The organism is Peribacillus sp. CSMR9, assembly GCF_033141925.1.
Classification (GTDB): domain Bacteria; phylum Bacillota; class Bacilli; order Bacillales; family DSM-1321; genus Peribacillus; species Peribacillus simplex_A.
On the sequence record NZ_JAOPHO010000005.1, the window covers coordinates 57,672 to 142,937 of the forward strand.

Annotated in this window: 90 protein-coding genes, 2 pseudogenes and 3 riboswitches; of the genes and pseudogenes, 59 read left to right on the forward strand and 33 right to left on the reverse strand. The window is 41.6% G+C overall.

Annotated elements, in window-relative coordinates; genetic code table 11:
- Positions 1 to 2: 2 nt before the first annotated feature.
- The 4 genes from N9I19_RS25185 to N9I19_RS05345 all read left to right on the forward strand — a co-directional run bounded on the left by N9I19_RS25185 (position 3) and on the right by N9I19_RS05345 (position 4,283).
- Positions 3 to 281 (forward strand): Rieske 2Fe-2S domain-containing protein, encoded by a 279-nt coding sequence (locus N9I19_RS25185; protein ID WP_411730404.1) that lies wholly within the window; start codon positions 3 to 5, stop codon positions 279 to 281.
- Between the two features lie 66 nt (positions 282 to 347).
- On the forward strand, positions 348 to 1,595 hold the full coding sequence (gene allC / locus N9I19_RS05335; RefSeq protein ID WP_317777185.1) for an allantoate deiminase: 1,248 nt from the start codon (positions 348 to 350) through the stop codon (positions 1,593 to 1,595).
- 14 nt (positions 1,596 to 1,609) lie between these two features.
- On the forward strand, positions 1,610 to 2,872 hold the full coding sequence (locus tag N9I19_RS05340; protein WP_317777186.1) for a pyridoxal-phosphate-dependent aminotransferase family protein: 1,263 nt from the start codon (positions 1,610 to 1,612) through the stop codon (positions 2,870 to 2,872).
- 31 nt (positions 2,873 to 2,903) lie between these two features.
- The gene (locus N9I19_RS05345) at positions 2,904 to 4,283 is read left to right on the forward strand and encodes an allantoinase (RefSeq protein ID WP_317777187.1); all 1,380 of its coding nucleotides are present in this window, start codon (positions 2,904 to 2,906) and stop codon (positions 4,281 to 4,283) included.
- 166 nt (positions 4,284 to 4,449) lie between these two features.
- On the opposite strand, the gene N9I19_RS05350 is transcribed toward N9I19_RS05345, so the two are convergent.
- From N9I19_RS05350 to N9I19_RS05360, 3 genes are read right to left on the reverse strand one after another with little or no spacing between them, the layout of a single operon-like run.
- Positions 4,450 to 4,896, reverse strand: coding sequence for a PaaI family thioesterase (locus N9I19_RS05350; protein ID WP_317777188.1), 447 nt, complete (start codon positions 4,894 to 4,896; stop codon positions 4,450 to 4,452).
- Between the two features lie 16 nt (positions 4,897 to 4,912).
- Positions 4,913 to 6,463: a solute symporter family protein gene (locus tag N9I19_RS05355; protein ID WP_317777189.1), complete on the reverse strand. Its 1,551-nt coding sequence runs from the start codon at positions 6,461 to 6,463 to the stop codon at positions 4,913 to 4,915.
- Entirely contained in the window at positions 6,460 to 6,813 is a 354-nt protein-coding gene (locus tag N9I19_RS05360) for a DUF485 domain-containing protein (RefSeq protein ID WP_089364449.1), read from the reverse strand. Before N9I19_RS05360 ends, N9I19_RS05355 begins: the two co-directional genes overlap by 4 nt.
- A gap of 278 nt (positions 6,814 to 7,091) precedes the next feature.
- On the opposite strand from N9I19_RS05360, the gene N9I19_RS05365 reads away from it, so the two are divergent.
- The 15 genes from N9I19_RS05365 (at position 7,092) to paaX (ending at position 19,394) form a co-directional block, all read left to right on the forward strand.
- Complete coding sequence (locus N9I19_RS05365) at positions 7,092 to 8,420, forward strand: phenylacetate--CoA ligase family protein (protein ID WP_317777190.1); 1,329 nt, start codon at positions 7,092 to 7,094, stop codon at positions 8,418 to 8,420.
- A 36-nt stretch (positions 8,421 to 8,456) separates the two neighbouring features.
- Positions 8,457 to 8,681: an NAD(P)/FAD-dependent oxidoreductase gene (locus tag N9I19_RS05370; RefSeq protein WP_089364447.1), complete on the forward strand. Its 225-nt coding sequence runs from the start codon at positions 8,457 to 8,459 to the stop codon at positions 8,679 to 8,681.
- A 269-nt stretch (positions 8,682 to 8,950) separates the two neighbouring features.
- Positions 8,951 to 9,190: a ferredoxin gene (locus tag N9I19_RS05375; protein WP_317777191.1), complete on the forward strand. Its 240-nt coding sequence runs from the start codon at positions 8,951 to 8,953 to the stop codon at positions 9,188 to 9,190.
- A gap of 131 nt (positions 9,191 to 9,321) precedes the next feature.
- A complete protein-coding gene (gene paaA / locus N9I19_RS05380) occupies positions 9,322 to 10,278 on the forward strand; it encodes a 1,2-phenylacetyl-CoA epoxidase subunit PaaA (RefSeq protein ID WP_089364446.1) in 957 nt (318 codons plus the stop codon).
- 18 nt (positions 10,279 to 10,296) lie between these two features.
- Complete coding sequence (gene paaB, locus N9I19_RS05385; RefSeq protein WP_034314912.1) at positions 10,297 to 10,656, forward strand: 1,2-phenylacetyl-CoA epoxidase subunit PaaB; 360 nt, start codon at positions 10,297 to 10,299, stop codon at positions 10,654 to 10,656.
- Positions 10,646 to 11,446 (forward strand): 1,2-phenylacetyl-CoA epoxidase subunit PaaC, encoded by an 801-nt coding sequence (gene paaC, locus N9I19_RS05390; protein WP_317777192.1) that lies wholly within the window; start codon positions 10,646 to 10,648, stop codon positions 11,444 to 11,446. Before paaB ends, paaC begins: the two co-directional genes overlap by 11 nt.
- 25 nt (positions 11,447 to 11,471) lie before the next feature.
- A complete protein-coding gene (paaD, locus tag N9I19_RS05395; RefSeq protein WP_176432024.1) occupies positions 11,472 to 11,969 on the forward strand; it encodes a 1,2-phenylacetyl-CoA epoxidase subunit PaaD in 498 nt (165 codons plus the stop codon).
- A gap of 20 nt (positions 11,970 to 11,989) precedes the next feature.
- Entirely contained in the window at positions 11,990 to 12,295 is a 306-nt protein-coding gene (locus tag N9I19_RS05400; protein ID WP_098372584.1) for an EthD family reductase, read from the forward strand.
- Positions 12,292 to 13,068 (forward strand): enoyl-CoA hydratase/isomerase family protein, encoded by a 777-nt coding sequence (locus N9I19_RS05405; RefSeq protein ID WP_089364442.1) that lies wholly within the window; start codon positions 12,292 to 12,294, stop codon positions 13,066 to 13,068. The genes N9I19_RS05400 and N9I19_RS05405 overlap by 4 nt, the downstream gene beginning before the upstream one ends.
- A 10-nt stretch (positions 13,069 to 13,078) precedes the next feature.
- Positions 13,079 to 13,852, forward strand: coding sequence for an enoyl-CoA hydratase-related protein (locus N9I19_RS05410; RefSeq protein WP_317777193.1), 774 nt, complete (start codon positions 13,079 to 13,081; stop codon positions 13,850 to 13,852).
- A 23-nt stretch (positions 13,853 to 13,875) separates the two neighbouring features.
- Entirely contained in the window at positions 13,876 to 15,393 is a 1,518-nt protein-coding gene (locus tag N9I19_RS05415; protein ID WP_317777194.1) for an aldehyde dehydrogenase family protein, read from the forward strand.
- A 120-nt stretch (positions 15,394 to 15,513) separates the two neighbouring features.
- A complete protein-coding gene (locus N9I19_RS05420) occupies positions 15,514 to 16,386 on the forward strand; it encodes a 3-hydroxyacyl-CoA dehydrogenase (protein ID WP_061461914.1) in 873 nt (290 codons plus the stop codon).
- On the forward strand, positions 16,383 to 17,594 hold the full coding sequence (locus N9I19_RS05425) for an acetyl-CoA C-acyltransferase (protein WP_317777195.1): 1,212 nt from the start codon (positions 16,383 to 16,385) through the stop codon (positions 17,592 to 17,594). Before N9I19_RS05420 ends, N9I19_RS05425 begins: the two co-directional genes overlap by 4 nt.
- A 56-nt stretch (positions 17,595 to 17,650) precedes the next feature.
- A complete protein-coding gene (locus N9I19_RS05430; protein WP_317777196.1) occupies positions 17,651 to 18,427 on the forward strand; it encodes an enoyl-CoA hydratase-related protein in 777 nt (258 codons plus the stop codon).
- A gap of 85 nt (positions 18,428 to 18,512) precedes the next feature.
- A complete protein-coding gene (paaX, locus tag N9I19_RS05435; RefSeq protein WP_155727507.1) occupies positions 18,513 to 19,394 on the forward strand; it encodes a phenylacetic acid degradation operon negative regulatory protein PaaX in 882 nt (293 codons plus the stop codon).
- A gap of 98 nt (positions 19,395 to 19,492) precedes the next feature.
- Here paaX and N9I19_RS05440 read toward each other — a convergent pair whose 3' ends face one another.
- On the reverse strand, positions 19,493 to 20,005 hold the full coding sequence (locus tag N9I19_RS05440) for a gamma carbonic anhydrase family protein (protein ID WP_289320894.1): 513 nt from the start codon (positions 20,003 to 20,005) through the stop codon (positions 19,493 to 19,495).
- An 80-nt stretch (positions 20,006 to 20,085) separates the two neighbouring features.
- On the opposite strand from N9I19_RS05440, the gene N9I19_RS05445 reads away from it, so the two are divergent.
- Both N9I19_RS05445 and N9I19_RS05450 read left to right on the forward strand, forming a co-directional pair.
- Complete coding sequence (locus N9I19_RS05445) at positions 20,086 to 21,051, forward strand: NAD(P)H-dependent flavin oxidoreductase (RefSeq protein ID WP_317777197.1); 966 nt, start codon at positions 20,086 to 20,088, stop codon at positions 21,049 to 21,051.
- 192 nt (positions 21,052 to 21,243) lie between these two features.
- Positions 21,244 to 21,849 (forward strand): DedA family protein, encoded by a 606-nt coding sequence (locus N9I19_RS05450; protein WP_317777198.1) that lies wholly within the window; start codon positions 21,244 to 21,246, stop codon positions 21,847 to 21,849.
- A gap of 44 nt (positions 21,850 to 21,893) precedes the next feature.
- Here the strand turns inward: N9I19_RS05450 and N9I19_RS05455 are convergent, their stop codons facing one another.
- On the reverse strand, positions 21,894 to 22,070 hold the full coding sequence (locus N9I19_RS05455) for a YjcZ family sporulation protein (RefSeq protein ID WP_317777199.1): 177 nt from the start codon (positions 22,068 to 22,070) through the stop codon (positions 21,894 to 21,896).
- Between the two features lie 215 nt (positions 22,071 to 22,285).
- On the opposite strand from N9I19_RS05455, the gene N9I19_RS05460 reads away from it, so the two are divergent.
- The 5 genes from N9I19_RS05460 (at position 22,286) to N9I19_RS05480 (ending at position 26,791) form a co-directional block, all read left to right on the forward strand.
- The gene (locus N9I19_RS05460; protein ID WP_317777200.1) at positions 22,286 to 23,029 is read left to right on the forward strand and encodes a metallophosphoesterase family protein; all 744 of its coding nucleotides are present in this window, start codon (positions 22,286 to 22,288) and stop codon (positions 23,027 to 23,029) included.
- Between the two features lie 98 nt (positions 23,030 to 23,127).
- On the forward strand, positions 23,128 to 23,256 hold the full coding sequence (locus N9I19_RS05465; RefSeq protein WP_317777201.1) for a hypothetical protein: 129 nt from the start codon (positions 23,128 to 23,130) through the stop codon (positions 23,254 to 23,256).
- A 207-nt stretch (positions 23,257 to 23,463) separates the two neighbouring features.
- Complete coding sequence (locus N9I19_RS05470) at positions 23,464 to 24,390, forward strand: cation diffusion facilitator family transporter (protein WP_284471585.1); 927 nt, start codon at positions 23,464 to 23,466, stop codon at positions 24,388 to 24,390.
- 294 nt (positions 24,391 to 24,684) lie between these two features.
- Positions 24,685 to 25,374 (forward strand): response regulator transcription factor, encoded by a 690-nt coding sequence (locus N9I19_RS05475; protein WP_061461922.1) that lies wholly within the window; start codon positions 24,685 to 24,687, stop codon positions 25,372 to 25,374.
- Complete coding sequence (locus N9I19_RS05480) at positions 25,364 to 26,791, forward strand: HAMP domain-containing sensor histidine kinase (RefSeq protein WP_317777228.1); 1,428 nt, start codon at positions 25,364 to 25,366, stop codon at positions 26,789 to 26,791. Before N9I19_RS05475 ends, N9I19_RS05480 begins: the two co-directional genes overlap by 11 nt.
- A gap of 59 nt (positions 26,792 to 26,850) precedes the next feature.
- On the opposite strand, the gene spx (N9I19_RS05485) is transcribed toward N9I19_RS05480, so the two are convergent.
- A complete protein-coding gene (gene spx / locus N9I19_RS05485) occupies positions 26,851 to 27,246 on the reverse strand; it encodes a transcriptional regulator Spx (protein WP_284471583.1) in 396 nt (131 codons plus the stop codon).
- A gap of 94 nt (positions 27,247 to 27,340) precedes the next feature.
- On the opposite strand from spx (N9I19_RS05485), the gene N9I19_RS05490 reads away from it, so the two are divergent.
- Positions 27,341 to 27,574 (forward strand): ATP-binding protein, encoded by a 234-nt coding sequence (locus N9I19_RS05490; protein WP_317777202.1) that lies wholly within the window; start codon positions 27,341 to 27,343, stop codon positions 27,572 to 27,574.
- Positions 27,575 to 27,611: 37 nt separating this feature from the next.
- Here the strand turns inward: N9I19_RS05490 and spx (N9I19_RS05495) are convergent, their stop codons facing one another.
- Together spx (N9I19_RS05495) and spx (N9I19_RS05500) are read right to left on the reverse strand one after the other, a co-directional pair.
- Complete coding sequence (gene spx / locus N9I19_RS05495) at positions 27,612 to 28,031, reverse strand: transcriptional regulator Spx (RefSeq protein ID WP_089365147.1); 420 nt, start codon at positions 28,029 to 28,031, stop codon at positions 27,612 to 27,614.
- 388 nt (positions 28,032 to 28,419) lie between these two features.
- Positions 28,420 to 28,815 (reverse strand): transcriptional regulator Spx, encoded by a 396-nt coding sequence (spx, locus tag N9I19_RS05500; RefSeq protein ID WP_284471583.1) that lies wholly within the window; start codon positions 28,813 to 28,815, stop codon positions 28,420 to 28,422.
- A 246-nt stretch (positions 28,816 to 29,061) separates the two neighbouring features.
- Here spx (N9I19_RS05500) and modB point away from each other — a divergent pair, with 246 nt between their 5' ends.
- Positions 29,062 to 29,715, forward strand: a complete 654-nt coding sequence (modB, locus tag N9I19_RS05505) for a molybdate ABC transporter permease subunit (RefSeq protein ID WP_317777203.1) — start codon at positions 29,062 to 29,064, stop codon at positions 29,713 to 29,715.
- Here modB and N9I19_RS05510 read toward each other — a convergent pair.
- Positions 29,677 to 30,156, reverse strand: a complete 480-nt coding sequence (locus N9I19_RS05510; RefSeq protein ID WP_250211813.1) for a GNAT family N-acetyltransferase — start codon at positions 30,154 to 30,156, stop codon at positions 29,677 to 29,679. The genes modB and N9I19_RS05510 overlap by 39 nt on opposite strands.
- Positions 30,157 to 30,272: 116 nt before the next feature.
- Here N9I19_RS05510 and N9I19_RS05515 point away from each other — a divergent pair, with 116 nt between their 5' ends.
- Together N9I19_RS05515 and N9I19_RS05520 are read left to right on the forward strand one after the other, a co-directional pair.
- Positions 30,273 to 30,764 carry a hypothetical protein gene (locus N9I19_RS05515; protein WP_317777204.1) on the forward strand — a complete coding sequence of 164 codons (492 nt, stop codon included), beginning with the start codon at positions 30,273 to 30,275 and terminating at the stop codon, positions 30,762 to 30,764.
- 198 nt (positions 30,765 to 30,962) lie between these two features.
- Positions 30,963 to 31,160: a cold-shock protein gene (locus tag N9I19_RS05520; protein WP_028393295.1), complete on the forward strand. Its 198-nt coding sequence runs from the start codon at positions 30,963 to 30,965 to the stop codon at positions 31,158 to 31,160.
- 68 nt (positions 31,161 to 31,228) lie between these two features.
- Here the strand turns inward: N9I19_RS05520 and N9I19_RS05525 are convergent, their stop codons facing one another.
- The 4 genes from N9I19_RS05525 to N9I19_RS05540 form a co-directional block, all read right to left on the reverse strand.
- Positions 31,229 to 31,396, reverse strand: a complete 168-nt coding sequence (locus N9I19_RS05525) for a hypothetical protein (RefSeq protein WP_155727238.1) — start codon at positions 31,394 to 31,396, stop codon at positions 31,229 to 31,231.
- Between the two features lie 116 nt (positions 31,397 to 31,512).
- Entirely contained in the window at positions 31,513 to 31,950 is a 438-nt protein-coding gene (locus tag N9I19_RS05530; protein WP_317777205.1) for a flavodoxin domain-containing protein, read from the reverse strand.
- On the reverse strand, positions 31,922 to 32,974 hold the full coding sequence (locus tag N9I19_RS05535) for a ribonucleotide-diphosphate reductase subunit beta (RefSeq protein WP_061461932.1): 1,053 nt from the start codon (positions 32,972 to 32,974) through the stop codon (positions 31,922 to 31,924). The genes N9I19_RS05530 and N9I19_RS05535 overlap by 29 nt, the downstream gene beginning before the upstream one ends.
- Before the next feature lie 46 nt (positions 32,975 to 33,020).
- Positions 33,021 to 35,318 (reverse strand): ribonucleoside-diphosphate reductase subunit alpha, encoded by a 2,298-nt coding sequence (locus N9I19_RS05540; protein WP_317777206.1) that lies wholly within the window; start codon positions 35,316 to 35,318, stop codon positions 33,021 to 33,023.
- Positions 35,319 to 35,457: 139 nt separating this feature from the next.
- A riboswitch (cobalamin riboswitch) is annotated at positions 35,458 to 35,639 on the reverse strand.
- A 293-nt stretch (positions 35,640 to 35,932) separates the two neighbouring features.
- Here N9I19_RS05540 and N9I19_RS05545 point away from each other — a divergent pair.
- Complete coding sequence (locus N9I19_RS05545; RefSeq protein WP_061461933.1) at positions 35,933 to 36,862, forward strand: manganese-dependent inorganic pyrophosphatase; 930 nt, start codon at positions 35,933 to 35,935, stop codon at positions 36,860 to 36,862.
- A 98-nt stretch (positions 36,863 to 36,960) separates the two neighbouring features.
- Here the strand turns inward: N9I19_RS05545 and N9I19_RS05550 are convergent, their stop codons facing one another.
- On the reverse strand, positions 36,961 to 37,107 hold the full coding sequence (locus tag N9I19_RS05550) for a hypothetical protein (protein ID WP_155727240.1): 147 nt from the start codon (positions 37,105 to 37,107) through the stop codon (positions 36,961 to 36,963).
- Between the two features lie 85 nt (positions 37,108 to 37,192).
- Entirely contained in the window at positions 37,193 to 38,650 is a 1,458-nt protein-coding gene (locus N9I19_RS05555) for a SulP family inorganic anion transporter (RefSeq protein WP_089363744.1), read from the reverse strand.
- Positions 38,651 to 38,983: 333 nt separating this feature from the next.
- On the opposite strand from N9I19_RS05555, the gene N9I19_RS05560 reads away from it, so the two are divergent.
- Positions 38,984 to 39,244, forward strand: coding sequence for a hypothetical protein (locus tag N9I19_RS05560; protein ID WP_317777207.1), 261 nt, complete (start codon positions 38,984 to 38,986; stop codon positions 39,242 to 39,244).
- Between the two features lie 227 nt (positions 39,245 to 39,471).
- Positions 39,472 to 39,639 (forward strand): helix-turn-helix domain-containing protein, encoded by a 168-nt coding sequence (locus N9I19_RS05565; RefSeq protein WP_317777208.1) that lies wholly within the window; start codon positions 39,472 to 39,474, stop codon positions 39,637 to 39,639.
- Positions 39,640 to 40,111: 472 nt separating this feature from the next.
- A riboswitch (cyclic di-GMP riboswitch) is annotated at positions 40,112 to 40,202 on the reverse strand.
- Between the two features lie 397 nt (positions 40,203 to 40,599).
- On the opposite strand, the gene N9I19_RS05570 is transcribed toward N9I19_RS05565, so the two are convergent.
- A complete protein-coding gene (locus N9I19_RS05570; RefSeq protein WP_411730405.1) occupies positions 40,600 to 41,811 on the reverse strand; it encodes an MFS transporter in 1,212 nt (403 codons plus the stop codon).
- Between the two features lie 213 nt (positions 41,812 to 42,024).
- Between N9I19_RS05570 and N9I19_RS05575 the strand changes: the two genes are divergently transcribed.
- Together N9I19_RS05575 and N9I19_RS05580 are read left to right on the forward strand one after the other, a co-directional pair.
- Complete coding sequence (locus N9I19_RS05575) at positions 42,025 to 43,332, forward strand: CitMHS family transporter (RefSeq protein ID WP_317777209.1); 1,308 nt, start codon at positions 42,025 to 42,027, stop codon at positions 43,330 to 43,332.
- 169 nt (positions 43,333 to 43,501) lie between these two features.
- Complete coding sequence (locus N9I19_RS05580) at positions 43,502 to 44,134, forward strand: superoxide dismutase family protein (RefSeq protein WP_061461939.1); 633 nt, start codon at positions 43,502 to 43,504, stop codon at positions 44,132 to 44,134.
- A 260-nt stretch (positions 44,135 to 44,394) separates the two neighbouring features.
- Here N9I19_RS05580 and trhO read toward each other — a convergent pair whose 3' ends face one another.
- On the reverse strand, positions 44,395 to 45,360 hold the full coding sequence (trhO, locus tag N9I19_RS05585; protein ID WP_061461940.1) for an oxygen-dependent tRNA uridine(34) hydroxylase TrhO: 966 nt from the start codon (positions 45,358 to 45,360) through the stop codon (positions 44,395 to 44,397).
- Between the two features lie 184 nt (positions 45,361 to 45,544).
- Here trhO and N9I19_RS05590 point away from each other — a divergent pair, with 184 nt between their 5' ends.
- Together N9I19_RS05590 and N9I19_RS05595 are read left to right on the forward strand one after the other, a co-directional pair.
- Complete coding sequence (locus N9I19_RS05590) at positions 45,545 to 46,519, forward strand: nitronate monooxygenase (protein WP_411730407.1); 975 nt, start codon at positions 45,545 to 45,547, stop codon at positions 46,517 to 46,519.
- Between the two features lie 17 nt (positions 46,520 to 46,536).
- Positions 46,537 to 46,992, forward strand: a complete 456-nt coding sequence (locus N9I19_RS05595) for a GNAT family N-acetyltransferase (RefSeq protein ID WP_089363786.1) — start codon at positions 46,537 to 46,539, stop codon at positions 46,990 to 46,992.
- 280 nt (positions 46,993 to 47,272) lie between these two features.
- Here the strand turns inward: N9I19_RS05595 and N9I19_RS05600 are convergent, their stop codons facing one another.
- Positions 47,273 to 47,851: a GNAT family N-acetyltransferase gene (locus N9I19_RS05600; protein WP_289320883.1), complete on the reverse strand. Its 579-nt coding sequence runs from the start codon at positions 47,849 to 47,851 to the stop codon at positions 47,273 to 47,275.
- Positions 47,852 to 47,955: 104 nt separating this feature from the next.
- Here N9I19_RS05600 and pdxR point away from each other — a divergent pair, with 104 nt between their 5' ends.
- Positions 47,956 to 49,347, forward strand: a complete 1,392-nt coding sequence (pdxR, locus tag N9I19_RS05605; protein ID WP_317777211.1) for a MocR-like pyridoxine biosynthesis transcription factor PdxR — start codon at positions 47,956 to 47,958, stop codon at positions 49,345 to 49,347.
- Positions 49,348 to 49,409: 62 nt separating this feature from the next.
- Here pdxR and N9I19_RS05610 read toward each other — a convergent pair whose 3' ends face one another.
- Both N9I19_RS05610 and N9I19_RS05615 read right to left on the reverse strand, forming a co-directional pair.
- The gene (locus tag N9I19_RS05610; protein ID WP_061461943.1) at positions 49,410 to 49,829 is read right to left on the reverse strand and encodes a MarR family winged helix-turn-helix transcriptional regulator; all 420 of its coding nucleotides are present in this window, start codon (positions 49,827 to 49,829) and stop codon (positions 49,410 to 49,412) included.
- 480 nt (positions 49,830 to 50,309) lie between these two features.
- Complete coding sequence (locus tag N9I19_RS05615) at positions 50,310 to 50,513, reverse strand: hypothetical protein (RefSeq protein ID WP_081108978.1); 204 nt, start codon at positions 50,511 to 50,513, stop codon at positions 50,310 to 50,312.
- Positions 50,514 to 50,641: 128 nt separating this feature from the next.
- Here N9I19_RS05615 and ytvI point away from each other — a divergent pair, with 128 nt between their 5' ends.
- Positions 50,642 to 51,685, forward strand: coding sequence for a sporulation integral membrane protein YtvI (gene ytvI / locus N9I19_RS05620; RefSeq protein WP_317777212.1), 1,044 nt, complete (start codon positions 50,642 to 50,644; stop codon positions 51,683 to 51,685).
- 346 nt (positions 51,686 to 52,031) lie between these two features.
- Here the strand turns inward: ytvI and N9I19_RS05625 are convergent, their stop codons facing one another.
- Positions 52,032 to 53,384, reverse strand: a complete 1,353-nt coding sequence (locus tag N9I19_RS05625; protein WP_317777213.1) for a hemolysin family protein — start codon at positions 53,382 to 53,384, stop codon at positions 52,032 to 52,034.
- A 615-nt stretch (positions 53,385 to 53,999) separates the two neighbouring features.
- Between N9I19_RS05625 and N9I19_RS05630 the strand changes: the two genes are divergently transcribed.
- From N9I19_RS05630 to uptA, 4 genes are all read left to right on the forward strand, one after another.
- Positions 54,000 to 54,572 carry a YitT family protein gene (locus N9I19_RS05630; protein WP_311627318.1) on the forward strand — a complete coding sequence of 191 codons (573 nt, stop codon included), beginning with the start codon at positions 54,000 to 54,002 and terminating at the stop codon, positions 54,570 to 54,572.
- A gap of 93 nt (positions 54,573 to 54,665) precedes the next feature.
- Positions 54,666 to 55,379 carry a FixH family protein gene (locus N9I19_RS05635; RefSeq protein WP_317777214.1) on the forward strand — a complete coding sequence of 238 codons (714 nt, stop codon included), beginning with the start codon at positions 54,666 to 54,668 and terminating at the stop codon, positions 55,377 to 55,379.
- A 104-nt stretch (positions 55,380 to 55,483) separates the two neighbouring features.
- Positions 55,484 to 55,648, forward strand: a complete 165-nt coding sequence (locus N9I19_RS05640; RefSeq protein WP_317777215.1) for an Lmo0850 family protein — start codon at positions 55,484 to 55,486, stop codon at positions 55,646 to 55,648.
- A gap of 163 nt (positions 55,649 to 55,811) precedes the next feature.
- The gene (uptA, locus tag N9I19_RS05645; RefSeq protein WP_061465991.1) at positions 55,812 to 56,441 is read left to right on the forward strand and encodes an undecaprenyl phosphate transporter UptA; all 630 of its coding nucleotides are present in this window, start codon (positions 55,812 to 55,814) and stop codon (positions 56,439 to 56,441) included.
- A gap of 48 nt (positions 56,442 to 56,489) precedes the next feature.
- Here the strand turns inward: uptA and N9I19_RS05650 are convergent, their stop codons facing one another.
- From N9I19_RS05650 to N9I19_RS05660, 3 genes are all read right to left on the reverse strand, one after another.
- The gene (locus N9I19_RS05650; RefSeq protein ID WP_089363752.1) at positions 56,490 to 57,821 is read right to left on the reverse strand and encodes a hemolysin family protein; all 1,332 of its coding nucleotides are present in this window, start codon (positions 57,819 to 57,821) and stop codon (positions 56,490 to 56,492) included.
- 279 nt (positions 57,822 to 58,100) lie between these two features.
- Positions 58,101 to 59,210, reverse strand: coding sequence for a histidine kinase N-terminal domain-containing protein (locus N9I19_RS05655; protein WP_061461948.1), 1,110 nt, complete (start codon positions 59,208 to 59,210; stop codon positions 58,101 to 58,103).
- A 234-nt stretch (positions 59,211 to 59,444) separates the two neighbouring features.
- Positions 59,445 to 60,332: a cation diffusion facilitator family transporter gene (locus N9I19_RS05660; RefSeq protein WP_061461949.1), complete on the reverse strand. Its 888-nt coding sequence runs from the start codon at positions 60,330 to 60,332 to the stop codon at positions 59,445 to 59,447.
- A gap of 235 nt (positions 60,333 to 60,567) precedes the next feature.
- A riboswitch (TPP riboswitch) is annotated at positions 60,568 to 60,669 on the forward strand.
- A gap of 106 nt (positions 60,670 to 60,775) precedes the next feature.
- Between N9I19_RS05660 and thiT the strand changes: the two genes are divergently transcribed.
- Positions 60,776 to 61,357 (forward strand): energy-coupled thiamine transporter ThiT, encoded by a 582-nt coding sequence (gene thiT / locus N9I19_RS05665; protein WP_061461950.1) that lies wholly within the window; start codon positions 60,776 to 60,778, stop codon positions 61,355 to 61,357.
- An 84-nt stretch (positions 61,358 to 61,441) separates the two neighbouring features.
- Here thiT and N9I19_RS05670 read toward each other — a convergent pair whose 3' ends face one another.
- Positions 61,442 to 61,969 carry a universal stress protein gene (locus N9I19_RS05670; protein ID WP_061461951.1) on the reverse strand — a complete coding sequence of 176 codons (528 nt, stop codon included), beginning with the start codon at positions 61,967 to 61,969 and terminating at the stop codon, positions 61,442 to 61,444.
- Positions 61,970 to 62,265: 296 nt separating this feature from the next.
- Between N9I19_RS05670 and N9I19_RS05675 the strand changes: the two genes are divergently transcribed.
- Positions 62,266 to 64,302: a transglycosylase domain-containing protein gene (locus N9I19_RS05675; RefSeq protein WP_061461952.1), complete on the forward strand. Its 2,037-nt coding sequence runs from the start codon at positions 62,266 to 62,268 to the stop codon at positions 64,300 to 64,302.
- Between the two features lie 197 nt (positions 64,303 to 64,499).
- Here the strand turns inward: N9I19_RS05675 and N9I19_RS05680 are convergent, their stop codons facing one another.
- Positions 64,500 to 64,808 (reverse strand): hypothetical protein, encoded by a 309-nt coding sequence (locus N9I19_RS05680; RefSeq protein ID WP_061461953.1) that lies wholly within the window; start codon positions 64,806 to 64,808, stop codon positions 64,500 to 64,502.
- Between the two features lie 201 nt (positions 64,809 to 65,009).
- Between N9I19_RS05680 and iadA the strand changes: the two genes are divergently transcribed.
- On the forward strand, positions 65,010 to 66,185 hold the full coding sequence (gene iadA / locus N9I19_RS05685; RefSeq protein WP_317777216.1) for a beta-aspartyl-peptidase: 1,176 nt from the start codon (positions 65,010 to 65,012) through the stop codon (positions 66,183 to 66,185).
- Positions 66,186 to 66,248: 63 nt separating this feature from the next.
- On the opposite strand, the pseudogene N9I19_RS05690 reads toward iadA, so the two are convergent.
- Positions 66,249 to 66,409, reverse strand: a pseudogene (locus N9I19_RS05690) (transposase); the annotation flags it as partial.
- A 731-nt stretch (positions 66,410 to 67,140) separates the two neighbouring features.
- On the opposite strand from N9I19_RS05690, the gene pdhA reads away from it, so the two are divergent.
- From pdhA to N9I19_RS05715, 5 genes are all read left to right on the forward strand, one after another.
- On the forward strand, positions 67,141 to 68,253 hold the full coding sequence (gene pdhA / locus N9I19_RS05695; RefSeq protein ID WP_317777217.1) for a pyruvate dehydrogenase (acetyl-transferring) E1 component subunit alpha: 1,113 nt from the start codon (positions 67,141 to 67,143) through the stop codon (positions 68,251 to 68,253).
- Entirely contained in the window at positions 68,253 to 69,236 is a 984-nt protein-coding gene (locus N9I19_RS05700) for an alpha-ketoacid dehydrogenase subunit beta (RefSeq protein ID WP_089363759.1), read from the forward strand. The genes pdhA and N9I19_RS05700 overlap by 1 nt, the downstream gene beginning before the upstream one ends.
- 30 nt (positions 69,237 to 69,266) lie before the next feature.
- On the forward strand, positions 69,267 to 70,547 hold the full coding sequence (locus N9I19_RS05705; RefSeq protein ID WP_284471556.1) for a dihydrolipoamide acetyltransferase family protein: 1,281 nt from the start codon (positions 69,267 to 69,269) through the stop codon (positions 70,545 to 70,547).
- On the forward strand, positions 70,548 to 71,972 hold the full coding sequence (gene lpdA, locus N9I19_RS05710; RefSeq protein WP_089363761.1) for a dihydrolipoyl dehydrogenase: 1,425 nt from the start codon (positions 70,548 to 70,550) through the stop codon (positions 71,970 to 71,972).
- A gap of 386 nt (positions 71,973 to 72,358) precedes the next feature.
- Positions 72,359 to 73,735: an amino acid permease gene (locus tag N9I19_RS05715; protein ID WP_317777218.1), complete on the forward strand. Its 1,377-nt coding sequence runs from the start codon at positions 72,359 to 72,361 to the stop codon at positions 73,733 to 73,735.
- 95 nt (positions 73,736 to 73,830) lie between these two features.
- Here the strand turns inward: N9I19_RS05715 and hisC are convergent, their stop codons facing one another.
- Complete coding sequence (gene hisC, locus N9I19_RS05720) at positions 73,831 to 74,943, reverse strand: histidinol-phosphate transaminase (protein WP_317777220.1); 1,113 nt, start codon at positions 74,941 to 74,943, stop codon at positions 73,831 to 73,833.
- A 171-nt stretch (positions 74,944 to 75,114) separates the two neighbouring features.
- On the opposite strand from hisC, the gene N9I19_RS05725 reads away from it, so the two are divergent.
- Complete coding sequence (locus N9I19_RS05725; protein WP_061461963.1) at positions 75,115 to 75,582, forward strand: Lrp/AsnC family transcriptional regulator; 468 nt, start codon at positions 75,115 to 75,117, stop codon at positions 75,580 to 75,582.
- A gap of 115 nt (positions 75,583 to 75,697) precedes the next feature.
- Here N9I19_RS05725 and N9I19_RS05730 read toward each other — a convergent pair whose 3' ends face one another.
- Positions 75,698 to 76,093, reverse strand: a complete 396-nt coding sequence (locus N9I19_RS05730) for a carboxymuconolactone decarboxylase family protein (RefSeq protein WP_061461964.1) — start codon at positions 76,091 to 76,093, stop codon at positions 75,698 to 75,700.
- Positions 76,094 to 76,211: 118 nt separating this feature from the next.
- Between N9I19_RS05730 and N9I19_RS05735 the strand changes: the two genes are divergently transcribed.
- The 4 genes from N9I19_RS05735 (at position 76,212) to N9I19_RS05750 (ending at position 78,612) form a co-directional block, all read left to right on the forward strand.
- A complete protein-coding gene (locus tag N9I19_RS05735; protein WP_317777221.1) occupies positions 76,212 to 76,640 on the forward strand; it encodes an Lrp/AsnC family transcriptional regulator in 429 nt (142 codons plus the stop codon).
- A 262-nt stretch (positions 76,641 to 76,902) separates the two neighbouring features.
- Entirely contained in the window at positions 76,903 to 77,121 is a 219-nt protein-coding gene (locus N9I19_RS05740; RefSeq protein WP_317777222.1) for a sigma-Y antisigma factor component, read from the forward strand.
- The gene (locus tag N9I19_RS05745; RefSeq protein ID WP_061461967.1) at positions 77,102 to 77,416 is read left to right on the forward strand and encodes a YbjQ family protein; all 315 of its coding nucleotides are present in this window, start codon (positions 77,102 to 77,104) and stop codon (positions 77,414 to 77,416) included. The genes N9I19_RS05740 and N9I19_RS05745 overlap by 20 nt, the downstream gene beginning before the upstream one ends.
- A gap of 263 nt (positions 77,417 to 77,679) precedes the next feature.
- Entirely contained in the window at positions 77,680 to 78,612 is a 933-nt protein-coding gene (locus N9I19_RS05750; protein ID WP_317777223.1) for a catalase family peroxidase, read from the forward strand.
- 57 nt (positions 78,613 to 78,669) lie between these two features.
- Here the strand turns inward: N9I19_RS05750 and N9I19_RS05755 are convergent, their stop codons facing one another.
- Positions 78,670 to 80,340 carry an ABC1 kinase family protein gene (locus tag N9I19_RS05755; protein ID WP_317777224.1) on the reverse strand — a complete coding sequence of 557 codons (1,671 nt, stop codon included), beginning with the start codon at positions 80,338 to 80,340 and terminating at the stop codon, positions 78,670 to 78,672.
- Positions 80,341 to 80,355: 15 nt separating this feature from the next.
- Positions 80,356 to 80,652 (reverse strand): phasin family protein, encoded by a 297-nt coding sequence (locus tag N9I19_RS05760; protein WP_061461970.1) that lies wholly within the window; start codon positions 80,650 to 80,652, stop codon positions 80,356 to 80,358.
- A 248-nt stretch (positions 80,653 to 80,900) separates the two neighbouring features.
- On the opposite strand from N9I19_RS05760, the gene N9I19_RS05765 reads away from it, so the two are divergent.
- Positions 80,901 to 81,527 carry an SDR family NAD(P)-dependent oxidoreductase gene (locus N9I19_RS05765; protein ID WP_317777225.1) on the forward strand — a complete coding sequence of 209 codons (627 nt, stop codon included), beginning with the start codon at positions 80,901 to 80,903 and terminating at the stop codon, positions 81,525 to 81,527.
- Between the two features lie 2 nt (positions 81,528 to 81,529).
- Here the strand turns inward: N9I19_RS05765 and N9I19_RS05770 are convergent, their stop codons facing one another.
- Together N9I19_RS05770 and N9I19_RS05775 are read right to left on the reverse strand one after the other, a co-directional pair.
- Complete coding sequence (locus N9I19_RS05770) at positions 81,530 to 81,736, reverse strand: hypothetical protein (protein ID WP_250211763.1); 207 nt, start codon at positions 81,734 to 81,736, stop codon at positions 81,530 to 81,532.
- Between the two features lie 88 nt (positions 81,737 to 81,824).
- Positions 81,825 to 82,616: a TIGR00266 family protein gene (locus N9I19_RS05775; RefSeq protein WP_061461973.1), complete on the reverse strand. Its 792-nt coding sequence runs from the start codon at positions 82,614 to 82,616 to the stop codon at positions 81,825 to 81,827.
- 463 nt (positions 82,617 to 83,079) lie between these two features.
- On the opposite strand from N9I19_RS05775, the pseudogene glpK reads away from it, so the two are divergent.
- A pseudogene (gene glpK / locus N9I19_RS05780) lies at positions 83,080 to 84,507 on the forward strand (glycerol kinase GlpK); the annotation flags it as partial.
- Between the two features lie 68 nt (positions 84,508 to 84,575).
- The gene (locus N9I19_RS05785; protein WP_317777226.1) at positions 84,576 to 85,043 is read left to right on the forward strand and encodes a CBS domain-containing protein; all 468 of its coding nucleotides are present in this window, start codon (positions 84,576 to 84,578) and stop codon (positions 85,041 to 85,043) included.
- Positions 85,044 to 85,266: the final 223 nt, after the last annotated feature.

Consider the following 85,266-nt stretch of genomic DNA (forward strand, 5'->3'; position numbering starts at 1 on the left):
GTGTGGCTGCAGTGGGGGAAGTGTCGGAAAAACCGATAGGCATTAAACTTCTGGGTGTACACCTTGTCCTTTATCGGGCCAGTGGGAAGATTATCGTTGCAAGGGACCTTTGTCTGCATCGTGGTGGGCGGAGAGTGATGAAATCGTATGCACTTACCACGGTTTTCGGCACCCTCTTCTTTTACAGGCATTATTTGATTGCTTTTCGTTGGTCATTTTGCACAAAAAAACACCAAAATACTAACGAAAATGTCAATGAAGTTATAGGTGAAAGGAAGTAAAATAATAGATAACATAAATTTGTGAATATTCATAACATGAGTGGATATTGGAAGGGAGGCGATGGGATGGGCATTCAAATCGAACAGTCCATAAATGAAAAGGACGAAGTTGCTTCGATGATTGAATGGTTAGCATCTTTCGGGGCAACGAAGAGTGATGGGGTTACACGGTTATTATATTCCGAGGAATGGATGAGCGCTCAGCAGGCAATGAAAGCTGAGATGGAAAAAGAAAACCTTATTACATATTTTGATAGTGTAGGCAACTTGTTTGGCAGGCTTGAGGGAACGGGCCCCTCCGGTGAAACCATTTTGACCGGCTCTCATATAGACACGGTCAAGGATGGGGGGAAATATGACGGCGCATATGGGGTCGTCGCTAGTTTCCTGGCAGTTAAGAGGCTGTATAAAGCCTATGGAAAACCGCGGAAGACGATTGAAGTCGTTTCTTTTTGTGAAGAGGAAGGAAGCAGATTTCCCTTAACGTTTTGGGGATCGGGGAATATTAAAGGAGTCTATGGTCTTGAGCATGTCAGGGATTTAAAGGATACTGAAGGAATTCCTTTTTTGGAAGCCATGAAAAAATCAGGGTTTGAACCTGATGCCTATATAACCCCGGTCCGCGATGACATTGAACGGTTTGTCGAAATTCATATAGAACAGGGGATGGTCCTTGAAAAGAATGAGAATACAATTGGGGTCGTCAGCCATATTGTCGGGCAGCGCCGTTATACGGTGAAAATCATTGGTGAGAGCGATCATGCAGGGACCACTCCCATGTCCTATAGGAAGGATGCAGTCGGTTTTGCTTCTGAATTCATTTCTTTTTTAACGAAAAAAGCGAAGGACATGGACCCGGGTTTAGTTGCGACTGTCGGCAGAATGAATGTTAAACCTAATGTCCCGAATGTCATTGCTGGTGAAGTGGAGTTCAGTCTCGATATCAGACACTACGAGGAAGTGGTTCTTGAAAGATTTTGTCAGGAAATCTTTTCGACTTTCGATTCCTTGGCAAAAGAAGGTGAAATGAAGCTGGAGGTTTCACAATGGATGGATGTCAAACCTGTCGCGATGGATCGGGAAATGAATCGCCTTGCCCGAAAGATAGCTGAAGATAAAAATATACCTTTTCAAGATATGGTCAGCGGAGCCGGGCATGATGCACAGGTATTTGGTTCGTATTGTCCGACGTGCCTGCTGTTCGTTCCAAGTAAGGGTGGGATCAGCCATTCGCCTAAGGAGTTTACGAGTGTTGCGGATATGGAAAAGGGAATCGACGTTTTAAGTGAAATACTATATAAATTAGCCTATTAAAAGGAGTGGTTAAAATGGCATATTCAGAATTGAATGCACCGATGAGAACGATCATGACACCAGGCCCGGTCGAAGTGGACCCGCGTGTCTTAAGGGCGATGAGCACACCGATATTAGGGCAATTCGATCCTGCATTCACTACTATCATGAATGAAGTGATGGAAATGCTGCGTTTGGTTTTTCAAACGAAAAATAAATGGGCGTTCCCGATAGATGGCACCTCAAGATCGGGTAATGAAGCGATTCTATGCAGCATCATTGAGCCGGGAGATAAAGTACTGGTTCCGATATTCGGAAGATTCGGTCACTTGTTGGTGGAAATTTGTGAGCGATACGGAGCTGAAGTCCATACGATGGAATGTCCTTGGGGAGAGGTGTTCGAACCGCAAGCTGTAATCGCGGAAATCAAGAAGGTCTCCCCTAAAATAACAGCGATCGTCCATGGGGAAACTTCCACTGGTTGTATGCAGCCTTTGAAGGAAATCGGGTCGGCCTGCCGTGAATTGGGTGTCCTGCTTGTGGTGGATGCGGTTGCCTCCATTGGGGGCACCGATGTAAAGGTGGATGAATGGTGTATTGATGGATTGATAGGCGGGACACAAAAGTGCTTGTCCGTTCCTTCAGGTATGGCACCGATTACGTATAACGAGCGAATAGAAGAAATTATTCAGTCCCGCAAAAAGGTGGAGCGTGGCATTGCGACGGATGAAGACAAACAAAAGATCTCGGTCCGCCTTCCGATCACCAGTAATTATTTCGATTTAAGCATGCTGCAGGATTATTGGGGTCCGCGCCGTTTGAATCACCATACAGAAGCGACTTCCATGATTTATGCATTGCGTGAAGGATTGCGCCTTGTGCTTGAAGAAGGTCTGGAGACGCGTTTTGCCCGTCATGAACTCCACGAAGCTGCTCTCGTTGAAGGGATCAAGGCGATGGGACTAACGTTATTCGGGGATGGGAAAAACAAACTTCCGTGTGTAACTTGTATCGAAATTCCAAAAGGAATCGATGGGGAAGCTGTAAGAGCCATGCTGTTGAATGAATTCAGTATCGAAATCGCTTCCTCGTTTGGTCCGCTTCATGGGAAAATCTGGAGGATCGGGACCATGGGATTCAGCTGTAGGAAAGAAAACATCCTCTTTGTATTGGCCTCCTTGGAAGCTGTCCTTTTGCGCCAGGGGTTCCAAGTGAATCGGGGAGAGGCTTTGCAGGCTGCACTCGATGTGTATGTGGGAAAGACGGAGAAAGTGGTTGCATCCAGGGGAACTCTTTGATTTTATAAAACTATTTTGGAGGAGTTGTCGTATGTCAATATATGATCTTATTATCCGCAATGGGTATGTAGTTTTTCCTGATGAAGTGAAGAAGGCTGATCTTGCAATCCGGGATGGGGTGATTGTTAAGGTTGGGGATCATCTGGATGGTAAAGCGAATGAAGAGTATGAAGCGGATGGCCAGCATATCTTTCCTGGTATGATTGATGTCCATGTGCATTTTAGTGAACCTGGCCGCGCTCATTGGGAAGGCTTTGAAAAAGGATCGCAAATGATGGCAGCGGGAGGCTGCACCACATATTTCGATATGCCCTTGAATGGAATCCCTTCAACCATCGATCGAAAGGCTCTCCTTGAAAAGGGCAAAATCGGTGGGATGAAGTCGGTTATAGACTTTGGATTATGGGGAGGACTGGTTCCGGGAAATATCGATGATTTAGAGGATCTCGCCAAATCCGGAGTGATCGGATTTAAAGCTTTTCTCTCAGCGACGGGAAATGAGGAGTTTGAACGAGCGGATGATTTCACCCTTTTACATGGAATGAAGAAAATTGCAGAATTGGGCAAGGTATTGGCCCTTCATGCGGAAAGTGATCCGATCACTCAGTGGTTTAAGCAGGATAAAGAGAAGAATGGACTATTCAGTGCAAATGATTATGCTGCTACAAGACCTGTGCAAGCGGAAGCGGAGGCTGTGGGACGTGCCATTACATATGCAGAGTTAACAGGCTGTCCGCTGCACTTTGTCCACATTAGCAGTAGTTTGGCCATCGGAAAAATTGAATCGGCCAAACAAAAGGGACTGGATGTGACGGTTGAGACGTGTCCGCATTATTTATTATTTAATCAGGATCATTTAATAGAAAAAGGCGCAGTTGCAAAATGTGCTCCACCACTAAGGGAAAGAGAAGAACAAGAAAGATTGATTGCCCATTTAATGGAAGGTAAATTCGATATGATTTCTTCCGACCACTCACCATGCCCTCATGAGCTGAAAGATCCTGCCGTACATAATATTTTTGAAGCGTGGGGCGGAATAAGCGGAGGGCAATTTTCGCTAATGTCGATGATAGAGTTGGCTGTATTACAAGATATCCCGCTTCATAAAGTCGCTATGTGGACAGCTTCAGCCCCGGCAAAAAGATTTGGTCTCTCTTCTAGAAAAGGACAAATTAAGCACGGGATGGATGCGGACCTTGCTATCGTTTCCCTTAATGGTACGCATGAAGTTTCGGAAACGAATTTTTTCGCTAAACATAAGCAAAGCGTTTATATGGGCCATACCTTTCCTTGCCAAATCACGGCTACCATTAATAGAGGGAAAATAGTTTATCAGACTGATGTAATAAGTGAATGGGAGCGTGGGGAATGGTTAAAAGTGATAGATTCCGGTATTGCGGTCAATAACTAGGGAGAAGGCTTTGCAAATAAGGTTCAGGGCAATTGAATTCATTATAAGGGAGGGGGATTCCGAATCGGGAATCCCTCCTTTTTATCAGCTCTGCGTATGCATCATGGGCAAATCAAGGGGAAAAGAAACCGGACAAGTGGATTGCTTGTCCGGTTTCAAACGTTACTTATTCAACTTGGTCGACGAAATATTGATTTTTCCTGAATACCATCGCTTCCATGGTTGCGATCAATTCTCTTTCATTTAACACGTCTATTTTATACCATGCCAGTTTATGGTTTTTCTTTATCTCTTTCGCTCTAGCGGTTAAAGTCTCACCCCGTTTGCCAGCTGATAAGAAGTTGATGTTATTTGAAACGCCAACCGCTATTTTGCCATATGAATTGCTGGCTGCTGCGAACACATAATCAGCAAGTGAAAAGATAATGGCACCATGAACCGTTCCATGTGCATTTAGCATGTGGTCACTCGGAATCAATTCTGCTTCCGCTGTGCCGGGACCGAGTTTCGTCAATCTCATCCCGAGAAAAGAAGCATATGGTTCGTCGACAAGTACCTTTTTGATTTGGTCGTAATGCAATTCGTGAATATCCTGATCTAAATGTGTTGTCATGGAAATCTCCCTTCCTTTAATGGTCTTTTGCTGAACTTATTCCATATCCGGTGTTAGATTTGAACAGTACTTCAGGAAAACTGTTTTCCTCATCTTTTGCGTTTGACAGGATTGTACCTAAGTAGGCTCCAATAAAGCCAAGCGGTACGGTGAAAATGGTCGGGTTGCTCATCGTGAAGAGGGGATTGCCTGTGAAAATCCCCATTCCATGTTCCGGATTCCATACATTGGGACTGAGCATGACCAGTATGATGGAACTGAGTAACCCGAATAACATTCCTGTGATCGCTCCGGTTGCGTTGAAGCGTTTCCAATATATTGTGCAAAGGATGATCGGTAAATTGGCACTGGCAGCAATTCCAAGCGCAAGGACTGAAAGAAAAGCGACATTCATTGATTGTGCAAATAAAGCAAGTAAAATGGAAATGACCGCTACGCCGACCGAAGCCATTCGGGCAACGAGTATTTGCTGTTTTCCCGTAATATTTCCTTCCTTGATGATTTCACCGTATATATCATGTGCAAAAGCGGATGCCGACGTTAAAACAAGACCGGATACAACCGCTAAAATCGTGGCAAATGCCACAGCAGAAACGAATGCGAATAAAAATTCACCGCCCATGGTTAATGCAAGAAGGGGCGCGGCCATGTTTCCTGCCGAGTTCGCTTCGACGATCCGGTCAAAACCGACGAAAGATGCAGCACCGAAACCAAGGAAAATCGTCATGATGAAAAATATCCCTATAAACCATGTGGAATATACGACGGATTTCCTTGCAGTAGCTGCGTCTTTAACTGTAAAGAAGCGGACGAGCAAATGCGGAAGGCCTGCTGCTCCAAGGACAAGCGACATATTGAAGGAAATCATGTCAAGCCCATCGGTGTATTTATTCCCAGGATTCAAAAAATCCTTTCCGAGCGGTGTTGCAGTTTGAACATGATGGAACATCTCTGAAATGTTGAAATTAAAACGGGAAAATACGATGAACGTCAACACAGCGGAACCGCCTAGTAAGAGAAAAGCTTTGGTGATCTGCACCCAGCTTGTAGCCCTCATCCCGCCGAAAATTACATAAATCGTCATCAGTACACCGACAAGTAGGACGGAAAGCCAATAATCGATGCCGAGCAATAGTTTAATTAATCCCCCTGCACCAACAAGTTGTGCAATCATGTAAAAGATTGAAATGACAAGTGTGTTAGCCGCAGCTATCCCACGCACTTTTTTTGATTTAAAGCGTGCTGAAATCATGTCTGCCAGCGTAAACTTACCTAAATTACGAAGTGGTTCCGAGACAAGATAAAGTAAGACAAGAAAGGCAACAAGGTTCCCGATGCTCATATAAAAGCCATCAAAACCAATCAGTGCGATGGCACCTGTAATTCCCAGGAAAGAAGCGGCTGACATAAAGTCACCTGCGACGGCCAAACCATTTTGCCATGCTGTCAATCCGCCGCCGGCAGTATAAAAATCACTGGCATTTTTCGTTTTCTTAGAAGAGTAATAGGTTATTGTGAGCGTTAACAAAATGATGCCTAAAAAAAGCGTTAGGGATAAAATGCTCATTCGCCAAGCTCCTTTTCATATTTATTCAAGATGTTTTTAGCCATCTTGTCGTACTTCGCTGACTTTTTAATATAGACGAATCCTCCTATCCATACTACGGCAAATTGGAGAAGTGCATATACCCAAGCCCAAGTAATATGGAAGAAGGCTTCGCCTTTCAGTACGTCACTATAAGCAGCTAAAATTGGCAGAACAAAATAAAAGGCAAGAAAGAAGAGAGTGACAGGTACGATGAAAGCTTTTTTCTTTTGAATCAGTTCCTTGAATTCTTCCGTTTCAATTAATTGACGATACTTGTTTCCACTGTCATGACCTGCGGGTGAATGCCCCGTTTTAACCGGCGATTCCATAATAATCCCCCTTTTTATTATAGTACGAATTTAAAACGTCCGTAGGTAAAGTGATACATCACTGTTAAAGTTAACATAGTCAGAAAATTTAGTAAATTAGAAAATGTTTTTTGTTTATTCTGTCATTTTTTGCAGAATTGAAAAAAACATTATTGACAACGTAGAAACGACGTATTAATCTTGAAAATGAATCATAACGATAATTTGATACCCGTTTTATAAACGTTATGAAAGAGGGGTCGGATGGGACACGAGTAAAATTAAGGGGGACTGAAACAATGTACAATCCGGAAGTTGAAACGGCAACGCGTGCTGAAATGGAAAGTTTACAATTGGCACGTCTTAAGAAAACGTTAAGCCATGTATATGAAAATGTTTCTTATTACAGAGAAAAATTTGAAGAGCTGTGCCTTGATCCAGAAGATATTCAAACTCTAAACGATGTGACAAAGCTTCCATTTACAAAAAAACAGACTCTTCGTGATCATTATCCATTCGGTTTATTCGCAGTTCCAATGGAGGAAGTAACGCGTATTCATGGTTCATCAGGAACAAGCGGAAAGCCTACAATTGTCGGGTATACAAAAAACGATTTGGAAAACTGGGCAACGATCGTCGCACGTGGAATTGTAGCCGCTGGAGGTCAAAAATCAGATATTTTCCATAACGCATATGGATATGGTCTGTTTACGGGCGGACTTGGCCTCCATTGCGGTGCAGAAAAGCTGGGGGTAGCCACCGTACCAATTTCAGGGGGGAATACCGATCGCCAGATTACGATCATCAATGATTTTAAACCGCGCGGCATTTGTGGAACCCCTACTTATATTTTGAATCTCGCTGAAAAGATGGAGGAGATAGGGATTGACCCTGCTGATAATGGGCTTGAGTATGGTATTTTCGGAGCTGAGCCGTGGTCAGAGGCAATGAGGGCAACACTTGAAAGGAAACTGAATTTGAAAGCGATCGATATTTACGGACTAAGTGAAATCATGGGGCCAGGAGTTGCGATTGAATGCCATGAAGCACAGGATGGACTGCATATCGCAGAAGACCATTTTCTTGTCGAGGTCATTAACCCGGACACGCTTGAACTAGTTGAGGACGGCGAAGATGGGGAACTTGTCTTTACCAGCCTTACAAAGGAAGCGTTGCCAATCATTCGTTATCGTACAGGTGATATCGCCTCCATTACCCATGAACCTTGTAAATGCGGGCGTACCACAACAAGAATGTCCCGTGTGAAAGGCAGAACGGATGATATGATCATAGTCAGGGGAGTGAATGTATTCCCTTCTGAAATAGAGCGTGTGTTATTCCAAATGGAGGGAATTGTGCCTCATTATCAGATTCATCTCGTTAAGAAGGGGAAGATGGATGGTGTTGAACTGCACATTGAAATTGAAAGCGGTTTCTACAAGAAGATTGAAGAAGACTTAACGCATGGAGATGTAGAGATATTAAGGAAAACGATTCAGCATCATATGAAATCTGCATGTCTTGTAACGATGGATATTGTTGTCAACATTCCAAAAAGCATTCCGCGCTCAGAAGGAAAAGCCATTCGGGTCGTTGATAAGCGGAAAGATGAAGTGATTAGTTTATAACTGGCTGGAAAGGAGGGTGCCATTAGTTGGGTTTTAATGCTCGAGCCTTTCGCAAATCTTGTAAAGATTGCACACCGGAGGGGGAAATTCCGAGCTCATGAACATAGCGTTGAAAACCATGCGAATTCTGACGTTCAGTTTATGACTCCATCTGTCCCGATTGAATTACGTGGAGCAGAAGAAATCGATGTGGTGCTCGAAAATGTGATTGAAGGGGAAGAAGAGATACATAAAGCGGATGCCGCTGACTACGGGCTTTGAGTCCGATTAAAGTCTGGAATCCTGATATTGAAAAAAATGCGATTGCCGTTAATTCAAGAATGGAAATGAACATTCCGGGGATTTATGCCGCTGGGGATATCCGCATTTATGAAGGGAAAGTAAAGTTGAGCCAGTGAGTTTGGAGAAGCATCTACTGTAATCGGCAATGCAAAGGAACTTATCGATCCATTTTCAAAGGTTCAGCCCCTTCATGGCACAAGCTTAATGGAAAAGAAGAAGGATCTAATCATGAGAAGGAGGAAGGCATCTTGGCTAAATATACAGTTGTGGATCAAGAAACTTGCATTGCTTGCGGTGCGTGTGGTGCCGCTGCACCGGAAATCTTTGATTACAATGATGATGGAGTGGCATTTGTCATCCTCGATGAAAATGAAGGAACTGCAGTGGTCGCAGAAGATTTGTTTGATGATCTGGATGATGCAATGGAAGGCTGCCCAACAGAGTCAATTAAAGTGGAATCTTCACCGTTTAAAGTTTTAGTTGATTAAAAGAATCGTAAAATCCCCTTATAATTTCCTTTTATTTTGAAAAAAGAGACGGAATAGTCTTGCATTAAATATAACAGTAAAATATAATAACGTTATATAAACGTTATATTTAGATATGAGAGGTGAATTGGATGAACGTTCTTTTAAATGATATGGCAGAACAAGAAAAACTAAACCAATTTATTGCCAGAATCGAAGCAGGAGAAAAGATAGAAGCGGATGATTGGATGCCGGAAGATTACCGGGGCACACTCATCAAGTTAATATCGATGCATGGCATCAGTGAAATCATGGGAGCGCTTCCGGAAAAGGAATGGGTACCTAAAGCCCCGACTTTAAATAGGAAACTTGGAATCATGGCAAAGGTGCAGGATGAAATGGGGCATGGGCAATTATTGCTTCGGGTCGCCGAGGATTTGCTAAAGCCTTACAGTAAAAAACGGGATGACCTCATGCAAGATTTGTTTAAAGGAGATTTAAAGTTTCATAATGTTTTCCATATGGAAGCCAAATCCTGGGGCGATGCTGGATTGATTGGCTGGCTGGTTGATGGTGCAGCCATCATTTCCCAGACGAACATGCTTGGCGCCTCATACGGGCCTTATGCCCGGGCATTACAGAGGATTTGCGCGGAAGAAGTTTTTCACGCGCAGCATGGTGAAGCGATAATCATGGCTTTGGCTGAAGGGACGGAAGAACAAAGGAAATTGGTTCAAGACTCCATCAATTATTGGTGGGAATCTTTATTACTTTTCTTTGGACCTCCCAGTAAGAAAGAAGTGGGCACATCCAAACAGGATATTACGATTAAGTACAAAATCAGAACCAGTACGAATGAAGAACTTCGCCAAGCTTTTTTTTCAAAATATGTGAAGCGGATCCTTTCACTTGGCTTTACCATTCCAGATGAAACGCTTAGGTTTGACAAAGAGTCTGAAACCTGGATTTACCAACAACCCGATTGGGGGAAATTGAAGGTGTTCGCAAGGAATGAAGGTCCCCGTTCGCAGGATCGCTTAAGTCTTCGAAGAAATTCTTATGAAAAAAATAAATGGGTACGCGAGGCATTGGCGCCAAAGGTCATTTAAGGGAGGGGGAAGGACGATATGGAAACTAGGCAAGGAAATTACTTTGAAGAATTTGAAGTATTCAGCCGTAAAACGCAATCATCACCCGTTCAATACCACTTCAGCCTGCTCGCCCCGAATGAGGATATCGCCATCATGATGGCACAAGAAAACTTCATGAGACGTGAAGCGGTTGATGATATCTGGGTCGTGAAAAGACGGAATATACGGAAAATGACGGCCGAGGAAAAGAAAACGCTTCAACGTATCGATAATAAAGACTACAGGACCACAAAAGGGTACGGGTATTTAAAGAAAAAATGGAGGAAGTATGAGCAGGGAATGCTCGATGAAAAAGAGATAATGTCTTGGGCTGGAGGTGTGAAAAATGAGGAATGAATCATTGAAGGACATCGCAATCAAGGAATTGCTGCTTCATCTGGCGGACGATGACTTCATCCATTCATACCGTGGTGCAGAATGGTTGGGACTCGCACCGCATATCGAAGAAGATGTTGCATCCGCCTCGATATCCCAAGACACGATGGGGCATGCAGCCATTTATTATAAGTTACTTGATGAACTCGGTGAAGGGGATGCGGATAAGCTGGCTCATGACCGTCCCGCCAAGGAACGGCGCAATGCGATCATTCTCGAATTGGTCAATGGTCCTGGTTACTATATGAAAGACCCGGATTATGATTGGGCGTTTGCGGTAGTGCGGAATTATTTTTATACCCAAGCCAAAGCAATTAAGGTTCAGTCCCTTCATTCATGTTCATATGAACCGCTTGCTGAAGTGGCACAAAAGGTACAAATGGAACTTTACTATCATTTGATGCACTGGAAAACCTGGTTCGTCCAATTGCTGGGATCTGGTCACGAAGAAGCGGCTTTGAGAATGAAGGCTGCGATTGAGAAAACGATGCCGGATTTCGCTGGCGTATTTTCACTTGGACAATATGGTGAGGAAATGGTGGAGCTTGGCTTGATAGAAGGCGAAGCTGACTTACAGAAGAAGTGGATCGAGGCTATCACCCCAATTTTTGAAAGTGTTGGCTTGGCAGCAACAATTGAAATAGGCATGGCAAGAGGTGATGGTCGTAATGGCCAGCATACGGAGGATTTGGAAAAGGCGTTAGAAACGTTAAGCGAAGTGTACGCTACAGATAGAGCAGCTTCATGGTGAATCAATAGAAAAGGGGAGGGGTATCATGTCGACCGTACAGTTAAACACAGAAGAAATATATAAACTCCTGGAAGACGTTAAAGATCCCGAAATCGATACAGTAAGTATTCTGGATTTAGGGATGGTTGAAGACGTGACGGTTTCAGGCCAGGACGTTTCGGTAAAAATGCTGCCAACTTTTCTTGGGTGCCCGGCATTGTCAATCATTCAAAAGAATGTGGAAACAGCCCTTCGACAGCTGCCTGCCGTAAAAAATGTAAGTGTGGAATTTTTACGTTCCCCTTCCTGGACATCCGATCGAATTACGGAAAAGGGGAAAGCTGGATTGAAGGTTTTCGGAATATCCCCTCCTCCTCGACAAATGAAAAGTGATGGATCATGGCATGTGGATTGCCCATATTGTGAATCTACATATGTCACGATGGAAAATATCTTCGGTCCAACGGCCTGCCGCAGCATTTTATATTGTAAGGCATGCAAAAATCCGTTCGAAGCGATGAAACCGATGATAAAAATAATCTAATAAAATGGAGGTTTTCTAAAATGGTAAAACTAATCGCCCTTTATAAACAACCTGAAAACAAGGAAGAATTCGATGAGCACTACTTCAATGTACATGGTCCGATAACGGAAAAAATTCCTGGTCTTCAAAAAATGGAGGTCACTAAAATAGTCGGGACACCGATGGGCAAAGACTCTGAGTATCACATTCTTTGTGAAATGTATTATGAAGACCATGATGCACTGCAAAAAGGAATGCGTTCTCCTGAAGGCAAAGCATCAGGGAAAGATTTAATGGGCTTTGCCGGGAAACTTGTAACGATGATGATCGGCGAAGAAATAAAATGAATGCGCTTCAATTCATTGAAACGTCAATCGCGGATGGCATTGGTTATATCTCTTTAAATCGGCCGAAGCAACTGAATGCCCTTAACAGGAAAATGGTTAGGGAAATAGTTTCAACCATGGAAGAATTCGACCGGGACACACAAGTGAAGGTGATCTTGCTATCGGGAAATGGGAAAGCATTTTCCGCTGGAGCTGATATTGACGAGATGGTGAACGACAATCCAATCAGTATGGAGTTAACGAACCAATTTGCCGATTGGGATCGAATAAGCCTAGTCAAGAAGCCTGTGATTGGTGCGGTGAAAAGTTTTGTATTCGGTGGTGGTTTTGAACTTGCTTTATCCTGCGATTTCTTGATTGCCGCCAGCGATACCCAGTTTTCCTTTCCGGAAGTGACACTAGGGGTCATGCCTGGTGCAGGGGGGACCCAAAGGTTGACGAAATTGGTAGGGAAGACGAAGGCACTTGAATGGATATTGACGGCTGAAAGGATAAAGGCAAAGACAGCCCTGCAATATGGTTTCATTAATAAGATTGTTGCTCCTGAATTGTTAATGGAACAAGCGGTTGATTTTGCTAGAAAGATAGCGAAGCAACCCCCGTTAGCTGTAAGGCTGATTAAAGAATCCGTCAATAAAGCCGTTGATTACCCCTTATATGAGGGCATGCAATTTGAACGGAAGAACTTCTATATTCTTTTTGCATCAGAGGACCAAAAAGAAGGAATGAAAGCATTTGTAGAAAAAAGAGAGCCGGATTTTACAGGCGGATAAGGGGTGCTCTATGTACGAAACCATTAAATATAGGGTTGAAAATGGAGTGGCTTGGCTTACTTTGAACCGTCCTGATAAACTAAATGCCTTTACGTCCCAAATGAATAAGGAAATACAGAAAGCGATCAAAATATCTGCGGGGTCAGATGAAGTGCGGGCCATTATCATTACAGGAGAAGGCAGGGCCTTTTGTTCGGGGCAAGATTTATCGGATGTTGATGAGGGCATGAATTTAGGCCAGATGCTGCGCGAAAACTACGGTCCGATGATGCAGCAAATAGCAAACTGTGAAAAACCGATCATTGCAGCAGTCAATGGAGTGGCTGCAGGGGCTGGCTTCAGCCTGGCACTGGCATGCGATTTCCGGCTTGTTTCCGAAAAAGCCAGTTTTTTAAATGCTTTTGTCAATATCGGATTGATACCTGATTCGGGGAATCTGTATTACCTTTCGCGGATCGTTGGTCATGCGAAAGCCTTGGAATTATCTTTATTGGGGGAAAAGGTCACGTCTAGCGAGGCGAAAAATATCGGGCTCGCTACAAAAGTGATCGGTGTGGAAAAATGGAATGAGCAATTGAAAGCCTTTGCTGAGAATATCGCAAACAAACCAACGAAAGCAATCGGTTTAATCAAAAGATACTTAGAGGCGTCCTATCACCTTTCATTGGACGAATACTTAAAAGAAGAAGCGGAGGGTCAGCGAATTGCTGGCTTAACGAAGGACTATGCAGAAGGTGTGGCAGCATTCACTGAAAAAAGGAAAGCTCAATTCATAGGCAAGTAATATAGAAAAGGGAGTGGGATTACATGGTTAGAGTTCAAGAGGCGGCATTTGAAAAAGCGGAAATGAAGCGTGATTATTATCATCTGATCATTAATGGAGAAAGAGTGGAAAGCTCTGATGGTACCACGATTGATGCGTACAATCCTGCAACTGGTGAAATCATTGCCAAGGTTGCCAAGGCTACAAAGGAAGATGCAGAAAAAGCTGTTCAAGCTGCACGTGAAGCATTTGATAACGGGAAATGGAAGAAAACTCCGATTAATAAACGGTCTCGTGTTTTGAACAAAATTGCAGCAATCATGCGTTCACGCTTTAATGAATTGGTAGAATTGGAGGTTCTGAACAGCGGCAAATCCATTTCTGCAGCACAAGGCCAAGTCATGCAGGCAATTGAAGATTTCGAGTTTTATGCAGGCGCTTTAGTTGCACACCGCGGATCTGTCAATAATGTACCTGGTCAATTCCATAACTATACGGAAAAAGAGCCAGTAGGTGTTTGTGCTCAAATCATTCCTTGGAATTACCCTATGATGATGGCAGCTTGGAAAATTGCACCTGCAATTGCAGTTGGCTGTTCAGTCATTGTCAAGCCAGCTTCGTTAACGCCGCTGACTGCCATTGTATTAGGGGAAATCTGTTTAGAAGCTGGTGTTCCTTCCGGTGTGGTCAATGTCATTCCAGGTCCTGGATCGGATGTAGGGAATTACCTTGTCGAGCATCCGAAAGTGAATAAGGTGGCCTTTACAGGTTCTACGCCAATCGGCAGGGATCTCATGGGCAAAGCTTCACAAACATTAAAAAGGGTGACATTGGAGCTTGGCGGAAAGTCCCCTAATATTGTCTTTGAAGACGCGGACCTTGAAGCAGCTATCGATGGATCACTATATGGAATTTTCTACAATACTGGGCAATCTTGCGAAGCTAGATCCCGTTTATATGTACACGAAGAGATATACGATGAGTTCGTTGCCAGATTCGTAGAAAAAACAAAGAAATTGAAATTGGGCAATCCACTCGACAAAGAAACACATGTTGGTGCAGTCATAGATCAAGGGCAATTGGATGTCATCGACAATTATGTACAATCTGCCATTGCTGATGGAGCGGAAATCCTGACAGGAGGAAAACCAGCGGTTATTGAAGGCTTCGAAAGCGGTTATTGGTATGAGCCGACGGTCATAGCGAATGTCAATCATGAAATGAATGTAGTGAAAGAGGAAATATTCGGACCGGTCGTTGTCATTATGAAATTCAAAGATGAAAAAGAGGCCGTAAGACTCGCGAATGATACCGAATTCGGTTTGGGGTCAGCGCTTTGGACAAAGGATGGCGGGCGTGCGACTCGAGTGGCAAATCAAATCGAAGCGGGAATCGTCATGGTGAATTGCCCATTCTCCGCATTTCCTGGAACACCATTCGGAGGCTATAAACAGTCAGGATTCGGCCGGGAACTTTGTATTGAAACACTTGATCTTTATACAGAAACGAAAAGCATCATTTCCTATCATGGTAGCCGTCCCTTAAATCCCTTTGGAATTTAATAAAACATAAAATAGGCGGCTGGCTGAACGGTATGTCGGAGAAGTAATTCAGAAATGGATGAATGCTGATCTGATTCACGGTAGCCAGCCCCTATTTATTTTTGAAGGAGGAATGAACGAATGATTAGAAATCTAGTGATTGTCGGATCTGGTGTCATGGGCAGGGGAATAGCCTATGTAGGAGCAACAGGAGGCTTCAATGTAGTATTGGTGGATGTGAATCAAGATGCACTGGAAAGTGCAAGAATAGAGATCGATACCATTTTTGAGAAGGGTGTGCGCTACCAAAAAATCACCCAGGAAGAGGCGGCAGCAGCAAAAAGCAGATTTTCGTATTCTTCCAATTTGAAAGAATCAGCAGCATATGCCGACTTAATCATAGAAGCAGTTCCGGAAAAGGCAGAAATTAAGAGAGCCGTCTTCGAAACGATTGAAGAGCACGCAAAAGAGGACTGCTACTTTGCAACCAACACTTCGACGATGAGCCCTACGGAGATTGGTTCTTATGGAAAGCGTCCCGAAAAAACGATTGCCATGCATTTTTTCAATCCTGTACAAAAAATGCCACTCGTTGAAATTGTACGTGGTCTTGAAACCAGCGATGAAACGGCAGCCATAATAAAAGAGGTTGCCGGGAAAATGGGAAAAGAAACCGTGGTCATTAATGAATTCCCTGGGTTTGTAACCAGCAGGATCAGCTGTTTGGTTGGTAATGAAGCGTTCTTTATGCTTCAAGAAGGTTTAGGTACACCAGAAGAAATCGATAAGGCAATAAAGTTAGGGCTGAATTACCCAATGGGACCATTTGAGCTAGGTGATTTGGTGGGATTGGATGCCCGTTTGAATAATTTAAAATATTTACATAGTAAACTTGGTGAAAAATACCGCCCGGCCCCCCTTCTTGAACAGTATGTTAAAGCTGGCAGGCTCGGCCGTAAGACAGGTAAAGGTGTGTACGATTATACAAAAGATGGCGAGCTGGTGAAGAAATGAAGGATGTTGTGATTATTGATGCTGTGAGAACACCAATCGGAAGATATAAAGGAGCTTTGAAAAGCGTTCGCCCGGATGACCTCGGTGCAATTGTAATCAAGGCGCTGACCGATCGCAATCCAGAGCTGCCGCCAGATCAAATTGAAGATGTCATCTTCGGGAATGCAAATCAAGCAGGAGAGGATAATCGCGATGTGGCCCGGATGTCCGCCCTTTTAGCTGGTCTTCCGGTGAATGTGGCTGGAACGACAATAAATCGTTTGTGTGGATCAGGACTGGATGCCGTCATGTATGCTGCACGCTCCATTGCTGTAGGTGAAGGCGATATTTATATCGCAGGCGGTACCGAAAGCATGACAAGGGCGCCGTACGTCATGGCCAAACCTGAGAGTGAATTTCCGCGGGGGTCAATGGAGCTTCAGGATACAACGATCGGATGGCGCTTCACGAATGAGAAACTTAAAGATATGTATGGCACGGATTCGATGCCTCAAACGGCTGAAAATGTCGCCCGGCGTTTTTCGGTTTCAAGGGAGGACCAAGATCAATTCGCGTATCAAAGCCAGCAAAAAGCGAAAAAAGCAGTGGAAAATGAGCGTTTCATTAATGAAATCGTACCTGTTCGATATACGGATCGTAAAGGGAATGAAGTCATTGTCGAGAAGGATGAACACCCTCGTCCTGACACGACCATCGAAAAGTTGGAAAAACTCAAACCGATCTTTAAAGACGGCACTATAACGGCCGGTAATGCTTCAGGCGTAAATGATGGAGCCTCGGCATTACTTTTGATGAGTGCAGAAAAAGCACGGGAGCTTGGATTGAAACCTCTGGCCAAATATGTTGTAGGGGCGGTAGCGGGATTAGAACCGTCCATTATGGGCCTTGGCCCGATTCATGCCACTAAAAAAGCATTGGACAGGGCAAGCTTGACGATTGAAGACATCGGGCTAGTGGAATTGAATGAAGCATTTGCTTCCCAATCCTTGGAGTGCATCCGCCAATTGAAATTGGATCAGGAGAAAGTGAATGTCAACGGCGGGGCAATAGCGTTTGGCCATCCGCTCGGTGCAAGCGGGGCGCGTATTTTAACAACACTTGTTCATGAAATGAAAAAGCGGAATGTACGATATGGTCTTGCAACGATGTGTGTCGGTGTCGGCCAGGGGATATCCGCCATTATAGAAAATATTGAAAATGATGGATGATGGCCCTTATTAGTTGTGCTTGCATAAGGGGCATATTTAAAAAAGGGGGAAGACACATGTCAAATGTCATTTATAAAGTGGAAAATCAAATCGGCTATATAACAGTGAATCGACCCGACGTATTGAATTGCTTCGACTATGGGACACTTTCTGAACTGCAGGAAGTCATCGATGCAGTTTATGCCGACGACGATATCCGTGTAGTCATTTTCACGGGTGCAGGGGAAAAAGCATTCAGCGCAGGAGCGGATTTGAAGGAAAGGAAGACTTTGTCTGATGCGGAGGTAAGAAGGAACGTTAAATCGATTCGGGATGTTTTTAATAGTATTGCAGGGCTACCGCAACCAACGATAGCTGCCGTCAATGGATATGCATTGGGGGGAGGATTTGAATGGCTGCTTTCATGTGACTTTGCAATTGCTGCAGAAGGTGTTTCTTTGGGGCTCACTGAAACTAGCTGGGCCATTATTCCTGGAGCAGGCGGTACACAGCGGCTGCCTAGGTTGATTGGGGAAATGAAAGCGAAGGAATTAATATTCACTGCTAAAAAATTGACTGCGGAAGAGGCATGTCGATTAGGGATCCTTTTGAAGGTCGTGCCAAGGGATCAACTTATGTCAGTCTGTGAGGAATTGGCAGCCGATATCATGAAAAATGGGCCGATTGCAGTCAAACAAGCCAAATATGCGATTACCCAAGGAATGAATACAGACTTGCAAACTGGAATGGCCATAGAGGGAAAAGCCTATGAATTGACCATCCCGACTCAAGACAGATTGGAAGCACTCCAAGCATTTAGTGAACGAAGGAAAACGCATTTTACGGGTAAATAATATTGCGGTTTCATTTTAAAAAGATATAATAATAATTATGTCGTCCGTGTGAAATTAGTAACAATGTGAGAATGAGGTGAGAAAAATAGGAACTAATACGCAATCCATGATTTTTACGATTTACGGCGATTATATCCGTAACTATGGAAGTAAAATCTGGATAGGCAGTTTAATTCGGTTATTAAAGGAATTCGGTCATAATGAGCAGGGCGTACGTGTAGCCGTTTCACGAATGGTCAAGCAAGGGTGGATTCAGTCTGAGAAGCAGGGAAATAAAAGCTATTACTTTTTGACCGATCGCGGTGTACAGCGAATGGATGAAGCGGCCAATCGCATATATAAGATGAAACCAAATGATTGGGACGGAAAATGGCGTGTCTTAATGTACACGATTCCTGAAGATAAGCGGCAATTACGGGATGATTTCCGTAAAGAGTTAATATGGAGCGGGTTTGGCAGTTTTTCCAGTGGTTGTTGGATTTCCCCTAATGATTTGGAGAAACAAATCCATCGTTTGATCGAGAAATATGACATTAATGAGTATGTAGACTTTTTTATTTCGGAGTACAAGGGCCCAAAAGAAAACCAATCACTTGTCGAGAAAAGCTGGCATTTAGAAGAGATTGAAAATAAATATGAAGAATTCATCGAGAAATACAGCAAACAATTCATCGTTCATCAAAGCATCATTAGCAGGGGGGAAATGTCCGATGCTGATTGCTTTGTGGAACGAACGAACTTGGTGCATGAATACCGTAAGTTTTTATTTATCGATCCGGGCCTGCCAAAGGAACTGTTGCCTTCAAAGTGGAACGGGAATCATGCTGCTCTTTTATTTAGCCAGTATTATCAAGTCTTGGCTGAACCAGCTAGCCGTTTCTTTGAAAGCGTATTTCAGGAAAACAATGATATATGCCGGAAAGACGAAACCTATGATGCTAAAGATCATCCTCTTATCATCAAGTGAAAAAGAGCTTCAGCCAGTTGCTAATGACGACTTGCCGAAGCTCTTTTCTACATTATTATAGTCAACTAAAGACAACGGGGAAATTCCCTTTGTGATAATTATTCAAGTATCCCTTTGAAGTCCTTTCCTTTTTGAACATATGTATCAATCGAAAGTTGGATCAATTCAAGATCTTTATCATTCAATCTGCGAACCACTTTCCCTGGCGAGCCAACAACCAGCGAACGTGGAGGTATGCTTTTCCCGGAGGAAATCAATGTATTCGCCCCGACAATGCATTCCTCGCCGATTTCTACATTATCCAATATCGTTGAACCCATACCGATAATGGATCGTTTGCCAATTTTACAACCATGTAGGATAACGTTATGACCGACAGTCACTTCGTCTTCAATGACAACTGGGCATCCTTCAAATAAATGAATGGTGGAATTATCTTGAATACTGCATTTTTCTCCTATTGTGATTGAATCTTCATCACCGCGCAGAACGGAGTTAAACCAAATGGTTGATTCTTTCCCAATCGAAATATCACCGATTAAATGAGCGCCGGGTGCAATGAAAACGGTTTCGTGAATAGAGGGTTTCTTATTATTGTACGGAATAATCATAGTCTCGCTCCTTTTGAAAAAGTCAGAATTGTTTTTCTAATGAGTATAGTATAACATTAATTGGACAGGGAGGGATTAAAGTGAAATATATTTGTGGACTTTTTTCAATAAAATACCCAATTATTCAAGGCGGCATGGGGAATATAAGCAATGCAAGTCTTGCGGCAGCAGTATCCAATGCAGGGGGCCTAGGGACAATAGGGTGCGGTACCATGAATCCCGAACAGGTAGAAGCCATCATTCTCGAAACCAAAGGTAAAACCAATAACAATTTCTCATTGAACATTCCAATCAATGTTAGTCCATATACAGATGAGTTAATCAATCTTGTCTTTAAGCATGATATACCTGTAGTATCCTTATCTGCAGGAAATCCTGCCCCTTTCATTCCATTATTGCAAAAAAAGAATATAAAAGTGATAGCCATCGTTGCATCGGTCAAGCACGCGCAAAAAGCGCAAGCTGCAGGGGCGGATGTGTTGGTTGCAGAAGGGTTTGAAGCTGCCGGCATCAATTCGAACCTGGAATTGACGACCTTTACACTCATTCCGCAAATTAGCAAGCATGTGACGCTGCCAGTTTTGGCAGCTGGCGGAATCGGCAATGGACAGGGGGTGGCAGCTGCATTGATGCTTGGAGCTTCAGGGGTCCAGTTGGGAACCAGGCTGATCGCTACACAAGAGGCACCGTTCCATCCATCATATAAACAGAAATTAATCGATGCGATGGGTGATGATACGTTTATATTGGGCAGATCCGTTGGACAGGTCAGAAGAGTATTGAAGGACCCATACACGGAAAAAGTTCTGGATTTGGAAAAACAAGGACTGTCCCCTATGAATTATCGTGAAATGACCTCAGAAGTCCATCATATTAATGGTGCAATGAACGGGGATGTTAACAATGGTTTTATGAACAGCGGCCAGGTTGCCGGATTGATTGACAATATACCCACGGTTAAGGAATTACTTGATGGCATGATGAAAGATGCAAAAAAACAAATGGAGGATGGATTGAGTAGGCTTTCCACCCCCTTTATGATTTGAGAACTAGCGGAAGGGACCAATTTGATCATTATTGATTCCCATGGTAAACTACCGAAAACTTACATTATGGAAGATTGTGAGTGAATTTGTGATACAATGGAAAATGAACTTTTTGAAATCATGGGGTGCCCGTATTCAATTTGGGAGTACCCCTTTTCATATGTAATAAAAGGTAGAAAAGGGGAAACCTCCATGGAAACTTTAATAATGGATATGATTGAAGCGTTTAAATCTTTATCCTATTTCGGTGTGTTGCTAGCTTTGACTTTTGAATTCATTCCTGCTGAAATAGTCTTGCCACTAGCCGGATACTGGGTTTATCAAGGTGATATGAATCTATATTTGACTATACTTGCCGGTTCGCTTGGTGGGGTAACGGGCCCATTGACGCTTTATGCTTTAGGTAAGTATGGCGGGAGACCGCTTGTATTAAAGTTTGGGAAATACTTTTTGATCAAAGATGAGCAGTTGAACAAGGCTGACCGCTTTTTTGAAAGGTATGGTGGGGGAATTGCCTTCTTTGGACGGTTTGTACCAGGAATTCGTACCGCTGTCTCGCTGCCATGCGGAATATTGAAAATGAGTATTTGGAAATTCATTTTATATACCTATATGGCGATGCTTCCTGTTACAAGTGTTTATGTTTATCTAGGGTATAAGTTAGGACCGAAATGGGAGCAGGCAGGAGCCATCTTTTCACAATATGCTAATTTCTTGCTTATCCCCATCGCACTTATACTTATTTGGTTCATTATGAAGACTCAAAAACAAAGACAAAAACTAAAAGTCAATCAATGACAAAGAAGGCGCCATGATCAGGCGCCTTTTTCATTATGCCAATATTAGCAGAATCCACCGTAGCCGCCACCGTAGCCGCCACCATAGCCGCCACCACCACCGCCGAATCCCCAGCTGCATCCAATGATAATTAACAAGATAAATAATACGATCAGCAGTGCAAACCCGTTATCGAAACCGCCGCAACCGTCGTCACAACATTCATTTCTATGTCCACCCATTCAATTTCCTCCTCATACATATTATGGAATTGCATACCTAGCAAAACATCTTACCGGGAATACTTCATACTATGTATTATAGGCCGAAGTGTTTGCTTATTCATAAAAAATGGGCGTCGGCAAATCAGGGGAATAAGCCCGAATATTTTTTTGATTTCGTTTAAAATGTTATAATATACCATGCGGATTATGGGGGAAGGGAGCTGAACTTAGTCATGAAAGTGGCCATTATAACGGATGTGCATGGTAATGCTTCAGCGTTAAAAGCCGTTTTAAGAGTTATTGATCAAAGGGACGATATAGATCATATCTATTGTTTAGGAGATATGGTTGGGATTGGCCCGGATACAAATGAAGTCCTTGAGCTATTATTTGCACGAAATGATTTGTCGATGATAACTGGAAATCATGATGAAGCGGTCCTGGCCATCATTAACGGGGAGCCGCATCCGGACGGTCATATTCATGTAAAGGAGCATCATGAATGGATAGCTGAAAGAATGCATCGGAATTTCATAACCAAACTGGAGAAATTGCCTCGTACCATACAGCATATCATTAATGATCACTCCGTTTACTTCACACATTATCACATGGAATCGAAGAAATTGGATGAGCACATAAGCCATAATCCTTTTAGTAAAATCGTTGAACCGAATTTAAATAACTTAGAAATGCTATTTAAAGATCATCATCACGATTTAATTGGATTTGGACATCATCACCCTATCCATCTTTTTAGAAATGACCGAACGATATTCCTTAACCCAGGATCTCTTGGCTGTAATGGTGAACCAGTTGCTCCTTATGCCATTGTTACGATTGAAAGTAAAGGTATACAGGTTAAGCTTGAAAAAGTAAACTATGATAATTCATCGTTCCTGTTATCGTATAAAAGCTTACAAGTTCCCGAGCATGAATTCATTATCCGGGCCTTCCATGGCGGACAACAGGCCTAATACGTTAATAATTGATGAAATATGGGGAAGTGTTGAGCATAAAGGTACATGCCTGGGGATACGATAATAGCAAAACATGATGAAGCTGGAGGTAGGGTATGAAGGAAAAAGAACAGGTAAGTCAAGAGCAAGAAGTTAGGGAACGGCACAATCTTGTCTGTAATAATGAATTGTTTAATAAAGATTTATACGCCATTGTCGATGATACGATGCAAGAGGAAGGGTAAACTGGAAAAAACGCTGCAGAATTCTCTGTAGCGTTTATTTTTACTTTAAAATGGTTGAAGGCAGATTCTTGATTTACACAAAACGGTCACGGCCAACCTATTTTCTGCACTCTTATTACAGCAGTGAACCGCGAACTGAATCATTTGAAACCATTCTGGATTTATCCCATACTATATATAAGTTTCAAATCCGAGAGGAGGAATGGCATGGGACATCATCATGGTCACTCCGATGAACATGGGCACGGACACCACCATCATTCTAATAATAAAAAAGCATTGTTGGCATCCTTCTTATTAATCTCAACATTTATGGTAGTCGAGGTTATTGGGGGATTCATGACAAATAGTCTGGCTTTACTGTCGGATGCAGGTCACATGCTTAGCGATGCGGCAGCTTTAGGACTTAGTTATACAGCGATAAGGTTGGGGGAAAGGAAAGCGACATCGTCGAAATCGTATGGATATAAACGTTTTGAAATAATTGCTGCTTGCTTGAATGGATTGACCTTGATCGTTATATCCGTATTCATTTTCATAGAGGCAATTAAGAGGTTCGTGGATCCCCCTGAGGTGCAAAGCTTGGGAATGCTAATGATTTCAATCATCGGCTTACTGGTCAATATCATTGCGGCTTGGATTTTAATGAGCGGAGATAAGGAAGACAATTTGAATGTACGAAGTGCTTTTTTACATGTAATTGGTGATATGCTTGGATCGGTAGGTGCAATTGCTGCCGCGCTCTTGATTTATTTTTTCGATTGGGGAATAGCAGATCCGATTGCGAGCGTCATAGTTGCGGTTTTAATTATTATCAGTGGTATTAGGGTAGTGAGGGATTCTTTCCATATTTTAATGGAGGGCACACCCGACCAAGTCGATATGGATGAAGTGAAAGCATCCTTGCTGGAATTGGCCAGTGTTTCCGAAGTCCATGACCTCCATATCTGGACGATCACCTCTGGTTTTTTGACAATGAGCTGCCATGTTGTCATAGATGCGAGCGGTAATCACGATGCAGTTTTAGCAGAAGCGCAAAAACTTCTTCACGATCAGTTTGGCATTGAACATAGCACGATTCAAGTGGAAAGACAGGAAGTAGGCTGTCCGAATCCACATGAGACATGTAATTGAAAAGGGCTGGCTCATGTTTGAGTCAGCCTCTTAAGAGTGGTTTGTACAAGCAACTTTATATCCCTTTCCATAAGACTTTTACAGAATATTTAGAAGCCAATCCTGTTAAAATGAATCGAGATGATTGTAGATAATAAGTTATGGAAAATACTAAGTAAAAACATCGGTGAATTTTACTGCGAACATAATCCTGACACATTAAAAGGGTAAGATTGAGGGAAAAAGCTCTGATGATTTTAATAATTAGCATATACAAAATTGTTCAACTATAATTCAGGAAGGAGGAATCCTTATATGAAGAAAATTCTTGTAGTAGAAGATGAAATTGCCATATCCATGGTATTGAAAGCATATTTGGAGCGTGAAGGTTTTAATGTAGTCCAAGTATACGATGGACTAAAGGCCATTCCGGTTTTTGAAGAAACAGAGCCAGACCTTATCCTGCTTGATGTCATGCTGCCTGGTAAGGAAGGCTGGGATATATTGAAGGAAATACGGGAGGAAGATACATGTCCGGTTATCATGTTGACTGCACTTACCGATGTCGATTACAGATTATCGGGATTTAAGTCAGGTGCGGATGATTACATCTCCAAACCATTTGTTGCCGAAGAAGTCGTGGCCCGGGTGCATGCCGTTTTAAGAAGATCCTCATCGGTTGTTGCAGAAGGTGATCATGTACATGAGTTTGGGAGTTTAACCATCGATGATCAGTCTTATATGGTGCATTTGGATGGGGAAGAAATTAACTTGACGCCGCGTGATTTGTCGCTGCTCATTTTTTTCGCAAAGCACCCTAATCAAATTTTCACGAGAGAACAGCTGCTCGATCAAGTGTGGGGCATGGATTATGATGGCAGTGACCGTGCGGTGGACCTGGCTATCAAACGAATCAGGAAGGCGATAGATGCATGGCCTGTAACTGAGGGGGAAATAAAAACATTGCGTGGATTGGGGTATCAATTGAGTGTCTATGAAAACTAAAAAAAGAACCACTTTACAACGCTATTGGACTAAGAGATACGTATTGACCTTGATTTCAGGTTTGATATTATTGTCTGTTTTTTCCTTGTGGTGGATGGAAAAAACAGCTTTGGAATATAGGCTTAGCCTGCTTAAGTACTTAGCTGATGAAACATCCGATCGGGCGATAAAGGAAAATGGTCAGATTGTCGTTGGTCCGGTCCTTTCGGAGATTGTTGAGGAAAGGGAGAAAATCCTTCATCTGAACCAACAGCCAATCATCTATATTGTCGACCCTGAAGCCAGCATCATTTATACGATGCCTCAATTGTATATCGATCCGGATGATAATAAACTCCCAGACGTCATTATGAAAAATAGGGAGTTAGTCCAGAAGGTCAAGATTTCCGACAACAAAGTATATGTCGTCAAATCCCCCATTACGTTTAACGATGAGACGAGAGGTTGGGTCGTCATTGCACAGGAAGAAGGGGCATTGAAGGAAATCAACCAAGATCATGGCTTGTTGGCGATCATGATTGGAGGCCTTCTAGTTCTGGGGACGGGAGTCATTTATTTTCTTTCCAGGCAGATTTCGCGGCCAATCCAAGATGTAGCTAACGCCGCTGTCCAGGTTCGAGAAGGCAACTATGATATCCATTTCAAAGAGGAAGAGGAAATCAAGGAAGAAGAAATTTATGAACTGATAGAATCGTTTAAGGAAATGACCAATCGATTGAAGGTCATGGAGAAGTTGCGGGCGGAATTGCTTGCAGGTGTAACCCATGATTTGAAAACGCCAGTCACTTCCATTAGCGGACTTATACAAGCGGTTAAGGATGATGTCGTTACGGGAGAGCAAAGTAAGGAATTCCTCGATATTTCTTTAAAGGAAACTCAACGTCTACAAGGTATGATAGAGGATTTACTTAATTATAATGCCATATCGGCAGGTGCTTTTAAAATTCGGGTGCAGAAAGAGAATATCAATATATTCATCAAGGAAATCGCCTATCGCTGGCAAGTGACCCAGGATGATCAAGCGTTCGCTTTTGATATAAAAGTTCCTGATGAACCGGTCTTTGGTCAAATTGACTCATTGCGGATGCAGCAAATCGTCATTAACCTTTTGAATAATGCCAGGCATGCACTTGATGGCAACGGGGAAATAGTGATTCACCTTTATGAAACGGGTGAAGAACGAATCTGCATTGATGTACTGGACAGTGGCCGGGGAATCCCAAAACATGAACAACAATATGTGTTCGAACCATTCTATCGAGGTGAAAACAAAAAGTTGAAGGTACGCGGTTTAGGTCTGGGACTGCCATTCAGTAAGATGCTAGCAAAAGCGCAAAAGGGAGATCTTATGCTTAAGGAAAGCAATGAACAAGGCACCACCTTCACGATCGTTATAGAGAAAGCGGATCAGATATAAAAAAAGGGTTGTCCATTATCGGACAACCCTTTTTATGGTACTGTGTACATGCTAACTGATTAAGCCAATTGGCTGATTGCATGCCATAACTGTACATGACGGACCTGCCTTGGAAGGAAACGTCCCATTTCTTCTTCGTTATATCCAGCATGCAAGTTCTTATAGTCGAAAATAATCGGACGGCGAAGTAAATCCGGGTTATCTTGAATAAGCTTGCAAAGATCATTAAGTGGTGTACTATTTATATCGATATTCAGGCTTTTGAATTTTTTGGAACGGGTTGAGATGATTTCATCTGTTCCGCCTTCCGTTTTACGTAAAATCTCTTTTATTTCTTCAATAGAAAGAGGTTGGGAATATAGGTTGCGTTCATTGTAGGAAATTTCGTTTTTCTTAAGCCAAGCTTTTGCTTTACGACAGGCTAAACTGCTTGGAGTAGTATAAATTGTTACCATTTAAAATCGACTCCTTCAAAATTAAAAGTTTATTGGATGAAATTATTTTTGTTTTTGTGATACTCTTACTTTAATGTTTCTTTGTGTCAGCAATATGTTAAGAAAAATAAACTTAAAAATTATTTTAATTCCTGTACATGAACAACAGTATGTGTTTGAACCGTTTTATCGAGGTGAAGACAAAAAGCTTAAGATACGTTGTTTAGGTTTAGGACTGCCATTCAGCAAGATGCTTGCCAAAGCGCAAAAGGGAGATCTTGTGCTGAAAGAAAGTAATGAACAAGGGACGACGTTTACTATTAGTTTAGAGAAAGCAGATCAGATATAGAAAAAAGGGTTGTCCGCTTTAATGGACAACCCTCTTATTATGCACCGATGTGGGATGGTTGATAATCCAGTTGGCTGATTGCACGCCATAATTGAACATGACGTACTTTTCTAGGAAGGAAGCGTCCCATTTCTTCTTCGTTATAACCGGCATGTAAATTCTTATGGTCAAAAATAATTGGTCGGCGAAGTAAATCCGGGTTATCTTGAATAAGCTTACAAAGATCATTTAATGGTGTATTATTTATATCGATATTTAAGCTTCTGAATTTTTTAGAACGGGTTGAGATGATTTCATCTGTACCGCCTTCTGTTTTACGTAAAACCTCTTTAATTTCTTCAATAGAAAGTGGTTGTGAATATAAATTACGTTCATTGTAGGAAATTTCGTTTTTCTTAAGCCAAGCTTTTGCTTTACGACAGGCTAAACTGCTTGGAGTAGTATAAATTGTTACCATATAAAATCGACTCCTTCAAAGTGTTAATGTTTATGGAATGAAATTATTTTTGTGTATTTGTTATACTCATACTTTAACGTTTCTTTGTGTCAGCAATATGTCAAGAAAAATAAACTTGAAAGTTATTTTAATTCCTGTACATGAACAACAGTATGTGTTTGAACCATTCTTGAGGTGAAAACAAAAAGTAGAAGGTACGCGGTTTAGGTCTGGGACTGCCATTCAGTAAGATGCTAGCAAAAGCGCAAAAGGGAGATCTTGTGCTTAAGGAAAGCAATGAACAAGGCACCACCTTCACGATCGTTATAGAGAAAGCGGATCAGATATAAAAAAAGGGTTGTCCATTATCGGACAACCCTTTTTATGGTACTGTGTACATGCTAACTGATTAAGCCAATTGGCTGATTGCATGCCATAACTGTACATGACGGACCTGCCTTGGAAGGAAACGTCCCATTTCTTCTTCGTTATATCCAGCATGCAAGTTCTTATAGTCGAAAATGATCGGACGGCGAAGTAAATCCGGGTTATCTTGAATAAGCTTGCAAAGATCATTAAGTGGTGTACTATTTATATCGATATTCAGGCTTTTGAATTTTTTGGAACGGGTTGAGATGATTTCATCTGTTCCGCCTTCCGTTTTACGTAAAATCTCTTTTATTTCTTCAATAGAAAGAGGTTGGGAATATAGGTTGCGTTCATTGTAGGAAATTTCGTTTTTCTTAAGCCAAGCTTTTGCTTTACGACAGGCTAAACTGCTTGGAGTAGTATAAATTGTTACCATTTAAAATCGACTCCTTCAAAATTAAAAGTTTATTGGATGAAATTATTTTTATATTTGTGATACTCTTACTTTAACGTTCCTATGTGTCAGCAAGATGTCAAGAAAAATAAACTTAATAGTTATTTCAAAAGGAAAGGGAGAAAATGAAATGCAATCTGCCTTTAATGAAAAAAAAAACGATTCGGTGATATGGCCGATCAAGGACCTGCATAGGCTGATATTTTACATGGATGTGCGGATAATACCATGACAGGGGATTTTTGGTCACCTGTCAGGCTATCGATACAGGTGGCGGGACTAGCGGGTATCCTTGTTTTCATTTTTGGGATTATCCTGGCGCGAATGATGGCTAAAAAGCAATTCAGGGGAAGAGTCCTGTTGGAAACAGCATTTTTATTGCCGCTCGTTTTGCCACCTTCTGTCGTAGGTTTTTTATTGATTGTGATTTTTGGGAAGAATGGAATGCCAGGCCAATTCATCGAAAGGGTTTTTGATCAGCCCCTAATGTTCACTTGGTGGGCGGCGGTTATTGCATCCACCGTGGTAGCTTTTCCGCTTATGTACCAATCCGCTAAAACAGGCTTTGAAGGTATTGATGAAGAAATCGAAAATGCAGCAAGAGTTGACGGGGCGGGCGAGTGGAGATTGTTCCTTTTTGTATCCCTTCCATTGGCAGTCAGATCCATCGTCACAGGTGCCATATTGAGTTCTGCACGTGCATTGGGGGAATTCGGGGCGACACTAATGTTTGCCGGAAACATCCCCGGACAGACACAAACCATACCAACCGCGATATATGTCGCCATGGACTCCGGGAATATGACATTGGCCTGGCTATGGGTTGCTGTGATCATCGTCATCTCATTCATGATGCTTTTTGTCGTGACGTACATAAAATGAATGCTGTTTCTCAAATATGCTTATGAAAAGATTAGGTGCGGCTTCTATGTCTTCTTTATGGGTAAAGCCGTTTTTTTCATATAGCTTCCGTGCAGGCAGGTTCATTTTACCGGTCGAAACGGATATCTTTTCCCAGCCGCCTTGTAATTGAAGGTCATTCAAAAGGGCATCCGCAATACCCTGACGAAAATAAGCGGGATGGACGATCATTCTGCAAATCCGCATTAGTCTATTTTCTATTGTATAGGATATCGCTCCAGCTAAGGCATCACCTTCTAAAAAGCATATGAACGATTCATTACAATGAATGAATTGTTCATATGTTTCCAATAAAGGAGGGATATCGGCAAAGCCGATCAAATCCGCTTCCACCGTATAGGATTTTTTTTGAAGTTTAAAAAGCTGCTGGCCAAAATCGGAATCCAAGTCCCGAATTTTCATGATCAAATCATATCACTTCCTTTCATTACATTATAAAGGAAGAGGGAGATTATTGTTTCTTATCAGTCTGTGTTATAATCGACAAACAATATGAACTAATGAAATGAGGAAGAAATTTGTTAACATTTGAAGAAAAATTGAGCATCATTGAAACTTTTCCGGAATTACAGCGAAAAGACGTTTCATTGGGGCGTGTGAATTTCCATTACCCAGAAAGTGTCCAGGAGAAAAAGATAGTCGTTCAGCATTTGCATCCCAATGGAAATGGATTCGTTTACGCTGGCCATATGAGAAAAAAAGATACTGACCGTAAAGGATTTATCAATATACGTGACTATAATGAAGCGGAATTAAAAGAATTGATTCAAAAAAGCATGGATTATCTTTCTGAACCTCCTGTTGAAATCGAAGAAGAGGAAAACGAGTTCGCTAGGGTGGAAGGAACATGGATTGGCCGTGAAAAGCAAGAGCTTTCACTTGAAAGGGAAGATCAGCTTTGGAACGTGTATTCAGGCTCGAATCTTGAGGAGTGTTTCGAGAGTCCAGTAGAGGCGGAGCGCTACTTATTGGACGAAGGTTTCCGTCAAAGCAAGAAGCGGAAAATGTAGAATTTTAGGATAATTTGTCGGTGGAATTACTGCGATAATCTTGTTTTTTTTGGATTTTCCATGATATAATATGAGTAATTATTTTTGTTCGGAATAAGTTTGATAGAAGGATTTACTGTTATAGGATTCCTCTTGAAACATTATCCAGAACCAAAAATAGTAATAAAATGGATTTTTCCAAACACAGGAGGAACTATCATGGTACAAGGTAAAGTAAAATGGTTTAACGCAGAAAAAGGTTTCGGTTTCATCGAAGTTGAAGGCCAAGACGATGTATTCGTACATTTCTCAGCTATCCAAGGCGAAGGCTTCAAAACTCTTGAAGAAGGCCAAGAAGTTTCTTTCGAAATCGAGCAAGGCGCTCGTGGACCACAAGCAGCTAACGTTCAAAAATAATTGAACGCATATAAAAAAAGACTCCGATACTGGAGTCTTTTTATTTTCCCCTAAAAGGGAAACCACGTTTATTCTTCTTTTTTTTCGGCCATTTCCCTTAATACTTTGTCCAATTTTTCCTCGATCCGTTTAGAACGATTAAAATGCCCTGCCAGGTAAAAAACGATGAATATAACGAATACGACAAGCACTAACATAAACAGGATAGGCAGGAACTGGGTTAAATTTTCAGTCATTGGATATTATCCCCTTTTTATTCCATTATACTTCATGCTTACCGCTGCTATGATATAGGGAGACAAATTTTAAAAAAATACTGAAAGGGATATGCGAAAACGCATATCCCTTTCAATCAGTTCTGGAATAGTGAGGCGAACTTTTGAAGTCTGGGCAAGTCTGATTCTTGATACATCTGTTCTATCTTCAGTGTCACCGCTAACTGGCTTTTGGCGAATAACATGTCCCGGAAATGATCGACCGCCCCACAAAAATGATTATAGTTGGTTTCACCAGTGCCGAAGACTCCCGTTTTCAGATGAGCAATAGGCAACTGTTCCAGTTCTTTGTAAAGGGCTGCTGATTTGGCAGGAAGCTCTCCATTTCCCCATGTATAGGTACCGACGATCAATGCATCGTAATCGGGCAATGTACCTAAATCGAATTCATGCAGTTGATATAGTCCAGCTCCAGGTAATAGGGAAGCGATGGCTTCAGCAAGAGCTTTTGTATTTCCTCCAGCAGAATGATAGACAATGGCGATTTTATAGCTCATCGAATCCATTGCTGGCATTTACTTGACTGTAGGTCCTTGACTTCTGTTCGAAGAAATCGGTTTTGGTAAGGCCGATGGATTCATCATCGAACGTTTTGATCCAAGGCATCGGGTTTTCACTATACTCTTTATACAAGTTTTCAAGGCCTAGCATGCGAAGCCGTTTGTTGGCGATATATTCGATATATTCGTTGAACTCTTCCAAATCGAGATCGGCTTTGGTTTGGATATCTTCAAGCATATATTCAGACCATTCCTTTTCGAGTTCGACGGCTTTTTCAATCGTTTTATAGATGAATTTCGTGTTTTCTTCATTATTTAACTCTGGATATTCATACATCAAGATTTGAACGAGCATGCCAATGAAATCGAAATGGACCATTTCATCGCGATGGATATAGGATATCATCGTAGCCGAGCCGGTCATAAGGTTCTGGCGTCCTAAATTATAATAGAAGGCGAAAGCCAGGTAGAAATAAATCCCTTCGAGGTTCGTTGAATGGATCAGTGCCTCGAATAAATGCTGAGGGCTTGGATCGTCCACGAACTTTTGATAGGCATCCACGATCGGTTGATTACGCTTAATCACTTCCGGATGTTCTTTAATGCGGTCGAAAAGCTGTTTTTGCTTGCCTACCGGTATCAGGGAAGCAAGGATATAGGAATAGGATTCATTATGGATGGATTCCTGCTGGGCCATGTTTGCCAGGATAGCTTTTGCCGCAGGATCCTTTATGTACCGAAGGATTTCTACTAAAGTAGGCGTTTGTAGACTGTCCATTCCAGCAATCATCGTAAGGATATCAAGAAAAGCGTCCTGGATATCTTCGTCCAATTCTCCCCACTGCTTTTTATCCTGAATCATGTTCACGCTTGAAGGCTTCCAAAAGTTATTGATGAGCTGTGTATAGGTATCATAGAATTTCTCATACTGAATATCGTTCCAAAGGAGAAAGCCTGAAGCTTCTCCTTTGAAAACACCGGTCGCTTTAGTTGGATGCGTTGGTTCCAGCATCCGGATCTTTTTTATATGATTGGTCATTCGTGAAAACTCCTTTAAGAATAGATTACTAAGGTTATGATCGTCGTTAACTAGAACAGCTTTCGCAGGCATTGTCATATTCGGAAGAAGTCGAACGAACATAATACGTTGATTTCAACCCGGATTCCCACGCCGTTAAATGGATATCCAATAGGACCTTCGCTTTGATTGTGTTGTGTACATACAGATTAAAGCTGATTGCTTGGTCAATATGGCGTTGGCGGGCTGCATTTTGCCTGATGCTCTCCAGTTGGTCCAAATTAAAGCGGGTCTTTTTATAATATTCATACGTATTTGGCGTCAATCCTGGTGCGGTCACCTTGAATTTGAAGTTTTTCTTTTCCTCGTAAAATTCAATTTCATACAAAGGATCGATTCCATCCGTTGAATTACCGATTTTAGCAGTCGATGAATTGGGGGCAATAGCCATTAAATATCCATTACGGGTACCGTGTTGCTGCACATCTGCTTTTAAATCCATCCATTTTTGATCTGTATAGTCACGAAGTTCGAAATATTCCCCTGTATGCCAATCCGATCCTTCGAAATATGGGTATGATCCTTTTTCCTTGGCCAACTCGTTGGATGCTTTGATTGTTAAGTAAGCGATCTTTTCGTATAAAGCATCGGCATAGTGAACAGCCTCATCCGATTCCCAATAAATATTCTGAGTGGCAAGTAAATGATGCCATCCAAACGTTCCTAAACCAATTGCCCGGTAACGTTTGTTCGAGATGGATGCTTGCTTGACCGGAAGATTATTGACATCAATGACGTTATCCAGCATCCGGATCTGAATGGGAATTAACCTCTCCAAAACATCGCTGCTCACCGCACGGGGCAAGTTAATGGATGATAGGTTGCAGACAACGAAATCGCCGCTTTTACGGACCACAACGACATCTCCATCTTCTGTTTCATATTCATCCGTGATCGTCGAAGGGCTTAAGTTTTGAGCAATCTCCGTACAAAGGTTAGAACAATAAATCATGCCTTTATGTTTATTCGGATTCTTCCGGTTCACTTCATCGCGGTAGAACATATATGGTACGCCTTCTTCTAATTGAGAAATCATGATGCTTTTCATGATGTCCATCGCATTGATTTTTTCAAAGCTATAGTTTGGAAGTGTACCATTTTCTGCGGCCTCGACAGCAAGTGCATAATGATTCCTGAAGCTTCCTTCGCCTTTCTTCTCGTCATAAAGATCTTCAAGTGAGAATCCAAGGGTTTGTTTGATGGTATGCGGATCGAAAAGATACCATTCTTTTCTGTCGCGTACAGCCTCCATGAACAAATCAGGAATACATACACCTGTAAAAATATCATGGGCTTTTAATCTGTCATCCCCGTTTTGCGTCTTCAAATCAAGAAAGCTCATAATATCTTTATGCCAGGCATCCAAGTAAATCGCGATGGCACCTTTACGTTGCCCCAATTGATCGACACTGACAGCTGTCTGGTTGAATAGCCGGATCCAGGGAGTCGTGCCGGAACTGTTTCCAGAGAAACCTCGGATATCAGAACCAAGCGAACGAATCTTACCAACGTAAAGACCTACACCGCCGCCGAATTTTGATACTTTTGCGGCATCGTAGTTAGATAGATAGATGCCGTCAATGGAATCTTCAATTGCGTCGATAAAACAAGAGCTTAACTGTCCATGCGTTTTACCTGCATTGGATAGAGTAGGCGTCGCAACAGTCATATAAAGGTTGGACATAGCCCAGTAAGCTTCTTTTATTAGTTGAAGACGATGCTCCGTTTTTTCCATTCGCATGATTTCCATCGCGATGATCATGAAGCGCTCTTGAGGCAGTTCGTAGACCTTGTCTTTTTTGGGGCGGGCTAGGTAGCGATCGTTTAATAAGTAGATGCCTATGTAAGAAAATAATTTATCCTTTTCCGGGTCGATCACCGAACCCAATTCCTCAATTTCCGCTTTCGTATAAGAAGCTAGCAGTTCTGATTTATAAATGGGATAACGCTGGCCTTCTGAAAGTTGCGAGAGTTCCGTGATCAGTTCATAGAATGGGCCATAACTCATGCCTTCATAACCTCGATTTGCCTGTGCATCCCTATACATCGTATTCAATAGTTCTGCTGCAGCAACGAATGTCCAATCGGGAGCATCTATATCCACACTTTCAAGAGCGAGCTGAATCAGTTTTTTTGATGCCTGTTCATCGGTTGAGTCACTTTTGCGATCAAGCCATTTTATAAAACGCTTTTTGAACTTTTCCATATCGAGACGGCCTTCGAATTCCTTTGATAACATCTCAAGCTGGATTGAATTCGTTTCGGTGTCATTTTCGCTTATGGTAGAGTTATATGTTTGAGTCATTAATAATCCTCCTTGTAAACTTCCGCTAAAATAAAAAAACCGCCCAAATGGATTGAGCGGATCAAACGATAGAATAAAAGAACCATGAAAAAATAGCCATTATACTATCGTTTCATCATCTCAATCCCCGAAGAATAAGAAACATGAAAAAATCAAGGCAGGTCTCCTGACTCATGATCATCCTACTTTGAGTCCTTCCCGTATAGAGAGAGCTATACAGTGGTTTCTCATTTCGTCACATTTACAGTTGCGGGGACAGTTCCGGGTTTACACCGGATTCCCTTTTCAGCCATCACTGGCACCTTGGATTATAAAATATTCTATATATAGTTATTGGTATTGTTTGTGTAATCAATATCTAGTATTTCTGCTTATATTATCGTAAGCCATATACGATGATAATTCAACTAATATATTTGAGAAAAACCAACCCTTATCTATTGACAAAGTGAAGGTAGAGGGATTGAGAATGAAAGATTTTATTGGGGAATGGGTAATTTGAGCACTGAATTTACGGGATTTTGTGTTAAAATAAAGTGTATAGTAAAGGTGGCTCTCCCTTATTGCGATGAGGGGATTCGCGGAAAAATATTTATGAAAAAGGGGTTAAAATCTTGGAAAAAGTATTAGTTTTTGGACATAAAAACCCGGATACAGACACAATCTGTTCAGCAATCGCTTATGCAGATCTTAAAAAGCAACTAGGTATCAACGCTGAACCAGTTCGTCTGGGTGAAGTGAATGGTGAAACTCAATATGCGTTGGACCAATTCAAATTCGAAGCTCCCCGCCTTGTGGAAAAAGTGGCAGGGGAAGCGGATGGAGTGATCCTGGTCGACCACAACGAACGCCAGCAAAGTGCAGAAGATATTGACCAAGTCCGTGTGTTGGAAGTTATCGACCATCACCGTATCGCTAACTTTGAAACAAGCGATCCTTTATATTACCGTGCGGAGCCAGTTGGCTGTACGGCAACCATTTTAAATAAAATCTATAAAGAAAACGGCATTGAAGTCCCTAAAGCGATCGCCGGACTTATGCTATCTGCCATAATTTCCGATTCTTTATTGTTCAAATCCCCGACATGCACAGAGCAAGACGTTGCAGCAGCTATGGAACTGGCTGATATTGCGGGAGTAAACGCTGAAACATATGGCTTGGAAATGTTGAAGGCGGGAGCTGACTTGAGCGACAAGACGATTGCCCAGTTAATCACTCTTGATGCAAAAGAATTCTCCATGGGAATGGCTAAAGTGGAGATAGCTCAGGTCAATGCTGTAGATCCGAACGAAGTTCTTGCTAAGCAAGCTGAAATAGAAGCAGCCATTGAATCGGTCATCGCTGTGAAGGAATTGGATTTATTCCTATTCGTCGTAACGGATATCTTGACCAATGATTCTGTGGCCTTGGCTCTTGGAAAAGCGGCTGATGCAGTGGAAAAGGCATATGACGTTTCATTAAACAATAACATTGCCGTCTTAGAGGGCGTTGTATCGCGTAAAAAACAAATCGTTCCGGTTTTAACGGACGTATTCAGTAAATAATATTGGAAAAGGGGTGCCCATTCAATACTTTGGGCCCCCTTTTCTGTACATTAAAAAAAGACTCAACCATCCATTTAAAGGTGTTTGAGTCTTTTTTTTTAATTTAAGGTTTCCTTTTCTTTTTCATAGGCGATGACAATCAGTTCTTTATTGGCTTCCTCGCCAAGTTTGCTTTCAAAGCTTTTCAGTTCATTCAATAAATCTGGTGACAGATTCGCTGCTGTATAATCCTGATCGGATGTCATGCTTTTCGCTCCTTTCAAAAGGAAATATTTCATGTTATCTATTTTGTCGGTTTGAAAAGTTTCTATTCAGCAGAATTATACTTTTTCAAGATATTTTACTTTCTGAGGTGGCGAGTTTTTCAAGCAATAACGAACTCTCCTCGTCCAGGCCTTGCACCTGGACAGGTGTACCTTGAAACTGATATTTAAGGACAACCGTATCAACAGCACCGACTGCAGAAGCATCCCATATTTTAGAATGGGAAAAATCGATGATGACCGTTTCGGCTTTTTCCTTGAAATCGAACTTAGAAACAAAGTCCTGAACCGAAGCGAAAAATATTTGTCCGCTGATACGATAAATGATTTTCTTAGCATGGATGTCTTCCGTTTTCTCAACAGCCACTTTAGAAATTTTAGCCGAGAAGAAAATCATGCTCAAGAGCACTCCAGCAAATACCCCTTTAGATAAGTCATGTGTATAAAGAACAATGAGGACCGTCACGATCATCACTGCTGCATCCGTCTTTGGAGCTTTAGTGAGCCGCTTTAGGGAAGACCAGTCAAAGGTCCCGATTGAAACCATGATCATGACTGCGACAAGGGCAGCCATCGGTATTTTAACAAGGACATCATTCAATACCACGATTAATACCATAAGAAATGCGCCAGCTACAAAAGTGGAAAGCCGGCCCCTTCCTCCCGATTTAATGTTGATACCGGATTGGCCGATCATCGCACATCCTGCCATTCCGCCAAAACATCCGGCAATGATATTCGAAATCCCTTGGCCTTTGGCTTCCTTATTTTTATTACTGTCCGTGTCAGTCATCTCATCGACTATTTGAGCGGTCAATAATGATTCAAGCAACCCGACAAACGCAAGGGCTATGGAATAAGGGAAAATGATCGCCAAAGTTTCGAAGGTCAAAGGGATGTCTGGAAGCATGAACATCGGAAGGGCTTCAGTCAATTGCCCCATATCCCCAACCGTACGCACCGTAGCTCCCGTGGTAACTGCAACGATTGTCATGAATATGATGGCGACAAGTGGTGAAGGTATGACTTTCGTGATCAGCGGAAAAAGATAAATGATAGCTAATGAAATGGCTGTCATGAGATACATGATCCATGATTCGCCCACGAAATGGGTAAGCTGTGCCGTGAAAATCAAGATGGCTAGAGAATTCACAAAACCAGTCATGACCGGCTTCGGGATGAACTTCATTAATTTCCCGATTTTTAAAACCCCTAGTAAAATTTGCAGCAAACCAGTCAATATAGTTGCAGCAAGTAAATAGTTCAAACCGTGATCTTTAACAAGATCGACCATTACGAGTGCCATTGCTCCAGTGGCAGCCGATATCATTCCCGGCCTTCCGCCGAAAAATGAGATGGCGATGGCAATGCAGAATGAGGCATATAGACCTACCATTGGGTCAACACCAGCAATGATCGAAAAGGCAATCGCCTCTGGAATCAATGCCAAGGCAACGACAATTCCGGAAAGAACATCCCCCCGAACGTTACCGAACCATTCCTGTTTGTATGCTGATGTATTCAAAGAAACACTCCTTCTTACTTTTATATATGTGTGTTACTTTCATTGTTAACGCACTAAATTATAGCATGTGACCTTCTTTCTATCTATATGGATATTTCCAGGACTATTCATGCCTAAAGAAGGAAGCATTGGGGCAAAAAGTGCTTGAGCTTTCATGTTGGGGGACCAGGGCTGAAGATGCCTCGATTTATCTATACTAAGGATCGGTAAACTATGTTTGTTTACAAAGCCCTTCGATAGGATCCCCAAAACTTTAGTAAACGATTACGGTAATGGGGGGAGAATGAATTACATGCCTATTTCCCTTTCACTGAAAAATCGGGTGGGTTTCAGTTGCCGGTTCTGTTGGTAGTGTTTCTCAAGACTGCGGAAATGATTTACATTGGGGCTGTGGAACTGGAAGAGGAGTCACTGCTTAACCATCGGAACCTGATTGTAAGGCAGGCAGAAAAAGCCTTGGAATGGGATCATATGAAAGAACAACTGTATCTTAATAAGGAAATCATCATGACTAAAAGCGATGATATGATGGTATCCGTGGAAGGGAAAGTGAACTCGCAACCCCGTATAGGAGGAGATATATCATTATCTTAATGGACAGCTATTTTCAATAAGCTTTCCTTGGCGCTACATATTGGGATGGGCACCACCATTAAGCTGGAGGATTATTATTAGGTCTATAAACAGGGCATGCATGCTTATAAATTCAGCAGAACTAGATTTCCAAAAAAATAGCTTGGCCATTTTTGACGAATTGGGCTCTTACAAGCTCTTGGATAATTTGAAAGACCCTGCACATGCCGAAGGGGGGAGCAAATCTGATGGGTACATTAAGTGTCTACCTATTCAATAACGGAAATTCAAAAATACTATGGATTTCACTTTTCAAACACCGCAGTGCATTGCGTTACCGAATGGAACGGAGCCATGACATTCCGGACAGGGTTTTAGAAGATGCAGAAAACACGATTGAATCTGATGATTGCTGATAAACTGCACGGTTTATACCAATCGAGCCAATTATAGTCCGACCGTACACCTTTTAAGACAATGATAAAAGTCCTTGAAGGATCTTTTTTTATGTCGATTTTGTGCCTTAACTTGATTGGCATAAGGTAAGGAAGCTTTACTTACCGGAACGATATTTTCCCTTTCACTTACTTCGTAGAGGGCAGTGTTAAGTGGCTATTCCTTATCAAGGATACTGGATTTACATTTTGGACATGTCACTTCTTTATAATGCTTGAACCTGATCTTTCGAAGGTCGCTTCTTGTCAACATTGCGAATACATTATATCTTGTGCCGCATGCACATGTATTTTTATCTTTAACTATGTGTCTCTCATCCGTAGCAGCTGAATAAATGGTTGGAAAAAACATATATAACCCTCTTTTTTTAATTTTTAGGCAAATTAAAAAGGGGCACGAAATAAATGATTAAGCGATTTAATCAAGATAAATCATGGCGGCCCGGCTGCCATGACAACTAAGTTGTTGGTTTAGGCCCGTGGCTTTGCGTCTTTTACTTTCATAAAATTTGCCTAAAATAATCTTAACATAAAATTGAAGTGCAGAAAAAATACTTATCAGTTTATGGGTGGGTATGATGATATTAAAGTGGTTAGCCTAAAGCTATGACCTTCAGGAAGTTTGATTCATTTCTTTTGAACCTATCTTTACAAAGCATGTTATTTAACTGATAGGCTTGAAAGTGCACTCGCTTCAAATCCTTTTCTGGTTTCCTTCGATGATTCCGCATTCACAATAACTCTGATGCTTGATGATATGTATTATTGAATAAAGTAGTCGTTCTCGGCATCACTGCCTTAATCGGGATCCGACCGAAACAAGATCCAGCTCCAGATGTATCTGGCAATACGGCTGTATGTGCGTTAAACAGATAAAAACCTGACTTCCATCTGGAAGCAGGTTTTCTCGCCCGAATTTGATTAAGGTGATCTGGCCAACTCCGGATTGCGGTGCATCGCGTAATAGAGGACCAGGCCAGCGATAAGGAGCAAGGTACTGGTCGTGATGAAAACAGCGGAGAATCCATAGAAACCAGCTACCATACCGCCCATAGCAGGTCCGATGATATTGCCTAAAAAGCGCAGGCTCGTATTGTACCCAAGTACTTCCCCCTGCATTGCGACCGGCGCTTCTTGGCGAATGTAGGCAATCCTTACAGGGATGATGCCACCTATTGCCATGCCCAGTATGAAACGTACAAAAACAAGCTGCCAAAAATGATTGATGAAGGCACCAGGCAAGTAGACAGTGGCAGTAAGAAAAAGAAGCAGCACAAGAATCTTCACATGTCCATGCCGATCACCTATCTTGCCCCAGTGACGCGCCATCAATAAATTCCCTAGGCCTGCCGCAGAAAAGGCGATACCTGAATAAAATCCAAGATTGGAAGTTCCATGCAGCTCGCCAACGTATAAAGAAAGAATGGGCTGGATGCTGAAGTGGGCTACTTGAACAAGGGTCGAAATGAGCATGACATTCACTAGGATCGGATTCCGCATGATATGCGAGAGAACCTCCTTGCTTGTATAGCTCGACTTTGTTCCCTTTTGCCGTTCCATTTGATACTCCTTGGTTGCAAAAACAAGAAGTCCAGAGATGAAAATGGTGATAGAGGTGAATTTAAAGGCGGTTGAATAGCCGAGTGTGTCTGCAAGAATGCCGCCAAGCAATGGTCCGAAAAGTGAACCAGTTATATTTCCCGTTTGCAGTGTTCCCAGTACGCGTCCGGCAATCTCTTTCGGAGTCTGCGTTGATATGAAGGCCTGTGACATGGAAATGAAGCCAGTGAATATTCCCGTGAACATCCTTAAGACGAAAAGCTGCCAAACATTTTCAACGAATCCCATCAAGAAAATGGACAGTCCCATCCCGAAGGCACAGGCAATCAAGATTTTCTTTCTGCCATACCGGTCGCCAATCCGTCCCCAAATAGGAGAAAATAAAAAGGCAGTCACAAAGGTGATACCAAATGTCCATCCGGACCAATGCTGGATATATTGGGTCGAATAATCCCCGAATGTACCAATGTATAAAGATATGAATGGAAGAACCATCGTCATGCTTCCGCCTATGAAGAAGTTGGCGAACCACATGATGAAAAGATTCCGTTTAGCTATTTTATGAGCATTCATTTTACATGCAACACTTCTTTCCTTCGAAAAAAACTTCGGGTTCCTAAATAATAGTATACAGAAATTAACTAATTTATTAAATGAATTTGATTTTTGCTTATAAAAACTGGTTTTTTAATGAATGTGCAAATGGTATAATTTGAAAATATTGATTTTTCTGAAAGATTAGATAAAAGGAAAGGCGTTCATTTTCAAATTAAAGGAGTTTTTTACATGTTGACTATTTTAGGATTTAGCATGATTTTAACGTTTTTGGTATTAGTCATCACAAAGCGTCTATCCGTAGTCGTCGCTTTTATCCTCACGGCGATTGCTTTTGGTGTGATTGGCGGGTTTGCATCTGAAATGGGAGATATGATGGTGGCAGGTATTTTAAAGGTGACACCAACAGCAGTCATGATCGTTTTTGCTATTTTATATTTTGGATTAATGATTGACGTTGGTTTATTCGAGCCCATGATCGCTAAAATACTGAGTTTTGTAAAAGGCGACCCGCTAAAGGTTGTCATGGCAACTGCCATAATAACCATGTTGGTAGGTTTGGATGGGGATGGTTCTTCTACATTCATGATCACCGTTTCGGCCATGCTACCGCTTTATATGAAATTAGGAATGAATAGACTCGTATTGGCCTGTGTCGTTGGTTTAGGCGCGGGGGTCATGAATATGATCCCTTGGGGAGGACCTTTGGTGAGAGCGGCCGCGAGCCTTCAAGTTCAAGTATCGGAGTTATTCATTCCTCTCATTCCAGTCATGATTTGCGGGCTTTTATGGACACTTTTTTCGGCATATGTACTTGGCAAAAAGGAAAGAGAGAGATTAGGAGTCAGGTCGATGGGAAGGACCATGCCACCTGGTATAAGTGAACAGGCTGCAGCCGCTGAAACCACACCTGAAGGAACATCCAAGTTATTTTGGTTTAATTGGCTATTGACGATTTTACTGATGGTATTGCTGGTGATGGAATTGCTGCCAATCCAAATCCTATTTGCCTCCGCTTTTGCTATTGCGTTATTGGTTAACTTTCCGAACCCACAAGAACAGCAGGAAAGGATTTTAAGTCATGCCAATAGTTTCGTAATGATCTGTACACTCATTTTTGCTGCAGGGATATTTACGGGTGTATTCACTGAAACGAAGATGATGGACTCGATGGCCGCTTCAATCGTAACCATCATTCCGGATTGGCTTGGGGCACATTTGCCACTGGTCGTAGCGCTTTCGAGCATTCCGATGGGGTTCATTTTTTCACCTGATGCCTATTACTTTGGCATTCTACCGATTATCAGTGAAACGGCATCGAACTTCGGTATTGCCCCTGTTGAAATCGGAAGGGCGGCTTTATTAGGTCATTCAACCACAGGATTCCCATTATCGCCATTGGTGCCTGCCACATTCATATTGATTGGTCTTGTAGGGGTGGATTTTGGGGATCACCAAAAATTCCTATTTAAATGGGCGTTTGGGACAACCATCATCATGACGATTGCAGCCATTGCTTTCGGTGTCATCACTTTGTAAAATGTGAGCCCATTAAGCTATAATATAAGATCCTTGTCTGTGAATTTAGTAAGAGGTTCTACTCGCTGGTATAATCTATTTTCCTATTTATCCCGCTTTCTGTTTATTTTTCCATAATAGTGGTAAATAATAAGAGGAATATACATATAAGAGAGTGAGGGGATTTATCATGAACTATAAGCAAAAATTTGTGCTGCCTATGTGTGCTGCCTTTTTACTGTATGGATGTAATTCAGCGGATGATTCAAATCAGGGCGACAAAAATGCCGAAGATATGAATACAGTGGGACAAGGAACAGATACAGAGATGGATCCGCAGGTGAAAGCAGAAGTTAAAGATATAAAAGGTAAAACCCTTGGTACTGTAAACTTTTCCGCGGAAGAGAATGCTGTGGTGATCGAGACCACTTTGGAAGGCCTTGAGCCAGGCTATCATGGATTCCATATTCACGAAAACGCAACATGTGACGCACGTGCTAAGGAAGGCCCTTTCACTACAGCGGGAGGACACTTCAATCCAACTGATGAAACGCACTCGAATCATGCAGGGGACATGCCCCCTCTCTATGTAAAAGAAGATGGGACAGCAAAATATACGGCAACATTGGATAACATGACAATAGACCAACTGAAGAAAGAAGAGTTGGCTGTCATCGTTCATGCAAATCCTGATAACTTTGCCAATATTCCTGATCGTTATGAAGCCAGTGGAGAAAAAGGATCTGATGGAGATACCTTGAAAACTGGTGATGCGGGCGATAGACAAGCTTGCGGAATTGTTGTGAGTGCAGAGGCAAACTGAAATTATTGATGCAGGAGCGATTCTTTTTAAGAGGAATCGCTTTTTTCATGAAGGGACAATTATGCTTTAGAAGTTAGCGGATTGATTCTTTCTTTTGCTTATAAAGAAGGTTTTTTCTATTTTGATATAGAAGTAAGAATGTAAGTAATATTCCGGTTTGGGCAGTTTTGAAAGTTAACAAGTTTAATCTTCGGAAAATTGGATATAGGCTATAAAAAAACCCGAATAGGGATCATGTCCACTGATTCGGGTTTGCTTAATCATTTTGCCGTGAAGGTTTCTTCGATTTGCTGTAATCTCTCAGATACTTCTTCTTCAGAAAGGTTATGCTCGACTACATAGCGGTTACGTGGATGCACTCGGCATTCGTGAGTGCAGCTGCGCATATGTTTGTGTTCGTTCTCTTCACTGCATAGGATTTTCTTGTTGCATTCAGGGTTAGCGCAATTGACATAGCGTTCACAAGGCTCGCCGGAGTAAATATCGCGTCCGACAATGACGTGTTCCTTTTGGTTGATGGGTACGGCAATTCTTTCATCGAATACATACATTTGTCCATCCCAAAGGTCACCTTGGACTTCGGGATCCTTCCCGTATGTTGCGATGCCGCCATGCAGCTGGCTAACATCCTCAAAGCCTTCTTCGACAAGCCAGCCTGAGAATTTCTCACAGCGGATACCGCCTGTGCAATACGTAAGGATTTTTTTGCCTTCGAACATTTGTTTATTTTCACGGACCCAATCCGGAAGTTCGCGGAAATTCGTGATTTCCGGCTTGATTGCACCCCTGAAATGTCCTAAATCAAATTCATAGTCATTTCTGGCATCAAGGACGATAGTATTTTCATCTTGCATTTGCTCGAAGAACTCCTTCGGGCTCAAGTATTGGCCTGTCGTCCGGTTCGGGTTGATGTCATCTTCCAGACGAAGGGTGACAAGTTCATTTTTCGGACGAACATGCATTTTTTTGAAAGCATGTCCATCAGCTTCATCTATTTTAAACACGATATCGGCAAAGCGGGAATCGCTTTTCATCATGTCCATATATTGGTTGGTTTGCTCGATCGTACCTGAAACAGTTCCGTTGATACCTTCTGAGGCGACCAGAATACGACCTTTCAATTCAAGTGCTTTACATGCCGCAAGATGCTCGGCTGCAAATTCTTCGTGATTCTCGATAGGTACATACAAATAATAAAGTAATACTCTATATGGTTTTGTTTCCATTTTTTAATTACCACCTATGTTTTATATTTGCAAGATATAAAGGGTGATCATTTAGACACTTATCTCTTACAGATAATCATTATATCAAGAAAACGTAAAAATGATAAGGGCATGAGTAAAAATCAAAAGGGAGTTGTGTGGATTGTTCAAAGATTTACTGAGATATCCAATCATTCAAGCACCGATGGCAGGAGGAGCCTCCACTCCACGGCTTGCGGCTTCTGTATCCAATGCGGGAGGATTGGGATTTCTTGCCGCTGGCTATAAGAGTGCAGAACAGATGAAAGACGAGATAGGGCAGACTCGTAACTTGACCCAGCGCCCATTTGGCGTGAATGTATTTGTTCCAGGTAACGAAGTGGTGGATGAAACTTTATTATTTGCCTATCGTGAAAAAATTGAAAAGGAGGCCAAGAATGTAGGGGTTGAGATTGGAAAAGCCGATAGTGATGATGATGATTGGGAAAATAAACTAACTGCATTAAAAGAGGCTCGGGTCGATGTCGTCAGCTTTACGTTTGGTTGTCCTGCGGAAGATGTAATAAGGGAGCTCCAAAGCGCCGGTTCCCTTATTGTCGTGACAGTAACCAACCTTCAGGAAGCAAAAAGGGCGGCGGGTGCAGGTGCGGATGTTCTATGTGTACAGGGGATTGAGGCAGGAGGGCATCGAGCCAGCTTCGAAAACGGCACGGAAGACGATTACGGTCTTTTAGTATTAATACGGATGATTGAAAATGAACTGAATTTACCAATCATTGCAGCGGGTGGACTGATGCATGGAAAGGATATCGCTGCCGTGCTTGCAGCGGGAGCGACAGCCGCACAATTGGGAACAGCTTTCCTTCGCTGTCCCGAAAGCGGGGCAAGTCCCGTCCATAAGGCAGCTCTCGGAAATCCCCGTTTTACCCAGACCTCAGTTACCCGCGCCTTCAGCGGCCGGAGGGCACGCGGGTTGGTGAATCACTTTTTAAGGGAATATGATAGCATTGCACCCGTCGCATATCCTTATGTCCATCACATGACCATGCAAATGCGAAAAGCGGCGGGACAAAAAAACAATCCTGAATTGATGGCTTTGTGGGCAGGGCAAGGGTATAAGTTGAGCAGGGAACTTCCGGCATCAGAATTGATGGAACTTCTTTTAGAAGAACTAAAATGAGAAGGGTTTGTATGGGGATGAAGATAAGGGGATTATTGGTGGATGAGTCACCGCCGATGCATTTGTTGCTTTTGGCTGATCCTTCAAGGAAATTGGTAAAAGCATACTTGGGAAGTGGGACGTGCTTTGTTGCCGAGATGGATAAGCGAATCATCGGAGTTTATGTTTTGCTGCAAAAAGGTCCTGAATTGATAGAGATAATGAACATCGCAGTGGATGAACGGCATCATGGAAGAGGAATCGGAAAGCAATTGATTGAACACGCCATAAGCCATGCAAGGGAACAAGGTTATAAAACGATTGAAATCGGCACTGGAAATTCGGGGATAGGGCAGCTTGCCCTTTACCAAAAATGCGGTTTTAGAATAACTGGGGTCGATCGCGATTTTTTTAATAGAAACTATTCCGAGGCCATTTATGAAAATGGGATTCAGTGTCAGGATATGATTCGATTGTCACAAAGTTTAGACTAAGCAGTGATCATCCAAGTTTGACGAAAAAGCTTTACGGACAAAAATGCGCGTCGCATTGCTTAGAGGGAATGAACTTGTTCGTTGGAGATATGATTTATCTTCTTTTTACTTTACTAATGCTGTTTTTATTTGCGATTGTCGTTTGCATTTTCATTCGATCCACGAAAAGGCAAAAGGACTCATTAACTAAAATTGAATCGGGTCATAAAGACTCACCTGAAAAATAACAGCAAGAGAAAAAGAGTGTCCCAAAAATAAGCGGCACTTTTTTTCTCATTCTTCACCTTGCCAAAAAAGCTTCCAAGTTCTTTTTCACACAGGACCATTCGTGCTCGAGAATGCTGTAGACCACCGTATTCCTTATCCTTCCACCTTGCAGTTTTTTCTCCATCCGTAAAATGCCTTCTTCAAGGGCACCGAGCCTGGCTATTGCTGCACGCGACCTTTTGTTCAATTCGTCCGTCCTGAATTCAACCCGGGTCATGTGCCACTTTTCAAAAGCATGCTGCAATAGCAGGTACTTACATTCTGTGTTAATGGCTGTCCGCCATTTATCGGGATGATACCAAGTCGAACCGATTTCCAGGGACTGATTATGAAATTGAATATTTCTGAAGCTAGTGCTGCCAACTATCGTATCATTAGTTTGATCGATAACGACAAATGGATGATGAAGTTCCTGCTCCCTTGCTCGGATGCCTTCCTTTACATAGGAAATCGCCTCTTCATATGACAAGATCTTTGTTGCGCTCCATTTCCATATTTCAGGTGGCAGGGAAGCAGCGTAAAGCGGTTCGATATGATGCTCCATCATTGGGGTTAGTATCACGTGTTTCCCGAGTAATTCGATATGTTCCATAATCTCCTCCTCTTGATTGATATTTTCATTATAAAAATATCCTGGTCCTATAATAAGGACCAAGGCTGATATAATTTATGGAACCAGTTTTTTAGGAGGACCAAATGTTTGAAATCACTCTAACCTTAGATAAGACGAATAAAGAAGCTTTATATGTCCAATTGTATAAATACTTTAAAACGGAAATCGAGAATGGGCAAATAATGGCAGGAATGAAACTGCCTTCTAAAAGAAAACTAGCCATGCATTTAGGAATAGGCCTTAATACAGTAGATACTGCTTATCAGCAGTTGATGGCAGAAGGGTATGTGGAAAGTCAATTAAGGAAAGGTTTTTACGTAGCTGATTTAGAACCGATCTCACCTTTGAATGAACCGTTGCATGTTACCGAAGAGAAGATGGGCCCTAAGGATGAAAGGAATATGATCGATTACAATCATGGCCGGGTGGACATGGATTCTTTCCCGCATGCTGTGTGGAAAAAATGCTTAAACAATACTTTGTATCTACAGGAAAGAAAAATGTTCATGAGTGGTGATCCCCAAGGGGAATGGGGGCTCCGGGCTGAGATCTCTTCCTATCTATTTCAATCGAGAGGAGTTCGCTGTGGCGCTGATCAAATCATCATTGGGGCAGGTACACAGTATTTCATCCATCTTCTGCGGTTGCTTCTTGGAAATGAGCGGATTTTTGGGTTGGAAGACCCTGGATTTCATCGGGTTAGGGAGGTACTGAGGTTGGAGGGAGCCAATATGGCTTTCATTCCATTAGATGAAGGTGGAATTAGTGTGGACTCTTTGAAAGAGAGTGCAGCGAATGTTGCCTATGTCACTCCTTCCCATCAATTTCCTTCCGGCATGATCATGCCGATAACTAGAAGGGTGGAATTATTGAATTGGGCAGTAGAAAAAGAGGGTTATATTATTGAAGATGATTATGACGGCGAATTCCGTCATGCAGGTAAACCGATTCCATCCTTGCAGGGGTTGGACACAAATGGAAAGGTCATCTATCTTGGCACGTTTTCAAAGTCGCTAATCCCGTCAATCAGGGTGGGCTATATGGTTTTACCCAAGGAGTTGGCTTACGACTATCAGCAGAAGTTAATAGGATACAAACAGACCGTTTCCAGAATTATTCAGGAAACGCTCTGTCTTTTTATGATAAATGGACATTGGGAACGCCACCTGAATAAAATGCGTACGATTTATCGTAAAAAGAATAAGGTGTTGCTGAATGCAATTGAAGAGAACTTCCATGATCATGTAGCCGTAATCGGTGAAAAGTCAGGATTACACGTTCTTTTAAAAGTAAAAAACGGCATGAGTGAGTCAGAGCTCATTCAAAAAGCTGCCAGTGTTGGGGTTACAGTCCATCCAACTTCGGTTTATCACTCAAAAAACGTAAAAGGGCCGACTATTTTGATTGGGTACGGTGGTTTAACCGAAAGGGAAATCGAAGAAGGAATCCGACTTTTAAAAAAGGTATGGCTATAGCTTGATTCGTACAGGAAAATGGAAAGGCCGTGATTCTCTTAACAATAATATAAGACACCCATTCAGTTTCTTATATTATTGAGGATTTTAAGGACCGTCTGGAAAAACAAGTCCTGTTCTTCTTCAGTAATGCCATCCAGGGCTTTTCCTTCAATTTTCTCTGCAATTTTAAGGCATTTTGTATGTACCTCTTTGCCCCGGGGAGTCAGCTCGATCCTTTTTTCCTGTTCATCTTTTCCAGGGACCTGTTTAATCATATTATTCTGTTCCATGCTGTTGACCGAACGTGTGATAATAACATTATCTACATCCAAGTAATTACAGATATCTGGGATTGTGGAATATCCACAGTTTTTTAAATAATTTAGGATTGTCCACTGATTATGATAAATTTCAAGGGCTGTAATTTGTTCATTCATTTTGCTGACTAATGATCTGGATACTTGTAAATATTGATGAAATAATTGAGTAGGGTTCGTCATAGGATTCTCCTTTATAATGGTCGACCAGTCCATTATATTCTTTAATTCTTAAAAGTCTATTGTAATGAATCATTTATTTCAGTCAATGTTTATTTTTGGAAACACTTCAGGAATGGGAAAGATAATGGCTGAATGAATAGAATTAATCGAGAACCCAGACTCGCAAAATCCTCACAATGGGGGAAGGATATACAAGCTGACAAGAGGAAGCTTAATAATGGATGGCGCATATTTTTTTCCATGTAAATGAATTTTTTTGCCCGTAACCTGATGGAAAACAGACTTGTTTCCCATGAAAAGCAGATACGATAAAAAAAGCAATGGTGGAAACGGGGATGGAAAATACCATCATTCAAAAGATGCCCATATCGGTAACTGTATTTCTTCAAGAAAAGGGCTGCCAAATAGCACACTTTGAAGCTGAATGCAAAGCTATCCCGCAAACAAAAAACCAGCCTCTTTAGTGGCTGGTTTTTTGCTTTAAAACCTGTCGCTGGTGGAGCGGTGTTTTGTTTCCTTTTTATTTCTTTCTTCTTGTCGTTCATATTTAATTTCATCAATTGGTAAATCTTCAATGGGCATGACTACTTGATCACGTTCCAGCTGTTTTTCCTGATTTTTTTTGAATGCCTTGGATTTATCATTGCGCTCTTCAAGATACTTTTCTTTATCTTTATTATCCAATGTCAATCCCTCCATCTCTTTGTAACTCTTTTTCCCTTTATTGAGAAAATAAAACGTATAAGCGAAATATATGTGACCCCGTTTCATAAATATAAGGAGAACAAGAAAGTGCAAGGAGGGTTTGTTCAGTGAATGTCGCTGTCTTTTTCCGCTGGTTTTGGAGGGGTATTTTCCTTTTAGGCATATTAATCGTCATTCCCTATTCATGGGCTTTGATTTTAGCATTACTCACAGCCATTCTATTGGATGGATTGGTCCGCATGATTGGTGAAACGGCAAAACTGCATCGGCTTTGGGCAGTATTGATTTCATTTGTTTTATATGTAGGCGGGCTTATGAGCATCACTTATTTTTCCTTTTCGGTTTTAATCAAGAAGATCATTGTCTATTCTGAAGAATTTCCTGGATTCATACGTGAAATGTATTTGACGGCGATATTGCCAGTCATAAGGCAGTGGGAACGGTATTCCCAAACATTGCCGCCAAATCTCATTCTGTCAATAGAACAAACGATGGAAAAGGGGGTCAAGGCTCTAGAGGTTTTCACAGAGGGCTTTGTTCAGGATATGGTGCAATTCGTTACGCTTATTCCGGGATTTTTCATTGATTTTTTAATTTATTTAATCGCTTTATTCTTAATTAGTCTTGAATTGCCAAAGTTAAGAAAAAAGGCATTCCTTTATTTGAAGATATCCACCTATCAAAAGATATCGCTAGTTTATCAAGATTTAAGTATAGCAGCAGTTGGCTTCATCAAGGCACAAATCCTATTGAGTTTAATTACGTTCATCATGGCTTATGGAGGACTATGGTTGTTAAATGTGAAGTATACGATTCCATTGGCACTGTTAATAGTTGTTGTGGACATTCTTCCTATCTTGGGGACGGGGTCTGTACTGGTTCCTTGGGCAATAATTGTTTGGGCGCAAGGAAACCATCATCTAGGGATTGGCCTCGTTATCCTGTTCCTGGTCATTACCATTATAAGAAGGACCATCGAACCAAAAATTTATTCAGCAAATATGGGATTGAGCCCATTGGCATCGTTGGTCAGTCTTTATTTAGGGTTTAAAATGCTTGGTTTCATTGGGCTTTTCCTTGGACCTTCGATATTGATCGTTTATGATACGTTAAAAAAAACTGGTGTCATTAAATCCAACTTCAAAATATGAAAGATTATTAGAGGTTTTTTGCCTGGTTTCTTAAATTTGACATATCCTTTATCGCTTTTCCTTGACCCTTGCAATGATTGCAGTCCCGGGAAAAGAATTGTAGAAAACGGGTTTTCCCTTTCCCTTTGCAGTGTTGGCAAATGGTTATGAGTTTCATAATTCCTCACTCCTTCAAAAAGTATCGCTTTTCTAACAGTATGAAACAATAAAGGTAGAACTATACTTAATTATTATCATTCAAAATAAATGCAGCAGGTTTTATATAATATGTATTTATTTTATTTCATGTACCGGTTGGAAAAAAATAACCCCCTTTCCTGATGTCAATTAGGAAAGGGGGTTATTATCATGAAACGATTTCAGTTTGTGATATCATCGGAAATTCTTTTACTTCGCTTACGACTTTAGCTGGTTTATATATTTCAATATAACAGATATGGTGATCTTTCATTTCTTTTATCTTAAAGTTATAGGGACCATAAGTCAGGATATCACCTTGTTTGGCTTCGTAATTCTCGGTAAGGATCCATCCGCCCATCGTATCAATATCCTCATCGTTGATATCCAATCCAAGTAAATCATTCACTTCACTGATTAATACCTTGGCATCGATGATATAGTGATCTTCTTTTAATTTGCGGACATCCGGCACTTCATCCAGGTCGAACTCATCGCGGATATCGCCGACGATTTCCTCAAGGATATCCTCAACGGTCACCAAACCTGATGTACCGCCGTATTCATCCATGAGGATAGCCATGTGAATGCGTTCCTTTTGCATTTTTAAAAGTAAATCATGAATAGGGATGCTGTCAATGACACGTATGATCGGACGAACATATCGGTTGATCACTGATGCGGCCTGGTTGTTCTTGTCGATCATTTCTGTGAATAGCTCTTTGATATTGACCATTCCGATAACATGATCTTTATCCCCATCTATGACAGGATATCGTGTAAAGTTCTCTTCCGCCATAACGGTGAAAAACTGTTGGATCGTATCATCTTTGGATACCGTTGCTATTTCTGTACGTGGAACCATGATTTCTTTTGCAATCCGATCATCGAATTCAAAAATTTTATTCACATATTTAAACTCTGATTGGTTAATTTCGCCACTTTTGTAGCTTTCAGAAACAATGATACGTAGCTCTTCTTCTGTATGAGCCAAATCATGTTCGGAAACTGCTTTTAATCCTAGCATTTTTGTAAGCGTCCTTGCAGAGCCGTTCAGTACCCAGATGAAAGGATACATGACCTTGTTAAAACCAATTAAAGGTTTGGAAACCAATAAAGTTACTTGCTCCGCTTTTTGAATCGCCAATGTTTTCGGTGCCAATTCCCCTACAACCACATGTATGAAGGTAATGGAAAAAAAGGCAATTGCAACTGAGAGTGCATGTGAAGCGGAATCTGGAAGATTCAATTGATTTAAGAGCGGGTGCAAAATGGTTTCAACTGTCGGTTCCCCAAGCACCCCAAGCCCTAAAGCGGTAACTGTAATCCCGAGCTGGCATGTTGAGAGGTATTCATCCAGGTTGGATATTACCTTCTTTGCTGAAAGTGCATTCGGCTTTCCTTCTTCAATTAATTGATCGACCCTCGTGCTTCTCACTTTAACAATCGCAAACTCCGTAGCTACAAAAAATGCTGTTAAAGCAATTAAAATGGCAATAAGAACCAAGTTTATTATGTCCAAATAGTCTCCCTTAACTCGCCTACGAGACGAATAAGGAGTCCACCTCCTACATTTTTAAAATATACAAGTATATTTTTTTTGCCTTGCTGAATATTTTCGGGAATCATTCAAACTAGCTATGGTATATGGATGTGCAGCTGCTTGAACTCCCATTTTTTTAAGTGATGAAGAGAATAAAAGTATATGCCGATAAGCGATGCGTAGACGGGAAATAGAAGAATTTCTGTATGAAGGAGTGCAGCTATTTTTCAAGAATATGCACATATCCGTTACGCAAAGCAGCGTCCGTCCGTCAAAACGAACATTCTTTAATGCCCCATCAAATCACCTCAATTTAATTAATTTAAATACTTTCATTATAGAAAGAGTTAATGATTCAGTCAAATAGCTTACGGCTCCTTAAATCCGGTAAATTGCTTGTAAAGGATCAATTTGAGCTAATATTTAGCGATATTTGACTGTTTTCTTTACTTTATTGCATTATATTATAGAATATTCAGAAAACCGAGGACCTGCTTCATAAAAAATTGGTCAGTTTCATTATTTTTTGGATGGTATAAACATATTCTATAGAAACTGGACAGGTTTTAATGCAGATTAATGGGGGTGGCGGCCATGAAAATCATGGAAAGGATGGCAGCGATCATTGCCGGCAGCATGCTAGTGGGTGTGGGTATCAATTTTTTTCTGATACCTTTTCATTTATTGGATGGGGGCATGATAGGTATTGGCCTGATTTTTCATTACTATTTTGGACTGCCAACAGGCCTTGGTGTGATTTTGAGCAGCATTCCATTATATATATATGCTTGGTACTTTGAAAAAAAACTATTTCTGAACAGCTTGCATGGCTTGCTTTTTTCCTCTTTATGCATCGATATTTTTTCCGACGCCGTCACCGGATGGGATCTCCCCATTTATGTAAGTGCGATAATTGGGGGAGGGTTGATTGGCCTTGGAATAGGCTTGATGCTTCGGTATGGGACCTCTACAGGCGGAACGGATATGTTGGCACAGATCCTTTCCAGGAAGAGTGGGCTCAATGTCGGTTTGCTGATTTTTATCATTGATGGATGCGTACTGCTTTGCGGATTAAGCGTTGTAGGGACTTCCATTTTTTTATATTCATTTTTAACCATCATCGCGGTAGCCATGCTGACTTCAGTTACCGTGATGAGAACTGGTTGATGTGGATGATGTATAAAAATCCTAAAAAAGGAAAGGATGGGGAATATGGAAAGAGTAGATTTCTAGTCAAATAAATTGTAAGGGGAAGTTATTATGAAAAAATTCTATATGTGTTCTGCGTTGTTATTCATGCTGGCTGGGTGCCAAGAGTCTGAAATGCCAGAGGATAAAGAAGTGAACAGCGCTGTTCCAGAATCGATGGATGCATCGATCGTCATTAAAGGGAAATTGGAGCCTGGAAAAGAAGTCATTCTTGAAACGACAGTAAAACAAGGAAGCCAATTGGTGAATGAAGCTGATGAGGTAATGTTTGAAGTGAGAAAGTCCGGACAGGATAAACGGACAATGCTGGAATCGAAGAGTACTGGAAGTGGCAAGTATCAAGTGATGCATACATTTGATGAACAAGGCAAATATATTGTGGTTTCCCATGTAACTGCCAAAGGCCTTCATGTGATGCCGGAAAAAGAAGTGGTCGTTCCAGAACATGAAAGTGAAGGTGCATCAGCTCATCCGAGTACGGATGTATCAATCGAGTTTCAAAGTAACCCTGTAAAGGCAGGAAACAGTTCGAACTTTGAAGCAAACGTAGAATTGGATGGGAAGCCACTGACAAATGCAGATGTGAATTTCGAGGTGTGGAAGGAAGGCAGTGAGGAGAGTCATTTCACCAAAGCAGAAGAAGATGGAAATGGTACATATCAAAATAAGGTATCATTTGAAGAATCGGGAACATATAAGGTGCAGGTACATGTAGAAAAAGATGAAGTGCATGAACATCAACTGCAAACCATTCAAGTAAATTGACTCCGTGTAAAATGTTTTTTTGGAAGGAATGTTTTAAATAGGTTTTATCCTTTCGTTAAATGGGAAGTTAATGGATAACGATACAGCTGAAAGGGAGGGTAAGCATGAATAATCAAATGATCAACAAGTATAAAAATCTCGGGATTCATATTGAAAAAACGAAATCACGCCAGGAGATTTTCACTAATGTTTCACAAAATGATTCATCCTTACTCACCACGGCTGCTTTTCCTCAATTTTCCCAAAAACGGGAGCTAAAAGAATATTGATGCAATGAGACCGGAGCACATATCAGCTGGTCTTTTTTTGTGCATTCCTAAAAGTGATATAAAGTGAAGCAGGATATGAAAAATCGAATAGAACCTTATAAGCTGAAATAGGATAGAAGGACAAACAATTTGAAATCAGCGGTAAGGGGAGTCCGATTGCATGATATCACAGCTTATTATGACTATATTGAATTGGTTTGCAGAAATGGGGTATATGGGGATTTTATTGGGGCTGATGGTTGAAATCATCCCGAGTGAGCTTGTTCTCGGATACGGTGGTTATTTGGTTGGCCTGGGGAAAATGACTTTTTGGGGAGCTGTCCTTGCAGGTGTGGTAGGTGGGACGATGGCACAATTATTTCTCTATTGGGCTGGTTATTATGGCGGACGGCCCTTTCTCTTAAAGTATGGAAAATATATTTTAATTAAAGAAAATCATATCGTAATGGCTGAAGAGTGGTTTCAACGTTATGGGGTAGGCGTGATTTTTACGGCTCGATTCATTCCTGTGGTTCGCCATGCCATTTCCATCCCTGCGGGAATTGCAAGAATGTCTGTATGGAAGTTTATATTTTATACGGTTGCCGCTGTCATCCCTTGGACCATTTTGTTTCTATCCTTAGGACGGATCCTCGGCGAAAACTGGCAGCAAATCAGGGAAATAACTGCACCTTATATAATTCCGGGAGCTGGTTTTTCCGTTGTCCTTATTATGCTTTATATCATATGGAAAAAAAATACTACGCCTCCAATCGTAACGGTCAAAAAAATGGGACGGTTATCCGATAAGTGAACACAAAAAGCCACGTAAAATGACTTTATACGTGGCTTTTCTTAATAATTATCCTTGGGGAAGGTCCTCTTCCAAAGGAAGCTGTACGACCTTTTTTGTTACCTCGATGGAACGAATGGCGTGGTCTTCCATTTCAATCACTTTAAAGCAGAATCCGTCTTTTTCCATGATGTCCCCTACATTCACATCATAATTTTCAGTAAGGACCCATCCTCCTATAGTATCGACATCATCTTCATCTAAGTGAATGCCAAGTAAATCATTCACTTCCTTTACAAGAAGTTTTGAGTCTAAAATATAGTGTCCATCCTTAATTTTCCTGATTGATGCAACTTCATCGATATCGAATTCATCACGAATTTCCCCAACGATTTCCTCTAGGATGTCTTCAACTGTGACAAGGCCCGAAGTTCCGCCGTATTCATCCATCAAAATAGCCATATGAATGCGTTCTTTTTGCATTTTCAACAGCAAATCGTGGATGGGTATATTCTCCATGACTCGAATGATCGGACGAGCGTAATTTTCAATCGCTTTGATGTGGATTTCACGATTCTTTATAAGATCCGAGAAGACTTCCTTTAAGTTCACTAAGCCGATGACATGGTCTTTATCACCTTCGACAACAGGATATCGAGTGTATTTCTCCAATTTGGCCACATCGACGAATTCCTGTACCGTTTCATCTTTTGATATGGTCATGATTTCTGTCCTGGGAACCATGATTTCCTTAGCAACACGGTCATCGAATTCAAAAATGTTGCTGACATATTTAAATTCCGATTGGTTAATCTCTCCGCTTTTATAGCTATCAGATAGGATGAAACGCAATTCTTCTTCCGTATGTGCTATTTCACTTTCGGATGCAGGCTTGAAGCCAAATAATCCGACAACGAAACGAGAAGAATGATTCAATATCCAGATGAAGGGAAAGGCAATCTTATGGAAAAAAATCAGAGGGCTGGCAATAGCCAAGGCTACTTGCTCGGCCTTTTGGATGGCAACGGTCTTTGGAGCCAATTCACCTACAACCACATTCAGGAACGTTATCAGGGAAAACGAAATGACAAATGTCAGAATGCTTGTGACTTCTTGTGGGATGTTCAAGGCATTGAATAAAGGCCCAACCAATTTGAGGATGGTCGGTTGTCCTAGCCACCCCAATCCTAGAGCGGTAACGGTGATTCCAAGCTGTGTGGCGGATAGGTATTCATCCAGATCGGATGTAACCTTCTTGGCCGCAATGGCTTTTTTGTTTCCCTCTTCAATCAATTGATCGATCCTAGAGCTGCGAACCCTTATGATCGAAAATTCCGAAGCTACAAAAAAGGCAGTTAAAGCGATTAAAATAATGACTAATAAAAAACTTAATATGTCCAATTAGTGTGGGACTTAATTGAATCGCCTGATGTACCGAACGACTTAATTATCCCAGTCACCTCCCAAAACCAATAATGAATGAACTGATGGTAGTGTATTAAATGTTAGAAGAAAAATAAGTATCGTTTATCTTGTATGAAATTATGATGGTTTTTATTTTCAATCTATTGGTCATTCACCTCGATTAGTAGTGGAACCTAACTATTAGTATAAGTAACTGGACGTCAATCAGTCAAAAATTTCAAACTGAATACCCAAGGAAATAAGGATATTTATCCATTATTTAGTTTTCAATTGTATGGAAAAGGTCGTCAGGAAATCGGTAGAGTGGCAGGATAAGGTTCCTTGATGTTTTAAAACGATTTCTTTACAGACGAATAGTCCCAATCCCGTTCCCCTTTTTTTTGTGGTGATGAATGGTTCAAAAATATTCGGCAGGACTTCGTCCGGTATTCTTGGCCCATTGTTGGAAATGTTTAAAGTAAGAATGCCGGGTGGTGATTCAGAGCCTGATATATAAATGGACGGGGATGGCATTCCGGCGACCACATCAAGAGCATTTAAAATGATATTAAGTAAAACTTGGCGAAACTCTTCTTTAGAACCGGAAATGACGGCATCATCGGCAATATTACATGTTATCGAAGCATTTACTTCCAAAATGCTGGGATATAAAAATTCGATTACCTCATTCACTAGCTGAGCAATCGAAAATAGATCAGTTTGTGCTTCTGAAGTTTCTTTTTTGGAAATATTAAGAAATTGAGTGATCCGGTAATTGAGCTGATCCAATTCCTTTGAAATGATATCAAGATATTTTATCTGCGGTTGCTCTGCCTGTAACAATTGTATGAATCCCATTATGGAAGTCAGTGGATTTCGGAATTCATGGACGAAGCTTGAGGTCATTTGGCCAAGGAGCGTCAAACGGTCTTTATGGTTTGGGCTAATGAATTGATAGCGTTCTTTAAGTTCCATCGTTTTCAATTCGGTATAACAGGATAATGCAAAATGAATTAGTTTATCGAAGTAAACGTTTATTTGCTTAATTAAATCGGATACTTCTTCTTTCGTTGCCTCGGAATTCAAAACGTGCTCAACGATGGTGGATCTGCCAATGGTTGCAGTGGAAAAGAAATTTTCCATATCCAATTGTTTATTAACTCGATCACACGCAATTTTTTCACCTACGACCTTCAGTACATCGTCTATGTCAGTATCCGATTTCCCAAGCTGATCCATTAGCAGATTGAAAATATTTTCCACTTCTCCTTTAAAATACCCCATATATCCGTCCGATAAATGGAGCAACTGATCTTTCCATTTGGAAATGATGCTGTTTTTTTGAGAAGATAAAAAGTGAATGGTCATTTCTCGATTAGATACCATTTTGCCCTCCATACTGTAGGAAAATGAATTTTACTTTCGACCCAGAAATTAATTTATTTGAATAAAATACAAAATATTAAAATAATTATTTTGCTTTTATGATAACAGATTAATGTTTTTTACACATGTGTCAATTGGATAAATATTCGGCAATTAATCGATAAATACCTTTTTTTGACACAGTTTTATTAAAGGAATTGCAGGATTTAATAATAAAAAAAGGTATCCGCAAAGTTAATGACGGTTACCTTTTTTATTAAATGCATATGGTTCAATGTGAACGATCACATGCTGGATGTTATATTCCTTCAAAAGATTCTCTTCGATTTTAACCGTAATATCGTGACCTTGGATGACGGTCAAAAGAGGGTTAACATGTACGGTAGTTTCGAGCAGGATTTCACTTCCGTGCATACGGGCTTTAATTTCACTCATGTCCTTAACACCTTCTGTCAGTATAATGGTTTGTCCGATCTTTTGCAGGAGCTGCTCGTCGAAACCATCGGTTAAAGAGATGGATGCATCACGGAAGATATCCCAGGCCGTTTTGCAGATGATGATCCCTACTACAGCAGCAGCTATCGCATCCAGCCAAGGGATTCCCATCTTAGTACCGATGATTCCTATAAAAGCACCAACACTGACAAGGGCATCGGAACGATTATCCTGTGCAACGGCGTAGATGGAAGAGCTGTTGATCTTTTTACTTAACGCTAAGTTATAACGGGAGATTCCGTACATGAAGATTGCAGAGAAAAGAGCGACATAACCGGTCAGCATATTTGGAACGGTTGTTGAATCTTGCTGGAAGAAGGATTCTATAGCACTGTAAACAACCTGGATGCCCACGGTAATCATGATGAAGGCAGCTACCAGCGAGGCTATGGTTTCCGCCCGTAAATGACCATATGAATGATTATCATCAGGAGGTCTCTTCGAAATTTTCAAACCAATCAATACGGCTATGGAAGCGATGATGTCGGTCGTATTATTTAAACCATCTGCCCAAAGCCCTTTAGAATCACCGAAATAACCGAATGACAATTTAAGAGCAGACAAGAATATGTAAGCGGCAATGCTTATGTAGGCGCCTTTTTCAGCTGAAATCGAATGTTTATCCATGTCTAATCCCTCCCCAGTGTAAATTAAAAGATATCAAAACAAACCTTAGTGAGTCTATAGAAAAGTTGTTGCATTTAGCCATCTAACCTGGTTAATTGCAGGTGTATTGAAGTTGGTTAAAAGAAAGGATACCTCCATAAATATGGGAGTGGTAAGTTTTTATGATATGACATTTTCTTTAAGTTGTCTTTTATAGAAACTAGTAGTATATTCTAACCGAGGATCGAAAATTAAATACTTCCACAAGGGGAGCCAAAAGGCTGAGAGTGAACGGTTGAGTTCAGACCCTATGAACCTGATAGTTAACACTAGCGTAGGGATGTGGTTTTGGATACAAGCAATACTGGGCATCCACTACCGCCCCGGTGTTGCTTTTTTGTTTGTGCAAAATCTGGCAGGGAGGGAACTCATGGACACTTTTCATTTTTGGAGAAGGGAGAGACATGATGAAAAATAAAACGTTATTCATGACAGAGGTTGCCATTTTTGCTTCACTGGCTTTATTACTGGATTTGGTTTCTGGATTCATTTTTTCAAGAATCTGGCCGCAAGGAGGCTCGATTTCAATAGCCATGGTACCGATTTTTCTGATGGCATATCGGTGGGGCATCAAAGGTGGTATGTTAACCGGATTGTTACTTGGGCTTTTGCAGATCGTCAGTGGTACAGCATGGATCAGCACGCCGATTCAAGGCTTCATTGATTATTATCTTGCCTTTACGGTTGTCGGGATATCCGGTGTATTCATGAATAAGTTTGTAAATAGCTATAAAGAGGAAAAGCGTTCCAAAGCGAAGTGGTATGGGATTGGCGGCATGTTTTTGGGCAGTTTTCTGAGGTTTCTGTGTCATTTCATATCCGGAATCGTGTTTTTTGGCTCTGCAGCTCCAAAAGGTCAGCCAGTAGTGATTTATTCATTCATTTATAATGGGACTTATATGCTGATCAGTTTTATATTATCGGCCCTTGTGGTGATGATGTTATATTCGGCTGCTTCAAGTGTATTACTGAAAAAAGCCTATTAACAAAAAAAGCCGGATTCTATAAAGAATTCGGCTTTTTTCGGAGATTAAGCAAATTGAGTCTTACAGGGCGAAACGGCTCAATCCTCATTTTGCAATGAATACCGAACAGGGTGCGTTTTTCGCAATGGAGCTGCTTGTACTGCCAAGAAAGAATTTTTCCAAACCGCTTTTAGCGCTATTGCCTACAACGATGAGGTCGGCAGCAGTTCTTGCCGCATATTCACATACGCTATCTGGTGCATGTCCTTCCAATATCTCGAATTTCCCCTTGACTTGACATTCACTTAGCAATCTCAACGTATTACTTTCTGCGTTCTGAACACTACTCTCAACGGCGGAAGGGGTGTCATTGACCATTTGAATTTCTGGTTGTTCGACTTCAACGACGGGATGTGTCTGGACGGGATCCACATAAAATCCAGCAGCCGGTACAAACCCCGGCGCCGAGGCGTTTCCCATGATACGCTGCTCAACCTTATCAAATAGGACATGAACTACGGTCAGCTCGGCCTCAGGAAAGGCCTTTTTCAATGTTGCTCCATATTCCACGGCACGTTTACTTTCTTCATTTCCATCAAAAGCGACGACAATATGTTTTAAATTTTTTTTCATACCATCTCTCCCCTTTTATAAGTCTTTAAAGTGTTATACCCACTTTTTAAGGGTTTCACGCCATTAATCGGTATATAGATCGCAAAATACGGGTAAAGGATAGATACGGCCATTATTAAAAATGGTAGGATGAAATCCTGGTCCTTCAATTGGCGGGCTTATTTTTCATTCGGTGAAGGGGGTATCATCGGCAAGGAAACCGATACCCGGGTATAGTGCTAAAGAAAAGGCGACTTAGCTTAGGCCTTTTAGTCAATCGACGAGTTTTCTTTAATAAAAGGGGTAAAATATTTTTAATGAAACATGTCGCAGATTGGAAAATGGGGGTACAAATGAGAGGGTTAGTGAAATTAGGTCTAATTATTATATTGGTGATTGTGGTTTTAGGCGCCGGTTCACTTTTTTATTTCAGACAGGGTGCAGATATAAGCCATCTTCAAAATATTCTTCAGCAACCAACAGGAATCTATGATCGGGATGGAAATCTTGCCAGCACGATCACGGCAAATAAATCCGAAGGTGTTTCGATAGATGAAATACCGGAACATATGAAACAAGCGGTGGTTTCCATTGAGGATCACCGTTTTTATGAACATCACGGCATAGATTATCAAGGGATTTTGCGAGCGCTGATTAAAAATGCGAAGGCCGGAAGTGTTGTTGAAGGAGGGAGCACGCTTACCCAGCAGCTTGTGAAGATTACGATGCTGGAGTCGAATCGAACACTGAAGAGGAAGATTGAAGAGTTTTTTCTGGCCCAGGAAGTTGAAGATAAATATACAAAAGATGAAATTCTGGATATGTATTTGAATCAAGTTTATTTTGGCCATGGGGCATGGGGAATTAAAAAGGCCGCAAATATTTATTTTTCCAAAGAGGTCTCTGAATTGACCGTTGCCGAGGGAGCCTTGCTGGCAGGTGTCATTAACTTGCCATCCAAACTTGATCCATATAAGAACTTAGACGGGGCAGTGAAGCGGCGTAATTTGGTTCTTTCTAAAATGGCGGAACATGGTTATTTGACGAAAGATGAAGCAGCGGCTGCAAAAAAAGATACAGTGACACTTCTCATGGGGGAGAAGGAAACCGATCCATTAAAAGGGAAGTACCCTTATTATGTCGATCATGTTTTATCGGAAGCATCGAGCAAATATGGAATAGAGCTTGAGGACCTGCTTTCAAAGGGCTATAAAATATACACGACACTGGACCAATCCATGCAGCAGGCTACAGAATCCGTGTATGCGAATGAAGCCAATTTTCCAGTTGGAACGAGTACAGGAGAAATGGTTCAAAGTGGATCAGTCCTCCTTGATCCTAAAACAGGAGGGATAAGGGCAATTGTCGGTGGGAGAGGAAAGCATCAATTTATGGGATATAACCGGGCAACCCAGCTGACAAGATCTCCAGGTTCATCCATTAAACCACTTGTCGTTTATACTCCAGCGGTTGAAGAGGGATACGGTATCACTGCCCCTTTGAAGGATGAAAAAATGAGCTTTGGGGAATATGAGCCAACAAACCTGAGCGGTGTATATAAAGGAGAAGTACCCATGTATGAAGCGGTGATGAATTCCTTGAATGTACCAACGGTTTGGCTTTTGAATGAGATTGGCATCGATAAGGGGCTGGATTCTCTTAAACGGTTTGGGATTCCTTATGAAAAGGATGATCGAAATCTGTCGCTTGCTTTAGGAGGGATGAAGAAAGGTGTGTCCCCGCTGCAGATGGCAGGAGCCTTTTCAGCATTCGCCAACAGCGGGGAACGTATGGAAACCCATGCCATTGTAAAAATAGAAAATAATGATGGAAAAGAGGTAGCCGCCTGGAAAAAGGAAAGCACCAAAGTAACCTCTAAAGGCGTCGTCGATAAAATGAATTCCATGTTGCTTGGTACAGTGGAATATGGCACAGGGAAAAACGCAGCTGTATCGGGTTATGAAATAGCAGGTAAAACAGGTTCAACACAAGTTCCCATCGAAGGAATATCAGGGGTTAAAGATCAATGGTTCATCGGTTATTCACCTTCGTTGGTCGGTGCAGTATGGGCTGGATATGATAAAACGGATGAAAAGCATTATTTAACGACACACAGCAGTCAGGGAACTGCAATCATCTTTCAAAAAATAATGTCGAGAGCATTACAGAATCAAGCATCTCAATCTTTTAATACTCAAGATATCGGACCGCTTATAGCTAAACAACAGGCAGTTATAGCTGAGCAACAGGTAAAGAAAGAAGAGGAGGACAAAAGGAAGCAATATTGGATTGATAAAGGAAAAGAAATTCGGAATGGTTTGAAAAAATGGAGGGATTGGGATGTGCCTTGGTAATTTTCATGAAATGGGAGCATGGCACGCCCGTACTTTCCAATAAATTAGCATAAAAAAAAGACTGTCAATCATTGACAGTCTTTCATCATTCATTAAAAAATGAGATTTGCTATTATGCCGATTACGACGATTGCGCCTATCACCATTAAAATGGTTCTCACTTCTATACACCCTCTTCATGACGTAGTTGGAATCATTTAAATATTAACGGTTTGGTTCGATTGGAATCCAAATGCACTTTCATCATTTTCTTTACAAATAGCCTGTACTTTTTCTAGCATGGCATGTACATTCTCGCCTTCAAGTATGACTTTCATGGTTGCACACTCTTGAAGAATGAGCACAAAGGATACGAAAGTCGAAAGTTTCTTGGCATCGACCAATTTATGGTTGCAGATAAAATATATATTCCCTTTAAATTCTTTTGTAACTTGATATAGGTTCATGATTTGTCGCATGGATAATCTTTTATTTGTTTTAATATCAGAAGAAATCACTTTATTCATGTCGTTTACTCCTTTTGTTTTTATACTTTTGGAAAAGCATAATCAAGATGTCAATGTCAATTCAGCTACAACACTTTTTAAAATGAACAAGTATGTTTGGTCTTTTTTATGTAATTGTTAGCGGGTCATGTTGTATATTTACCCGAGTGAAAGATTTTGAAACCTATTTGAAAATTTCAATTTTTGGAGGGGGAACGAACTATGCTAACACTTATTAAAAATGGGGAGCTTTATGGTCCGGAATATATGGGCCAAAAAGATATCCTCTTGGTTGGAAAGCAAATTGGTTTCATTGAGGACAAGATTGATGTCCCTGCAGAGTTCGTTGAAATGAAAGTGATTGATGCGAGTGGCCAAATTGTGGTTCCGGGTTTTATAGATGCTCACGTACATATTATCGGCGGAGGTGGGGAAGGGGGCTTTAAAACGAGGACACCAGAAATCCAATTAACAGATGCCACTTTAGCGGGTATAACGACATTGGTAGGGGTCATCGGAACAGATGGGACGACAAGGACCATGCCAGCACTGCTCGCTAAAGCGAGAGCGCTTGAAGAAGAAGGCATTAGCTGCTTCGTTCAGACTGGTTCCTATCAAGTTCCAGTCAAGACGTTAACCGGTAAGATCGAAGATGATTTGATTCTTGTGGATAAAATTATCGGTGTTGGCGAAATTGCCATTGCCGATCATCGTTCTTCACAGCCGACTGTAGCTGAACTGGCTAAATTGGCCTCTCAAGCGCGTAATGGAGGTCTGTTGTCCGGGAAAAGCGGTATCGTCAACATTCATGTCGGCGACAGTAAAAACCATTTGCAGGTAATTGAAGAAGTTGTCGAGACAACGGAAATACCGATCACACAGTTTTACCCTACACATATAAATCGAAATCCGCATTTATTCAAAGCAGGGATGGAATATGCAAAAAAAGGGGGTTATATTGATTTTACGACAAGTACGATCAAGAAGTTCCTTGAAGAAGGGGAGGTCAAAGCAAGTACAGCAATAAAGAGAGCACTAGAAGAAGGGGTAGATATCAGGCAGATCACCTTAACTTCAGATGGGCAAGCAAGCCTGCCTGACTTCGATGGCAGTGGCAACCTGCGCGGTTTGAACATTGGTACATGCATGTCCTTATATGATTCTGTCGTAGATGCGGTCATCGAGGATGGAGTGTCAATTGCCGATGCCATACGAGTTGTGACGGAAAATCCGGCAAATATTTTAAACCTCACTAAGAAGGGCCGGCTTGAGGTAGGGAATGACGCCGATATCATCATATTGAAGAAACAAACGTTAGAAATAAATAGGGTTATCGCGATGGGGCAAATCATGGTCAAAGATGGTGAAGCGGTCGTGAAAGGCACATTTGAAAAATAGATCTTTCTAATACCCGTGTAGTGGGGTAAGGAAAAATGAAATCTTGTTGGTAAAGTAAACCTCGATCGAGCGAATATCTAAGGTATATTGAATAAATGTCAGTTTAACTAAAATAACTGGATTAGTACTTGGGCGTCTACCTCTGAATACATATCTTTCACCAAGTCATATATGAAGTCAATGGCGGCCTCCATTTTTCGAACCAAATGGTTCGCTGGCACCAGTTAATCTAAAGTAATCATTTCAAGTTGATTTCGCTGATTAGAATCATGTTTGGAAGCATCCTTATCACCCCAAGTTTTTATGCTTCTATTTTAAACAATAAAGACTGTAGGCAAAAGAGATTTTAATTTTATAACAAAGTTGATGAAACGGAAGGTGTGAGACCCCGCAGGCGCAAGCCGAGGGAGGACCGCCCACGGAAAGGGAGTGCCCTACGTTCCAATCAACGTTCAAATTGTACAAGCCATAAAAAAATGTAGACAAACTCAATTATTTATCGAGTTTGTCAACAGTCTGAGACCCATGATTATAATGGGTCTTTTTGTGCTGGATCCTGATTTTGATGATAGTGGATGTACTTGTTTTATTTAGGCAACCCTTGAATGGATGCTAGCTAACAAGTGACTTGAAAAGGTCGGAGCATAACCCCAAACTTGCCGGTAACCCGCTGATTTTACATTGGATTTTTCCATAATCGGGCTTATTTTCAAAATGAAGGTGAGATATAAGAAAACATATTCTAAATAAAGGTAATATACGAAAAATTCATTCTATTTAACATATTATTAAAATCTTGGATGTATTATCCTTTTATATAAGCAAATGTAGTTTATGAAACAGTAATTATTCACAGACATAAAAGACCAATGAAAACTTTTTGGGCTGTTATTTCATGACTGTTCAAATCCTTGGTAAGTTTGCGAAACAAATCTATCTTAAGGGGAGAAATGAAATGGAAAAGACGGGAAACCCAATAATGAAAGCGTATTCAAATGAAGGTGAGCCGGAAATGTTTCGTGTATTGACACCTGACGGAGAAATAGTTGGGACGATTGATGGGAAAATCGATAAATCATTAATGTTAAAGATGTATGAGAGCATGCTACTGCTCAGAACATTTGACCGTAAATCAATTATTCTTCAGCGCCAAGGCAGAATGGGAACTTATGCACCTTTCGAAGGACAGGAGGCATCCCAGGCAGGAAGCGCTTTAGCGTTGTCGGCAGGTGATTGGATGTTTCCCACATACCGTGATCATGGAGCGGCAATCATTCATGGACAGGAATTGTATCGTGTTTTCCTATACTGGATGGCACATTTTGAGGGTTCAATTTGTCCGGAAGGTAAAAGGATATTACCTCCTAGTGTTCCCATTGCCACTCAAATGGTTCATGCGGTAGGAACGGCTTGGGCAAGTAAAATTAAAGGGGAAAAGAATGTAAGCATTGCTTATTTTGGTGATGGTGCCACTTCTGAAGGGGACTTTCATGAGGCACTGAATTTTGCAGGTGTTTATAAAACCCCGACAATCTTTTTCTGCCAAAATAATGGCTATGCGATCAGTGTGCCTTTTGAAAAGCAATCAGCATCTAAAACTATATCCCAGCGTGCTGCTGCTTATGACATACATGGGGTTCGAGTGGATGGAAATGATATCTTTGCAGTATGGCTGACTGTAAAAGAGGCTGTCGAAAGGGCGCTTAAAGGTGAAGGACCTACTTTAATCGAAGCCATAACCTTTCGCTATGGTGCCCATACTACTGCAGACAATCCGAACATATATCGCGATCAGGACGAAGTTTCAACGTTCTGGAGGGAAAATCGTGATCCGATAACGCGTCTTAAAAAGTATTTGAATAAAGAGGGTTACTGGAATGAAGAACAGGAAGGAATGGTGTTAAAACAATTCAACGAACTGATAGATGCTCACCTCCAAAAGGCGGAAGGTTATCCGAAATCCAATCCGCTCGAAATGTTTAAACATGTATATGCTGAGGAGTCATGGCACCTAAAGGAACAGAAGCAGGAATTGAACCAAATCTTAAAGAAAGGTGTGAAGAAATAATGGGCAAAAGTTTAACGATGCTCCAGGCTATTACGGAAGCGCAGGACCAAATGCTGGGTCATGATGATCGTGTGTTGATCTTGGGTGAGGATATTGGAGTGAACGGCGGAGTTTTCCGATCGACGGAGGGGCTTTATGAAAAGTATGGAAAAGATCGAGTTGTGGATACGCCATTAGCTGAATCCGGAATCATCGGCTCTGCCATTGGTTTAGCCCTTAACGGACTGCTGCCCATAGTGGAGATTCAATTCCTCGCCTTTATTTATCCGGGATTCGAGCAACTCGTTTCCCATGCTGCCCGTATGAGATACCGGACTCGTGGGCAATTTAGCGTGCCCCTCGTAATCCGTACGCCATATGGTGCTGGAATCAGAGGACCTGAACTTCATTCCGAAAGTGTCGAAACCTTCTTTGCCCATACTCCGGGTTTAAAGGTAGTTGCACCCAGTAATCCATACGACGCAAAAGGGCTTCTAATTGCCGCAATTGAAGATCCTGATCCGGTAATCTTTTTGGAACCGACTAAATTGTATCGTGCTTTTAAGGAAGAAGTTCCCGAAGAAATGTATCGTATACCAATTGGTCAAGCAAAAGTGGTTCAGGAGGGAAGCGATCTGACGATTTTTGCATGGGGGGCTATGTTAAGGGAGGCATTGAATGCCGCGAAAAAGATTGAAAGCGAAAAAGGCTGGAAGTGTGAAGTGGTTGATCTTCGAACATTATACCCAATAGATAGGGATACCATCGTGCAATCCATTAAAAAGACAGGTCGTGCATTAATCGTCCATGAAGCCCATAAGACTGCCGGATTAGGTGCGGAGATTATTTCCATCATTAATGATGAAGCTCTTATTTACCTGAAAGCTCCGATTAAGCGTGTAACAGGATTTGATGTTCCGGTTCCGCCGTTTTCAATAGAAGATCATTATCTACCGACTGTTGACCGGGTAAAACAAGGAATAGTGGAGACGATTTCATTTTAATTGATAATTAAGGGAAAAGGAGGAAGACGCATGATGGAATTTAAACTTCCTGATGTAGGGGAAGGGATGCATGAAGGAGAAATTATCCAATGGCTGATCAAGGAAGGGGATGCGGTGACGCAGGACCAACCCATTGTTGAGGTGCAAACGGATAAAGTTAATGCGGAATTGACTGCCCCAGCAACGGGAGTGGTCAAGAAAATATTCTTTTCCGAAGGGGATATCGTGGAAGTGGGAACCACTATATTCACAATTCAAGAAGGGAACGATATGCCTGCTCCGGAAACAGGCATTAGTGAAGGAGATATCCAAGTCATTCAATCTGATGATGTAAAAGTAGATGGAGAGCATGTTACAAGCAAACCGCATCTTGATGCAGTGCGTGTGTTGGCTACCCCATTCGTGCGTCAAATGGCAAGGGAAATGAAGGTTGATATCGAGCAGGTTAAAGGCTCCGGTCCTGCTGGGCGAATAATCGAAAGTGACTTGAAGCAGTTTAAAGAAAATAATTCGATAATAAGGGAAAATGCCAATAACAATGATGACAAGATTCTTCAAGATATGTCCCCAATGAAGTATGCCGTCCAGGCAAAAGGATTGGAAAAAGAGTGGGAAGAGCGGATTCTCCTTAAGGGCATTCGTAAAAAGATCGCTGAACATATGGTGAAGTCGGTTTCGACCATTCCTCATGTAACCCATGTAGATGAATTGGAAATGGATCGATTGAAGGAATTGAAAGATCAATTAAAGGCGTATTCCGATGATAAGGATATTAAATTGACCTTTTTGCCATTTTTCGTAAAAGCCATTGTAATCGCTTTAAAGGAGTTTAAAACTTTAAACGCTTCAATTGATGAAAAAACCAATGAAATCATCTTGAAAAATTATTATCATATTGGGATTGCAACGAATACAAAAGAGGGTCTCATTGTTCCTGTCATAAAGCATGCAGATCAAAAAACCATTTTCCAACTGGCTGATGAAATCAGGCAATTGGCAAACCAAGCCCGGGAAGGGAAGTTGGGCATAGATCAAATCACAGGCAGTACATTTACGATAAGCAATGTAGGACCCATCGGTGGGATGCATGCGACCCCGATCATTAACTATCCGGAAGCGGCCATATTAGCGTTGCATAAAATGGAACAACGAATGGTCGTCCGCGATTTGGAAGGTGTAATCCGTTTAATGATGAATATGTCTTTATCTTTCGATCACCGTTTAATAGATGGTGTTACAGCGGTGCATTTTACAAATAGAATCAAGGAACTGCTGGAAAATCCAATTCGTTTAGTTGTGGAGATGAGATAAATGGTAGTAGGGGAAGTTGCTGTAGAGACGGATGTTATCATCATGGGAGGAGGTCCGGGGGGATATGCTGCGGCAATCCGTCTCGGACAGTTAGGGAAATCGGTCGTGCTTGTTGAAAAGGATAAGCTGGGCGGGGCTTGTCTTAATCGGGGCTGCATACCTTCGAAGGCTTTAATTCACGCAGCCGATCAATACCAAAAGCTTAACGATTTAGGGAAAATGGGGATCAGGCTGTCTCAAGAAAGAACCACAATGGACTTGGGAATTTGGCAGGATTGGAAAGAGGGCATCACTTCCCAGTTGAACCAAGGTATTGCCCATCTGTGTAAAGAAAATGGAGTGACTGTGGTTAAAGGTCAAGCCTTCTTTTTATCTGATGACCGTATCGGAGTCGAAACCGATGGCGATTTTGAAACCTACAAGTTTGAACAGGCAATTATTGCGACGGGATCCAGACCTTTCATTCCATCATTCATTAAAGTCGATGGAGAGTATATTTTGGATTCAACAGCAAGTTTGCAGCTGCATGAAGTCCCATCTAGTTTGTCGATCATAGGCGGAGGCTATATCGGAATCGAATTGGGTATGGCATTTGCAAAGTTAGGTACTAAAGTGACCATCATTGAGATGGCCAACCGCATTCTCCCCCAGGTTGCCGAGAACCTTGTCAAGGAAGTTACCCGTAATGCCAAGAAGCTAGGCATGGATATTAAAACATCGGCGCGGGTAGAAAAGGCGAGTGTAGTGGATGGCCAAGTACACCTTCATGTTTCCTCGGAAAACCAGGGGGCGGAAGTGGTAGTGAGCGAAAAGACCCTGGTTACAATTGGCAGGATTCCTAACACAGAAGAGATTGGCCTGAATCAGGCAGGCATTACGGTTAGTGAAAAGGGCCATATAGCTGTAGATATGGAATGCCGTACAAATGTGCCGCACATCTTTGCCATCGGTGACATTACACCTGGGCCGGCTCTTGCACACCGAGCGTCCAAACAGGGTATCGTGGCAGCGGAAGTAATCGGGGGGTTGCCAAGTGCCATTGACTCCCCGTATGTCCCATATGTAATCTTCTCGGAACCACAAATAGCAGGGGTTGGTTTAAGCAGTGAAGAAGCAGAACAACAGGGATACAGAGTCAAGACCGGGAAGTTCCCGTTCAGTGCCAATGGAAGGGCGCTTGCAACGAATGAAACAGAGGGATTTGCTGAAGTGATTGTGGATGCAAAAAGCCACATATTGCTTGGAATGCACATGGTTGGTGCAGATGCCTCCAACCTTATAGGTGAAGGGGTCCTTGCACTTGAGTTGGCAGCTCGGGTCGAAGATATAGCCCTCAGCATGCATCCTCATCCAACTTTGACCGAGGGGTGGATGGAAGCGGCGGAGGCAGTTTTGGGACATGCGATTCACATCGTAAATAAATAAGATAACTGGAAGATGTAAATTCATGGGGATTACCAATGTAGTCCCCGGTTGGAGTGTTTCATTTTAATAGATTCAGAAACAATGGTCATTGGTCCCCCAGAAGGCAAGGCTATCAGGAAATTTACTCCATATTGAAGGATCAGGCCCGGATAACGGCGTTTGACCAACAGGAGCAGTATTAGCTTGCAATCATACTCTTGTAAAACTAACGGCATATTGATATCATTTTTATTTGGTGAAGTATGAGTGATTTTTCAAGAAGGCTTTGCATCCTTCCACTCCTAAACCATAAGGATTGATGAGATAACTTATCTATTCGCCTTTCAACGATTGAAATGGGTTTTGATTTTTATAAGAAAAATTATGGGAAAAAGGAGGCAGATGTAATGGAATCAAATGGTAGGTCACTGCAAAAGAGGTTGTTGCCGAGGCATATTAGCATGATGGCAATGGGAGGGGCAATAGGTACTGGGATTTTTAAAGGAAGTGCCGAAACCATATCGTTAGCAGGGCCAGGAGTCATTTTCACTTATATTTTTGCAGGATTATTACTTCTTGTAGTCATGGGAGCTATAGCGGAAATGGCAATCGCCTATCCCAATACGAATATGAAAGGTTTCGTTCAGAAAGCATTCGGTAAGCGAAGTTCCTTCATTATAGGCTGGATGTATTGTTTCATGTGGCTGTCCGTATGTGTCATTGAGGTAGTGGTGGCAGGAAGCTTTTTGCAGTATTGGCTCCCAACTATCCCGCTATGGATATTGAGTTTAGGGTGTGCTGCTTTAATCATTGGGGTTAACATGATGAATGTTAAAAATTATGGTGAATTCGAATTTTGGTTTGCCGGCATTAAGATTACAATGATCATTTTATTCATTATCTTGGGAGCCTGTATTTTATTTGGGGCCATCCCAAGCGGCGGATCTAATTACCTGCAAAACTTCACAGGGCACGGAGGATTTTTCCCAAATGGGTGGATGTCCATCTTTTCAGCATTACTGATCGTTATGTTCTCATATGGCGGTTCCGAGTTAATAGGCCTGACGGTAACGGAAGCAAAAGATGCTGAACGAATTTTACCGAAGGTCATTAAAAGTTATATTTGGAGAGTCGTATTATTTTTCAGCTTACCGATACTTGTAATCTGCGGTCTGATTCCTTGGAACGAAATTAGCGACCAAGCAAGTCCGTTTGTACAAGTTTTGTCAATGTCCGGTTTTCAAGGATCTGCCCACATCATGAACTTCATTTTAATTACGGCCGTCTTATCTGCTGCTAACTCCGGAATATATGGGTGTACTCGGATGCTGCATTCTTTAGCTGCAGAAGGGGAGGCTCCCAGGTCATTCTCTTATGTATCAAAGAATGGCGTTCCCTTGTATAGTTTAATCCTAAGTGCCGTTGCATTGGTCGTCGGCTCCATGATTACCTACGTTGCCCAGGATCGGGCATTTACTTTATTAATGGCGTTTCCGGGTTTTGTAGTATCACTTGTATGGATCAGCATTTGTTTAGCGCAGCTAAAACTTCGCAATTCATATCCTAAAGCTCCGAGTTTTAAATTGTGGGGCTTTCCATATGTAACCTTATTTGCAGTAATCGCCTTAAGCATCATTTGTGTCTCGTTCGTGTTCAGTGAACAGAACCGGATCAGCATCGTTGCCTGCCTTATTGTGTTGGCTACATTGATCTCCATCTCGATCTTTAAATTTAAAAGTGTGGATGAACAGGAAACAACTATAATAGAAAAGGAATCTTGTTAAATAAATCCACGTAAAAGATACGACATGGGCAAAGGCGTCTATGTCGTATCTTTTATCTATTAATCATCAATCATACTGCAACTTCATTTCGTAGTTCAAGTACTGGACGTTTTTTTGATTGCATGTTGTAAGGAGGTTATGAATCTCTCATTTTCAAGCGGAGTGCCGATGGTCACGCGGATCGTATTTTCATAGCCTAGCAAATGACCAGAACGGATGATGACACCAGAAATCAATAGCTTCTCGAAAATGTCCCTGCCAGGATGGTTCAGTTTGACCATCAAGAAGTTGGCATGTGAAGGGAAGAATGTTAATCCCATCTCGCTTAGTTCGTTTTCTAAATATCTTCTTCCTTCCTCGTTCTTACGAGCACATTGCTCTACAAATGTATGGTCATCGAGGGAAGCGAAGGCCGCAGCCTGTGCTAAACGGTTGGTATTGAAGGGTTCTTTCACTTTAACTAGCTCTTGTATGATGGAAGCATCCATTAAACCGTATCCAATCCTTAATGCAGCCAATCCATAAATCTTTGAAAAAGTGCGTAAGATGACCAGATTTGAATGGGTATTTAGAAGCGGCAAAGTTTCTAAATAATCTTCATCATCGACATATTCATAGTATGCTTCGTCAACGACCAGTAAAATATGTTTCGGCACCTTCTCGATAAAAGATTTTAATTTTTCTTTTTCGACGATCGTTCCTGTCGGATTATTGGGGTTACAGACAAAAATCATTCTTGTTTTTTCAGTTATGGCATCATACATACCCTGCAGGTCATGTACACCATTAATAAGAGGTATCTTTACAGGTGTACCGCCGTCAATCAATACATTCGTTTCATACCGTGGAAATGTAACATCAGCCATGATGACTTCATCATTTTGTTGGATGTAGGTTCTTGTTAACAAACGTATCACTTCATCAGACCCATTTCCTAGGATGATTTGATCTTGATTGATATTCAATTTCCTTGCCAGCTTTTCAGCTAATGCAGGTGCCATACCTTCAGGATAAAAGGAGATTTGCTCCATTTCGTTAAGCATGGCTTCTTTTGCTAGAGTTGAGCAACCGAATGGATTCTCATTGGATGCCAATTTAACGATCGTTTCAAGACCAAGTTCACGTTGCACTTCTTCAATTGGCTTACCGGAAACATATGGGCTTATGTCTTCAATGTTTTTTCGAACCGGGATTTTCGTAAAGGTCAATGCAGGTTCCTCCTTTAGTTGAATTCTGAATTTTCTTTTTCATTTACTAATTTTAATGATAGAATATTAACTGTTAAAATTACATACAAAAAAGAATGTTTTTTCACTTTCCATACAACATTTTACAGATATATTAGCTAATAATCCTTCATTATGAAAGGCGGTTGCTTCATGGATGAAATAGACGTTTGTTTACTGGAACTTTTACAGTTGAATGGACGCATTACGATTAGTGAACTATCGAAGAAATTGGCTCTCAGCCGGCCCAGTATTTCTGAACGTATGTATCGCCTGCAAGAAAAGGGAATCATTGAGGGGTTCAGTGCAAGGGTTTCACCACTGGCAATAGGAAGAGGTGTACTTGTGTTCATTCAGGTAAGTGAACTTAAGGTTTCCGTTTCCGATTTCGAGCAGTTAGTTAAAAATGATTTAGACATTATCGAATGCCATCGTGTAACAGGAACAGTTGGATATTTTTTGAAAGCGGCTTTAGCTGATATGGACAGCATGAGATTACTTATAGATCGATTAATACCCTATGGACATCTGAATACTTCCGTAGTTTTGACATCCCCGGTGCCTTCCCGCTCCATTCTTCCAAGGATCAATGAAATGGATGATCATGGTGCGAAAACCTAGCTGGAATTCAATTTATGCTGGTATATGACCCGAATGGACGTTCAAACTACTGAAGGGTTTATAGGCTTTTTGCAAAAAGGAACGAGGCGAGATGCCTGTTCCTTTATTTGCGTTATTATAAATCCATCAAAGCCCCGAAATATTGCTGGGCCGTTGTAAAACAAATGAATGCCAATAGTTCAGAAATCTCTTCATCACTGAATACCTCCTTCAATACTTGGAAAAACTTTTCCTCTGTTTTTTCACGTTGAATGAGGAATACTTCTGCAAAGGCGATTGCATAGCTTTCTTTCGCATCTTCTGGCTTTAATGGAATACCTTTTGCCTGACAGTATGAACAGCCATTACCGTATGCCAGTACCCTTCTGACGTTTTCCTTTAACTCTTTCGATAGTTTCCCATCCGCAGATATACAATTTGAGAGGTCCGACCATTTATGCGAAATCTCTTCTGAATGAAATAATCTTTGATACGGACTGGAGCCAATCGACGAATTTTTTATTCTTGTCATGAGCATCTCCCCCTTGAGATAATCCTAATATAAAAAAACAGGAATATTAATTACGCTTGTAAAATATTTCGGTTGAATATTGTATAAATATAAAGAAAAAGAGAGGAATAATTTCTAAATGAAAATAGATGAAAAAGACCGGGGCATCCTTGCTGAATTAACGCTGAATAGCCGGATTTCCATGAGGGAATTGGCAAAGAAAGTAAATCTATCTGCCCCAACCGTTACCGACCGGGTACGGCAAATGGAGTCGTTCGGGATCATTAAAGGGTATGTTGCCGAGATTGATCATAAAAAGATCGGTTTTCCTATTGAGTGTATCGTGGAAGCAACGATAAAAAATGGGGAATATGAGAAATTCAAAAAGTATATCTCGAAGCTGCCGAATGTTGACTTTTGCTATCGAATTGCCGGGCAGGCTTGCTTTATGCTGAAAATCCACAGTGGGAGCCTTGAAGAAGTGGAGGAATTCATCAATCGGACAATTCCTTTTGCCGCAACCGTTACACATGTAATCCTTTCTCAAGTGGAGCGTGAACAGGAATGAGTATTTTTATTTATTTTCAACTGTTATGAAAGTGGCTAATCATAAATGGAAGAATCAGAACGGTTTAACCGGCAAAAAAGGCAGCCATATTTTTGAATCATTCCTGAATAGTTTTTGAAGAACCCGAAAAATCACGTGTACATCAAGGTATAATATGAAAAGGTAATACATCTATATGAAGGTTTCTAGCTTTTTAGGTGATAACATAAATCTTCACTGATTATAATACATTTTATTTAAAAAGGTAGGCGGAGTGGAATTCATGAGTGGTTTTGAAAAACTTGCCTTGATTGTATGTGGGGTTATTTTATTGAGCCAAAGCATATATCTATTTGTCGATGCAAGGAAGAATGGCTTTAACCAGTGGATGTGGGGTATTCTTGGTTTGATTCAAGCCCCAATACCGTTAATTTTTTATTTGATCGTAAAAAAAATCAGAAAAAAGGAAGAGGACGAACTATATGATTATCGTGACTACTAATACCGTTCCTGGAAAAGAAATTAAAGAACTGAAGGGGCTTGTTAAGGGGAACTGCGTTCAATCGAAACATATTGGAAAAGATATTCTTGCGGGATTGAGGACCATTGTCGGCGGTGAAATCACGGAATATACGGAAATGATGAAAGAAGCCAGACAAAAAGCAATTGGCAGGATGGTCGATGAAGCGACAGAGAAAGGGGCGAATGCCATCGTTGCAATGCGCCTGGAAACATCGGCTATCATGCAAAACGCTAGTGAAATCATTGCTTATGGCACTGCCGTTCATGTTGAATGATTGAATGTGAAGATCTTTAGTTCTGGTTCATAAGGCTTGCCATCTTGTTCTACTTACTATTTTTCCTATAATTATAAAAGCGATATAGAAAAACTTTTATTACATGATTTGTGCAGCGCCTGGATTTTTCCAGGCGTTTTTTAACGATCAATGCTTCAGGTGCTTGCATGAACGGAAGTTTACCTTGAATAAGCTAATGGGATAAGGGGTACAGGTAATAACTAAGAACATGGATTGGAATTTGAAAAGATGGGGTGAGGTATATGGAGGGAAATGACAACTTTAAACCTGAACTAGTCAGAGAAGCAGTTAATGTGATTGAAAATGTAGCTGGAACATATCCCGGTTATCGGCGGGTGCATGCAAGGGGATATGTTTATGAGGGGGTTTTTACCCCAAACGGAAAAGCGTCCCCATTAACGGTGGCTTCGCATCTTCAGGATGAAGCCGTGCCGGTGATCATTCGGTTCTCAAATAGCTCGCCGATACCAAGCCATCCAGATGCCATATCCCCTGTGAAGGGCATGGCAGTCAAGTTTAAATTGCCGAATGGAGAGGCATCAGATCTCATTACTGTCACCATTCCGCTATTCTTTGCGAAAACACCGGAAGCGTTTGTTGATATTGCTGACTTTTTCAAGTCTGCAAAAGAAGGTTTCCCAAATCTGAAAGGGCTTACAAAAATCCTGTTGAAATACCCTGAAAGCAAGGCAAGCCTGCAAATGCTTAAAGAAATGCGTTCTCCAGCCAGTTTCTCAACATGTCAATATTACTCCATTCATGCATTCTATTTCATTAATGCGGAAGGACGGCGTCAGGCTATTAAGTATGAGTGGGTACCTGATGCCGGCCTTAGTATGCTAGCAAAAGAGGAGGTAGCCAAGCATTCGGCAGAATATCTGGAAGAAGAAATGGAAGAGAGGCTCAGGCAAGGTCCGGTGGGTTTTAAATTGAACATTCAAATAGGAGGGGAAAATGATCCGTCTGACGATCCAACCACTGCTTGGTCGGAAGAAAAACAGGTAATAACGGTCGGCCATTTAGTAATTTCTAATAAATTGGAAACGATTAGAGATCATTTATTGTTTGATCCAACCAATATTACTGAAGGAATCGAGTGCTCGGAAGATCCAATTTTACATTTTCGCCATAGGGCGTATGCCATTTCATATGAACGTAGGATAAATAACCAATGAAATGAAAACATGAAAAAGGGAAAGCCCTTATTAGAGGGTTTGCCCTTTTTCGTAAGTTTACATTTTTCCGGATCTGAAAATGGTGTAAAGCATAAGTAAGAACATCAGGGTTGCAACGACAAATCCAATCTCGATAACCGGTATTTTCCATAGGATCAGGGTTTCCCCACCTATTGCCGAGCCAATAATGAGACCGACCATGATTATGCTGAACGCAAGCAGGATAATACTGAAAGAAAGCCTGTTCGAGATTTGATCAAGCTTATGCAAAAAAACTTGAAGTTCGGGAATATTGATATCCAGTCGCAATTTCCCTTTTTTTATGATACCTGTTACTTCCTTGATATCCTTGGGTAGTTCAGCAATGGCTTCGGCAGACTCCATGAATTGATTCCAAGCGTTCTTCGCAATATTTTTTGGATTGTAGCGCTCCTTAAAAAGCCTTTCCCCGAAAGGTTCAGCTGCCTTCATGATGCTGAAATGCGGATCTAGTCCTTCAACAATGGCCTCCATGGTAAGCAGAGCCTTGCCGAGCATCGTGAATTCTGGAGGGATTTGGACTTGGTGCCGATTGGCAACTGTGAACAGGTCATTGACCGCTCCGCCTAAGCTGATTTGGCTCAATGGTATATCATAATATTTATTTCGCAGTTCATCAATATCCACCCTTAATGGCGCCATATCGGTTTCGTCCGTCAGAAGACCCATTTCTGAAAGTGTCTTGATCAGTCCATTGGTGCTTCCACGTTTCAGGTTGATGACAAGCGAGGCGAACTGATACTTCGTTTCATCCTCCAGACGTCCCACCATCCCGAAATCCATGAGTGCGACGACATTTCCTGGCAAAATGATGATGTTGCCAGGGTGGGGGTCGCCATGATAAAAGCCATCGATCAATATTTGCTGAAGCATGGAATTCGCTAATCTTTCTGCGATTTTCCGACGATCATAACCTTCATCATCAAGCTGTTTATAATGATTGATCTTAATTCCTTGAATGAATTCCATCGTCAGGACCCTTTTTGTGGAATACTCCCAATGGATTCTTGGTATCTTAAACCCTTGATCATCGATGAATTGCTTGGCTATTCTTTCCCCGTTTCGGCCCTCGGAGTTATAATCGAGTTCTGCGCGAAGCGATTTAGCGAATTCATCAATCATTTTTCTGATTTGGTAGCGTCTGGCCCAAGATATGCGTGCTTCCATCAGTCTTGCCAAATCATCGAGAATTTCCAAATCCGTTTCCACAGTCGGCAGAATATCGGGCCGCTGTACTTTGATTGCTACGACTTCCTGTGATGGAAGCCTTGCAGTATGGACCTGCCCAATCGAAGCGGTAGCCAGTGGTTTTTCATGGAATTCAAGAAAAATGTTTTCCAAAGAATCACCCAATTCGGCTTCAATAATTTTGCGAACCTTATCAAATGGAAAGGGGGTGACCTGGTCCTGCAGCTTTTCAAGTTCGCGGATGATTTCTTCCGGAACGAAGTCACGCCTCGTGCTTGCAATCTGACCAAGTTTAATGAATGTAGGTCCCAGGCTTTGTAAAATCGTATGCAGCCGCTCTCCGATTGAGCGGAGGTTCAGGTTTTCGTCAGGCTGGAGTTTCGATGCCGCTTTACTCTCGGATAATCCAAGGCGATAGATGAAGTAACCAAAACCATTTTTCAAAAAGGCATTAATGATTTCCTGGTAACGATGTGCGTGTTTCAGTCGCTTGCCAAACATTCAAGTACCTCCAAATCACGATTGTTGGTTCTGTTTCTCTAAAATTTGGATGCGGCGCTCTAAGTCCTGAACTTCTTCTTTGGTTGCCAAGTTTAGGCCGTTGAGCGCTTGATTGACTTTGGCCTTGACGGAATCATCCAATTGTTTTTGGGCTAGTTCCCCTTTTTCGACCCAATTCTTAATAAGATCCTTGGAGTCTTCTTTGCTGATTTCGCCTTTTTTTACAAGAGAGTCCACTGCTTTTTCAATTTGTTCCTTTGTAGCAGCGGCAGCACCTAATCCTAAAGAAAATACATTTTTTAATAAGTCCATTTTTAATTCCTCCAATATAAATTTTTTACACTTTAAGAAAAATAATAGCGGGTGCCCTTCACCCAGGTTCTTTCTTGGTGTTTTTATTATCATACATCATTGGAGGCCGCTACAAAAATATAATGGGTCCTGCTGATTGTTGATGCTTAGGAAACGGATTTGTTGATCACCCAAGGGTAGTGTTTGTAGTGAAGCGAATTGGATATTATGATAAGGAAAAATAAGCTGGCGAAAGTGAGGGTGAAATGATGGGTTTTGCAAACAAAACGGTGATTGTAACGGGCGCTTCAAATGGTATTGGGAGAGGTGTGGCAAAGGGTTATGCAGAAAGCGGTGCATCGGTGGTTCTCGCAGATATGGACGAGCAGGAAGGTCTGCTGTATGCGGAAGAGCTCAAAAATAATGGGCATGAAGCCATGTTCGTTAAGACGGATGTTCGCAAGGAAGCTGACATCCAGCATTTGATGGATGTCACTCTAAAAACATATAAGACCATTGATATATTAATCAATAATGCGGGAAAGGCATTGTTCAAATCGCTTTATGAGCTGACGATTGAGGAATGGGACGATATGATGAATACGAATCTACGCAGTGTTTTCCTTTGTTCCAGGGCAGCGGCTGCATCGATGCGGAATAATGAAATGGGAGGTGCAATCATCAATTTAGCATCAACAAGAGCGATAATGTCTGAGCCGGATTCGGAATCCTATGCTGCGACAAAAGGAGGGATCAAAGCCCTGACCCATGCACTTGCCGCTTCATTCAGTAAAGAGAAAATTACGGTCAATTCGATTTCTCCGGGGTGGATTGAAACGGGTGCTGATCTTATCGTCGATGGAGGCATGACAAGAAAAATGATGTACGAGGAGTGAACTCATTTTTTCCGATAAAGATATTGAAGTTCAGTTCCGAGCTCACGGTTGAGCAGCTGTTCCATTTCTTCAAGCTCCTTTATGCCGATAGGGGCATCGGCAGCTGTCCAGTGAACGGTATAAACAAAATAGTAATCTCTTATTTTACGGAAAATAACAGGCGAATTCGGGAATTGATCAAAAAAAGCCCTGATATTATTGCGTCTCATGTAGGACCACTTAACAAGCTGCATGTAGATATCCATCCTTTAAAAAAGTGATCAATGGCTGCCATGATGGCAGCCATTGGTCCGGTTCTTATTTATCGTTGAATAAATTGAATAAACCTCTAGTAACACTGCCTTCGTCAGAAGATCCGCCATTTTGCGGCATTGCAGCGAATACACGGCTGGCAAGACGGCTGAATGGCAAAGATTGCACCCAGACGGTTCCGGGTCCTTTTAATGTTGCAAAGAATAAACCTTCGCCTCCGAATAAAGCGGTTTTCACGCCTTTTACGAATTCAATGTTATAATCTATTCCGCTAGTCATGGCTACTAAACATCCTGTATCCACGCGTAAGATCTCTCCTGCAACCAATTCTTTTTTATGGATTGTGCCACCGGCATGCACGAAGGTCATTCCATCTCCTTCAAGCTTTTGCATGATGAAGCCTTCGCCGCCAAAGAAGCCTGCACCTATTTTTCTCTGAAACTCAATTCCGACCGAAACACCTTTCGCTGCAGCAAGGAAAGCGTCTTTTTGGCAAATGATTTTCCCACCGAGCTCGCTTAAATCCATCGGAATGATTTTACCTGGATAAGGTGAGGCAAAGGAAACGTGTTTTTTTTCTCTTCCTTCATTCGTAAAAGCCGTCATGAAAAGACTCTCACCTGTAAGGAGCCTTTTTCCAGCGCCAAATAGCTTCCCCATCATTCCGCCGTCGCTACTCGAAGACCCATCACCAAAGATGGTTTCCATCTTGATTTGATCTTCCATCATCATTAAACTTCCAGCTTCTGCAATCACCGTTTCCTGATGATCCAATTCCACTTCAACAAACTGCATGTCATCTCCATATATTTTAAAATCTATTTCATGATTATTCATTTTCCATTCCTCCTATCCAACTTATGTTCATTGTAAAAGATAATCTCTTAACCTGCTAATATTTTTCAGTTTTTCGCCGTACTTTATATATTTTTTGTTTTTACGGGTATATCAAGAAAAATGAAGAAAGAAAAAACAGCAAGACACTTAGGAATCTTAAGTGTAGGAGGAGACAACCATGGATACTTACATATTATCATTGGATCAGGGAACGACAAGTTCCCGGGCCGTTTTTTAATAAAGGCTGTTTTCACATACTTTGTTGCTATTTACCAGGTAGTGAGTTGTGGTTGATTTCCCCTCCAGATGCTCGCTTTCCGCGGGGCGGGCGGTGAGCCTCCTCGGCGTAAACGCCTGTGGGGTCTCACCTGTCCCGCTGCTCCCGCAGGAGTCTCGCACTTCCGCTCCAATCAACCTTAAATAGTTTCGTTTTAAAAACAACAATCTTTACGAAAAGAGCCTTAATAAAAGAAGGGAAGTTTTGCATATTGCCCAAAAGGAATTCATCCAATATTTCCCGAATCCTGGATGGGTGGAGCACAATGCAAATGAAATTTGGGGTTCCGTTTTATCGGTAATCGCTTCCTGTTTATCGGAAATGAATATAAAACCAGAACAGATTGCCGGGATTGGCATAACGAATCAACGGGAGACGACCGTGGTATGGGATAAAGAAACAGGTCAGCCGATTCATCATGCCATCGTCTGGCAATCTAGGCAGACAAGCGAAATTTGCGAGCGATTGAAGGATGAGGGTCTTGATGACTTATTTTTACGGCAAACCGGTTTGTTGAATGATGCTTATTTTTCCGGTACAAAGATGAAGTGGATTCTAGACCACGTAGATGAGGCCCGGGGAAAAGCTGAAAGCGGAGACTTATTGTTTGGTACGGTCATACGTGGCTCATAATGGAAACTTTCGGGTGGTAAAGCCCATGTAACCGATTATTCGAACTTCAAGCACGCTGATGTATAACATTCATGATTTGAAGTGGGACGAAGAGCTTCTGGAAATACTGCAAGTACCGCAATCGATGCTGCCGGATGTTCGTTCTTAATCGGAGGTATATGGGAATACAGCCCCACATCATTTCTTTGGCCACGAAATCCCGATTGCCGGGGCAGCGGGAGATCAACAGGCCGCTTTGTTCGGCCAAGAATGTTTTGAAAAAGGAATGGCCAAGAATACGTACGGTACAGGATGCTTTATGCTGATGAATACAGGAGAAAAGGCAGTGAAATCAGAGCATGGCCTATTGACCACGATTGCATGGGGGCTGAACGGAAAAGTCGAATATGCATTGGAAGGCAGTGTTTTTGTTGCAGGTTCGGCCATACAATGGTTAAGGGACGGGGTAAAACTCTTGAATGATTCGAAAGACAGTGAAATGTATGCAAAACGGGTCAATTCAGCTGGTGGCGTCTATGTCGTCCCAGCATTTGTTGGATTAGGTACCCCTTATTGGGATAGTGATGTGAGGGGAGCGGTATTCGGGTTAACAAGGGGGACATCGAAGGAGCATTTCGTACGGGCAACATTGGAAGCTTTGGCCTACCAGACAAAAGGTGTCCTTTGCGCCATGGAAGTCGATTCAGGAATTAACCTAAAGGCATTGAGGGTCGATGGCGCGTTGGCAAAAACGACTTCTTGATGGAATTCCAAAGCGGCCTCTTGAATGTACCAGTCGAAAGGCCGGTTATTAGTGAGACGACAGCGTTAGGGGCAGCGTATTTAGCTGGGCTCGCAGTCGGTTATTGGGAAAGCCAGGAAGAGATTTCAAAGCTATGGGCCGTCGATAAGAAATTCGAACCTAAGATGGAAGAGCAGGAACGGAAGGATTTATATAATGGCTGGAAAAAGGCAGTCCAGGCGGCAAGGGTTTTTAAATAGAGCAAAAAAGGGTATAAATAGAAAGGAGATGAATTTAGAAGACGAACTTAAAAAAAAGGGGTGGTATTATGTTAGTTAAGGATTTCATGATAAGGGAAGTCTATGTAGCCCGTCCTGATTTTACACTAAAGGAAATTCTGCGAATCTTGATCGAAAATAAAGTGGGCGGGGTCCCGGTTGTGGATGAACGCGATAAGCTATTGGGAATGGTGACGGACGGGGATATCCTTCGTTATTTGAAACCTGCTGAGGAAGCCATCATGGGGTATTTCACATACATTACGGTTCTTCCAGGTGAAGAATTGGATGAAAAGGTTACATCCAAAATGAATGATAAAGTTTCACAAATCATAAGAAATAAAAGAATTACAAAGCTATCCCCCGAAGATCCGTTAGATGAATTTATAAAGGTCCTTTCCAAGCATCATTTCAAGAAAATCCCCGTCGTGGACAAAAATGATAAAGTCGTCGGCATCATCAGCAGGGGAGATGCACTAAGGGCTCTATATAAGGAATTCGTTCAAAAGCTGGAATAGCGAAAATATGAAAAAAAAGGCCTGCTCTTAATGAGGGCACTGAAAAAGTCCCTTCGGGCCAATAGAGGTAGATTTTCTCAGTTTATTGTGAGGAAATCTACCTTTTTTTGTTTTATAATCAAAGGTAATAAATTTATGTGGGTGATTACGATGATTCAAAAACAAACGTCTATGGTTTTTAGTCCATATATGGCCATTTATGATGTAGTGGTTCCAAAGGATA

What these genes read in the sequence shown, in the direction of transcription:
- allC (WP_317777185.1), top strand. Translation starts at nt 348, where the DNA reads ATGGGCATTCAAATCGAACAGTCCATAAATGAAAAGGACGAAGTTGCT.
- N9I19_RS05340 (WP_317777186.1), top strand. Translation starts at nt 1,610, where the DNA reads ATGGCATATTCAGAATTGAATGCACCGATGAGAACGATCATGACACCA.
- N9I19_RS05345 (WP_317777187.1), top strand. Translation starts at nt 2,904, where the DNA reads ATGTCAATATATGATCTTATTATCCGCAATGGGTATGTAGTTTTTCCT.
- N9I19_RS05350 (WP_317777188.1), bottom strand. Translation starts at nt 4,896, where the DNA reads ATGACAACACATTTAGATCAGGATATTCACGAATTGCATTACGACCAA.
- N9I19_RS05355 (WP_317777189.1), bottom strand. Translation starts at nt 6,463, where the DNA reads ATGAGCATTTTATCCCTAACGCTTTTTTTAGGCATCATTTTGTTAACG.
- N9I19_RS05360 (WP_089364449.1), bottom strand. Translation starts at nt 6,813, where the DNA reads ATGGAATCGCCGGTTAAAACGGGGCATTCACCCGCAGGTCATGACAGT.
- N9I19_RS05365 (WP_317777190.1), top strand. Translation starts at nt 7,092, where the DNA reads ATGTACAATCCGGAAGTTGAAACGGCAACGCGTGCTGAAATGGAAAGT.
- N9I19_RS05370 (WP_089364447.1), top strand. Translation starts at nt 8,457, where the DNA reads ATGCTCGAGCCTTTCGCAAATCTTGTAAAGATTGCACACCGGAGGGGG.
- paaA (WP_089364446.1), top strand. Translation starts at nt 9,322, where the DNA reads ATGAACGTTCTTTTAAATGATATGGCAGAACAAGAAAAACTAAACCAA.
- paaB (WP_034314912.1), top strand. Translation starts at nt 10,297, where the DNA reads ATGGAAACTAGGCAAGGAAATTACTTTGAAGAATTTGAAGTATTCAGC.
- paaC (WP_317777192.1), top strand. Translation starts at nt 10,646, where the DNA reads ATGAGGAATGAATCATTGAAGGACATCGCAATCAAGGAATTGCTGCTT.
- paaD (WP_176432024.1), top strand. Translation starts at nt 11,472, where the DNA reads ATGTCGACCGTACAGTTAAACACAGAAGAAATATATAAACTCCTGGAA.
- N9I19_RS05400 (WP_098372584.1), top strand. Translation starts at nt 11,990, where the DNA reads ATGGTAAAACTAATCGCCCTTTATAAACAACCTGAAAACAAGGAAGAA.
- N9I19_RS05405 (WP_089364442.1), top strand. Translation starts at nt 12,292, where the DNA reads ATGAATGCGCTTCAATTCATTGAAACGTCAATCGCGGATGGCATTGGT.
- N9I19_RS05410 (WP_317777193.1), top strand. Translation starts at nt 13,079, where the DNA reads ATGTACGAAACCATTAAATATAGGGTTGAAAATGGAGTGGCTTGGCTT.
- N9I19_RS05415 (WP_317777194.1), top strand. Translation starts at nt 13,876, where the DNA reads ATGGTTAGAGTTCAAGAGGCGGCATTTGAAAAAGCGGAAATGAAGCGT.
- N9I19_RS05420 (WP_061461914.1), top strand. Translation starts at nt 15,514, where the DNA reads ATGATTAGAAATCTAGTGATTGTCGGATCTGGTGTCATGGGCAGGGGA.
- N9I19_RS05425 (WP_317777195.1), top strand. Translation starts at nt 16,383, where the DNA reads ATGAAGGATGTTGTGATTATTGATGCTGTGAGAACACCAATCGGAAGA.
- N9I19_RS05430 (WP_317777196.1), top strand. Translation starts at nt 17,651, where the DNA reads ATGTCAAATGTCATTTATAAAGTGGAAAATCAAATCGGCTATATAACA.
- N9I19_RS05440 (WP_289320894.1), bottom strand. Translation starts at nt 20,005, where the DNA reads ATGATTATTCCGTACAATAATAAGAAACCCTCTATTCACGAAACCGTT.
- N9I19_RS05450 (WP_317777198.1), top strand. Translation starts at nt 21,244, where the DNA reads ATGGAAACTTTAATAATGGATATGATTGAAGCGTTTAAATCTTTATCC.
- N9I19_RS05455 (WP_317777199.1), bottom strand. Translation starts at nt 22,070, where the DNA reads ATGGGTGGACATAGAAATGAATGTTGTGACGACGGTTGCGGCGGTTTC.
- N9I19_RS05460 (WP_317777200.1), top strand. Translation starts at nt 22,286, where the DNA reads ATGAAAGTGGCCATTATAACGGATGTGCATGGTAATGCTTCAGCGTTA.
- N9I19_RS05465 (WP_317777201.1), top strand. Translation starts at nt 23,128, where the DNA reads ATGAAGGAAAAAGAACAGGTAAGTCAAGAGCAAGAAGTTAGGGAACGG.
- N9I19_RS05470 (WP_284471585.1), top strand. Translation starts at nt 23,464, where the DNA reads ATGGGACATCATCATGGTCACTCCGATGAACATGGGCACGGACACCAC.
- N9I19_RS05475 (WP_061461922.1), top strand. Translation starts at nt 24,685, where the DNA reads ATGAAGAAAATTCTTGTAGTAGAAGATGAAATTGCCATATCCATGGTA.
- N9I19_RS05480 (WP_317777228.1), top strand. Translation starts at nt 25,364, where the DNA reads ATGAAAACTAAAAAAAGAACCACTTTACAACGCTATTGGACTAAGAGA.
- spx (WP_284471583.1), bottom strand. Translation starts at nt 27,246, where the DNA reads ATGGTAACAATTTATACTACTCCAAGCAGTTTAGCCTGTCGTAAAGCA.
- N9I19_RS05490 (WP_317777202.1), top strand. Translation starts at nt 27,341, where the DNA reads ATGTTAAGAAAAATAAACTTAAAAATTATTTTAATTCCTGTACATGAA.
- spx (WP_089365147.1), bottom strand. Translation starts at nt 28,031, where the DNA reads ATGGTAACAATTTATACTACTCCAAGCAGTTTAGCCTGTCGTAAAGCA.
- spx (WP_284471583.1), bottom strand. Translation starts at nt 28,815, where the DNA reads ATGGTAACAATTTATACTACTCCAAGCAGTTTAGCCTGTCGTAAAGCA.
- modB (WP_317777203.1), top strand. Translation starts at nt 29,062, where the DNA reads ATGACAGGGGATTTTTGGTCACCTGTCAGGCTATCGATACAGGTGGCG.
- N9I19_RS05510 (WP_250211813.1), bottom strand. Translation starts at nt 30,156, where the DNA reads ATGAAAATTCGGGACTTGGATTCCGATTTTGGCCAGCAGCTTTTTAAA.
- N9I19_RS05520 (WP_028393295.1), top strand. Translation starts at nt 30,963, where the DNA reads ATGGTACAAGGTAAAGTAAAATGGTTTAACGCAGAAAAAGGTTTCGGT.
- N9I19_RS05525 (WP_155727238.1), bottom strand. Translation starts at nt 31,396, where the DNA reads ATGACTGAAAATTTAACCCAGTTCCTGCCTATCCTGTTTATGTTAGTG.
- N9I19_RS05530 (WP_317777205.1), bottom strand. Translation starts at nt 31,950, where the DNA reads ATGCCAGCAATGGATTCGATGAGCTATAAAATCGCCATTGTCTATCAT.
- N9I19_RS05535 (WP_061461932.1), bottom strand. Translation starts at nt 32,974, where the DNA reads ATGACCAATCATATAAAAAAGATCCGGATGCTGGAACCAACGCATCCA.
- N9I19_RS05540 (WP_317777206.1), bottom strand. Translation starts at nt 35,318, where the DNA reads ATGACTCAAACATATAACTCTACCATAAGCGAAAATGACACCGAAACG.
- N9I19_RS05550 (WP_155727240.1), bottom strand. Translation starts at nt 37,107, where the DNA reads ATGACATCCGATCAGGATTATACAGCAGCGAATCTGTCACCAGATTTA.
- N9I19_RS05565 (WP_317777208.1), top strand. Translation starts at nt 39,472, where the DNA reads ATGGGTACATTAAGTGTCTACCTATTCAATAACGGAAATTCAAAAATA.
- N9I19_RS05570 (WP_411730405.1), bottom strand. Translation starts at nt 41,811, where the DNA reads ATGAATGCTCATAAAATAGCTAAACGGAATCTTTTCATCATGTGGTTC.
- N9I19_RS05575 (WP_317777209.1), top strand. Translation starts at nt 42,025, where the DNA reads ATGTTGACTATTTTAGGATTTAGCATGATTTTAACGTTTTTGGTATTA.
- N9I19_RS05580 (WP_061461939.1), top strand. Translation starts at nt 43,502, where the DNA reads ATGAACTATAAGCAAAAATTTGTGCTGCCTATGTGTGCTGCCTTTTTA.
- trhO (WP_061461940.1), bottom strand. Translation starts at nt 45,360, where the DNA reads ATGGAAACAAAACCATATAGAGTATTACTTTATTATTTGTATGTACCT.
- N9I19_RS05590 (WP_411730407.1), top strand. Translation starts at nt 45,545, where the DNA reads ATGGCAGGAGGAGCCTCCACTCCACGGCTTGCGGCTTCTGTATCCAAT.
- N9I19_RS05595 (WP_089363786.1), top strand. Translation starts at nt 46,537, where the DNA reads ATGAAGATAAGGGGATTATTGGTGGATGAGTCACCGCCGATGCATTTG.
- N9I19_RS05600 (WP_289320883.1), bottom strand. Translation starts at nt 47,851, where the DNA reads ATGGAACATATCGAATTACTCGGGAAACACGTGATACTAACCCCAATG.
- pdxR (WP_317777211.1), top strand. Translation starts at nt 47,956, where the DNA reads ATGTTTGAAATCACTCTAACCTTAGATAAGACGAATAAAGAAGCTTTA.
- N9I19_RS05610 (WP_061461943.1), bottom strand. Translation starts at nt 49,829, where the DNA reads ATGACGAACCCTACTCAATTATTTCATCAATATTTACAAGTATCCAGA.
- N9I19_RS05630 (WP_311627318.1), top strand. Translation starts at nt 54,000, where the DNA reads ATGAAAATCATGGAAAGGATGGCAGCGATCATTGCCGGCAGCATGCTA.
- N9I19_RS05635 (WP_317777214.1), top strand. Translation starts at nt 54,666, where the DNA reads ATGAAAAAATTCTATATGTGTTCTGCGTTGTTATTCATGCTGGCTGGG.
- N9I19_RS05640 (WP_317777215.1), top strand. Translation starts at nt 55,484, where the DNA reads ATGAATAATCAAATGATCAACAAGTATAAAAATCTCGGGATTCATATT.
- N9I19_RS05655 (WP_061461948.1), bottom strand. Translation starts at nt 59,210, where the DNA reads ATGGTATCTAATCGAGAAATGACCATTCACTTTTTATCTTCTCAAAAA.
- N9I19_RS05660 (WP_061461949.1), bottom strand. Translation starts at nt 60,332, where the DNA reads ATGGATAAACATTCGATTTCAGCTGAAAAAGGCGCCTACATAAGCATT.
- thiT (WP_061461950.1), top strand. Translation starts at nt 60,776, where the DNA reads ATGATGAAAAATAAAACGTTATTCATGACAGAGGTTGCCATTTTTGCT.
- N9I19_RS05670 (WP_061461951.1), bottom strand. Translation starts at nt 61,969, where the DNA reads ATGAAAAAAAATTTAAAACATATTGTCGTCGCTTTTGATGGAAATGAA.
- N9I19_RS05675 (WP_061461952.1), top strand. Translation starts at nt 62,266, where the DNA reads ATGAAACATGTCGCAGATTGGAAAATGGGGGTACAAATGAGAGGGTTA.
- N9I19_RS05680 (WP_061461953.1), bottom strand. Translation starts at nt 64,808, where the DNA reads ATGAATAAAGTGATTTCTTCTGATATTAAAACAAATAAAAGATTATCC.
- iadA (WP_317777216.1), top strand. Translation starts at nt 65,010, where the DNA reads ATGCTAACACTTATTAAAAATGGGGAGCTTTATGGTCCGGAATATATG.
- pdhA (WP_317777217.1), top strand. Translation starts at nt 67,141, where the DNA reads ATGGAAAAGACGGGAAACCCAATAATGAAAGCGTATTCAAATGAAGGT.
- N9I19_RS05700 (WP_089363759.1), top strand. Translation starts at nt 68,253, where the DNA reads ATGGGCAAAAGTTTAACGATGCTCCAGGCTATTACGGAAGCGCAGGAC.
- N9I19_RS05705 (WP_284471556.1), top strand. Translation starts at nt 69,267, where the DNA reads ATGATGGAATTTAAACTTCCTGATGTAGGGGAAGGGATGCATGAAGGA.
- lpdA (WP_089363761.1), top strand. Translation starts at nt 70,548, where the DNA reads ATGGTAGTAGGGGAAGTTGCTGTAGAGACGGATGTTATCATCATGGGA.
- N9I19_RS05715 (WP_317777218.1), top strand. Translation starts at nt 72,359, where the DNA reads ATGGAATCAAATGGTAGGTCACTGCAAAAGAGGTTGTTGCCGAGGCAT.
- N9I19_RS05725 (WP_061461963.1), top strand. Translation starts at nt 75,115, where the DNA reads ATGGATGAAATAGACGTTTGTTTACTGGAACTTTTACAGTTGAATGGA.
- N9I19_RS05730 (WP_061461964.1), bottom strand. Translation starts at nt 76,093, where the DNA reads ATGACAAGAATAAAAAATTCGTCGATTGGCTCCAGTCCGTATCAAAGA.
- N9I19_RS05735 (WP_317777221.1), top strand. Translation starts at nt 76,212, where the DNA reads ATGAAAATAGATGAAAAAGACCGGGGCATCCTTGCTGAATTAACGCTG.
- N9I19_RS05740 (WP_317777222.1), top strand. Translation starts at nt 76,903, where the DNA reads ATGAGTGGTTTTGAAAAACTTGCCTTGATTGTATGTGGGGTTATTTTA.
- N9I19_RS05745 (WP_061461967.1), top strand. Translation starts at nt 77,102, where the DNA reads ATGATTATCGTGACTACTAATACCGTTCCTGGAAAAGAAATTAAAGAA.
- N9I19_RS05750 (WP_317777223.1), top strand. Translation starts at nt 77,680, where the DNA reads ATGGAGGGAAATGACAACTTTAAACCTGAACTAGTCAGAGAAGCAGTT.
- N9I19_RS05755 (WP_317777224.1), bottom strand. Translation starts at nt 80,340, where the DNA reads ATGTTTGGCAAGCGACTGAAACACGCACATCGTTACCAGGAAATCATT.
- N9I19_RS05760 (WP_061461970.1), bottom strand. Translation starts at nt 80,652, where the DNA reads ATGGACTTATTAAAAAATGTATTTTCTTTAGGATTAGGTGCTGCCGCT.
- N9I19_RS05765 (WP_317777225.1), top strand. Translation starts at nt 80,901, where the DNA reads ATGGGTTTTGCAAACAAAACGGTGATTGTAACGGGCGCTTCAAATGGT.
- N9I19_RS05770 (WP_250211763.1), bottom strand. Translation starts at nt 81,736, where the DNA reads ATGAGACGCAATAATATCAGGGCTTTTTTTGATCAATTCCCGAATTCG.
- N9I19_RS05775 (WP_061461973.1), bottom strand. Translation starts at nt 82,616, where the DNA reads ATGAATAATCATGAAATAGATTTTAAAATATATGGAGATGACATGCAG.
- N9I19_RS05785 (WP_317777226.1), top strand. Translation starts at nt 84,576, where the DNA reads ATGTTAGTTAAGGATTTCATGATAAGGGAAGTCTATGTAGCCCGTCCT.